Genomic DNA, 107,466 nt, shown 5'->3' with positions numbered 1-107,466 from the left:
CAATCGAGTTTGTCTTGAACCTAGTGTCCTAATTACCTTGGCGATTGCTATATCTGTCGGATTCTTTTTTCAAATTGGTATGAGATTACTGATAATTATTTTCAATTTTTGAGGAAAAACTCCGCGCTACTACTGAGTTGTTAGTTGTATCTAGCAATAAATGCTGTGGCATTCCCACTGATCGCCGGGTATGCCTATGGTAAAGGTAACTGGCGTAATATCGGTGACAAGCCGAAGAAGCGTCTACACCAGCCCCATTATTTAGCCCAATTGTTTATTAAACCTCAACAAAAGAATAGCGATCGCGTACAGATGACTACGTCTACGCATCACAAGTTTGCGAGGCAGACTCGTCCCCTTTTTTGTCACTATCAATTGTCAGTTAATTTCGACCTGACTGTGATATTTCTATTATGTGGCTAACTACAGTTTTTGCCCGATAACGATACCACCACATCACAAAACCAGTAACGAACAGAATTAGTGGTGCAAGTCCCACGAAGACGTAGAGTATACGTGTTGGTAAGCCGCCAAAAGTACCAAAATGCAATAGTATAAATGAGTCTAAAACTTTGTCGCCCAGAGATTTATTGAGTGCATCTTCGATCTGAATAGTCTTACCTGTATATTGGTCTAGGTACACACCTGAACGACCTAAGATTGCCTCTTCATGAGAATATTTCTTACGTATATAGATAGCTGCTTCCGGGATCTGAGGTAAATAAACAGCAGTGGTAACGGTGTTTGGTAGGGCGGGATCTGCTTTTTGCAGCAATTGTGTTAGGCTTAACGCCGTTGAGCCAGCAATGGGTTGGGAAACCGGGTCAGGTGGATTAGGAGTGAAAGTAACAGCATAAATAATCGGTGTAACGAAGCCTCTAAAATTTAAATAGAATCCAGTAAACCCTGTGAAAGTCAGAAACACAGCAGCAATAATTCCTGCTACTTTATGGATATCAAAGTTGACTCGTTTGGGATGTGCATTTTTCCATTTGATCTTAAAACCAGAAATGAGTTTTCTCCATCCGGGCCAGAGGATGATACTTGTAAGGCTGAAAATAAAGAGTAATAGTGCTGCTACCCCCATTATTTGGGTTCCAGTTTCGCCAGCGAGCAGTTGTTCATGGATCTTAAGGGTGAATGTCGTGAATGTGCGATCGCTCATACGGCTACCTATAATTGTGCCCGTGTAAGGATTCACATAAACTGCCGTAGCTTCCCCCTGTGCAGGTTCAAGCATGACTTCATGGGCAGCATCTGCTTTCCTGGATGTATAGATGCGATCGACTTTGAGTTCTGGCTGGTTGCTGTACGCTGCCTTTACGGTGTTTATGACTGCTTCAATGGGAATTTTTTGTCCAGAGGGGATGATATGTCCAAATTGACGAGTGAGCAGAAACTCATCGATTTCAGGTGAAAACACCAGCAAGCTACCTGTTAAGCCAACGATGATTAACAGCACTCCGACGACTAAGCCAATATAGTGGTGGAGGATGAATACAAAATTACGCAGAGTTTTGCGGTTCATGGCGGATGCTTCTAGAATTTTCGGAAATTTAATGCGCTTCATTGGGTACTGAACAGACAAGGGAGCAAGGGGCAACCGTCAGCTCTCAAAGTCCCCCTGTTGTTGGCGCAGCCTGTCCAAAGAACACAGGGGGATAATGGGGATCAAAACTGCCACGAAATCGTGCCCTGCACGACCAACGGATCGCCATAGTAAACATTCAACGGGTTCCGAGCAGATTCAAAATAGTCTACGTCAAACAAATTCTTGAAATTAATCGCTGCCCGGAATCTGTCTTGTTTATAGAAAATGGCAGCATCAGTGCGGAGATAACTGGGCAAAGTGTAGGTATTGTCTGGATCTGCTTGTCTATCGCCAACGAAAAACACTCCGGCACCCACGCCAAATCCTTTTAGAGCACCCGATTGAATTTCATAGCTTGTCCAGAGTTATCAAGGGTTTTATGGGCGATCGCTCTTTTTCACACAAGAAATATAGCCAACCCGTTAGTAATAATTATCCGTGTGGCTAAAGCATCAGTAAGAAATTTGCTCTAAAAGGGGAAAGTAAGTTGTTGAAGTCAAGTTTATAAAATTGATAACAGACTGGCTTGTTCTAGCTAACCAAAATACTCCAATTGTGGCTGTGGAGTATCATACGCCTGACAGAATGCAAATACTACAGCAGTTTTACCATTGGGGTGAGGAGCGTTCTTTGTCAATCTTTGTCTGGAATCCTGGTTATTGTGGACTACAGCAATTAATTCAGCATCAAGGTCAGTACATCTTACAGTCAACTGACAGGGGTAAAGACGGGGACATTATTCAGTATCTTCTGGAGGAATATCAACCAGGCATTTATTTACTGGAGCGAATGCTAAATGAGGATGATGGTAGCAAAATAAGTCAAAAATATAGCTATCAATTACTAAATGCCTGTCATCAAGCTCTCTGGAGTCAACAACGTCATTACTGGGTGTTATTGGAAACTTACGTTCAACTACCTCTAGAATTACAGCCTTTTATTCCTGTACTGTCAAATCCACTTCCAGACCAACAGCAGGTACAGATGGTTGTGGAGCAGTTTTGTGATGCCTGGGTTGGGTATAGTCATCCCCGGCTTCAGCAGTTTGCGGAGTGCGATCGCGATCACCGCGCCGTAACCGATCGCAATTCTTGGTTAAAGACAACAGAAAAAACATCAGCACTGCAATTGCTCTTTCGTGCCTGTCAAGGTTTACCCATAGGCGAGATAAATATGCTATTACAGCAATGTCTAGGTTTTGCAGAGCAGCTTGAGGAAATGACCCAATTAGTCCTAGAGCATAAAGTTAGCAAACTGCGGGGTCGGGGTTTAAAGTACATTGCTCAACCGGATGTACCTTTAGCCGGAGGATTAGATTTACTAGAGAAAAGGTTGCAAACTATTACCTGTCTACTTCAACCTAAAGCAAAGCAATATGGATTGAAGTTTCCCACTGGGATACTCTTATGGGGGCCACCGGGTACTGGTAAAAGTCTCTCTGCCAAGTTAGCAGCTAAGAAAATGGGATTGCCACTGTTAGCAGCTAATTGGGGTGTACTAGTGGGTGATCCTCATCCCGACAGAGCATTAAAGGAGTTTATTGCTTTGGTGACTTCCTTTGCTCCCTGTGTACTTTATTGGGATGACTTTGATAAAGGCTTTGCTGGCTGGGATTCCAATGCAGATGGAGGTGTAGCACCGCAGCTATCTGCGGCTTTATTAACTTGGATGCAAGAGCATCAAGAGCCAGTTTATACCATTGCTACTGTCAATCGCTTGTCAATGCTACCTGCGGAATTAGTTCGCCGTTTTGATGATATCTTTTTTGTGGACGCGAGGATCGCCACACAAGGACTAAAGTCCTTATTACAAACTTATTTACCCAAGACAAAATACTTGTATTGACAAACTAACGAATTACGCGCAGTAATACTAGTGGTCTTTGAAGAAAACACCGGGAACTATCAGAGTGAGATTCAGACCCCTTCTTCCGGTAATATAAGTACTTATCAAGAAGTTTTAATAAAAAAAATATGTCTTCAATTCCTCTAACATTGAATTTAATTGAAGGTTCGGTCTCCTTCAGTTTTTCACCCCAAGCAGCACGAGAATTAAAGACAGCGACGGATCAACTGATGGAACGCCTGAAAGCGATCGCTGCTAAACCCACTCCTGGCGGTGGTAGAGTCACTCCCCAGCCTCCCCTGGAATATCGTTATACGGGTGAAGTATTTTTAGAAGTTTTTTGTAATCCTAATATCTGGCCAACGCCCTTCGCAGCCAAAGTTTTGCTGACTGTCCGCAACGTCAACATCCGCTTGACTACTGAAGCTGAACTTACTCGCATCATTGAAGACATTAATCAGTATTTAGAGCAAGTAGGATAATATTTCATAGGATTTTTCTATGCTTTTCAAGATTTTTTCAGAAAAAATACTATACAAATTTTGGATTTGATGAAGGTTGAGCCAGTTGCTGGCGGAGGTTCCCTTTGTTGTCGCAACTGGTGTCGGTTAGCCCGACTTAGGAAATTTTTCCAGACGGATTTTGGTTTTGAACAGCAAGCAGATTATCACTTACTTGAGGGAAGTGATGGAATAAATTGCGAGTCAAAAGTGAAGTTCCTGCACTTCTATCAGATCAATGTAGGAACTTCACTGAATCTACATACTAAACTCAAGCTGTGACACCAGATGTACAGAACAAATGGTTTTGATGCCTTCTTTAACTTGAAAAGTTGTATAAATTCAGACTCAAATGCTTCTGTATTAATCAAAAACGCAAGATTCTGTATAGGGCAATGCTCATCAAAAACCAGAGATTATCCTCCAGATTGAGCGTTGAATCGTTGATGGTGACATCTACACATCAAAAACAAACTCCCAATCCTAAACCCGAAATCAAACATTGATTAGTCGTTGTCCCACTGTTCACGACCAATTAGGTCGCCAATGCGATCGCGTAACAAAAAGTCACATTTCTCTAATTCACATTCAACGCAAACCCACTCTCTCGCTGGAATGTATTGGCAGAGGGTATATATTGGCTGTTGTCGGCTAATCATTCCCTTTTGCACCAGTCGGCGTGCTTCGTCTTGAATCACATCTAGAGAGTAGTAATTGATAGAAGGCACCGTATTCACACTCATGTTTTTTACTCACAAATTAACACTTAGGATAGTGTTCCCGTTAAAAATTAGGAACAAACATTACAGAAATTAGACTTGTGGCTAAGATTTTGTAGTTTGCTATACGGAACTATTTTTATTTTGACGCTACATCTCCTGAAATTATCTCAAGAAATGTTAAGAAAGTCAACGAATGCTGACATTTATCGAAAATCCGCTTTACAAAAAAAATTCCGAGTAGTTAACCTAACCTGCTTATGTAACTGTATGACTTTGATGCCACAAGTCTGAAAGGTCTTGCCATTACTGTATTTAGGCAAGATTTGGTGGGTAGGAGGAGTTTATATCGTGATGGCTTACATATCAAATAATCACCTTAAAAGCTGGGTCTATAACTGCTGGTATTTATCTAAGGGTAAACAACACAATAATATTTGTCAGTTACTAGGGTATAAATTGTTGCAAAACATAACGGCTAAAGTATACTCCGAAGGTTTTAACCATAGCATTTGTTAACCTTTTCTTAAGTAAGACTGTAATTTATTAGTTAATTTCAGCACTAACATCATCCACTTTTCTTTTGAAAAACATCTGTAAAAGGGTGGAGTAATACTCTAATTCGTAATTAGGACACACATAAACAGGAGTCACGTCGCTTCGCTCCGAATTCAAAATTCAAAATTCAAAATTCAAAATTAATGATCCCCATAAATAAATTTAGGGGCTTGTATCCTTTTCGTTTTCGGTCATAATTCAGAATTAGTGAATATTCCACCCATAAAGGAATGGAGTTTTAGCAACGAAGAATGTTTAAACCTTGTTTCGCCCACAATAAGAGAAGTGTCTTGCTGAATTAGGTTATGTTTACATTAAAACAGACGCGATCTAGTCACGTCTGTAAACTGTTTGGCGGATTTGCTGAGATTAATTGTTCTGAAGTTACATTGTTGTTTTAGTTACTTATTCGGAGAATTCCTGATCATTTTGAACAGTGCTGTCTTCTACTCCTACCAGATTTTCTGGCGGGCGATCGTGATTAAGTTGATTTAGTAGTGCCAATACTTTATTACCGCGTTCTATAGAGCGATCTTCAAGAAATATCACCTCTGGTGTACGACGTAGCCGTACCCGCGCCCCAAGTTCGCTGCGGACGTAACCTGTGGCCGACTTTAAGCCTGCCATTGTTTCTACCTTAGCTTCATCCGTACCATAGATGCTGACGTAGATTTTGGCGTGTTGGAGATCGCCGGAAACATCAACATCAGTCACACTGACCATTCCAGTACCCACACGGTCATCTTTAATTCCGTTAAGCAGCATTTGGCTAACTTCCCGTTTGATCAGTTCAGCAACGCGGGAAACCCGACGATTTGTAGCCATAAAAATTTCGCCTCATCACAGAGGTTGTACGACAAAAATAGATGCAAGTTGGTTAGACAGTACTTAGCGGGAGCAACGCCAAGAGCAACCGTCTATGGGGTACAGCCCCGATATAACGCTAGTCTAGATTGCACTCAAGCCTAGCATTGCCCGTAGGGTGAAAGTCAGGAAGACTAGGCTGCTCACAAATAAACCCAAGATAGCGATCAAGGTGATAGGGCGTTTCAACAATGGCACTAATGGCGCAAAGGTGTTCAGAAACAAGCCTAAGACGATCGTAATTAAGTATCGGGGGTACCGAAAGACGTTATCCCAAAATCCGTCAAACATCTGAATGTAAACTGCCTTGTTATATACTTACGTTTGTTTTGATATGCTTTATCTACTCAATTGTAATATATGCGGCTGGAAAATTAGCCAGTTAATCTAAAATTTGGTTCGTCGGTTATATTGGCTTTATTTAGTCATAATTATTTTCAGTTAAATTGTAAGTAAATGGTAATTCAAGTCTCGAAGGAAACTAGCCCGCGTCCATTTTTGAAGTGGGCAGGGGGTAAAAGTCGGTTGATACAGCAATATATTCCTTATTTTCCCAAGAGTTATAAAAATTACTATGAGCCATTTTTAGGTGGTGGTGCTGTTTTTTTCTATCTCCAACCCAGTGCAGCCATTTTAACTGATATTAATGCCGAATTAATTAACACTTATTGTTGTGTTAGAGATCGTGTTGAAGAATTAATTTATCTATTACAAGAGCATAAAATCCGACATGCTAAAGATTATTACTATAGTGTCAGAAACAATTCTAGTGGTACTGATATAGAAAAAGCTGCTCGTCTGATTTATCTTAATAAGACTTGTTTTAATGGTCTTTATCGAGTCAACTCACAGGGTAAATTCAATGTGCCATTAGGCAGATATGACAATCCCAATATTTGTGCTGAGGTTTTATTAAAAGCAGCCTCTGAAGCGCTTTCCCATGCAGAAATTAAACAAGCAGATTTTACAGAAGTCCTAAATCATGCGACTAGCAGTGATGACTTTGTATTTTTTGATCCGCCCTACCATCCTATCAGTGATACTAGCTATTTCACTGCTTATAGTCAAAATTGTTTTAGTAAAAAAGACCAAGAACTTTTAAGAGATGCTTGTGCAGAATTAGCAAATCGTGGGGTCAAAGTTATGATATGCAATTCTGATAGTGAATTTATTCAAAAAATTTATACTGATATCAATTTTGAAACCTATAAAATCAAAGCGGCGCGTTCAATTAACTCAAAAATAAAAAATAGAGGTCTGATTTACGAACTATTAATTACATCTTTTAAAGATTTTTATTTGCCCAAGCAATGAATCTATCTAAGCTATAAACTGCTAATAAATTATGGTTATCATTAACTCTTGCTTTCAGCCATTTGCTTGCGCCTTCTCGCATACCTTCACCGCCTAAAATTACGATGGTTGGTGCAGGGTAATAGTGCTGAATGTTCATATTCAAGTAAGGAAATTTTTCATCAACTGAACCAGGGCTTTCTTGCCATTTGCACTCGAAAATTAAACCAGATGGCATTGCAGATGAGCCGACAACATAAAAATCAACCTTCAGATAGGTATGATAAATTCCAGTTCCAATATAAACTTCTTTGCCATAACGTTTTGACAATAAAGTAGCATTTAGTATAAATTCTTTTTGGACATAGTTCCCTACTTGGAAATAATTATGCCCATGCAAGATTGCTTCTACATTTGCTTCTAAAATATTCCCAGACTTATTTGCCCGTCCGCCTTGAGTCAGAGCCATCTTCAATCCCTCTGCCAAAAGTCCTGCTTATTATAGGATTTCACAGAAGCAGTAAAAAAGGTTCAGTTGCTTAATATGAATTTTTGATTTTAGCTAAACGTGGTTGGATTAATAGGTAAAAAATCCGAATTTATTGGTATTTTTGTACTAAATAAATACAAATGTATTAATAATTTGGATAAGCAACGAGTTACTAATTCAGATAATAGTTAAAATAATGAATTTATCTTTAGTCTCAAAGACCAACTATTGCAAGCGGCTACGCCATTTTTCTGGGTCTTGGGAACGGTGAAAAACAGCGTAGATAATAATCTCCTGTTCATTAAACTCGTAAAAAACGACGTAGGGAAAACGCCTAATTGTAGCGCGGCGATAGGTTTCATGAACAATCTGGTATGTGTTGGGGTGATGCTAAATTAAATTCAGGCAGGCATCAATACACCGTAGGAACTCAGCGCCTAACCCTAATTCGCGCCCCTCGTACCAGTCATAAGCTTCAATAATGTCCAGTTCTGCGGCTGTAAGGATAGTTAAGTTTCTAGCCATGCCGTTGAGAGATTCTGGCTTTTACATCTTCCCAACTGTTGCTGATGGCTGGATTTTGTAGATATTGGGCTTTGCGACGGGCTAGCTCTTGTTTGTGCCAATCTAAAACTGGGAGTCCTGGTGGTGTAGCGGCAATTTCATCCCATAAATATTCTACCAGTTGAAGTTTTTCCGCTCTCGAAAGACTAGAGAGTTCGGGAAATACTGGGTTCATGCTTTTCTCTGATTTTATTCCCCTTTATTATTACACCTCAAAACCGCCATATCCATAACAACATTTCTAATAACTGGAATTTAGCTTGGATAAATTTTAGTGATTTCGCCTTGGCTTCAACCTGTCTGGGCTTCAGTATGACCGTTGCGGATAGTCCATGCTAGTTCTAAAAGTTGAGTCCAGCGCTTTTGCAGCTGTTTGGGGGTGCATTTGATAGCTTTGGCGATCGCAACGTCATTTTCCCGTGCAGTTTTTAACTGTAATATTTGCTGTTGCTGTTCTGTGAGTTGATTTACAAAGATTTCCCACTGCTGGGAAGATAAACCCAACTTTTGCTCTAAACCCGCACCTAACCATTGATGTACCAATTGCCAATGGTGTTGTTTGGCAAACTTTTCTACATGGTATTTAAAGCGTTGTTGGAGATAATCGCGCTGACGGCTAGTTAAACCGAGAATTTGGTCAATTTCTGGGGCTGAGAGGTCTTGAAGTTTTAAGCTGAGGTAGTTCATACAATCAGATTGACCTTGAGACTCCAAGTATTTCATCAATTCAGTGATGACGCGATCGCGTTCTGATTCTTCAGATGGATCGAAATTAGTTTGGGCGATCATTTGCGATCGCAGCTGTTGCACCGCCGAGTTGCGCTGGTAAGATTCTGCTTCTTCACCCTTAGCAGACTCTACCGCCATTTCAATATCTACGGTAGTTTCTTGGGGCTGACGACGAGCAAAACCTTGGGCCCGCAAGATAATCAATTGCTGATTTGCACCACCAGGTAAATTAATCCGGCGTTTGGCATACTGCTCTGTAAAGGCCATGTATTCAGCTAATTGCAGCTGAGTTCGCGGCGTGTGATTCTCTGGTAGTTCGTTTTCTCTACGGAAAGCTTTGATCGCTTCGATATAAAATGCTTGTAAAAAATCTTCAATCAGGCTGTAACGAGCATCAAAGCCCAACTCAGAGCCAGACATAGTTACATGACGGTAAACCATAGCACCCAAATTGCTATGTAATTCCACCCGCCCTTGTTTGGAACCTAGTTGGTAATAACGTAAGCACTTTTGCATCCGATGTCTTCCCAATGTCATCTGCCAGGACTTGATTTCCCCAGATGTTTGAATGCGGGAGCTTTTGTCGCAAATGCGTTCTACTTCTACGGCTATGCGCTTTGCTAAAGCTTCTACGCACTTGGGTGTTGCTTTCACTTGCGCTTGCATTTCCTCAGACAGCAATTGAATCAAGCGATCGCTGCTGCTATCTGAAAATTCTTCAGTCGAAACGTGGTTCTCAAAAATGGGTGTAGAGTTTGGTAGATTGACGACGTTAGCTTTCATGACTTTTCCAGTAGTATTGCACCGTAATTACAACGCAGACACAGCAATCAAGACCGTCCTTGACTGGAGAATCTTTAGGCATTCATCCATCAAGACTTGCCGTATATAATGCTCACATTTAAAGCTCATATATCAAAACTATAGGAAATACGAAAGAGTTACAGTTATGGCAATGTGTCGGTTTTCTTCACAAGCCACCATCTTAACGCTGGCACACAAGTACTGCCATTTTCTCAAAGTTGTCAAATACCTTACTGTGCCAAGTTTTGCCACCATCCTCTTATATCCACTGCCTCACCGAACAGCCCATCCTAGACATCGCTTTTAAATATGACAATTTTAAAACTGGAGTTGTTTTTATCACAATTTCCGAAACAAAGAGGTGCGCCTGTGAAGTGGAATTATTATACCCATGCTGCTGCTGTTTCCCAACCTAAACCCCTCCGTATAATTGCTGCTTCGTCTCCGGTCATATCCAAGATAGTAGATACTTCATAAGTAGGTTCCTCGCCAGTGTCTACAATTATGTCTACCAACTTGTCCAAACGATCAAATAGCTCTACCCGCGACTGAATCGTTTCAGGATCTATCCGAATCATGCCATTATCTGCTTCATCTGGTGGCAGATGTGCTGAAGTTGAAATAATCGGATTGCCCAATGCTGCCAGCAACTCCAAACATACAGTATGGTTTGGTACTCTAATTCCAGTAGTTTTCCGCTTGGGGCTTTGCACCAATCGCGGTACTAACTTCGTAGCTGGGAGCAAAAACGTGTATGGCCCTGGAATCAGGCGTTTCATAATCCGATAGGCTGTGTCACTTACGAAGGCATAAGTTGCCACATTTGAAAGCGAGGGAGATAAAAATGTCAATGGTTTATCGTTTGCTAGCTGTTTTATTTGCCGCACTCGTTCTACCGCCGACTTGGCATTCAAATCACAACCGATCGCATAGACTGTATCAGTAGGGTAAAGCATGACTGCGCCACTAGAGAGCGCCGACTTTATTTCCTCTATTCGGCGAATTTGAGGATTATCCGGATGAACTGGGAAAATTTTTGCCATAACTCGGTGAGTGGGGAGTGGGGGAGCAGGGGAGCAGAGGAACAGGGGAGCAGGGGAAGAAGAACTATTAATTATTGATCTATTCCCAATTCCCAATTCCCAATGCCCAATGCCCCATAACTAAATGACTAATGACAAATTTATTATGAATAAAATCGCTTATCTTCAATGTCCGACAGGAATTTCTGGTGATATGTGCCTGGGTGCTTTAGTAAGTTTGGGTGTTCCTGTGGAGTATTTAATTGAAAAACTTAATGGGTTGGGTATTGAACAGGAATATCAGTTAAAGGCAGAACTTGTCCAACGGAATGGTCAACAGGCGACTAAAGTCCATGTGGATTTAGTACACGATCGCCATCACCATCATCACCACGATCGCGAACAGAGTCACAATCACACTCGCCACTTGCCAGAAATAGAGCAGATGATTCTCAAAGCGGGGTTGCCATCACGGGCAGAAGCTTGGAGTTTGGCGGTATTCCGGCAGCTAGCGGTGGCAGAAGGGGCAGTGCATGGCATTTCGCCTGAAAAAGTTCATTTTCATGAGGTGGGTGCTATAGATGCGATCGTAGATATTGTGGGTACTTGCCTGGGGTTGGATTGGTTGGGGATTGAGAGCAATCAGGAAGGATTGCCTCTACTTTACTGCTCGGCGTTTCCGACTGGTGGCGGCACTGTTCGGGCTGCACATGGTCAGATGGCAGTACCAGTCCCAGCGGTATTAAAGCTGTGGGAAATGCGGGGTTGTCCAGTTTATAGCAATGGCATTGACAGAGAATTAGTAACACCAACAGGAGCCGCGATCGCCACTACTTTGGCAAGAGATTTTGGTTCACCACCTGCGATCGCTATCAAGCAGATAGGACTGGGAGCAGGAACCATAAATTTACCCATTCCCAATATTTTACGCCTCTGGTTGGGTGAAAGTGCAAGTTTACAGTCAAATTTCAGTGATTCTGAAGGTACTAGCTCAAATTTGGAAACCATCTCGGTATTAGAAACCCAAATTGATGATTTAAGTCCACAAGCGATTGGCTATGTGTTTGAGGCGTTGTTTGCGGCTGGTGCGCTGGATGTTTTTACCCAAGCGATCGGTATGAAAAAGTCCCGTCCAGGAATTTTGCTGACTGTGATTTGTCATCCAGAAAATTTACTCAGTTGTGAAGCCGTCATATTCCGCGAAACTACAACTTTAGGCATTCGGCGAACAACTCAGCAACGCGCCATTTTACAACGGGAAATTCAACAAGTGGAAACGGAATATGGCAAAGTGCGTGTCAAGATAGCATGGAAAGGACAATCGCCAGAAAAAGTTATTGCAAATGTGCAGCCCGAATATGAAGATTGTGCAGACTTAGCCAGAAAACATAATATTCCCTGGCGTGAAATTCAGCGATTGGCGCTACAGCATTGGTATTTGGTCAACGGCTGATACAAACTCCTCGTTCCTCGTTCCCAGTCTTCGACTGGGAACGAGGAATTTGACTAAGTTAGAGCTTTCATCAAATATTGTGTCAATGTAAACGCATCTACACCTAATTCAGTACGCTCTTGGGCTGCTAAAATACCCGCTTGCGAATGCCACCATGCAGCTGTTGCTACAATATCTTCTACAAGAATCCGTTTAGTTGCTGCTTGCGCCAACAATCCACCCAGTAGCCCAGTTAACACGTCGCCGCTACCGCCACGGGCTAAGGCGGGTGTGCTTTCAGGAACAATCCAAACGTGACCTTGAAGGTTTGCGATCGCAGTTCTTGCCCCTTTTAACAATACTACTGCCTCACTTTGGGCGGCAGCTTCTTGTACTGCTTTCACTCTGTCATGTTTGGCATCGGCGACATCAGGAAACAATCGCTCAAATTCGCCAGTGTGGGGTGTGAGTATGGTTACTGCTTGGCGTTTTTTTAATGTGGCGATCGCTCCCATTTGTGCCAAGATATTTAAACCATCGGCATCGAGAAGCAAAGGGCGTTCGCTTTTAATTACCTCTTGCACAATCGGAGTCGCATCTCGTGTTAAACCGGGGCCACAAGCGATCGCATTAAACGAACTCAGATCGGTGTTTTCTGGTAGTTGTAGGTGGTCGATCGCTCCACTTTCCGTCTCTGGACAACCGACAATTAGTGCTTCTGGCAAGTGTGACACCAAAAGAGATTTCAGGGATTCGGGTACGGCAATCGAAAGCATCCCGACACCACTAGCCCTAGCACCCAAACCAGTTAAAATTGCCCCACCTGCATAGCGCTGCGAACCGCAAATCAGCAGTAAATGTCCTTCCTTATATTTGTGAGTAACTGCTGGACGGGGTAAAGGTAAAGTAGCAAGTACTGTTGCCGATGTAATGCGTTTAATTTTCGGTGCATCTTTGAGAACAGCTTCTACATCAGCTAAAGGAATATCAAAATCGATTAACTCAGCTTTACCAAGATATTCCAACGCTTGATCTTGGAAGAAAGCTAGTTTCCATAAACCTAAGCAAAATGTGTGAGTGGCGCGAATGGCAGTTCCTACTACTTCGCCTGTGTCGGTGTGTAAACCTGAAGGTAAATCGATACTATAAATCGGTACAGACAATTCATTTAGCTGATTAATTGCAGAGGCGATGGGATCGGTCAGGTTTCTTTCTAAACCAAGCCCAAACAAGCCATCAATCAACAAATCAGAATCTGGCAGTTGCTCAATTGTTTGATAAATTGGAATACCCAAACTCTGAGCATATTGCAAGTGCTGCGAAGTTAATTCTTTAAGCTGAGAAAAAGGAGAATAAATCCAAACCTCATACCCGCGAAAGTGTAATTCACGGGCTACGACTAAAGCATCGCCGCCATTATGACCGGGGCCGACAAGAATTCCCACACGAGATCCCCTTAACAAAGGGGTGTTTGAAAGAATCTCTGGAATGCGACGGGCAATTAATCCCGCCACCTTTTCCATCAAAGCAACTACAGGCATTCCTGCTGCAAAGATCCGCTTTTCAACATCGTGCATCTGCCTAGCAGTCACTACCACTTGCGAAATTTGTTCTTGCCTATCTTGCATTAGTCCTGAGTGGTGAGTTATGAGTTTCAATATACCTTGGAGCAGTAAGCTTAAATCCTTAATGCAATATACCAAACACATCCTATAGCTATTAAAGTTGATATCCACGTCACAAAGTTCAGCGCTATCTGGGTTAATAGCAGTTGATCGTCTGTCAGGGAACCAAGCCAACTATCAAGCCATTTACTCACCGGGGATTCAGAGTAACTGAAAGTTTAGCAAAATTGACTCATATTCCACCCAAAAAAGTTACCGAAACAATCGGGTCTAAAACCTCGCCTTTTAAGGCGAAAAGTTTTTGGAGCGGGGCATAAATCCCCGTTACAAAAACGGCCTCCTGCCTCCTGCCTTCGTTAAGCTCCCTACAAAGTGTATACTCACGAAATGCTTTCTCGCTTTGATGCCCTGTGAGCTTGCGGGTATGAGTTGGATCAACACCTAAATGAAAACTGCTGTAAGAATTGTGTATGCAATGGCTAAATCATTTTTTCCTAGCCCTGTTCACTGCATTTTTATGCATAGCCTTATCCCCTGTTTTGGCAAAACATATTGCTGTTTACTCTGCCATGCAAAATCTGATCGAGCAAGGGGAGTGGGGAGAACAAGGAACTAGGCAAAACAGGGAACTGGTGAATGCTGAATCCTCTATTTACCATTTCCGACTACATCAGTGGACTCAAACTCTTCCATCCCCCACTCTCTACTCCCTACTCTCCCTTAAAAGCAGCCCATCGGAAACGGAAAGTGTAGTGGAACAGGGAAAAATATTATACGACACGGAACAGTTTACTGAAGCGGTGAAAGTTTTACAACAGGCTGCTGCTGTGTTTAGAGCTTCTAGGGATGGATTAAGAGAAGCAATAACACTGAGTAATCTCTGTTTAGCTTATCAGCAACTTGGCTTGTGGGCTGAGGCTGAAGAAGCGATCGCCCAAAGTTTAAAATTATTACAGTCACGAGAAAATACGGGCATTTCTGAGGAGCGTTTGCAAATTATTGCACAAACTCTAGATGTGCAAGGGCAGTTACAACTGGCACAAGGACAAGCAGAAGCGGCTTTAACTACCTGGCAAAAAGCCGCTGATATTTATCAGCAAATAGGCGACAGGGTGACATTAACTCGTAACCGAATTAACTCTGCACAAGCTTTGCAAGCTTTAGGACTTTACCTTCAGGCTAACAAGATTTTAAACGAGGTACAGCAAACCCTTACAAGCCTTCCAGACTCACTGATAGTAGCCACAGCACTGCGTAGTCTTGGCAACATCCGCCGAGTTGTTGGTGATTTAAACGTATCCCGGTTGGTATTGGGGAAAAGTTTAGCAGTGGCAAAGCGAGTACAATCTCCAAAAGCGATCGCTGAGGCTCAACTCAGTTTAGGCAACACAGCCCGCGCCCAGCAAGATACTGAAGCAGCTTTACAATACTACCAGCAGGCTGCTGCTGTATCTGTTTCTTCCATCACACGCATCCAAGCTCACCTAAATTTACTTAGCTTACTTTTGGAAGAAAAGGAAGTTCAAAGAGGCAGGAGGCAGGAGGCAGGAGGCAGAAGGAGCAATTCAGAAGGGGATTCAACCCCTGCTGAATTGAAGCCACTGAACGGAAGTTCAGTGGGGGTCTTTAACCCTTGCTCCCTCTGGTCACGACAGGAAACAGCTAGCGCAGCGGTAGCGAGTCCGCGAGCGTCGGGCAGTTTTCCTCCTGCCTCCTGCCCTCTGCCTCCTGCCTTCATTGATAAAAATAATTTGCAAGATGCATTGGCATTGTCATCCCAAATCCAGTTGGAAATTAGCAATTTGCCACCCAGCCGAGCCTCAGTATATACTGGGATTAAATTTGCCCAAACTCTTGCAGAATTAAAACAGAAGACCACCTCAGATACTCCTTCATGGCTGGATATTGCCCAACAGTTGTCAAATGCCATAAAACAGGCACAGAATTTGCAAGACCGACGAGCAGAATCTTATGCTATGGGTACTCTTGGCGAGTTGTATGAAAAAACTGGGCAGTTTTCTGAGGCTCAAGACCTGACCGAGAAATCTTTGTTCATAGCACAAAGTATAAATGCATCGGACATTGCTTATCAGTGGCAATGGCAACTCGGACGTATACTGAAAAAAAAGGGAGATATTAAAAGTGCGATCGCCTCATACAACGTAGCGTACAATACCCTGCAATCTCTGCGTGCTGATTTAGTAACGATGAATCCAGACGTTCAGTTTTCCTTCCGAGAAAATGTCGAACCAGTGTATCGAGAGTTAGTTGAATTGCTGTTGCGTTCTACCGTTGGCGTTGGCGCAGCCTCTGGTAAAGAAGAGGAACAAAGTTCAAGTAGCAGCGTTCCACTATCGCTCCAAGAGAGTATCAATCAAGACGATCTAAAGCTTGCTCGTAATGTAATTGAATCTCTGCAATTGGCAGAACTGGATAACTTCTTTCGGTCAGCCTGTTTAAATCCTACGCAGGAACTTGATCCAGTGGTTGACAAAAAAGACCAACAAGCAGCAGTGATCTATCCGATTATTTTGCCAGACCGCTTAGATGTGATCCTCAAGTTGCCTAATCAAGACTTGCGCCACTACAAGACTGTAATACGTCAAGATAATGTAGAAAACATAATAGCAGAACTGAGGAAAAACTTACTAAATGTCACTGCGACTGTTCGGGTTCAGCAGCAGTCGCAACAGATATATGACTGGTTAATTCGCCCTGTGTCAGCAGAATTAGCCAAAAGTGAGATAAAAACCTTAGTGTTTGTACTAGATGGTGAATTGCGGAATATCCCGATGGGGGTTCTCTACGACAAACAGCAGGAGAAATATCTGGTAGAGCAATATGCGATCGCCTTGACACCAGGTTTGCAACTCCTCGACCCCAAACCTTTGCGACAGATACAGCTAAATGCTTTAACTGCCGGAGTCAGCGAAAAACGCCCAGTCGAAGGCAGAGAATTTTCCGAATTGCAAAATGTACCACGGGAATTAAAAGAAATCAAATCTGAGGTATCCAAGAGTGAAGAACTGTTAAATCAACAGTTTACTGAAACGAACTTGCAAAATAAGTTGCAAACAGTTCCCTTCTCTGTGGTTCACCTAGCAACTCACGGTCAATTTAGTTCTGATGCGGAAAAAACCTTTATTCTCACCTGGAATAAACTGGTTAAGGTCAAGGAATTTGATAATCTACTGCGAGTTAGCGACAAAAACAGGTCTAATGGCATTGAATTACTTGTCCTCAGTGCTTGTCAAACTGCTGAGGGAGACAAACGAGCAGCTTTGGGACTGGCAGGGATAGCTATGCGCGCGGGGGTACGCAGTACACTCGCAACATTGTGGTCAATAGACGATCGCTCCACCAGCGATGTTATGAGTGAGTTCTATCGACAGTTAAAGGCTGGGGTGAATAAAGCCGAGGCACTCCAGCGTGCCCAATTAGCTGTTTTTGCTAAGGAAAAAGCTCCATATTTCTGGGCACCTTATGTTTTAGTAGGCAATTGGCTGTAATCTTTGCCACAAACCCAGTTTCTCTAACTAATACTATTTCACACAAACCATCAAAGTTAAATCTACTTCGTAACCAGATAGACGTTCCTCATTCATCAGTTTCGATTAATGTGCTATCACTTTGGCTGAAAGCTAGATAACATTAGATTCGTTACTGTTCGGGAGTGCCAAAATGTCTAAACAGCTGGGTCAAAAAATTGCACCTACACCGATATCAAATGATATCAATGTAGTGGATTTGATCGATCAATACTTCACCGCTTACAACTCAGCGCGGTTGCGGGAAATCTGCCAACTACTGAGTCGTGATGTACTAACGGAAGGTGTCACGGTGGGCGTTAGCCTTTCTGGTGCGATGACGCCAGCAGGATTTGGGGTTTCAGCACTTGCACCTTTAATTCGCAACGGCTTTATTGATTGGATGATTAGCACTGGTGCAAATCTTTACCACGATATGCACTATGGTTTGGGTTTTGAACTCTTTGCTGGTAATCCGTTTTTGGATGATGTGAAACTGCGTCAAGAAGGCACGATCCGCATTTATGACATTATCTTTGGTTACGATGTGCTTCTAGAAACTGATGCGTTCATCCGCAAGATTCTCCAAGGAGAAGCGTTTCAAAAGCGGATGGGAACGGCTGAATTTCACCATTTACTAGGTAAATATGTTCGAGAAGTAGAAAAGCAATTGGGTGTGCAGCATTCCTGCTTGCTAGCTACAGCTTATGAATATGGTGTACCGATTTATACGTCTTCTCCAGGAGATAGCTCAATTGGGATGAACGTGGCGGCTTTAGCATTGGAAGGTTCGCAGTTGGTGATAGATCCATCAATTGACGTGAATGAGACGGCTGCGATCGCATATAATGCCCGTGAATCAGGAGGTAAAAGTGCGGCTGTAATTCTCGGTGGCGGTAGTCCTAAAAACTTTTTGCTACAAACTCAACCCCAACTTCACGAGGTTTTAGGGTTAGAAGAACGAGGACACGATTACTTTGTGCAGTTTACCGATGCACGTCCAGATACAGGCGGTTTATCTGGAGCAACCCCATCGGAAGCTGTCAGTTGGGGTAAGATTGACCCGGATGAGTTACCTAACACAATCGTTTGTTATACCGATAGCACGATCGCTCTACCACTGGTGACAGCGTATGTGTTAAACAAATGCCAGCCTCGTCCCCTGAAGCGTCTGTATGACAGGCGAGAAGCCATTTTCGAGAAACTGCAAAAAGACTATCTAGCAGCCAAAACCCGACCATCGGATCAGGTTCCAGCAGCAGTTGCTGAAAGTGCTTCACAGCAAACAGCAACTTATCCCTGTGGGCGGTTGATTCCGAATACTCACTAGGGAATAGGTAGGGGAGCAGGGGGAGAAATCAATTCAAAATTCAAAATTCAAAATTAAAAAACTTCTGCCTCCTGCCTCCTCTTTCCCAATGCCCTCATCTCTTCCGTCCAATCAACAAATAAGTTGTCATCTTCCCTTTGCCTTTAACTTCAATTTCGCCTTGTTTTTCAAATACAAATTCATCACACAAGCACTTATAAGTATTTTCTGTAACCTGGATTTTACCAGCACTACCTTGGGATTCCATACAGTTAGCGATGTTTACTATGTCTTTACAGAGTTCATAAGTAAACTTATTCAGATCAATTACTCCCCCCACTACCGAACCGCTATGGATGCCGATACGGATGCTGAAATTTTGGTTATTCTCAGTATTAAATAGAGCGATCGCAGTTTGCATATCTAGTGCCATCAGAGCGATCGATTGAGCACGATCTTGGCGGCATGTAGGTAAGCCACCAACCACTACATAAGCATCGTTAATAGTTCTGATTCTCTCTAAACTATATCGTTCGGTGAGGCGATCAAAAACTGAGAAAATTGGGTTGAGTAGGTTCAGCAGTTGAATTGCACTCATAGAAGTAGCAATTTCGGTCAAGCCGACGATATCTGCACATAAAACTGTGACATCAGCAAAGTCTTTGGCAATGCTAGCTGGTTGTTCTTTCAGTTCTCTAGAAATTGCGACTGGCAAAATATTCAGCAATAAACGTTCGGTTTCTTTCTGCTGATAGCGAAGTGCTTCTTCTGCCGCTACTCGCTGGGTTACATTGCGAAAAATGCCGCGAATCGCAACAGGATGACCTTCAACAAATTTACAATTAATATTACCTTCTAGAAAGATTGTTTGACCGTCTTTAGTAACGAATATGGCTGTTACTTGCCCAAGCTTTTCTCCTGATAGCACCCGATAAAATCTTTGCAAACAGCTTTGTTTAAACTCTGGATGTATAATATCGAAAATACTCATATTCGCAATTTCCGCTTCGCTATATCCCAAAGTTTCTTTCCATGCACGATTGACATACAAAAAACGACCAGATGGATTGACAGATTGAATCAAGTCATTAGCATTTTCAAATAAATCTCGATATCGTTCTTCACTTTCTACAAGAGCATCTTCTGCTTGTTTGCGTTTGATAAATTGGGCAATTTGGCTACCAATAGAACCCATCATTTGCAATAGGTCTTTATCTTTTGATAGTAACTCCCGGCTAAAGAAAACCATCACTCCTAAGATTTCACTATCGTCTAAAATCGGGAAGCCAAAAGCTGCGTGCAATCCAGCCTCCGCAGCTGGTAGCGATCGCCTTTGATCTCCATCTACTGTGATATCTTTAATCCACAAAGGCAAACGTCTGATCCAAATTCGACCAGGTAAGCCAACACTAGGTGTATAAGTAATTTGCCAGGTGATTGCTTTAAACTCTCGGACAGAAACTAATCGACTTGACCAAATTTCTACACACCTTAGTACTGCATTGAGACTATCTCCTTCTACCGAAGTGCCAATATATTGGTTTGGTGTCCAAAGTTCGCCTAAATCCCATCCCAAGTTTTGACAAATCGACTGCAAAATTTGTGGAATTCCCTGCTTTATGCTCTGTGATTCTGATAATATGCGAGTAATAGAATACTGGGCACTTGTACGCTGTTCCCGGCGTTGCCAAGCAGTAATATCCCGACCAATGTAGACAATATCTTCTAGTCCTTCTGTTTTTTTTGGAATCACTGAGCAAGAAAAAGCAATCAACAGTTTTTCTCTAGTTTTTGTTCGACAAACTACTTCTATATTCTGGAAATTACGCTTTAAATAAGAATGTTGATAAATAGCTTTAATTAAAAATTGATCCTCATCAATGATTAGTGATATTGGTTGATTTATTAATTCTTCTTCCTGAAAACCAAATAATTGTTGAGCAGCACGATTTACTTTTTTTATTTTTCCTGAATTATTGGTTACTAACAAAGCATCTGCCATTGAAGTAATTACTTGTTCCATGTAATTTCTGTATGAGATTAAAGTACTTGATAGCAGATTCGTTTTTTTGGGTTGTTGTGCTAATTTTTGCTAGATGGCGCTATCATAGTGATAACTAATAACTCAGTAATCATAATTTATAATTAATAATTTCAGTACTAATAAGGATTATTTTAGCTATTATTTCAAATGTTTGATTAATATACAAGCCTGTTTTTCCAAAATTTATATAAGTTACTATTACTCAGTTTTTTACTAAGTTTATATTACTTGATTAAGTGTGCTATTATTTCACATCAATCGAGTATAGTTGAGCAAAAACGACTAGTTCGCTGTGGCGGAAGTTTGCCTACCTTTAACAAGTTGTTCAGAGCAACTTATCTAGTTAATTGAGATAGTAGCTAGATTTCCGTTGTGCTGTACTAGTGCAATGTCTAAGCTAGTGCAAGAGGTTTGATAATAAACACTTTAGTCCTTACTACAAACTTGCTTACCCATCAATTTAAACTAAATAAGCTTGATTAATATTTTTAATATACTTCTTTTGGAGGATTGACAATTTAATATAATATTGATGTTTGAGCAGATGATACTTAATAGTTGCCTTCATATTTAATTTTAATCCTATCTGGTATTTTACAAAACGGTGAGTTAGATTAGTATTGCAACTAACATATTGCTGAAAACACCTTTCATTAGTTTCGCTATCTTGAAAGTTGATTTTTCAAGATAGTGCGTAGGCGTAGCCCGTCGTAGACATCGCCAGCATCTGAGAAATTTGAAACCCGTTACTTTATAAGAGAGTGGCGAGTCTGTAACTAGGTTCCCGCCACTCTCTTGTTCTTCAATTCCATCAATGAAGTTTATGATTGTGCGCTGGCTACTATTTGATTCCAAGCTTTGACTGCTGTCTGTAAATTCTTTGGCAGGTTATTTTGAGAAATATCATTGTACTGAACCGTACCTTCTTGACTGGTGAGGGTGTAGGTGATATAATCAGCAGCACCACTGGGGGCTGGGTAACTCAAATTCCGAAATTTACTAAACTGAGAACGTTTTAGCGATCGCACAAATTGTTGTACCTGTTGCACAGAAACACGGCGAACACTACGTTCAGAATCATTAGCATCACCAATCCGCACGCGAATCAGTCTCCCATCTTTGAGTAAAACAGTCTCATCGGTTCTGCCAGCAAAACCCCCACTGGAGATTTGGCGAAATATTATATCTCGATCTAACGGTGGTGGTAACTCACTAGCTGGAATTTGCACAGGCTCCAGTGTAGTTTCGTTAGCCTTTTGATTCAGCCTGAGTGCAGAACCTGTTTGATTGGTATGATAAACCAAGGTTTGGTCAACTGCACCGACAACCACCCGCCAGCCTGATACCAAAGCTTGGGTACAGAATTCATCAGCATTAGCTAATTCTAAACAGCTATCTCTCCAGGTTTGCTGTTGAGCCTCAATAATGGTTAACTGAGAAATTGGCTGTTGCAAACGTCTAGATGCGGCTTGTAAAACCGCATTTTTTACAGATATAGGTAATTGATCTGGCAGATTTTCTGAGGGAGTGTTTGCCGAAGCCAAACGTAGCGATCGCCCATTGTTATTGGTATGATAAACCCAATTTTCTTTGCTATTAGATACCACAATCCGCCAACCAGGAACTAAGGCTTGGGTGCAGAATTCATCAGCTTGAGGCAGTTCCAAGCAACCATTGCGCCAAGTCTGTTGATTGTAGTCAATAATTTGCAGTTGTCTAGTAAAAATTCCCTGCCTGCGGGCTAAATCTCGCAATACTGCATTAGCTACTGGACGTGGCAAGCGGTTTGGTTTAATATTGTCTTTAAGAACTTCATTGCTTGTTTCTAGAGATAAATTCGCAGAAGCGCCCGTCGCACCTTTGACAAGTGTTAAACCGCTACCAACAGACAAAATACCAGTCAAAATCAAAGCAGTGAAAATTCGCGCTTGATTGGTGTTAAAGTAGTTTTTCAGCATAATTTTCATAGTAAAATAAAACAAAGAAATAGTATCCAGCCACGAATAGACAAAAAAGTATATAATTCTAGAACTTTATTAGTTGGAATTAGTTTAGTCTCTATGTTGTCAAAGAGATATAAAGACAGACGCTAATATACTGTTTGTTTGTTCCTTATACAAATTCTGAGAAAAATCCACTCAATCAAAACGCTCAAATAAAGCTGTATCATTGCAATGAACCCAAATTCCTATTAAGCGTAGATATAGCCTTGCTGACACCAAAGGCAAACTAAACCGTATAGTTTAAAAATCATGCTCATACTTAGAGGTGAGATTTCTTCTTTAGCCAACGCATCTGTTATCCTGTTTTGGGATTATCCGAAAATAGGTTTATTGTACTTGACATACACCTAGTGCTAAAGCCAAAGCCCGATGAAATCTATCTCCAACCATGAGTATGATATATTCCGGCGCTGTATGATTGCGGCTCGCAAGGAAGCACAACTTACTCAGGAATCTCTTGCTAAATCTCTTCAAAAACCGCAATCTTTTGTTGCTAAATATGAGAATGGTGAGCGACGCTTGGATGTCGTCGAGTTTATCATAGTTACTCACGTAATTGGCGTAGACCCTTGTGCCATTCTTAGGAAGGTTGAACAACAAATATCTGAAACATCTTGTGAAGAAAAATTATGAACACACAAGATGTAATCAGACTCGCATCTCAGTATTTAGCTAATTTATCGGGGCATACATTTGATGTTTTAGACATATCTAAACCCGTGACAGTGAATGCAGCAGTCAATTTAGCTAAAGTGATCTCGAAGCTTTCACCATTACTTGGAAATCTAATCGAATTTAACACTGTTGAGTTCTTAAATAAGCAGGATGATTTTGCTGAATTTGGAACATGGCAGAGGCAAGATCCTGGATTCCCTGACGCTATCTTTGTGGGAAACGTTCAACCAACACCAGGATTAGAGATTAAAGCATGGTTTCCATTGGCAACAGAGATAACAGCGCGATTCAAAGATAGCCAGAATCACTTTCAGTTTGATCAAACTCACGTTGCGATGTTGGCATGGCTACCTGAGAAAATTATTTACGGAAAACCTCGTATTTTAGATGTGTGCGTTGTATCTGGCTTGTCAGTAGCTCTAGCTAGAGACACTCATTACCATAATCCGCCAGACTATCTTGTTTTAGAGCCAGAAGATACAACTCAAAGGACAGCAAACCTACAGCAAACGAACACCAGTGGCTATAAGTTTCAAGGTTCTGCCACTGAGTTTTTAGAGGCTCAGAAAATGGTTGACTCGTGGGGGGCTGAAGCTAAGATTTACAAGCCAACTAGGGAATATCAGCACCTTCTACGGGAGTTATTAATAAGATATAAATACAGGCTAGACACTAACTTTGCGAAGATAGACAGAATTGTGCATCCCGGCATTGAGAAATTTAAGAAACGTGTTTATAACGTTGAAGTTTCTGGCATGACAGTTGGGCAATGGAACAGGATTCTATCAAGCCGCCGAGAAGACACTATAACAAAATCACTACAGGAGTATTTAGAGATCAGAGAAGAGAGCATTGATGAACTTCTTGATTAAATCGCTGGACTCCATAATAGAAATAATCTGGATCAATTTCACAAGAGTAGGCTTTGCGGCTAAGTTTCCGGGCGCCTAAAGAAGCACTAAACAGTCCACCAAAAGGTTCCCAAACTACATCATATTCATCACTTGATGATTCAATAATTATGTTCATCAAATCGAGAGGCTTCTGGTTAAGATGCAACGCCTTCCCAGAGGTTGTTTTAACTCTTTCATCACCTCGTAGAGCTGGGCGTTCCCATACATTGGTAAAACCATGAGGACATCTAAACTTTGACCGCATTTTACTCCATTCTTGCCCTGTTAAGGGTTGATTGCCATCTAAAGAAAAATAAGGTTTTCTTTCAGCGCTACCATGCTCATTTGCATAATTGACTAGCCTTTCAAACATCTCTGGAGGTGGAAAGTACCATAAATGTCCTTGATCAAAATATTTCCTAGTGGCGGCATCCACCACTCCACACGCATCGTTTGCTCGTCGCAACGGTAATCTAGACCGTTTCCATTCTTTCAGTAACCAGGCTTTTAAGATAAGTTCGTTAATTCTAACTTCTTTTACATATTGAACACAAACTTCTGTAACCACCGGAAATCTGCGAATTTTTTCTGTGTTAACATTCCCTGCAATGTGACCTTTGCCCTTATTCCAAACATTGCAGTTAATATACCGCCAACCATACTTTTCTAAAATTGGATGTACCACAGCCCAGCCAATTTCTGAGTTCCAAAACCAGAGTGTTGTGGATGGCATTGCTGCTTTTGACCACTCCTCAATATGAGGCTGATACCAACTGGGCAAATCAATATGATCGGATGTGTCTCCTTCAAAACCAAGAATACCATAAGCACCATCTGAAACGATTACAGTAGGCTGCTCCCAATCTTTATAATGTTCAAGGCTATTACCTAGAAATAAAGCAACGTATTCATCTCTCCATTCGGAAAAGTTAAGTTTGGTGTTTAGGCTAACGACCTTTCCGCGACCAACTGTACTGGTAGCTTTACTTTTCAAGGTTACTGTAGAACTAGCTTCTGGATCAGGTCGGCTCATTGATTCTTCCAGCTCTTCAAATCGTGATGTATGCAAATTTATCCTATTTTAGGATATTAGCCTAGTGAGAGACATTAAAATTAACGTTAACCGGACAGATATGACTCCTGAATTCTGTTTGATAAATCCATCAAATTTGCCAGCTTGTAAACTACTCGCGCTCCAACATTACCATCCCACTCCGCATCACCGACTTCGCAAATATCAAAGCCAATAATTTTTCTCCCACTATTGACCAATTCTCGGAACAGACAAAAAGTTTGCTCTAATTCCAACCCACCTGGAACAGGAGTACCCGTACTCGGACAGAGTTTTGGATCTAAACCATCTACATCAAAGCTAATATAAACATACTCAGGTAAATGACTGATAATTTCTCGGCATAAATCAATCCAAGTTGTGCCAGAGTAAAGCTTTTGCTTAATAGCTGGGTCGTAGTAAGCAATAATGCGACTATCAGATTGGTCAATCATTTGCACTTCATCATGACTAATATCACGCAAACCTACCTGTACTAACTTAGAAATTTGCGGTATTTTCATCGCATTAAACATAATCGACGCATGGGAAAACTCAAATCCCTCATAAGCATCGCGTAAATCTGCGTGGGCATCAATGTGCAAAATGCCATAGTTTGGGTATTTAGCTGCTAATGCTTGGAAATAACCTAAAGGCGAACTGTGATCTCCACCTAGAACTGCAACTCGTTTACCATTATTAATTGCTGCCTGACAATTTTCAAACAGCCATTGATTAACCTGTTGACCAGCCTGATTAATTTCTGTGAGGACAGATGTTAAATCAGGTGTATCTGAAAGTTGTTTACCTTGGGCTAATCGCCCGATAATTTTTGCTGCCAAAGCGCGGTAGTATGTGTTCTTCTCTAAAATATCTTGGGGAATTTCTTCCATAAAAATTCCCTGCTTCCAACCATCAGGGTGATCGAAATCAAACAAATCTAGTTGAGTCGAAGCATCTAGAATTCGCTGTGGGCCATTAGCAGTGCCAGCACCATAGGAAACAGTGACTTCCCACGGCACACCAAAGACAATCAAGTTTGCAGACTCATAATCGCAGGGCAAACCTAAGAGGTTGCCATTTATTTCACCTACGCCGCTGGGATTGTAGTCTTTTAATTGATTACTCATTGAGTATCTTCTGGATTTACGTGGATAGACAGCACGCCGCCTAGTGGACATCTGCATTGTAATCAAAATTTTTCACAGGCGGTAAACTGCTTCAAGGGATGAACAGGAAAAACCCACGAGTATACAGGTCACTTCAGCATAGTTTATTGGGCACAGGGGATAGTTTTTCTTTCCTGTGCCCTTGTTAACTCCCTACTCAACTCGCTTAACTTCAAATCCTCGCAACCCTTCCGGTTCCTCATATTCAACCACAACATCTTTAACCACAGCAGCAGGTGGCCCAGAGTGACACCAGCGAACCATGTCATCTACAACCTCTCGCGCCCCTTCAAAAACTGCCTCTACTCGATTATCGGGGAGATTCCGCACCCAACCGGTTAATCCCAATTGCCTAGCTGTATCCACAGTGGAATAGCGATAACCTACTCCTTGGACTCGGCCAGAAATGAATACATGGGCGCGGATAATCTTTGGCAGTGCTGTGGAATTCTGCATAGACTAGTCTAATCTTTACGATTTCCAGTCTACCTAGTTTGTGTATACACAATCTGTTTTTAACTCCAGCTAGCGAAATTAATTCCGGTCTTTCTTAATACCTACTAGTTTTTGTGCATTTCTAGCGCTTTTCAAGTAATTGAACTACCCTACTCCCCATCTAAGTCCTAGTCTAAATACCTGAAAACTGCTGTAATTTAATCAGTAGCCAGTTTTTCCACTTGGAATTTTGAATTGTTTATGTCTAACTTGCCACCACTTAATACAGAAACAATTTGGGCAATTCTTGACGATAAACTTGATGATGCCACAGTCAACCAGTTGCTATGGCATTATTTAGGTTATCGCTATGACTCCTCAATTGCACAATGGGACACTAACCAAGTTGCACCAGAGTGGCATAATGAGTACCCACAACCACCAGATTTCATTGAATCTCGCCCCGCAACTGTCAAATTGACTCGTTCCATTCCTGCTGAAAATAAACAAATGCTAAAAGAAAAGCTGGGTTTCAAAGGTTACAAAATTGGTGAATTTGGTCCTCGGCAAACTCGCAGGGCGACAGCAGCGAATTGGTTATTAAGTTATCTGCAACAAGCTAATAACAAAAAAGAGTAATTTTGCTGTATATTTTTGGTAAAAATAGTATGTTTTTTACCAAAAATGTACTGTATTTGAACATTAGAAAAACTGTTGTTTTATTTAATATTTTTTGCAGTTATATGCAATATTTTAAAAAAGATTAGTTTTTATAGACAATCTTTGCAGGATAGTAAATCCGTATTTTAGTTAATAAACAAATACTATAAACAGCCAAAAATCAAAAAAATACGGTTAAGTTTTATAAACGATTCATAAATTATTCCTGAAGATAGAAGCACTCGCGATCTAATTATTTCTCTAGAGCTATTTTCAAATTCAATTGAGCATCAGAGAATATTTCTATCAACCCTTGATATTACAAACACTTCTATGGCAAAGCCAATTGAATTTAATTTATTTGCACCTTACAACAAAGGAGCCGCATTAATTGGTTCTTTTTCTGATTGGCAAGAAATTCCAATGAAAAGAGGTGATGATGGTTATTTCCGCACAAGTGTTGAACTAGAAGATGGCGTTTATAAATATAAATTCCGCATTCAGTCAAATTCATGGTTTTTTGAACCAGAACAATGGGTTGATGTTACAGATCCTTATGCAACTGATATAGATGAACAAAGTGGAAAAGACGATGGTGTTATCCGGATCAAAGATGGGAAAAGGATTACTGATACTTATGTTTGGCAACATGATGATAAACCTTTACCTGCTGACCACGAATTGGTAATTTATGAATTGCACGTCGGTGACTTTTCTGGTGGCGAGGACGATCCTTATGCACGAGGTAAATACAAACACGTCATTGAAAAGTTAGACTATTTGTGTGAACTAGGAATTAATGCTATTGAGTTGATGCCACTTAAAGAATATCCTGGTGATTATAGCTGGGGTTATAATCCGCGCCACTTCTTTGCAACAGAATCAAGTTATGGTTCTACCGCTGAATTGAAAAAATTGATTGATGAGTGTCATGGCAAAGGCATTCGTGTAATTCTTGACGGAATTTATAACCACTCAGAAGCATCTGCTCCCTTAACACAAATTGACCACGATTATTGGTATCATCACGAACCTCGTGACCCTGATAATAATTGGGGGCCTGAGTTTAATTACGAACATTATGACGAAAAATTAGATATTAAGCCAGCCTGGAAATTTATTGGTGAGACAATTCGTTATTGGATTGGAGAATATCATCTTGATGGTATTCGCTATGATGCAGCGCGGCAAATTGCTAACTACGACTTTATGCACTGGATTGTTCAGGAAGCCAAAAAAACTGCTAGCATGAAGCCTTTTTACAATGTTGCCGAACACATTCCTGAAACTACCAGCATTACCAATGTAGATGGGCCAATGGATGGTTGCTGGCATGATAGTTTTTATCACTGCATTCTAGAACATATTTGCGGTGATACATTTGATTTAGAGCGTTTAAAAGATGTCATTGACTGCAAGCGCCAAGGCTTTTTGGGTGCCACCAATGTAGTAAATTACCTCACCAACCACGACCATAATCATGTCATGGTTGAACTGGGGAACCGTGAGATTTTTGACGAAGAGGCCTTTCGGCGGGCTAAATTAGGAGTAGCCATCTTAATGACTGCTGTTGGTGTGCCTTTGATTTGGATGGGAGAAGAATTTGGCGAGTATAAACCTAAACAACCTGAATCATCCAAAATCGATTGGACGCTGTTAGGGAATGATTTAAATCGTAGTTTATTTGATTCATACAAAGGCTTAACCAACCTGCGTAAAAGTAATCATGCTCTCTACACGGAAAATATTGATTTTATCCACGAAAATGCAGAGGCAAAAGTATTAGCTTATACTCGTTGGAATGATGAAGGTTCTCGTGTAGTCGTAATTGCAAATTTCTCAGAAAACTTCCTAGCTGACTATCATGTTCCTAACTTTCCTAGCGCTGGGACATGGCACGAGTGGATAGGCAATTATGATGTCGAAGCTGGTGACGATGGCATTATAACTGACTTGGGCCCATACGAAGCCAAAGTGTTTGTATGGCAGTAATGATATACACTACCACTCAGTCAGTAGTCTAATAGCAAAGAAAAGGGGGAAATATTTCCCCTTTTTTAGTTATGATCTTACTCGGTACAATTTAATTAAAAATTTGTCAAGCAGAAAATAAGCTATTTTAAAATTTCATAGGTTTGTGTTACACTTTTGAGTTGAAGTGCGTCTATAGAATTGCCAAAGCATCCCCATGCACAACAAATTAAGTAATATCGACAACGCTAACATTGAGAACGATCGCATTTTATTAACTCCCAATGAAGTCAAGTCAAAATTACCTTTAACACAATTAGCCGAACAAAGAGTTTTAGCATATAGGCAGGAAATAGAACATATCCTAGATTTTCAGGATCGGAGGAAATTTATAGTAGTTGGCCCATGCTCAATCCACGACCCAAAAGCAGCGCTCGAATATTCGGAGAGATTGAAAATATTGGCCGAGCGAGTCAAGGATAACTTGCTACTAATTATGCGAGTGTATTTTGAAAAACCAAGAACAACCGTAGGCTGGAAAGGGTTAATTAACGATCCAGATATGGATGATTCTTTCCATGTAGAGAAAGGTTTATTAATTGCACGGGAGCTGCTATTAAAAATTACAGAGTTGGGATTACCTGCTGGCACAGAAGCACTAGATCCAATCATACCTCAATACATCAGTGAACTGATTACATGGTCTGCCATTGGTGCCCGCACAACTGAATCACAAACTCACCGCGAAATGGCAAGTGGGCTTTCGATGCCTGTAGGTTTTAAAAACGGTACTGATGGCAATATTCAAGTAGCTTTGAATGCCCTACAATCAGCTGGAAACCCGCATAATTTTCTGGGAATTAATCAAAACGGACAGGTCAGCGTCTTTCAAACTAAAGGTAATGGCTACGGTCACGTAATTTTAAGGGGTGGTAGTCAACCCAACTTTGATCCAGCAAATGTCAAACTGGTAGAAGAGAAATTAAAAAAGGCAAATTTACCACCGAGAATTGTGATCGACTGTAGCCACGGCAATACCAATAAAGATTACAAATTACAAGGTGCTGTCTTAGAAAATATTATTCAGCAAATAGTGGATGGTAATACATCAATTGTTGGCATGATGCTGGAATCGCACTTGTATGAAGGTAGTCAACCGATTACTGGTAAAAAAGAAGAATTAAAATATGGTGTTTCTGTAACTGACAAATGTATTAACTGGGAAGAAACTGAAAAAATTATTTTGGCCGTCCACGAAAAACTTAAATGAGAAGTCAGAATTGAGAACTCAGGATGCAATCAATGGGGGATTTAGAGGATGTTTGTCAAGTCTGAAAGTATACTAAAAAACCCGTTTTCATTCCTCTCCCAGTTTCGGCTACGGTGTACACACAAATCGAAAAACCTGCTCCATATTAACTATTAATTTGGTAGGGTATGTTATGGACTTTAGTCCTAAGCACCGAAAATCTCTGACGATGCGTTACGCTGACGCGATAACACACCTACAAAACTGGAAAAAACCCCAAGTGGTTGTGACGAGTTCTACCTATAGCAATCCTATTTGAGATCCGAACAGGGTTCATACTGATGCAGCTTAGAAAAATCAAATTCTTGGTGATTGGTAAAGAACTTCAAGTTGGTATAAATGTACATTAGTTTCTGTTTCATTTAGGATTGTTATATCGAGAGAAGATTCTAATAACGATCGCACTATCGGACTAGTTCTAAATCGGGATTGCCAGTGGATTCCGCTGAAAAACCTACGGCTGGCCAAAATATTAGAGTGCTGCGTTTGCTTGCGAGTTCTAAGACGTAGGTTTTGCTACTTGGATCGAAGAGTGACCACGAGCCTGTAGATCCTGTCTCACTGAGGATTTTACCATCTGCCATTAGCTTAATCAGCTTATTGGATTCATTCTCACCAAGTATAGAGCTATGAACACGATAGGTTCCTACTACCTGTGTTTGGTTGGAATCTATTGGGGCAAATTTCACGGCACCAGTGGCCTTTATGTTGTAGCGACCTGCGGCTACAATCAGTCCTGACGAAGGAGGGTCGATACGCAAAATCACCTGACTCGCCTGCTTGACATCAAACGGGATGGTCACTTGTCCGGTCTGTGCTGCATCTGAACCAAAAACGGCTTTTGTTGATTTGACGACTACGTTGTAGTTTTTATTACTACCATTCTTCAGCAAGGTAACTTGGATCTCTCCCCCAGCCCCAGGAAATCCATTCGCGGAAAATTCAACATTCAATGTCCCCTTACCTGGCCCAAGGGTCACATAGTAGTACTGTGGAATCTGAACTGTGCTGCTGATTACAGCGATGTTATCGTCAGGTTGCAGTGGAGCTGGGTGTTTAGAATCTGCGGATTGGGCAGTAGCTGCACCTATGTATGTAGTAAGTGACAAGAGTGCACTAACTGTTATTGCTGTTAGGTAATTGCGAACTAGACCTGTTTGTAATTTATTGGTTTTCATGTTACATTCCTCAATTAATTGTTGTGGTTGCTATTCATTAATCTGGTGATTTGCTTGGCTTTATCTATTTATTAGAGGTGATTCATAAAAAAATCTTAAGGATACTCAACTCATCATTAGGTCTGAGTTTCAGCAAATAACTGCTTTTTTGACTGCAATTACTGAAACGCTTACTCGATCAGTACTTTACTTGAGTTTACAAATTAGCTCTAGGATATACCCAAGATAGATGTAATAGTACCTAATATGTGCTAATTACTCAATACTACCAACTAAAGGATTGAAAATTAGTATTTTTCTACATAAAATAAAAAATCTAAAATTAAAAATTGGTAACACTGATGGTTAGGAGTGTTAGAGTTTCAAGAAATTCACCGAAACTTTTCAGCGGGTATTCATGCTGAAGAAACTACAGAAAAAGCAAATTTCGATAATTGCGGGTGCTGCACTGTTTGCCTTTTTAACTGGGGCAATGGTATCAGCACCTGAGATTGGTAAGTCTCTGGGGAAATGGCTCAAACTGAGTCAGAATCAAGCAGACCAAAGATCGGACGGTAGTGTTGCCCAATCAGCCGTCTTTGGGCTGATATCGCAATCGCTGCCAGAACGGGCGGCAAAACTAGCAACGATCGCTCAAGAATCGCGATCACCAGATCGGAATCGCGCTCGTTATCTTTTGGCGAGTGATTATATTGAAAGAACCCAAGGGCAAAAAGCTCTAGTTTTACTCCAAGGACTAGAGAAAGACTATCCCATCCTCGCGCCCTACATTTTGCTCAAACAAGCCCAGGCAGAGGATATGCTGGGCGAGGACGGCAAAGCCTCGGATCTTAGGCAAAGGGTGCTGAAACTGTATCCCAAAGAACCGGCCGCAGTGAAAGCGCTATATCTAATTGCTCAACCAAAGCAACAAGAAACTGCGATCGCTCAATTTCCTTCCAATCCTCTAACTTGGGAAATTATCCGCAAACGCTTGCAAGAAAATCCCAATCAGCCACAATTACAATTGATTTTGGCTAAGTATGCCTACGATCAACCAGGCATAGTGGGCGTTTTGGATCAGCTAGCAAAACAGACTACCCTCAAACCCGAAGATTGGGAACTCATTGGTACTAGCTATTGGGAAAATAGTCAATTTCCCAAAGCGGCCAATGCTTACGCCAAAGCACCCAAGACATCGCGCAACCTTTATCGTACTGCACGGGGCTTACAGGTGGGAGGCAAAGATAAAGAAAAAGCGATCGCCACCTATCAACAATTAGTGCAACAATTTCCTAATAGTGAGGAAACTGGGACGGCATTACTGCGGTTAGCAGAAACTGCAAAAACACCTAAAGACGGCTTACCGTATCTTGACCAGGTAATTAGTAAATTTCCCAAACAAGCTGGTACTGCACTTGCACAAAAAGCCAAAACTTTCCAAACTCTCAAGGATCAAAAGTCAGCTAGCGCGGCGTGGCAATTACTCATAGGTAAATACGGTAACTCTGACGAAGCAGCAGAATACCGTTGGAAAATCGCCCAAGATAAAGCCGAAGCCAAAGATTACGTTGGTGCTTGGCAATGGGCAGAACCAATCGTCACTAATAACCCCAATAGTATTTTGGCTCCAAGAGCAGGCTTTTGGGTAGGTAAATGGGCGGCTGCACTGGGGAAACAGCAAGAATCTAAAACTGCTTATGAATATGTGATTAGCCAGTTTCCCTACTCTTACTATGCATGGCGAGCCGCGACAATGTTGGGGCTAAATGTCGGCAACTTTGACAACGTGCGCGTCATGAACCCGGAAGTAATCGCGCCCCAGCGTCCATTACCGCCTGCTGGTTCTGAAACTTTCAAAGAATTGTATCTGCTAGGTCAAGACCGCGATGCCTGGTTACAATGGCAAACAGAATTTCAGAACAAAATTCAGCCAACAGTAGCAGAGCAATTTACTGAAGGGTTGATGCGGCAGGCTAAGGGAGAAAATCTCATCGGAATTGATGAAATTTCTAAATTAGAAGACCGGGAAATACCAGCCGAACTTGCCCAATATCAGACTCTGAGTAAACAAATCACCTACTGGCAAGCGCGTTATCCATTTCCCTATCAGCGAGAGATTCAAAAGTGGTCTATTGACCGTAAACTTAATCCTCTGCTAGTAACCGCTCTGATGCGTCAAGAGTCACGGTTTGAACCAAAAATTAAATCTGTCGCTGAAGCTACTGGTTTAATGCAGCTGTTACCGAGTACAGCTAAATGGATCGCGCCACAAATCAAGGTGGATTTCAAAACAATCAACTTAGAAAATCCCAACGATAACATCATGCTGGGTACATGGTATTTGGGTCATACCCACGATCAATATAACAATAACTCCTTGCTGGCGATCGCTAGTTACAATGCTGGCCCCGGCAATGTCTCCAAATGGTTGCAAACTCTAACTACAAAAGATCCAGATGAGTTTGTTGAAGAAATTCCCTTTGATGAAACTAAAAACTATGTGCGGCAAGTATTTGGCAATTACTGGAATTATCTAAGGCTTTACAACCCGGAAATTTCTGGCATAGTGACAAAGTACTCGACCACACACCCACAACTACCAGCGCGATAATCTTAGAAAGTTATGAGTTGTGAGTGTTGAGTTCAAGCAATTTTTTAATTCAAAGTTCACAACTCATAGTGATATCTGTTTAGCTAATTACTAATAGGTATTACCTTCAATACTAACTACAATGCTGTTATTACAGCCATAAATGCTGGTACATTGAAGCTGGGCATAGGTAATAGCAAAGCCTGGTCAAAAGCATTACTTTTACCCAGGTTGACGATGTGCCATTATTGACAGTTGAAGCTGGTAAATAACTTGTCATCTGCTGGTAACAGTGTTATGAAACACAATTTTTGAAGAGGCGATCGCTAATAGCTTGAGTTGATTACACCTGTGGCGTTAATATATCTTAATGTATTCAGTATTGCTTTTTTAACGCCCCAATGGAGTTAACTTCAAAAGAATTTAAGTCAGAACTGATATTAGAAGTCCAAGCCTGCCTGCTATTAGCAGTTCCTTTGGTAATTACTCAAATATTAGAAGCGGGCATTCCTTTATTGGATGGGGTAATGATGGGCTTACTTAACAGCCAAGCTTTAGCTGCGGGTGCTTTAGGTGCTGTTACCTTTTCTACCCTAGCTTCCGTCTGTCGTTCTATTCTTTCAGCCGCGGGTGTGAGTGTCGCCAATGCTTTTGGTGCAGGAAAGATAGATCAAGTGAGCCGTGCTACAGGTCAAGGAATTTGGTTAGCCGTGACGATGTGCTTACCTGTGATGTTTATCATTTGGCACTTTGACTATATCCTGCTGCTAACTGGTCAAGAAGAAAGCAATGTATTATTAGCTCAAACATATTTGCGGTCTATTGTTTGGGGTTTTCCGGCTGCACTCGGTTTTTGTATCTTAAAAGAAGTTAGCTCTGCCCTCAATCGCCCCCAATTCTTAACAGTAATTACGGTAGTTGGACTATTATTAAATGCGGTTGCTAATTACGTGCTAATGTTCGGTAAATTTGGTTTACCAGCCCTTGGTTTAGCCGGTATCGGTTGGGGAAGCACACTCATTTTTTGGCTAAATTTTATCGCTGCCACCAGTTGGATTTGCTTTGATAACTACTTTAAAGACTATCAGCTTGATTGTGCTTTGCATCAGTTCAATAAAGATATGTTTATAGATATCTTCCAAACTGGGTGGTTTTTGGGGTTGCAGTATGGAGCAGAAATTGGAGTATTCACTGCCACTGCTTTACTGATGGGGTGGTTTGGAACAGAGACATTAGCAGCCCATGAAATTACCGTCGAGACAGAAAGTTTTGTCGAAACAGTGTCTATAGGTATTTCCTATGCTGTCACGATGAGAGTAGGACAGTTGAGGGGAGAAAACGATCTCAAGGGTGCAAGCAGAGCGGGATTAGTCTGCATTGCGCTTGTTACTCCTTTTGTGAGTATTGTGGCACTAATTTTTTGGCTGTTTCCCAACTATATTGTGGCAATGTATTTGGACACCAGTAATCTAGATAATATTGAGATAGTTAAAACGGCAACTTCTTTCCTCGCTGCGGGGGCAATAGTCCAAATATTTTATTCTATTCAGACTATTGCTGCTGGTGCTTTAATCGGGTTGAAAGACACCAAAGTGCCAGTGTTAATTACTATGTTCGCTTACTGGGTAGTAGGTCTAGGTGGTGGCTCTCTGATGGCATTCACTTTCGGCTGGGGTGCTATAGGTTTATGGTTGGGTTTAGTACTAGGGCTACTTATAGGTGCAGTGCTTTTAACTGGGCGTTTTTATCTTTTGACTTCTGAGATTGAGTCTAGTTGACTAAAAAGGTAGAGGGGCAAGTGGAATGGACTTATTGCAAGTTCTCACTCATCTTTCCTTGTCTTACCTGTCCCCTGCCCCTACCATGATAGGTATAGGTTGTTACACAGCGATCGGGAAATAAAGCATAGAAGTAAGTGGGATAGGTAACTCAAGCACTAGTCGTGCATAGTATCAACAATGCCCACTTCTCATTACTGTTTAGAAGGTCTAAGTCTATCCCGCCAAGATGGTTGTGACGATGAAGAACCTGAAGAACCAGAACTATTTGCGGGAGGCAACTCTCGCCGACTTCTTGTAGGTGGGGGTGAATCAGATTCTACTCTTCTAGAGCGTCGCCGTGGAGTAGATGATTCTGAGGAGGAGTTACTAGAACTTGATTCGCTGCGATCGCGTCTTCTCCGTCTTGGGGTATAATCGCTCGATTGCTGTTCTTCTTGAGAATAGCTCCTCCTTCTTCTACGTCTCCGAGATGAACCACTTTCCTCAGAGTTAGAATTTCTCGCACTTTCACCTTCTGAGTCATCATCTTTAGAGGCAATAGAACGATTCAGCATTTGTTTGGGCTTGATAGACTGGGCTTTGATAGTGCCTTTGCGACCGTCTAACTTGGGTCGTTTTGGAAACTTTTCTACAGGCATTCCCTCTACCGCTTTTTCCATAAATTCGTGCCAGGTGTAAGCGGCACTACTGCTACTACCATCAGTGGGGCGGTTGTCATCGTTACCTAACCAGACCCCTGTCACCATCTGAGGAATGTAGCCAATAAACCATAAATCACGGGCTTCATCGGAGGTGCCGGTTTTGCCTGCAACTGGTCTATTATCTAATTGGGCAGCACCACCAGTTCCCGCTTCGACGACGTTGCGTAGCATCCAAGTCATGATGGCGGCACTGTCAGCATCAAGGGCGCGTTTTGACTTGAAATTAGCTGACCAGATGACTTTGCCTTGGCGGTTGAGGATGCGGGTAATACCATGAGGTTCTGCGTGCAATCCCTGAGTTGCAAAACTGCCATAAGCGCTGGTCAACTCTAGCAGATTGACTTCATTTGAGCCGAGTGCTAAAGAGTAGGTGGGCTTGAGTTCAGATGTTATCCCCATATCATGGGCAAGTTTAATTGTTGGTGTAAATCCCACATCAATCAACACCTTAACCGCAACAATATTAACAGAGCGGGTAAGGGCATCTCGGATGTTCATTGAACCGTGGAAGTTTTCACTATAGTTTTTCGGTTCATAGCCGTCTACAACAAAGGGCGCATCTTCGTAGCTATCATAGGGGCTTTTACCAGTAGCGATCGCAGTGGCATATACAAACCCTTTAAATGTCGATCCTGGCTGCCGTTGTGCCTGGGTAACTCGATTAAACTGGTTTTTACCAAAGTCTTTTCCCCCAACCATTGCCTTAATTTCACCGTTGCGGGGGTCTATGGCCACCATTGCAGCTTGTTTAAAGTTTTCCCAGCGTCCTTGATTTCGCAATGTTTTCGCAACTGCTTCTTCTGCCACCTTCTGCCAACTTGGGTTGAGCGTGGTTTCTACTACTAGACCTCCACTTTTTAACACATTAGGAGAAACATACTTGGGCAATTCTTTTTGGATGTAGCTGGTAAAGTAGGGTGATTCTACTTGGACTCGCTTGGGTAAACTGCTTTTGAGGGTTAATGGCTCCTGAACTGCTGCCTGCCTTTGCTCTGGTGTAATTACTTTATCTTCTTGCATCCGTAGCAATACCAAGTCCCGCCGCCGTTTTGCCGCTTCGGGATTTTTGTCTGGGGCGTACAAGCTAGGAGCAGGAGCTAATCCAGCGATCGTTGCCATTTCCGCGAGGGAAAGTTGGTCTGGGGACTTACTAAAGTATACCCAGGCGGCATCTGCCACACCATAAGCTCCAGATCCCAAATAAACCAGATTCAGGTAACGCTCTAAAATCTGATCTTTGGTTAATTCTTGCTCCATTTTTTGGGCAAGGCGGACTTCTTTGAGTTTGCGCCAGATTGTCTGCTCTTGTTTCAAAAAGAGAATCCGCGTTAGCTGTTGAGTGATGGTGCTACCACCTTCTACCACACCTTGCGATCGCAAATTATTCAAACCCGCTCTGACAATCCCTTGCGGATCGACTCCGTTGTGTTGCCTAAATCTTCTATCTTCTGAGGCGATGAAAGCTTTTTTTAAATTATCTGGTATTTGTTCTAGCTTTAGCTGTTCTCTGGTCGCTTCACCTTGTTGTTGTAATATAGCGCCATCAGCAGCTTTAATGGTTAGTGTTTGCTCTCGAAACACAGCATTCAACTCGGACTGATCTGGCAAAGTCCGATCTATTAAATTGATGCCGTAGATCAGGGCAACTATCCCACCACCAACACCCAAACCTGCCCAAAACCAGATGCGGCGATAGAGTGGTCTAGCGCCAGTTGCCCGATTGACCCTCATCTTAGATGGTAAAATTTTCATTTTGCTCAGTAACTGCCTCGTCTGCGCCAGATGTGCTGGTGGTAAGCTATCATTCGTTCCTCCTTGTCCAGAGTCACTCAAATTAGTTGGTCTTCGCTTGAACCAGGAGGTAAGCTTCCCCACGTCAGTTCCTCGCTCAAAGTAGTAAGCAATTATATAACCACCATCAATCAACTTTGGGGTTATAGCACTACCATTGTGTTAGTATAATATCCTATAAATAATTAACTGAATTCACTATAAAATAATGTTTTTTAAATTTGGTTAATTTAGTTTTGTAAAAAATGCTGCAATTTTTATAACTACTGCGAATATAAAAGCTATTGACAAGTATCCGCAAAGACAGCCCGAAAACGGCTTATGTCAGGAAAGTATAATGTCTACACCGGGCTACGACGAAGCAGAGCTAAGACGAAGCGCTGTTGCTCTTGGTAGCAATATCGGCGATTCCCAGACAATTTTAGAAGCAGCTATAGAGACTTTAGCTCAAACGCCAGGTATTGTTTTAGAAGCCAGATCCCATTGGTATCAAACCAAAGCTGTCGGGCCACCACAGCCAGATTACCTCAACGGCTGCGTCACATTGCAGGTAGAAATACTCCCCCAGCAGTTATTAGAAATTTTGTTAGGAATTGAACAACAATTTGGGCGTGTGCGTCAGGAACGCTGGGGGCCACGAATTCTAGATTTGGATTTGTTATTATATGATGACATTACTTTGGATACACCAAATCTCCAGATTCCCCATCCACGAATGCGGGATCGCGCCTTTGTGTTAGTCCCACTGGCAGAAATTGCCCCAGATTGGATAGAACCACTTTCCGGGTGTGTTATTAAAGAGCTGCTGAAAGAGGTAGACTGTTCTGATGTACATTTATGGATGGACAATTAAAATTACCATCCTTAAAAGCAGAAGAACACTGATTTTTGCTCTGTATTCACAGATAATCAGATTTTACTATGCCATTAGGTAGAGAATTACCACAACTGCTGAGACAACGCCTGTTTCATAAAGGACGCAAGTTCGATTTTGAAGTTAATCGTTTGCGTTTACCGAATAACTCGGAAGGAGAATGGGAATGTATTCGTCACCCTGGCGGTGCTCTAGCTGTACCTGTGACAGCGGAAGGTAAACTTATACTGGTGCGCCAGTATCGTTTTGCAATTCAGGGACGGATATTAGAATTTCCAGCGGGGACAGTGGAAGGAACTGAAGAGCCTTTAGAAACAATACAGCGTGAAATTGCCGAAGAAACTGGCTATAGTGCCCAAAAATGGGACAAGTTAGGCGAATTTTTCCTAGCTCCTGGCTATTCTGATGAAATCATCTATGCTTTTCTGGCGCGAGATTTAGAAAAGCTGGAGACACCACCACCACAAGATGGAGACGAGGATATCGAAACTGTGTTTATGACTCCTGAAGAATTAGAAAAAGCTATTCTGGAGGGAGAACCGGTAGATGCTAAATCAGTTTCTAGCTTTTTTCTGGCGCGTCCGTTTTTAGCTTAGTACCCTTATGCTACTAGAGTTAGCGATGCCTACGGCGGGCTACGCCTATGCAGATGCCTACGGTGCAGGCTTTGAATATGCTGACGAAATGATCGTTAACAATGCTTTGAGTCGATACGTGGAACATCCACGTTTTCGACTATATATAGAATAGAGCGATAAATCGCTCACTACGAACAAAAGTTTTATCTACTTAGCGCTTCTCATTCAAATGAGAAGGAGCATTGCTATTACAAAGCTAAATCAAAAACCTGTTGCGCGGTTAGGTTAAGTTTGGGAAAGCTGGGGGAGATAATCACATCACTACCCCTGAATAGCTTTTTTATATATTCTCCATCAACTAGTTCGCACACAAAAAGAGCAGGTTGTTTGGGGTTTCCAATAAAATCACGTCCTCCTAACCCGGCATAATCTACAATCCAGTATTCGGGGATACCCATCTCCTCATAGTCCCCGAACTTGTCATAGTAATCGTCACGCCAATTGCTGCTCACAACTTCTACTATTAATTTGACGGAAGTTGAATTTTGAATGACTGATTCACTTTCCCAACGTGTTTCAGTATCAATAGTTTCTTGGTTCAGAACAATGATATCCGGTTCGTAACCTGACTGATGGCGATTAGGTTTAACTATCGATTCTCTAGGAATAAACCAAATATCGCCTTTAGCTGTCTCTCTAATAGTTATAAGAAGTTTTTCAATTAGGGAACCTGTTAATTTGGAATGTTTGCCTCTAGGTTTAGGCATTTCAACAATTACCCCATTATGTAATTCGTAGCGCAGTTGTGAGGTTTCTGGATACCATTTGATAAATTCATCGAAAGTAAATGTTTTTGGTTCAGCTTGTATTTGGTTCATAAGGTTTAGTAGTTATCCTTGCTTTGAGCGATGAATCGCTCACTACAAACTAGGATTTTTTTTATGTTGAATTATGCCTACTGGTCTGTCAAAGCAATTTTGACGCTTGGAGAGACGCGATAAATGGCCGTCTCTACAGAAAATTTATTCGTCAATTATTTCTTGACAGACTACTACCTACTCAATCTAGAAATCTCGCTTTTAAAAAGGCTGATAGCGTACTGAAAAATTAAAGCCATTCTCTTGCAGTGAACTACCGTGATCGCTTGTTCCCATCAATGGTATACCATAGTCTGCACGCAATACCAAACCGTTAAAAGGTTGCCAGTTCAAGCCCAACCCCAAGCTGGCAAGGGTTTGCGGGTCGGCATTAATACCGCGATTATTCCAAGCTGTACCGATGTCAAAAAATGGAATTAACTGTAGGGTTTCTACATTTGAAGCTAGGGGAATCCGAACTTCTACACCTCCAACTACCCCATTGTCAGCAACAATTTGATTTTGATCGTAACCGCGCACTGTATCAACTCCCCCAATGCTAATTTTTTCCAATGAAAGTAAGGAATCAGGTGTAAGTTGAGTGTTAACTTTAGCTAGCATCAAGATGCGGGGAGATAGTCGTTGTACCCATTGAAATTGTCCCACCCAAGAGAAAAAACGCCCATCAGTACCACTATCGTTAACAGTTGCGTCAATTGCATCAATCCCAAAACTAAATTGCGATCGCGCTGCTAGAACACTGTTAGCATTACGTTGTAACCAATCTTGAGAAAAGCGAATTACCGTAACTCTTGATTCCCCATCTTCGGGGCCTTCGGTAAAGGAGAAGGGGATATCATTGAGTATGTAGGTTTGACTGCGCCGTAAATCGAATGCTAACGATAGAGCAAATTCTCTGTTTGGCCTGTGGATTAGCGGTTGACGGACGTTAAAAGAAACGGTTTCGGCTTCGCTGCGGATATTTAAGTCACGAAATTCACTTTCAATAATGCGGCTAGCGCTGTTGCTGTAGCGGACACCAATGGTTCCATCTAAGGCGTTGAAGGGAATAGAATAATTGATATCGTAAATGTCTAAACCTTTGCTACCACCATATTCAGCACTAAATTTATCCCCAAATCCTAATAAATTATCATGAGTAAGAAAAACACTCCCTTGTTCTGAGCCTACGCTAGTTGATTGGTTATTTGCAAAGGTAACTCCAAGGTGGAATGGTGGCGATTCGGTAATTGTCACCTGTAAAATATTATTTCCGGGAGTGCTACCTGCGGTTAACTCGGCATTAACTCGTTGAATCACGGGGTCAAGTTGTAATAATTGTAGCGCTTGTTCGATACTTTTTTGATTTAAAGGCTTACCTGCAAGCCGTTTAATCCGGGAACGCACATACCCAGGCTGCAATCTTTGTAACCCGAAAATGGAAATTCCTTCGAGTTCGCCTTCCACAACTTGAATTTGCACGACACCGCTAGCAACATTTTGATTGTTGGAAATAAATGCACCACTAGTGATATAGCCATTATCAACATAGAGTTTAGTGATTTGCGATCGCAGTTGCAATAACTGCTCAAATGTGATGTTTTTATTTTCTAAAGGCTTTTTTAACTTGATGATTTCATCTCCTAAAACAGAATAGCCTGTAACTTGAATTTCTTTGACAAAGAACTTTTCACCGCTAGGAAAAGCTGTATCGGGTAGATTTTCCTGTGGGGGTGATGGGAGTATGGGGACAGTTGGTGTCGGTGGTGTGGGTGGAAGAGTTGGTGTCGGTGATGGTTGGGGTTGAGTTTCTTCGACTTTCCCTGGTATATCGGGAGGAATTGTGACTCCTGGTGGGGGTGTCGATTGTGCAAATACTGCAAGCGGAGTGATGCTAATGCAGGTAAGTAATATGAAAAAAAGCTTTTGAAACCGAAAGTATGAACCCATTGTTGATATATGATATATAAAATTTGTAAAATAATTTTTGCAAGTCACCATCGGGTATCTGAGAAGAAAAATACCCAGATATCCGACTTCTGTTTAATAATTAATCAAGCAGACATGATGTTAATAAAGCCTCTATGATCGTGGTTTCAGACTTCAGCCTGAAAGAGGATATTATTTATTATTTAATTAAAATACCATAATATTTTTCTTGATAATTGCATAAAAGTGTAAATAATCAAGATGCGATTTCTGATGCTTGCGTCAATCAAAGCGATCGCATTTTAGATACTAGGATTTATGTATGCGATCGCTTTTAAAACTAGCTAGATTACATTAAGATTGTCGCCATCAAAAAAACAGTTGTAGCAGTCAAAAAACTACAAAGAATTTTGATTTTGGACACCGTTTCGTTTAGTTGGAAACTGGCTTATAGATGTGGAAGCTTAATTGGCTCTTAAATATCGATTGATGTTTGATTCTTTTCCATTCCCAATGTTGATTAATTTGTAGAACCAGAGGGAAGAGCCAGATCCTTCGTATGTGAGCGTAACCACCGAACCAACCTTTGCTCCAATCAACTGATCATACCATACGAAGTATTGGTTGCCGCTGCTAGTTTGAATCAAGACCTTGTATGCGCTATGTGAGGAGTCCCAACCAAATCCTTGAATGAGCGTAACGGGCATCGAATCTACAGCATGTGCAACCTCAGCAGTAAGTAACGCAGAAGATGTCACGAGTAGAGCAATAGGAATTGAAGCTTGCCAAGTTCCTGCTACAAGAAGCAGTGCAAGCAAATTGCCAGCTTTTTTGGAAAAGTTACCCATCAGTTTGTTGGAACTTAAATTCATCATTTTTGCTCTCCTTTCTGAACCGTTTCTTTAATACTCAGATTAAGGGAGATGACTAGGTAATGCATTCACCATTTATGCATATATAGTTGCATGAATTGGATGGTGCGATCGCATGATGGTGCATCCCATTTTGCAGAAAACTGTGTATGCGATTTTTCCAATATGTGCAATATTTATTTTGAACAACTTCGACTCAAGATTAATTGCCCATTTGGTAATCGATACAATCCTTGTGGTTCAATTATTGGGTCGCCTTTTTTCCAAGGACGTGGTGTTGGTTCAACACTACGTACATCACCAGTTGTGTAGGCTGAAGTTAACACATCTCCTGGACTATAGCGTAAAGCACCAGAGCCTGTAATTGTAAAAGAGTTTTCTTGTCGCTTGATGCCGCGTGAAATGCAGCTATTGGCAATGAGTGCGTTGGTATCGATGACGTTTGGTGATAATCCAATGAAGCTGTTTTGAATAGAACTGTTATCGGGTGTATTGATATTTGTTACACCAGAAACGCCTAATTCCGAACTGGCGGTAATATCACTTTTTTCGGTTAGTTTTGGACGTGATTCGATACCAAAAATACCTTGCGAGTTGATTTGGATGTTTCCACCACTTCCTGTAAAGGCGTTAGCGCTGATATCGCTATTTTCTTCGGGAACTGCAACGATAAATTTTGAGTTGATATTAATATTACCGCCATTGCCACCTAATTTTTCTGTACCTGCGCTGGTGGAAATTTGAGCGCCATGACGGAGTAAGAGTAAATCACTGTTAACTTTGATATTACCACCGTTACCGGATGCAGATTCAGCGTTGAGTTTACCTTGATTGTCTAAGGTAATTTTGGGTGAGTTGACTTCGATGTCACCTGTGATTCCTGAACCTGTGGAACTGACAAATAAGCCACTGTTAGCACCGATATTTACCACTAGACCAAAAGATTTAGCAATTCTGTCATTGTAATTAGAGTCACTACCACTAATTATTACTTTATCAGTAGCGTTGACTGTAATTTTACCTGCACGTCCATCGCCTAAAGTAGTGGTGGTGAGTTGTCCACCATTGAGTGCTTCAAATATATTTGCATTTGCTGTAATATCGCCACCCTTTTGATTATTTGTAGTGCCTGCATCCAGTAAAGCGCCGTCTGATACGCGAAAGATATTGGTGTTTACGGTGATATCACCACCTTTGCCTTGAGAATTAGAATTAGTAAATGTCAATAAAGCACTAGGAAATCCTGTCTCTTGATTAGTTCCAGAAACATTTATAATGTCCCTTACATTAATTTGGATATTGCCTGAATTACCTTGTCCATCTGTACTGGCTTCTAGTTGAGCACCATCTTGTAGAGATAAGGAAGCTGAATTAATAGTAATGTTTCCTCCATTACCTTGTGTACCTGTTTCGGCTCGGCTAACAATTCCACTACGAAATGTATCACTTCCACCAGAAATAGTTATCGCACCAGAGACATTAAGATTGACATCTCCTGCATCTCCTTGTCCATCAGGTCTACGAACCGAAGTTTTCAGTTGAGAACCATTGAGTAGTGATAGTGAGCTTGCGTTGATGTCAATATTACCTCCTCTTCCTACACCCCCTGATTCCACAGTGGCGAAAATTCTGGCATCATGGTCTAAGGAAACAAAATCAGATGCACGTATTGTCACGTTACCTGCTTTTCCTTCTCCAAATGTACCTGCAACAATTTGAGCTTCATCATCCAGAGACAAAGAACCTGCATCGATAGTAATATTTCCCCCGCTACCTTTTGTCCCTACTTCTAAAAGGCTACGAATTCCACTGCCAAAAATCTTGTTTATACCACTAGAAAATATTTCTTTTTTCCCTGAAATTGTTACTGCTCCTGGGACTTTTATATTGATATTACCTGCATTTCCCTCTCCTGCATTCTCTGTTTCTAAAGCCTCACGAACAGAGGTTTGCAGTTGAGAACTATTGAGTAGTGATAGTGAGCCTGCATAGATGTCAATGTTTCCTCCGTTGCCAACACCGCCTGCTTCCACTGTACTGAAAATGTTACTATTTGTAAGAATGAGAGAATCAGAAGTATGTATTATCACATTTCCCGCATCTCCTTGTCCAATGGTACTGGCAAGCAATTGGGTATCATTACTTAACGATAAAGAACCTGAATCAATAGTAATATTTCCCCCGTTACCAATTCCTTTACTACCTACAAGGCTAGCAATTACAGCAGGAAATTGATTATTTTCAGATGCAATTGTGGCTACACCTAAGACTTTAATATTGACATTGCCTGCATCTCCTTTTCCAAAAGTGCTAGTACTTATTTCAGTGCCATCTTTCAAGGAGAGAGAACCTACATTGATATTAACATCGCCTGAACTTCCTTTTCCAGAATTACTAGTAAGTATTTGAGCTTTATCTTTGAGTGATAGAGAATCTGCACGAATATCAATATTGCCACCTTTCCCTTCAGCTTCTTCTTCCACTCCGCTAGAAACTCCTGTATTTGAAAGCAAAACAAAATCAGAAGCTCGTATTGTTATGTTTCCCCCATTCCCTTGTGCAAAGGTGCCGGAAGATATTTGAGCGCCATCTGTTAGTGATAAAGAGCCAGAATCAATAGTAATATTTCCTGCATTCCCTTTCTTTCCATCAAAAGCACTAATAATTCCAGATATAAATTTGTTTGCTTGACCAGCAATAGTAACAGAACCACTAGTTTTAATATTCACATTGCCTGCATTCCCCTGACCTGCATCTAGCTCTTCGGAAGCTCCACGAACTAGAGTCTGTAATTGAGCGCCATTTAGTAAAGAAAGAGAAGCAGCATTGATATTAATATTGCCACCTTTGCCAACACCACCATCTTCTACATTGCTTAATATGGCAGTTTCAAATCCAGAAAGGGAAATAGAATCAGAAGTCCCTATTGTGATATTGCCCGCGTTCCCCTGTCCAGAAGTTGAGGCTTCAAGTCGAGCGCCATCAGTGATTAAGAGTGAAGTAGCATTAATGTCGATGTAGCCACCTTTACCCACACCTCCAGATTCCACATTACTGAAAATGTCACTACTAGCAAGGAAAACAGCATCTTTTGCAATCACTGTCACATTCCCCGCATTCCCTTGTCCAGAAGTTGAGGCGGAAAGTCCAGCACCGTCTTTTAATGAGAAGTCACCAGAATAGATAGTAATGTTACCGCCATTACCTCTTACTCCCGTTCCCACATCGGTGAAAATTGCACTAGGAAGTTTACCTTTTGTTCCAGAGATAGTCACCGCACCAGTAACATTAATATCGACATTTCCCCCATTCCCTTGTCCACCTGCCAGATTGGTATCTGCTCCACGGATTCCACTTTGTAGTTGAGCGCCATCAGAGAGGGAGAGGGAACTTCCTCTAATGTTGATACCTCTACTATTGCCTACACTTCCAGATTCCACATTATTGAATATACTACCACCTGCAAGAGAAACAGCATCTTTTGCAATTACCGTCACATTTCCTGCATTTCCTTGTCCAGAAGTTGAGGCAATAAGTCGAGCGCCATCTCGTAATAAGAATGAGCCAGAATCTATGAAAATGTTACCGCCATTGCCAACTGCTCCCGTTCCTACATTGTTGCGGATAGCACTGTCTTCCCCCGCAACTTCTATTTTTCCTGTAGCGTTGAGGGTAATATTTCCTGCTTGACTGTTAGGTGAATTTAAACCTTGTCCACTAGTGCTAGCCACCAGTAAAGCGTTATCAATTAGGGAGAATGAGCCACTTGAAATATTTATATTACCCCCATTACCTCTTGCTCTAGTTCCCACATCAGTGAAAATTGCACTAGCACTTCCGTCTTTTGTTCCAGAGATAGTCACTGCACCAGTAACATTAATATCGACACTTCCTGCATTTCCTTGTCCAGCTACTAGGTCGTTATCTGCTCCACGAATTCCACTTTGCAGTTGAGCGCCATCAGTGAGGGAGAGGGAACTTCCTTTGATGTTGATACCTCCACTGTTGCCCACACCTCCTGCTTCCACATTATTGAAGATATTACTACCTACAAGGGAAACAGCATCTTTTGTAATCACTGTCACATTTCCCGCGTTCCCTTGTCCAGAAGTTGAGGCAGAAATTTGAGCGCCATCTCGTAATGAGAATGAGCCAGAATCTATGAAAATATTACCGCCATTCCCAACTCCTCCCATGAGCAAACTACTACGGATAGCACTGTCTGACCCTGCAACTTCTATTTTTTCTCTAGTATTGAGAGTAATATTTCCTGCCTGACTGTTTGATGAATCTAAACCTTGTCCGCTAGTGCTAGCTACGAGTAAAGCGTTATCAATTAGGGAGAAGGAGCCATTTGAGATGTTGATATTTCCCCCATTACCTCTTGCTCCAGTTTCCACATCAGTGAAAATTGCACTAGTACTTCCGTCTTTTGTTCCAGAAATAGTCACCGCACCAGTGACATTAATATCGATATTTCCCCCATTTCCTCGTCCACCTGCCAGGTCGGTATCTGTTCCACGAATTCCACTTTGCAGTTGAGCGCCGTCAGTGAGGGAAAGGGAACTACCTCTGATGTTAATACCTCCACTGTTGCCCACACCTCCGAATTCCACATTATTGAAAATGCTACCACCTGCAAGGGAAACAGCATCTTTTGTACGCACTGTCACATTCCCTGAATTCCCTTCTCCAGAAGTTGAGGCATTAAGTCGAGCGCCGTCTCGTAATAAGAATGAGCCAGAATCTATGAAAATATTACCGCCATTGCCTTTTGAATCTTCACGCACAAGATTACGAATCTTACTCCCGGAGTCAGCAACTTTGATTTCCCCCGTAGCATTAAGGGTAATATCCCCCGCAGTCGCCTCTGGTTGACCCAAACCTTCAGCGATACCAGCATTCAGCAGACTCCCTCCCAAAATATCTATGTTGCGAGCATTAATCGCAATATCACCGCCACCAGCAGCTTCTACATACACACGCGCTTCATTGGTAAGCGATACATCTGCACGAGTCACATTCTCAGGAAATTTCAAGCTGAGATTATCTCCATTAAAAAGAAGATTGACATTTCCAGGTGCTGCTAACCCCCCTAATTCAACTCTCCCGCCATAAGCATTTAACTGGCCGCCATCTATGCTGACATTACCGCCCACTAGCAGCAAACTTTTACCATCTGCTACTCGTAAACCAGATGCATTAAAACCTGCTGGGTCTGTTCCGGCTCGTGCAATTGAGTTATTTTGAATTCCTGCACCTTGATTAATCTGATTAAAGAACAACGCCGAAGGATTTATCGTCAACAATGGTGGTGCTTGAGGATTGGTGGCACTGAAAATACCCTGATTGCCAAACTGCACTCCATTGGCTGTTGTCCCGACAAAACTACCCTGCACATCTAACCGCGCATTCTGTCCAAACACAATCCCATTGGGATTAATCAAAAACAAATTTGCTGCACCAGCAACTCCCAATGTCCCGAAAATATTTGATGCATTCCCACCTGTTACCCGCGTTAATATATTTTCTATTCCAGTGGGGTTAGCAAAATATACTCGTTGCCCATCTTCGATATTAAACTCGCTGAAACTATGAAAAAGATTGCTGCCACGTTTTGCACCGCCATCAATTTTGTCACCCAGTGCGCCATTAATTATCAGATTTTGATTGAGTCGAGAAGTCTCTGCACCCAGAGTATTATCAGGTGTGATTTGTGCCTGGGCTGGCGAAGCTTGGCTGAATGCAGTGGATATTAGTGATAAAAAAAGAATACTTTTAATACTGGCTTTTTGAGGATGATGTGCTTTATTCATAAATAATTTACCTTGGATAAATTCAAATAAAATCCACGAGCAGGTAGACGACTAGGTAATGCATTTACCTATAGTTGCATGATTTTTGTATCGGGTAATTGCATGATTATGCGTCCCATTTTGCAGAAAACTGTGTATGCGATTTTCCCGATATGTGCAATATTTTGTTTTAACAACTTCGACTCAAGATTAATTGCCCATTGGGTAATCGATACAATCCTTGTGGTTCAATTATTGGGTCGCCTTTTTTCCAAGGATGTGGTGTTGGTTCCACACTACGCACATCACCAGTTGTATAGGCTGAAATTAACAGATCTCCTGGACTATTGCGTAAAGCACCAGAACCTGTAATTGTAAAAGAGTTTTCTTGTCGCTTGGTGCCGCGTGAAATGCAGCTATTGGCAATCAGTGCGTTGGTATCAATCGCGTTTTGTGGTAATTCGGTGAGGCTGTTTTGGATAAATGTAGTGTCGGGTACTCCTGTAATTGTTCCAGAAACCGCACCACTGGCGTTAACATCTACGCGGCTATCGCGATTTAGTGCCTCAAGGGTAACTGCATCAGTAGTTGGGGCAGTAGGGTAGTAAAGAGGAGAACTAAGGAAAGCGCGGGTGTTAAAAGTGATGTTGCCGCCTTGACCTTTAGGCGCAAAGGCAAGGATATTACTGCCTTCCAAAGCGATGATAGTATTAGCATTGAGAGTAATGTTGCCTCCATTGCCTCCACCACTATTAGTTAAAATGTTGCTGTTATTACGCAGACGGATATCTTTAGCAGTAATCGTAATGTTACCTCCAGAAGTTTGAGCAGAGGTAGCTGAGATTACTCCATTATTAGTTTGCAAGGTTTTACCTATATTAATAGTTAAACTTCCTCCCTTTCCCCCACTAAAAGTTCTTGTTGATATTTCTGCCCCATCCCGGACACTTAAATTCTCAGCCAAAATAGTCAAATTGCCAGCAGATCCGCTTCCTATATTTTGTTCGGGAGTTTGAATAGCAAAATCGCCAGATTGTGTTGTCAAAAGACTGGGAAATCGTCTATTTCCGTTCGTTCTTCCAATCACTTCCACTTCTTTTGCATCAATCGTTAAACTTCCTCCTTTTCCTAAACCGATTGTAGAAGCGGATATTTGTGCTCCTCCTTCAACTGTTAATTTTTTGCCTGTAACTCTTATATTTCCAGCATTCCCAATGCCAGTAGTATCAGCCGATACTAGTGAACAATCGCGGACATTCAACTGGCCAGTTTTAATTTTTATATCACCAGCATCCCCAACATCAAAAGCTTGGGTAATTATCCCTCCAACACCGAGCGCTCCATTTGCAAGAGTTACAGTTCCAGCTAACTCTACAGAGTCCGAAGTATTAATATTTATGCTTCCCCCCTTTCCTGCACCAAGGGTAGCAGCTGATATTTGCGCCTCATCTCGGACAGACAATTGCCTGGTCGTGATGTCAAATCACCAGCAGCTTTAGAACCTTCCGTTTGCGTAACCAGACGACTAATAGCCTGTTTATCTAAAGTTGCGCCCAGCAATTCCACAGAATCTGAAGTTGCTATGGTCAAAGTACCTCCCAGCCCCTGACCTAAAGTACCCGTTACTATTTGTGCTCCATCTCTAACAATCAATCGCCCAGCTGTTATTGTCAGATTTCCCCCATTTCCACTTGCCCTTCGATTAACCTGAGTCGATAAGGTGCTTAAGAGCTGATTGTTGGTGGATGCTCCAATCAATTCCACTTCGGCAGCACGAATAGTTATGTTTCCCGCATTTCCTCCACCAAAAGTATCTGCTGCTACCACTGCTCCATCCTGGATAGTCAACTTCTCAGTCTCAATCTGGAGGTTTCCTGCTGCTCCATCGCCTTGCGTGCGTACGAACAGACCACTGGAAGACTGCTCATCTACTGTTGCACCACTTACTTTCACTGAATCTGGTGCAATAATGCGTAAATTGCCTCCTTGTCCCTGACCTGTTGTACCAACAGATACGTTTGACCCATCTTGAATTGTGAGCTGGTTAGCACGGATTACAACTTCTTCGCCAGGTGTTGAACCTCGCGTTATTGATAGGATTTTTGAAGCATCGGTAAGCATGACACGGTTGCCGTACAACTGTATAGTACCAGCGCCATTGCCATTGGTAGAGACTATTGCTCCATTAGCGAACAATAAATCGGAGCGAGCTACATTATCTGGAAAACTTAACTTGAGATTATTGTCATCAAAGTTTAATCCTACTGCTCCTTGACCTACTACTCCACCTAATTCGATACGACCACCCTCAGCTGCCATCAACCCACCGTCTAATTTGATATCACCACCCAGCAGTAATAAACTCTGAGTCTTTGGAACTAGAAGTCCAAAAGTTGGATCTCCTCTGAGGGTTGTGGTTGCGATGGAACGGTTGATAATTGCCTGCGGTGAGAGAGTATTAAAAAATAAGGCTGAGGGATTAACTGTCAATAAATTGCTTGTTTCAGGTTCAGAGGCACTAAATAATCCTTTATTACTAAGCTGAACAGCATTGGCTGTGGTTGCGATAAATGAACCACCAACATCCAAGCTGGCATTTTTCCCAAACACAATCCCATTGGGATTAATTAAAAATAAATTAGGATTGGATGTGACACCAATAGCATTGAAAATTCCTACAGTACCAAAAATATCCGAGCGATTCTGACCTGTAACGCGAGCTAGAATATTTTGAATGTCGTTGCTAGGGTTTCGGAAATAAACGCCTCGAAGTTTGCCAACATTAAACTCTTGAAAGCTATGAAATAAGTTTGCTTGGCGAATTGCTCCACCGTTAATTACATCAATTGGAAAACCAACACTATCAAAAGGTACAACACCAGAACTTTCAGCGCCAAGACTATTATCGGGGATGATTTTACTCTGAGCAAAGGCAGGTTTTTCAGAAAGTGCGATACCTACGGTAAGCTCGGCTAACACACTTACCCATCCGCTCAATGCCACTACATTTAAGCAGCAAACTAAGGTATCTTTCCACGACGCTTGAAAGTCCTTGAGTAATTTCATTTTCCAGATTCAGAGGGTATTAATACTTGTATAATCATCTCATCGTATCAGTAGAAGACTTCATACCAGACATGAGTGAAATTAAGTTTGCTTAAGAAACTGTCATTTTCAAATGTGTGGCTATAATCCATCTAAAATGCGCCAAATACTCGTATAAATCGTTAGTCTGAGGCTAAAATAACTAAGTCTAATCCAAAATTAAGTATTTTAAGTTTTATTTATGTAGCTTGCACTTCCAGTCACTAAATGCAAGACAAATTGCATAAAACTGCACACCTTGTAAAAACTCAGTTTTCGATGCTTTTTCTGGTAAGTTAAAAATAAAAGCCATACAAGTATTTCCTCTATCAATTGATTGGGAATAACTGGCGATCGCAAAAAATATCTGTATAAAAAACAACTTATCTAAACCGAATACCAGATCCAGAGATTGCGGAATTAAAATATGAAATCCCCAAAAAAATATCTCAAGCTCTTACTCTCTAAACCTTTACGACCACCATTCGCGTTTCGCTTCTCCCAAGGGGAGAAGTTTCGAGCAGCAGATTCCGCCACTCGAATTTTTTTATCTGCAAAGCTAATTCACCTCTTCACCCAGCAATACCAAAAACTAAATCGCCATCGATTAATTAAAGTATTATTTTTAGCAAGTCTCATAATTTGTTTATTGTTTGGACAAGTTGTATCTGCACAAACTCCAAATGTCACTGCACTAGTTGAACAAGGAATTAAAGACTATCATGCCGGAGATTTTGTTAATGCTATAAAAAATTGGCAAGAGGCATTAAATCAAGATAAAAATAATCCGTCAGTTACAGCAGTTGTAAATGAAAATTTGGCGCGCTCCTACCAACAAATAGGAGAAAGCAAAGCAGCGATCGCATCGTTATCGGCAGCAATTAATGACTATAATACAGTGAATAATATCCAGCAAGTAGGACGCATGAAGTCAGAACTTGCCCAAGTTTACAGCAATTTAGGGCAACCTCGCAAAGCGATCGCACTTTTGTGTGGCAAACTAGTAGATAAGTCGAAAAACTCCGAAAATAAACTAAATCAAGAAGAAAAATGCACTCCAGAAAGTGCCGAACAAATCGCCACCAAATACAACGACAAACGCGGTCATGTTGCAGCTTTGGGTATTCTCGGTGAAGCATATCGCTTAATCGGAAGTTACGACCAAGCAATTAAGTATTTAGACACAGCGCAACAAGTTGCTCTCGAATCTAAATTTTTGGTGTTTAATAGTTTGGGTAATACTTACAAAAGTCGCGGTCAATTGCGAGAGTTACAAGCAGATTCGGCAAAGAAGGCTGGTATTTTTAGTAAAGAAAAAGAATTTATTCAAAATTCACAACAAGACTACGACAGAGCTTATCAATATTTTAAAAATAGTATAAAACTCGCCCGCAACGAAAAACAACCTTTAGCAGAGATGCGGGGATTATTAAATTTCATTCAGTTGGCTTCCCAGACAAATAAGAGCAAATTTATTAATGATGAGGAGTTTAACAAAGCCCTTAAGGATGCTTTAAAAGTTCTCGAAGGTTTGCCCGATTCTGCCACAAAAGTCTATGGCGCAATTGATTTAGCATACTTGCAACGCGATGCTCAAGGAACTTCACCCTTTATCTACTGTCCAACTCATCTGGTTTTATCTGGGGACAACGAAGCATTAAATTTACTCGAAAACTCAGTATTAACGAGTAAAAAACTACAAGATAATCGCCTAATTTCTTATTCTAATGGTGCTTTGGGCCATTTCTGGGAATGTAGCTTAGATAATGAAAAAGCATTAAAAAATCAGAAGGCATTAAAATATACCCAAGCTGCTATCATCGCAGCAGACAGCAAGTTGAGTGCAAAAGATAGCTTATATTTGTGGGAGTGGCAAGCCGGACGGATTTTAGACGAACAGAAGCGAAAAGAAGAAGCGATCGCATCTTATCAACGAGCATTTGATACCTTAGAAGATATCCGCCAGGATATTTTGACTGCCGAACGAGATGTACAGTTTGACTTCCGCGATGTCGTTCGACCATTATACCGGACATTGGCACAATCGCGGCTCGATTTGCTAGGAGTTGGGGCAATTGCAGACGAAGGACGTGCGAAGGAACTATCGAAAGTAGTTAACACCATCGATGCGTTGAAACTCGCAGAATTACAGAATTATTTTGGCAATGATTGCATTTTAAGTGGGTTGAATCCCAAACAGGTGGGTGAACTCCTCGAAGATAATAGTGTAGCGTTTAAGAATACTGGCTTTTTGAGTTCAATAATTTTAGATGGCAAAACCGGGATATTATTGCAGTTACCCAATCAAGCAACTAAATTTAAGTGGATTGAAGACCCCAATCAACAAGGTGAGAAAATAGTTAGCAGCGATACCCTACAGAAAAAAATTGCCGAGTTTCGCACCGGACTAGTTAAAAGAGAAGAAATTAACTACGATACAACAATTGCATCACAGCTTTATGATTGGATAATTCGCCCTTTTGCTGAAGATATCAAACCGCAGAAAGTCAAAACTCTAGTATTTATTCAGGATGGCTTCTTGCGTAGCGTTCCAATGGCGGCACTTTATGACAGCAAACAACACAAATATTTAGTCGAAACTTACGCAGTTGCGACAACTCCCAGTTTACGACTTAACACACCTAAACTACGCGATCGCAGTACGCAAAAGGCGTTAATTTTGGGTTTGACAAAAGAAGCAACCATCGATGGCAAGACTTTTGAACAGCTTTTTGCAGTTCCCGATGAAGTCAATGCAGTTGAAAGTATATTCCCCAATCATACCCCCCTGATTGACGATAATTTTCTCCCCGAAAGTTTTCAGCAAACACTTGACAAAACTACATATCCCATTGTCCACATAGCTAGTCACGCTCAATTTGGGATTATTCCTGAAGACACCTTCATTGTCACAGGGAAAAACCAAAAACTTACCATTAGCCAATTAGAAAACTCACTGCGAAACCTCAACAGCAAATCAGATGGCGTCGAACTACTCATGCTAACTGCCTGTGAAACCGCAGTTGGCGACGATCGTGCCACACTAGGATTAGCTGGAGTTGCATTGCAAGTTGGGGTTAAAAGTGCGATCGCATCTTTGTGGAGTGTTACCGATCAATCGACATCCGAACTAGTGAAAACATTTTACGCCAACTATCGCAACACTGGCATGAGTATTGCAGAGGCTTTGCAAACGGCTCAAATCAGAATGATTCATGCTAAGAAATTACCGCCATCTGAAGGTGTCAATATCATGTACGATCATCCTGCATATTGGGCACCAATGGTTGCGATCGGTAATTGGCTTTGAAAAAGATCCCCAGTACCGCAAGGCAAAAGTCAAAAGTCAAAATAATTGTATTTTAAGCGTCCCATTAATTCTGAGAATTAAAAGAACGAACCGCATTCGCGCAGCGTCTCGTTAGAGAAGGACGCAAAGAGCGCGAAGGTATTGAGTATAATACCAAGTTGCTAAAGTTAGTATTGTTTGGAATCTAAGTTGCTCCTTAACTAGCTTTTAAGCAAATAATACACGCCTTTATTCTGTTTCGATAAATTACCATAGGGACGCATAACTATGCGTCCCTAAAGCAAATTGCTGTAAACCTTTAGAAGGTGAAAGTTGTTCTCAGCGTACCGATAATTGCATCATCGTTATTGCTGTTTTGACCAGGAGAGGTCAACCAGATTACACCAGGGGTGATTGAGATGTTATCTGACACGCGATACTTGTAAAAGCCTTCAAAGTGATAAGGTATATCATTACCAGTACCAGCAAAAACTCCTCCTCGGTTACGGGCATAAGGTTCTGCACCAGCAAAAATCCCTAAAACGTTACCCTTTTTACCAAGGTCAGGTAAGGCTACCCCAAGACCGTAGCTCCAAGCTTCATAATCATCACCAGCACCAAAGCCTGTGATATCGTGGTAAGAAATGAAGCCACTAACTGACAGTTTGTCGCTTGGTCTGAAAGCTGCTTCTATACCGTAAGAATTACTGGAAGATCCGTTTAAGGTAGTTAGGGTGTTAGCTTGATTAGTACCTACAACGCGGTTAGCACTACCCAAACCACCACCTAGATCGAATAAATTACCACCTCCAGCACCATGATAACCGTGAACGTAGGTAGCAGCTATAGATAAGCGATCGCCAACACTAAAGTTCAACTGTCCCAAAGCTGCATAGTTACCTTCTAACAAACCTTGATTTGGCCCAGGATTATTAGCATTTGATGCCAAGTAGCCTATAGTCAGTGAACTTGGTTTGAAAAAACTGCCACCCTTACCAAAGGGTAAAGTCAGTGCCGCACCTGCACCACCACCAATGCGATAAATCGGACTTTCAGAAGCAAAAGTAGACAAGGCACCATTACCACCATCAAAGTCCTCAAAATAAGGGTTGTTAGTGGCAACATAATCGCTATGAATACCTCCGGTGGCCGCAAAGTAAACTTGGGCTGGGCCGATGGGTACGTAATACGCTAGCCAGTCGATAATGACACTGTTGTTAGTAGTGCTGCCGATTTGAAATGTTTGTGTGCCTTCAGCAGTATTGATCCCAACACCATCATTTCCTACTTGTGTAAAGGCTAGTGCATTACCGGCTGCAAGACGGGTGTGTAAAATGTCTTTACCCGTAAAGCTGGTTTGCAAGTCTAAACGTACCCTATCCTGGAAGACAGTATTATTTACATCGCCAGTATTATTGCCAAAAATATCAGTAACGGCAAAAATAGCTTCACCCACCAATTTTGTAGTAGTGGAAAACTGATTAGCTTCTAGTTCAGCAGTCCGTGCTTCTACAGAATCTACTCGACCGCGTAGAGTTGCCAGTTCTGCCGAGAATTCCTCTTGCAAACGCTGGAGAGTCGCCAAATCCTGTTTTGTCACCAAGTCAGCAGTTGCTGTCGCAATCAGTTCATTAACTCGATCTAAACAAGCATTCAAACCTGCGGCAAACTCATAACGAGTCAGTGCCCGATTGCCACGGTAAGTAGAATTTGGGTATCCAGCAATACAACCGTAGCGCTCAACCAGGGATTGCAAAGCTTGGAATGCCCAATCAGTCGGCTGTACATCAGAAAATTGAGAAACTGATGTGACTTGAGACAGTGAATTCTGGTTCTTGCCTTCGTTACTGTAGCGATTAACCTCTTCTAAAACCTTATTTTCATCAGTCTTTTGGGCAACCAATTGCTGATTAACTTTTGGTTGCTCTGTTTGAATGAATATTGAAGCATTAGCAGCTATTGGTTTTGTATCTTCAGAAGAACTTGCTACTTCAGCAGCAGCCATAGCCTTAGCGGAAACCAACACCGTCACTCCCAAAACTACTGGACTTAGTACCAAAGTTTTCCACAATAGATGAGACATTTTTATTTTCCTTTCCCAAAAAATAACCAAAATCAGTTGGTTCAAGAAAAAGAGAACAAGTGATTATTCTACTTGTTGGGAATCTTATCAGATTGCTGTTACCTAAGCTATATATCTAAGAAAATTTTTACATATAATGAATTGTCAAGTTTTGCAGATGGCTTATTTGCCAAAGGTTGAGTTTATAAGGTAATTTCGCTCGATTTTGTGCTATTGATGGACTTTAGCTTCTTGTTTTTAACCCTGATTTGCAGTAGTTGCTTTTTATCTTTAAATTTATTCCTGAATCAAGAAAGTGTATTTATATATGGGGTTTTGATGATAAATTAGTAATTATTGATTATTAATTATTTTGAACCTCCAACCTGCCGAATGTCGGATAAATCAATACCGTTCAGTTAAGCCCAAAATCCTTAGTAAAGACACAAAATTTTACTTTTTACCGCTGCGCTAACGCATCTCTACAGTTTGAAAATCAGTACCAAATATCTTTACCAAGAGGATTTGGATATAAATATTAATGTAAATAATCTTTAATAGTAGCTAGTTTTGTGTTGGGATAGCGACCCCAAATACATCTCAATGTTTTATTAAGCCCCTGATTTAGGCAGGTAATTTTTCATAACTATCGGCAGTTGTTGCTTCTAATCCTAGAATCGGATACATATCTGGTTCAGATGTTCCGTGCATCGTCAGAAGCAGAGCGTCGATTAAGGCTTTGGCTTTAAGCAGCGTTTCCTGAAACTCCATCTCCGGCTCAGAAAGGGCTATAATTCCACCACCGATACCAATGGAGGTTTGATTGGGAGTCAAAACAGCAGTCCGAATCACAATATTCAAATCGGCTGAACCATTCAAGCCCAAAAAGCCGATCGCACCTGAATAGACTCCCCGCGCCTCTTGTTCCAAGCGATCGATAATTTGCATGGTGCGGATTTTGGGCGCACCAGTCATCGATCCTCCGGGAAATGCAGCCCGCACGCAATCTACCGCTTGTAAATCTGAACGTAACCGCCCGTGTATCGTTGTCACCAACTGATGTACTGTTGGGTATGTTTCCACATCCATTAATTTTGGTACATGGATGCTACCAACTTCACAGACTCGTCCCAAATCATTGCGTAACAGATCGACAATCATCAGATTTTCAGCTCGGTCTTTTTCGCTGTTGCGTAGCTTCTCACGGAGGACGAAATCGGCTTCAGGGGTTTCTCCTCGTGGTAGGGTTCCCTTAATAGGCTTAGTTTCTACCCAACCTTGGCGATCGATCCGTAGAAACCTTTCTGGAGATGAGCAGGCGATCGCAATCTTACCAAAGCGTAAAAATGCAGAGTAAGGAGCCGGATTTATTTTACGTAATGTGCGATAGAACGTCAATGGGTCAGGGGTTGCATCGGTGTAAAGCTGATTTGTCAGGCAAACTTGATAAGTTTCTCCTTCGTGAATTTCGTCCAAGCATTGCTGAATATCTTGAATGTAATTTTGGTAAGTACGACTCAAGCGGAACTTAACAGGCTGACAATTTTCTTGAGGTACGAGAGAAAAAAAAGGATCTAGAGTTTCGAGTTGTTGTTGGATAGTATCAAACCAAGTTTCTACTTGTTCTGTTTGTCCTTTTTTGATTAATTGCAGCAAATAAAGACACTGTTCTTGATGATCGATCGCAATCATGCGATCGGCAAGTAAGAAAATTGCATCAGGTAATGGTGAAGAATGCACCAATAATGATCCACACTCCGCCTTAAGTTCATAGCCAAAATAGCCAACAAATCCACAGTTAAAATCAAAAGGTAACTCATCAGATTCACAAAATCGGCAGTCTATTTCCCCCTTCAAATACTCAAAAATACTTTCGGTGCGATGAATCACGGTATCTGACTGTGTGATGATAAGTTCTTGCGTTTTGGTATGGTATCGCACCAATAAACTGTTTGCTCCGCTGCCATCACCCAAAAACGAGAAGCGAGATAGACCAAGTTCTACACGGCTGCTATCTAGCCAAAAAGCGTTTGCTGCATCCCCAAACAGCTGTACAAATATTTGTTCTGTATTTGGGCAGATATCTAACTTGCGTGTATACAATTCAAAGTTCTCTTCCTGTTCTTCTCTACGAGACGCTGCGCGAAGGCGGGGTTGATCCATAACAGGAGTAACAGATCCATATCCAATCCAATATTGCTTTTGTGGACTTCTTGACTCTGCCAATAGGCTTTCAAGCCCCGCCCCTTGTGGGTGGCTCCCCCTCCTGCCTTCTGCCTCCTGCCTCCTGCCTCCTGCCTCCTGCCTCCTTAACGATTTATCTGTAAATTGCAGCGTAATATCTCGAAAGTTTGCTAGTAATTTTTGCCCATATTCTGTACAGATAGACTCTGGATGAAACTGCACGCCCCAAAAAGGTAGATGGCGATGACGCAATCCCATCACCAGTCCTTCTTCAGTCCAAGCAATTTTTTCTAGACACTCAGGTAGTTCATTAGCAACTAACAACGAGTGATAACGCACCACAGAAAAATTACTAGGAATACCTTGAAATAATTCTGAATTATTATGATAAATTTTACTGAGTCTACCGTGTCGAATTTCCGGTGCATGAATCACTCTTGCACCATGTAGGTAGCCAAGTCCTTGATGCCCCAGACAGACTCCCAGCAAGGGCACATCCACATTCTCAATTATCTGTCGGCAGACTCCAAAATCTTCTGATCTTTCTGGACGACCGGGGCCAGGTGAAATCACAATGTTGTCAAATGCAATTTCTTTCAATTCATCCCAGTTAAGGCGATCGTTATAAATTACTAGAGGTAGTTTACCATTTACCTCGGCAATCATCTGGTAAAGATTAAAGGTATAAGAGTCATAGTTATCAATAATTAATGTTTGCATACATACTTAATTAACGACTGTATAGAACATTTTTGCAATTACAATAGCACCTAGATAATTTATCTGCTACTTTAAATTTTCGGTTCTATCTTTGTTAATAAGTTATGTTGTCATACACTTTGCAGTTCTTGATTTTGGTTAAGCTTGTCCTGACTGCCTGTAAAGTATCCTAGCATAAGGTATTTCCAACAAATAAATTATCTAATCTTGTAGGGTGGGCAGTATTCGACTCAGCGCTCACGTCGAAGTCCTGCTCACCCTGAATATGAGATGGGTAAGAACACCCATATCACAAGAAAATTTGGGATATTTTTTATTTGGAAGTCCCTAAGTATTGAAATAATATGTCTAAGTACAGCTAACCCTGAAGTTCGTAGCGAATGGACTCAAACAAACTCTGCGCGACGGCAGTCGCTACAACGGGGGGAACCCCCGCAACGCGCTGCCTCCCCTCTGCGTTTAAACTCAAACCCTCAATTGGTCAAGAATTTACGAAACTGTGTACTAAGAGAATTTCCCTGGATGAAGAATCGTAAAGTCTTGCAGATGGCTTGTTTGCCAAACGTCACATTTATGCAAGAATTTCACTCGATTTTGTCCCATTTCTAGACTTTACTTTCTTGTTTTTAACCCTGATTTGTGGTAAATCTTTTTTATCTTTGTAAAAGTAACAGATTTCTACTAGACTTGGCCATATTTCTAGAGAACCGTGAAATTGGCTAATAACATCATCGATAATTCTGGAAACATTTTGCTGAAAAAAGTCTGGTTCAAATCCATAAAATACTCTCGATAAATTCTCAGCAAATAATTGAAGTGACTGCTTACGTTCTTCATTATGAGTAGATATTGAAGCTTTGACTACCTGTCTGTGGATAGCAGAGATTTTTTCCAGGATTTCCTCAGAATCTTGTAAAGTGACTTCGCCAGAGTAATCAAACTTGATTCCCAAATCGTCAAGATGATAAACACTGTTTTTAATCTTCTTTTTCAGCAAGCTACATATTTCTTCATTAAATAGTTCGCTAGCTAGAGGATTACGCATATAGTTATTTCTAATATGGTTTTGGACAGCATCAACGTGTGCAGCTGCAATCCCTTCTTGCTGTATCCAAATCCTGTAGATATAATCCTCAAATCTGAGCCGAGTTGGAAAAAAGGGTGGTAAACCTAGCTGATTATCATATCCAGCAACTCCACAATCCATTCTCCAGTTTTTGTTAGTAATAACGGGTCTAAAATTGGTAAGAATATAAAAATCATTCAGGTCATTGGGACTAATTTGGTTCTCATCATTGAGATACATGTGAATAAAATCAAGTGTATCGATATCATTAGTTCCTGTGCGAAAAGTTTGGGCAATCTTAACGATCGCATTATTCAATACTCTCCCCGGTTGTAATAAAAGGCTGTTTTCTCGAAAGTAACCTTTAGTTGTATTGGTTTCTAAATCCATTGCTGTATCAAGAACCAATTCTCCAGCCTCAAAGTTTTCTGGTACATGGCTGGCTTTTTGACCTAGAACATCACCAAATGCTGTGAGTAAGTCAAAAGATTTATGGACGAAGCCGCCTTGTTGATTGCATTTGATTAATTTTCCTCGACATATTTCATCACCTGATAAAGATTCTGGGCTAGTTTCAATTAATGCATCTGGGCGCATATCATCATCTGCACTAACCATTAAATGTCCAAGGGTATACATGAGTGTGAAGTTGCGATTTCCTCCATAACTAGGTCGGAATAAGTTTTTGACTAGTGATTCTAGCTTGCGATCGCGCAGTCTTTCGTTTAAAAATGTAATAAATTGCTCTTTCTGCTGGGGGCCGACATAAAACACGTCATTGACTGTCTTAGTCTGCTCTAAAAGTGGATAATATTTTTCGTGGTTGGCAATGCTAGAATCGTCAAAAATGATAATTTTTAAAGCATGACCATTCGCCCAGAAATTCTCATCATATTTTTCGATAGTCTGTGCTACATCTCTCAGTCGATGAGTCGGAATAACAAATACTGTTTCTTTTTGTTTCATAAAATTTGCTTAGTTTTTTCAAATGAAGTTTTAAGAATTAAAATTTAAACCGATAAATCGCTACCAATTCCCAGTTTATTTCTACTGTCAACGGACTTTCTAAAGTGCTTCTATTTTGTCATAAGTGGGTATTCCTAAATCGCTGGGGTTAAACGGTAGGAAGCTCTGAAAAATTAGCAGTAGTAACGCCAAAACTGCTATTGCTGTATTGCTGAGTAAGAGAGCGATCGCATATTCTATACCAGTCATACTCTTTTGCGGTTTAATATCTATGAGGAGATAAATTAAGCATTGGGAAGCATGGGATAAAGCGATCGCTTTATGTATAATGATAAACTCACCTATTTAGGGCTGTAGTCAGAGCAATTGAGTGCTTGTTTTGTTAGAGCAGTGGTAGGATGTACTGCACACTTGAGAAAATAGTTATTGTTAAAAAATTGGCATTTTTTACAGGTATGTTGCTCTAAATGTTTGATACTTACTACTTCGTCTTTATCTTGTGCCGTATTTTCTGGGGGATCTTCTAGTGCCTTGCAGACAAATGAAACCAGAAAAACGACAATTGCCCAAACAAACATGAAGGAAATGTGAGCCAAAAACACTGCTACAAAGGGAATGTCTCCGTTATCTGGTTTGGTGTCACTATGTGTTGTCTTGGTCAGGTTAGCTTCAATCAGGGTGGACTGATGAACACTTTTTTGGGCGGATACATAAAGTCGGAAAAACTCCGAAGTATGCATATTAAAAACCTTTAGTTAGTCGAACTCAGATTCAGTAAAGTTAGGGAGGCAGGAGGTAAAAACATATCTTCTTACTCTTGCCGCAAGCTCAAACTTTTTTCTACCTTTCTTCGGTAAATGTTCATCTGTCTAATAATATGTGGAATTGAAAGTACTTGATAGGTCTGAGTAATCTGAATTAACAGATTTATTGTCTGTTGCTCGAGCTTCCAATAAGCAACTGTTGAGGGAATAATAAACAGAATGGATTTTTTTAAGAGTAACTTTGAGAGCGGGAACCATCATGGGATGGGTTGCTCTTGCTAAAATGTAATCTCCGACGAAAATACTAGGATTATCTATTGCTGAAATGACTTGCTCTCCTCTTAAAATCCCTAGAAAAACACATTGATTTGGTAACTGAATATCAGTTAGATGAATACCACAGTAAATGCTATTTGCTTGGATTAAACCACCAAATAGGCTTGGTTCTAAAGCTTTTTTGTTTTTTAACACAAAATATTTTTTAACTCTAATAGTATTGTGCAATAGTTTGCATTAAAAAATCACTTCTCTATGGTATATTTTGAAGATATATAAAATGTATTAATTAAATAAAATACGTGTTTATTAATTAGCTAAACAGGTATATATTTAGAGATATAGATTTGATTTATCTCATGTCCGGTTGATTAATTATTAAACCCGAAGAACCCCACCCCGCCAAAGCTATGCTTTGTCTCCCCTCCCCTTAGCAAGGCTACGGTGTACACACAAGTCTGGAGTAGTTTACCAGTTTACCAATCTGGTTTTTACCCCACCCTAACCCTCCCCTTGTAAAGGGGAGGGAACTAGATTTCTTTTTCCCCCCAATGCATCGGGAGGATTAAAGGGGGTAATTCGACTTGTGTGTACACGGTAGCCCAATACATCGGGGGATTGAGGGGGGGTAATTTGACTTGTGTGTATACCATAGCCTTAGCAAGGGGAAGGGATTAAGGGGAGCCAGTGCGGTCTTGGGGTCTCCCCAAGTGGAGCATCTGGCGTGTGGGGTGCAATGATTGTGGGAATCATAACTAATTACCCGGACTTGATATTATCCCTACTAAAAACAAGATTCTCGACTTATTTAATAAGTCGAGAATCTAAGTCTTTAAATTTTAAGTAATCATTAAAGATTACTATAGATAACTATTCCGAATAGGAGGCATATTCACTATTTCCCAAGCCTTTATCCTTTAATCTTATCCAGAGCTAAATTCAGCTTTAACACATTAACTCCAGGTTCACCAAAGATGCCAAGAAAGCGACCATCGGTATTTTGAGAAACTAAAGTTTCGAGCTGGTTCGGTTGAACTCCCCGCGCCTTGGCTACTCGTGCAACTTGTGCGATCGCAGCTTCCGGGGTAATGTGGGGGTCAAGGCTGGAACCAGAAGTATAAACTAAATCGCCAGTCGGCTGTACACCTGCTTTTTTCAGACGATTGAAGTCACCCTCTACCTTTTTGCTGGGGTCTGGGTCATCTTTACCTTTAATGCGTTCCATTAATGCAGGATTACTGGGAGCCAAGTTACTAGCACCAGAAACCCCAGTTCTCAAAACTCCCGCATCGTCTTTTTTGGGATCGGCTGTGCTGTAGCTGGTGGTACTGGGACGGCTGTTAAAATAGCGATCGCTGCTAAAAGGTTGACCAATCAAAGCAGAACCGACAACTTGACCTGTGCTATTTTTCAGTAGACTGCCGTTTGCTTGAAAGGGAAACACAATCTGCCCAATGGCAATCATTACAAAAGGATAAATAATCGCTCCAATAACCCAGAGTACTAAGGTAGAACGAATAGCTCTACCAGCTTCGCGTGCAAAACTCATTAGAATTTCTCCGGTACAAACATTACAAAAAATAAATAGATGGAAAGTCCCAGTGTCACCATTCCTAACAGCCCCAATCCCCAAGATTGACTGCGGGAAAGTTGTTCGCCAGTAGCGGCATAGACTAGAGGTGCAACCACTAGGTTGAAACACATCGCCAAAAATAAATACAGTGGTAGCTTTTGTCTACGCCATTGACACCAGATTTCAGTTATTTCTTCTAATACTTGGGATGTAGCGAGCGCGCGTCGGATCTGAATAGGTTTCATAGTAAATTAAGACAAAGGTAGGATAATATCTATCAGTTTGATGGCAATGAAGGGAGCAACGATACCGCCAAGACCAAAGATGAAGATGTTACGACGTAACAGTTGATCTGCTGTTAAAGGTAAGAACTTCACCCCTTTGAGTGCTAGCGGAATTAGTGCCGGAATAATTAGGGCGTTGTAAATCAGCGCCGAGACGATCGCAGATTGGGCACTCTTTAATCCCATAATATTAAGTGCGCCGATTCCGGCGGCGGCAAAGATTGTGGGAATGATCGCAAAATACTTGGCAATATCGTTAGCGATGGAGAATGTTGTCAAGGCTCCACGAGTAATTAGCAACTGTTTACCTATGGTTACTAAGTCAATCAACTTCGTGGGGTCTGAGTCTAAGTCCACCATGTTAGCAGCTTCTTTGGCAGCTTGTGTCCCCGAATTCATCGCCACACCCACATTTGCTTGAGCGAGAGCAGGTGCATCGTTAGTACCATCCCCGGTCATTGCCACCAGTTTACCCTCAGATTGTTCCGAGCGAATCACCTCAATTTTGTCTTCTGGAGTCGCTTCGGCAATGAAATCATCCACCCCAGCCTCTTCGGCAATTACCGAAGCGGTAATTCGATTGTCACCTGTGAGCATGATAGTCTTAACACCCATGCGGCGGAGTTGGTCAAATCGTTCCCGTAAACCAGGTTTGACAATATCTTTGAGGTAGATGACACCATAAATTTTGTCATCTTGGCAAACAGCTAAGGGTGTACCGCCTAATCGGGAAACTCGCTCATAAGCTGCATCTATATCATCAGGAACATAGCCGCCACGGGAACGGACAAATCCCTTAATGGCATCCACCGCACCTTTGCGAATTTGTTTACCATCGGGTAAATTTGTGCCACTCATCCGGGTTTTCGCGGAAAATTCCACACCTTCGGCTTTGTCAATGTTAAAGTCTACCCCAGCCTGAGATTTTTCTGCTAAAATCACAATTGATTTGCCTTCTGGCGTTTCGTCAAACAAGCTAGCAGCTAAGGAGACTCGCGCCACGTCTATTATTGAGTGATTATCCAGGGGAATAAACTCATCAGCCATCCGGTTTCCCAAGGTGATCGTTCCTGTCTTATCCAGCACCAAGGTGTTGATGTCACCGCAAGCTTCTACTGCTCGACCAGAGGTCGCAATGACGTTAAACTGGGCAACCCTATCCATCCCTGCAATACCGATCGCACTGAGTAAACCACCGATAGTTGTGGGAATTAAAGCTACCAATAGCGAGATGAGAATAGCAACGCTAGCACCCGCCCGTAAACTGTTTCCCGCTTCAACTCCAAAGGCCGTACTGATAAAACTGGCGATGTAGCCAACAAATGGGGGCATAGTTGCCACCACAATCAAGAATACTTGCGTTAACACTGCCAACAATACCGTCAAAGCAATCTCATTGGGAGTCTTGCTGCGTTCTGCTCCTTCTACTAAGGCAATCATGCGATCGATAAAGCCTTGACCAGGATCGGCACTAATGCGAATTGTCAACTCGTCTGAGAGTAAGCGTGTACCGCCTGTCACCGAACTGGCAATATCTGTACCTGGTTGCTTCAATACAGGAGCAGATTCCCCAGTGATTGCCGACTCATCCACTGAGCCAATGCCTTTAATTACATCCCCATCGGCGGGAATCATATTATTTGCAACCACCTTGACCAAATCGCCCCGTCGCAGTTCCGTAGAATTGACTTTTTCTATGGAACCATCTGGGAGGATTTTATTAGCGATCGTATCCGATCGCGTTGATCGCAGTGAATCAGCCTGAGCTTTACCGCGTCCTTCAGCTACAGCTTCGGCAAAGTTGGCAAAAACGAGGGTGAAAAAGAGAATAAAAGTAATCAACCCGTTTAACAGGCGTTGTTGGTTAACATCTGCCTGGATTGTGCCAAACAGATTTGGGTTTAGGGTAACAAGCAAGGTGATAATTGTTCCCACCCAAACAACAAACATAACTGGGTTTCTGACAGTAATTCGTGGATCGAGCTTGATAAATGACTCACGAATTGCTCTTTGGTAAAGTCCCCCCATATCTGTTTTGGGGGTGTGTTTGCGCGAGTCACGAGTTCCAGATGGAATACGAGGCGAGGGAGAATCAGTAGTAATTGGCATACATTAAATCTTGGGAATGGGGCATTGGGCATTGGGCATGGGACGATGAGGTGGATGAATCTAGTTCTGAGGTCGATGAATGGTGTTCCGAGGTCGATGAATGGTGTTCCGAGGTCGATGAACGGAGTTCCGAGGTCGATGAACGGAGTTCCGAGGTCGATGAATGGTGTTCCGAGGTTGATGAATGGTGTTCCGAGGTCGATGAACGGAGTTCCGAGGTTGATGAATGGTGTTCCGAGGTCGATGAATGGTGTTCTGAGGTCAATGAATTGAGTTCTGAGGTCAATGAATTGAGTTCTGAGGTCAATGAATGGAGTTCTAACTGTCCCCTGCCTCTCCGCTCCCCTGCTCCCCAATCCCTATCCGATACCTTTGGCAATAAAGAAAGCTTCACCGATGGGGCCTAATGCTAAAACTGGGAAGAATGTAAGTGCGCCCAAGATTAAAATCACACCTGCGGTAACGCCTGTAAATAGTCCGGTATCGGTTCGCAATGTACCAGTCGTGTAAGGAACAGCTTGCTTACGAGACATACTATCTGCCAAGAACAGCAAACCGATGATGGGAATATAGCGTCCAGCAATTAAACTGAAACAGGTACTCAAGTTCCACCACAAAGCGGTTAAAGTTGGTGCTGTACCTGTAGACACTGCAAAAGGTGAAGGTTGTGAATCTCCCAAGCCTTCAAAGCCAGAACCGTTGTTAGCAGCAGCTGAGGCGTATTCATAGATAACTTGAGCAAAGCCGTGGAATCCTGGATTGCTAATTCCTGATAGTTGATCGGGAAACGCCAAGGCGATACCTGCGGGAATCATAATTGCGATCGGGTGAACTAGCAGAATCAAAAAACTAGCAAGTACAACCTCGCGCTTTTCAATCTTACGTCCGAGAAATTCTGGTGTACGTCCCACCATCAACCCTGTGGCGAAGACAGCCAGAATTAGGTAAGCGAACAGATAAGCGGTTCCTGTACCCTGTCCACCCCAGATAATTTGCAGGAACATATTAGAAAGGGTAATGAAACCACCGTTGGGCATGAAGGAGTCGTGTAAACTGTTGACTGCGCCGCACATAGTACCAGTTGTACTCGTTGCAAATAGTGCAGATTGTGCCCAACCAAACCGGACTTCTTTACCCTCTAAATTTGGTTGCTGACTACCCAGCAGTGCATTCACAGCCGGATTGCCGTTGTATTCACCAATGGCAGTAACGATGATAAATATTACATAGAGAACGCCGACCATACCGTAGACTAACCAAGCTTGCTTAGTGTTATTCGCAAACAACCCATAAGTGTAGATTAGGGCAGTGGGAATCGAAAGCATGGCCACGATTTGAATTAAGTTAGTAAATCCGCTAGGATTTTCAAAGGGGTGCGCCGAATTGATAGCGAAAAAGCCGCCACCGTTTTCCCCTAATTGCTTGATAATTTCAAAATGAGCAACTGGGCCGCGAGCGATCGCCTGACTAATATTCGGGTCTTCCAAGGTAGGAAATACAACTGCACCCCCCAGAGTTTCGGGAACGCCAGCTGCGATCAAGACAATGCCGCCCACAATACAAATAGGCAGTAAAATTCGCGTAATCGAGCGAATTAGGTCTACATAAAAGTTGCCTAACGATCTACCCGTTAATCCTCGAATAAAAGCAATTCCTACCGCCAAACCAGTCGCAGCAGAGGTGAACATGTGATAACCAAGTCCCCACATTTGGCTGGCATAGCTCATGTAGGTTTCACCAGAATAGTGCTGCTGGTTCGTGTTAGTAATAAAAGAAATAGTCGTATGCAGCACTGTATCCCAAGTTGGGGCATCTATCTTGGTTGGGTTTAATGGCAGCCATCCTTGATTGATAATAATCAAGAAAATCAGCAACCCCATTGCTACGTTGCTGTATAGGATTGCCCGCCCATACTGCCAGCCGGTCATATTTTCTTTGGTTTTAACGCCAACCAAAGCATAAAGCACTCGCTCAACCGGATTCAAAATCGGATCGAGAAAAGTACTTTGTTCTAAGTAGACCCGCGCCATATAGCGCCCAAAAACAGGAGTAATCGCTACTACAATTAGTAGCGTTAATATAATTTGAATCCATCCTTGTAGCATGAGTTAATCAAACTCCAACCTAAGTAAATTTGAGATAAATATCAGATATTTTCTTGTTAGGAATCGGAAATATTTATGAAGTATATTGGCATCCTGATTAACTAACCAACTTATAGTTATGGGCTTTCTCAATCAATCATGGAGCTTTTTATTAAAGAACACAAGGTATAAATTAATATTTAAACTAACCTATACAAGGAATATATTTGTCTATATATACAAGTTTTCCGAGCGTTTATATCGATATATATCTGCAAATATAGAAAGACAGCTAAATGCTAAACAAATAGCTATTTTGCGCTCAAATGGGAACATCTCACAAGCCAAGCTGGCGAAGGCAATTATAATACATCTGTAAAAGGTTAAAATAAAGCGCCTTTTGTCAATCAGTTAAAATACTCAAAATGTTCTTACTAAAGTGGAGGAAGTGACCGACGTTCACCTCCTCCAATCTTTTTTAATTATCAATAGCCTGCATCTAATAGAAAACGCCAAATTTAAACAAACTAAAAAAGGATTAGTCAGCCTTAAGTTTCACCCCTTGGAAGCTGTATTCAAAAACTCCATAGGGAAGCGGTTTTGGTAATAAGATTACCATCTGCGATAAAAGTTGTAATTTCGCGGTATGACGAGGGTTGACCAGAAGTTGAATATGCGAAAGATGGGTTACAAAACACCAAATTAACCTAAATATGGATATTTGGTAATATTACATTTCAATAATTGCATCCAATATTTTGTAGCATTTTTTTGAGTTATTTCTATATTGCGCAAATTATGACCTTTACCTATCTTTAACATATAATATGTTAGTTGTATAGTTATAAATAAATAGCTGAAGCCCAAAGGTTTGAAATGTTGCAAAAATAGGTGATATATAACTTTAAATTTCTGTTTGTGGCGAAAATAAATCCACCATTTAATTTGATGCTCGGCTATACTTTTTTGTAGACCTAATATAGCCTCAACCTCTATAAATTTATCTTTGACTTGATTATAAAATTTTATTTCTTTCTCGATTTCTCCAGCCTTGTATGATATATCAGCATCATCAGATAACCGATAGGCTTCACTAATTAAATGACCAACAATTTCTGCTTCCTGTTGGTCATATCCAAGTTTCATATATATTTCGGTTGCTGCTTCTGCCAATTCAGCAAATTTTTCAGCATCATGTAGCCAATATATTTTTGTTTGTAGTTCTCCTAAAGTAGAAGCTAGAGTATTATTCATCAATTTGGCTTGAAATACACTTTCGATTATCCAACTTAAAATTAAACACTAAAATATAGCCTTCTGAGCATCTGAACTCAACTTGAGCCAAAATCAGAAAATTAAGATTGCCTAGTACAGCATGGCGTAAATAAACATATCATTTCAAATGGCGCAAGAGCTTGGAATACAATTATGCGTGACTTTTGACTTCCGCCTTGCAGTACTAGTGCTACTCTAATGTACTGAACCAGGCTTCTAAATCTGCGATCGCCTGAAAATCTAACAAAGCTTCACCGAGATTTTCTAATTGTTCTAGAGAAAGGCTTTCAATGCGCGATCGCACCTCTTGGGGTAATTCTCCCACGCGACGAGTGAGTTGACGGAGAATGAGCGATCGTTCTCGTTGTTCCCCTCTTTGTTCTCCTCGCTGTTCCCCTTCTGCCAGAATTTCTTGATAAATTACTGACTCGCGCATCATACCCTCCCGAAATAATTGTCGAATCAAGTCCTTTTTGTATTTTAACCCCGCTAAGATTTGGGTGTAAGCCGAAATTTGCGGTCGTTGTGCTGGCTCAAGTTGATTAACTCGTTCCACAACTTGTTGTAACAAGATTTGGGGTTGCGTGGTTGCCGCCAGTGGTGCTAAAGGTAACAAAGCTGGATCATTGAGAAATAGTTCTGGATTTTCTTCCCATAAGGAAATCACGCGATATTCGTGACGGGTGGTTTCGACACTGAAGACAGTTTCAATTACCGTTTTTGGTGCAGGGGGAAGCAATAATACAACAACTTGCGTTATTGGTAGACGATACAACCGATATAACCTTACCCAGTAATCGAGCATCCGCAGGGGTAGGGGTGGCGTGGATTCTAGTTTGGTTTGAAATTCCAGGTGTAAAATACGTCCTTGTAACTGTAAAAATGTGACATAATCAGCGCGAATCGGTTCAATACTCAATTCGGTTTTGAGGACTTTCACAGAAGTTTGTGGTGTACCCAAAACCCAACTGGCAAAGGTAGCGGGATGTTTTTCTGAAAGTAGTTTGCACAGGTTATCAAAGGACATTGATGAATTATAAATTATAAACTTCAGGGTTGACACAATAAGCCAAACGATCGCCCCTCAATCCCGCGATTAAGTTAGCGATCGCCATTGTTGCCATTTTTGAACGCGTTTGACGGCTGGCACTGCCAATATGAGGTGCAATAATTAGATTTTCTAAGGTCAACAACAAGCTATCACTAGGAATTGGTTCTGGTTCGGTGACATCGACAGCCGCAGCAGCGATTTGACCACTTGCAAGGGCGCGATACAGAGAATCTGAATCTACAATAGTTCCCCGCGCCGTGTTAATTAAAATAGCCGATCGCTTCATCAATTCAAATTGGCGATCGCTAATCAGATGATAAGTATCATCAGCCGATGGTGTATGCAATGTTACGAAATCTGACTCTTGCAGTAAGTGTTCTAAGGTAGCAAACTCCACACCTAAAGATTGTTCTAATTCTGGGCTGCATCGTTGCCTACTCGTATACAAAATCTGCATTTCAAAGCCTTTGGCACGACGAGCGATCGCTTGACCAATCCGCCCAAAACCAACAATTCCCAAGGTAGCACCCGTAACATTTGACCCCAATAACAAGTCTGGTTCCCAAGTCTGCCACAACCCTGCACGAGTAAACCGATCTGCCTCCACTACTCGCCGTGCAGCTGCCATTAGTAATGCCCAGGCAAAATCTGCGGTAGCATCAGTTAACACCCCAGGAGTATGACCGACGGGAATTTGTTGTGCCGTAGCGGCGGCAATGTCAATGTTATCGTAACCCACCGCCATTTGACTGATGACTTTGAGTTTCCCAGACTCGATGAGTTGGCGATCGATTTGGTCAGTCAGCAGACATAGCAATCCATCTATTTCCTTGACCTTTTCTAGTAAAATTTCGTATGGAGGGGGTTGGCGTTCTGGCCAAACTTCGACAATGGCGAGCGATCGCAGTTGCTCTAATTCGATAGGTAAGCGACGAGTGACAAAGACTTTATGAAGCATAGTTTTAAAATAATTTCTGGATAAAGGGACGCTTCTTGCATCAGTTTCTCCTTAAAATATCATGGCGTAAATTCAAAACCTGGTAAAGTTGGTTTTTGTTCTGTGAAAATGAACCGTGATGTTCCAATCAAGCAGTAGAGAGTCTACAGACAATCATCACAAGCCGTTGGAATTCAAAAGCTTGTCAAAATGTTCTGCCAGAAACTTACTTGGTGAAGTAGATTATCTGAGGATTGCTGCAAGCTTGAAACAGGATCAAAAGCAAAAAGGAAAAATGGGCCAATTTTTGACCCCTGCTCCAGTAGCAGAATTAATGGTTGGGATGTTTGGCAAGCTCGATCTTCCTCAAATATCTCTACTTGATGCTGGAGCCGGAGTAGGCTCATTACTTGCAGCTTTTGTGGCTAATCTTTGTCACAGCCAAAAACGCCCAGCCAATTTAGATATTGTTGCCTATGAAATCGATCCTTTTCTGATTGGGTATTTGCATCAGACATTGAAATTATGTGCCAAAGAATGTCAAATAGCTGGTATTTCTTTAAATTATGAGATCCGGGATACGGATTTTATTGAGGATGCAGTCAGACTTCTTGGGCCTAGTTTGTTTGATAATCCTGACAATTGCAGATTTACCCACGCTATTCTCAATCCCCCATATTTAAAAATTAACGCTCATTCCAAAGTTCGTGATTTTTTACGTTCTATAGGATTAGAAGCCAGCAATCTATATACAGGTTTTATTGCTGCTACAGTTCAACTTCTTGAATCAAGAGGAGAGCTTGTAGCTATCTCGCCGCGTAGTTTCTGTAATGGGCCATATTTTAGAAACTTCCGCAGAATGTTTTTGGAAATGATGGCTTTAGACCAGATACATCTTTTTGAATCTAGACAGGAAGCTTTTATTGATGATGAAGTTTTGCAAGAAACGATTATTATTCATGCTGTTAAACAAAAACCAAAATTTGACAATGTAACTATCAGTACAAGTTCAAATGCTGATGATGATTTTATTCTGTCAAATTCCTTAGCTTATACAGAAATAGTTCTTCCCAGCGACTCGCAACAATTTATCCATATTATTCCAGATACACTAAGTCAGCAGGTCATTGAAAAAATGGCTAATTTTACCTGCACATTAAAAGACCTAGAATTAACTGTATCAACAGGACGTGTTGTAGATTTTCGTGCTAAAGAATATCTGTGTTTAATGCCAGAGAAAAATACTGTTCCCTTAATTTATCCATTGAATTTCTCAAGAGGATATGTTGAGTATCCCAAGGTAACTAAAAAGCACCAAGCTCTGATATATGCAGAAAAAACTGCCTCTCTTTTAGTACCAAATGAACATTATGTTTTGACTAAACGATTCTCCTCAAAAGAGGAAAAAAAACGAGTTGTTGCTGTTGTATATGATGCTAACCAAATTAATTGTTCTTGGGTAGGTTTTGAAAATCACTTGAATTATTTTCACAAGAATGGAAGAGGACTTAATCTTACCCTAGCACGCGGTCTTGCGGCTTATCTTAACTCTAGCCTTGTTGATGCATTTTTTCGGTTGTTTAATGGGCATACTCAGGTTAATGCAACCGATTTACGAAATTTAAAATATCCCACAATAGCGCAGCTAATGACCGTAGGGCTATATATTACTGAGCATTTCCCATCACAGAAAGAAATTGATGAACTTGTGCAAAAAGAGTTATTGAGTATGAGCAATCAGTCTGAAAACAACCCCTTAATAATCAAAACCCGTATTGATGAAGCATTGCAAATACTAATTGAACTTGGACTTCCACGAGCACAGCTGAATGAACGTTCAGCCTTAACTCTTTTGGCTTTACTTGACTTAAAACCGACTGTTCCTTGGGAAGCTGCTACATCTCCCCTAATGGGAATTACGCCAATGATGGAATTCATGGCACAGCACTATGGCAAAACATATAAACCCAATACGCGGGAAACTGTTCGCCGCCAAACAGTCCATCAATTCTTAGATTCAGCTTTGATAATTGTAAATCCAGATGCGCCTGAACGTCCCGTTAATAGTCCGAAAACAGTATATCAGATTGAAGAAAGTGCGCTTGAACTCTTACGTACTTATGGAACTACTGAATGGGAAAAGAGCATTCATACTTACCTTGCTTCAGTGGAAACTTTGAAACAACGATATGCTCAGGAGCGGGAACTATCACGTATTCCGATAGTGATTGAAGGAGAGGTGAAAACTCTATCGCCAGGTGGACAGAATATTCTGATCGAAAAGATTATTAAGGAGTTTGCAGAACGTTTTACACCTGGAGGAAAACTGATTTATATTGGTGATACAGATGAAAAATTCGCGCATTTTAATGAAGTGGCATTGAGAGATTTAGGTGTTACTATTGATTCTCACGGGAAAATGCCTGATGTGATTATCCATCATCTAGAAAATAATTGGCTAGTTTTAATTGAAGCTGTAACTTCTCATGGCCCAATTAATCCTAAACGCAAGAAAGAACTTGAAGTTATCTTTGCTAATATAAAAATTCCCCTTGTAATGGTAACAACCTTTTTAAGCCGGAAAGCAATGGTAGAGTATTTGGCTGAAATTGCTTGGGAAACCGATGTTTGGGTTGCGGAAGATTCTACTCATCTCATTCACTTCAATGGAGAATATTTATTACAGGCTTACAAAATGGATAGAGATTCTGAAACGGAATAAACTATTTTTAATTTTTGATAATCTGTGCAAAAAGAAGCGTTAAGGCGATATCAGTATCCACAATATAGATTCAACAGTTGAGGCAAAGCGTAGTAGAGTTAAAGTAAGAAATCTCAAGATGCGTGTAGGTATGGAAACCTACCGACTATAAACTTAACAGCATATACAGCGCTAACTTCGATCGCTCCCAAAGCAAGATTGTCGCCATGACTAACTCAACTCCAATGGATGACGAGAAAAATCTCCCCAAGAAGAAAGGCAAGTCGCTTCCTCCCAAGCTGATTATCTGGCTAGGAAAGTTTGTCTGGACGACTATGTGGCAGATAATGATGTCAAATCTTGCTCCTCGCAATCAGTCGGGAGCATATATTCGTCCTAATAGTCAGTTTCGCAAGTTCATCGGTAGAGAATCAGGGAATCCACACCCACCAGCAACGGGGCGCTACAAACTCTATGTTGGGCTGGGCTGTCCTTGGGCACATCGAACTTTAGTTGTGCGATCGCTCAAAAAACTCGAAGCGGTAATATCAGTATGTATCGTCTCTCCTTCTCCCATTGAAGGCGGTTGGATATTCAACCAAGAAGAAGAAGGTTGTCGCACACTGGCTGAATTTTATCAGAAGGCAGAACCCGGCTACAGTGGGCGCTCTACAGTGCCAGTACTATGGGATAACCAAACAAAAACCATCGTCAATAATGAGAGTTCAGAGATTATCGTCATGCTGAACTCTGAGTTTAACGAGTTCGCTAACAATCCGACGCTAAATCTTTACCCAGAAGAACTTAAAGAGAAAATTGACTGGTGGAATGAAAAGATTTATCACGCCGTAAATAACGGTGTGTATCGCTGTGGCTTTGCCCAGACTCAAGAAGCATACAATCAAGCCTGTAATGAACTGTTCGCAACTCTCGATGAGATTGAACTTGCATTGCAGACTAATCGCTATCTCTGCGGTGAACATCTGACACTTGCAGATGTACGTTTATTCACAACATTATTTCGGTTTGATAGTGCCTACTATGGGCTGTTTAAATGCAATAAGCAGCGAATTCGAGACTATCAGAATCTTGGAGCTTATCTACGTGACTTGTATCAGCTTCCAGGTGTAGCTGACACTTGCGACGTAGAAACCGTGAAGCGTGACTACTACGGGAACCTATTCCCACTCAATCCCGGCGGAATAATTCCCAATGGCCCTGATATGTCCTATCTTAATCAACCACACGATCGCGATCGCATCGGCAAGGTGAATGCTTCATGAATCAGATTAATCGAGTTGCAATTGTCGGTGGCACTCATGGTAATGAGTTTACAGGAGCCTACCTAATCCAGAAATTTGCCCAGTTTCCCGATTTAATTACTAAATCAAGTTTTGAAACAGTCACTCTGTTAGCAAATCCTCATGCTTTTGCCGCCGGGAGACGATATGTAGAGAAAGATTTAAATCGCTGTTTTCTCAAGCAAGATTTACAAGATTTGAATCTGAAAAGTTACGAAGAATTGCAAGCTAAATCAATCCAGAATACCCTAGCATTAAATGGGGATAAACAAGCAGATTTCATCTTAGACCTGCACAGCAGTACAGCTAATATGGGTCTGACAATTATTCTTGATAACAGTCATCCCTTAAACTTGAAATTGGCTGCTTATCTAAGCCAGATTAATCCTCTGGTTAGAGTTTATCGCTGCTCTTTTAAATCACTTGCAGAAAACCCATTTGTAAATTCTCTGTGCGAATTAGGCTTTGCATTCGAGGTTGGCCCAATTGCCCAAGGACTTTTAAAAGCAAGGCTGTTCCAACAAACAGAGGAACTTGTTCACGCCCTTCTGGACTACCTAGAACAGTTTAACCAGGGTAAAATTCCATCAAATAATGAAACGTTGATTCTCTATGACCACTTATCAGTTGTAGACTATCCAAAAAAACCGGATGGTACAATCTTTGGAATGATTCATCCAGAGCTTCAGGATAAGGATTATCAAGCCTTGAACCCAGGAGATCCAATTTTTATAACTTTTGACGATAAAACAATTGTTTATGAGGGTGCATCTACTGTTTGGCCGATTTTTATTAATGAGGCAGCTTACTACGAAAAGAGAATTGCAATGTGTTTGACCCAAAAGCAGCAAATCAACATCTAAGATGTAGATAAAAATTTTTGTATAATTGCTTTTAATTGGAAGTGATGAGAGAAATTGAGCATCCAAATCATTAATAACTTCTATATCTAGCGCGATGTCTGCGACGGGCTACGCCTACGCTAAAATCTACTTATGTAAGTTTATATGTATCCTGGTTATAATTATTAATGACCAGTAACTAAGTATCAGGGTAAAAAGTTGTCCAAAGGTTCGATAAAATCGAGATCAAAGGACGATACTAATCTAGGCAATGCCTATGATATCAAGTCCGGGTAATTACTTATGATTCCCACAGTCATTGCACCTCACACGCCAGTCGCTTATGGGGGAAACCCCCAGACGCTTGATGACTCGCTCTAAGCGTTGGCGCAGCCTCTCTAAGAGTTGCCATGCCGAAGGCGTTCGCAAGTGCGTGTCGCAAGACAAGCCTCTCGAACGCGAGTGCGTCCCGCAGGGAAGAGAAGGCTTTACGCTGCACTATGCGCTAAAGCGTCTCCCCTTCTCCCAAAGGCAGAGGCTAACGCCTTTCCTTCTCTACGAGACGCTGCGCGAACGGAACGCTCCGCGTTCGCGGAGCGTCTCGTAGAGAAGGGAGAAGACCGGGCTGGCTCCCCAAAGCATCGGCTACGGTGTACACACAAGTCTTTTAGAGTGGCTCCACAGACTTTTAATCCCCCCAACCCCTCTCGAAAAGCAAAGCTGTTTCATTCCCTCAAAGGCTCAAAAAAGACTTGTGTTGTGAACGAAAGTACTTGTGTTGTGAACGAAAGTACTTGTGTTGTGAAGCAAAAGACTTGTGTTGCGAACGAAAGTACTTGTGTTGTGAAGCAAAAGACTTGTGTGTACACCGTAGCCAAAGCATCGGGGAACTCGGGGCCCCCTCTGGGGATTAGGGGCAGGGAGACAAAGCGTAGCTTTGGCGGGGTGGGGTGATTCAGGTTTAATAAGTAATCAAGCAGACATGATATGACGGGTGATGCCTACGAAATGCTGCTCTTAAAGTAACTTTTTATTTTGAAAATTAGGAGCCGCAAATATTCTCGCTTGAGGTTTCCCTTAAACTCAGCCCTGGTCGAACTATGAAACTTGACCAATAAAGTCCAAACCTTAGACTATAATTGACGCTTAAAATTGTCCAAATAATTTAACTTATAATGAAAACAAAGCAAAAAGGAAACAAACCAATAGCCAGTCTTTCTTTAGACTTGGATAATATTTGGTCTTATTTAAAAAATCAGGGCGCTCCGGGTTGGGAGACTTATCCTTCTTACCTGGATATCGCAGTACCTCGTTTCTTAGATATTCTCAAGCAATGGGATTTGACAATCACAGTATTCATTGTAGGTCAGGATGCAGCACTAGAAAAGAATACTAAGGCAATACAAGCGATCGCTAGCGCCGGCCACGAAATTGGCAACCATTCATTTTATCACGATCCTTGGCTACATCTGTATTCAGAGAATGAGATTGAAGAAGAGGTGGCGCTCGCCGAAGAACATATCAAGCGTGTCACTTATCAACATCCTATCGGCTTCCGGGGGCCAGGATACAGTTTTTCTCCAGCAGTATTGAAAGTCTTAGCACGACGAGGATACGAATATGATGCTTCGACTTTTCCCACATTTTTGGGGCCTATAGCACGAGCATATTATTTAATAACTTGTAAATTGAGCAAGGAAGAACGTAAAAAACGAGAAGCGCTGTTTGGCGGTTTTAAAGAGGGTTTGCAGCCTCTAAAACCTTACCAGTGGCAACTAGATAAGGATAAACTGACTGAAATTCCCGTTACCACCATGCCAATTTTTAAAGTGCCAATTCACTTCAGTTACATAATGTTTCTGAGTACATTTTCTTCGGAAGTGGCGTTACTCTACCTGCGAATTGCCCTGTGGCTGTGTAAAATTACACGCGTCCAGCCTTCTTTGCTACTCCATCCTACAGATTTTGTAAGTCAAGAAGATGTGCCAGAACTCTCATTCTTCCCAGGTATGAGTGTCCCTACCTACAAAAAGCTAGCAATAATGAATAAAAGTTTAGAAATTATATCCAGTCAGTTTAATGTTTTGACTGTTGGACAACACGCTAAATTTGCAGTTAATGCCCGTAAACTACCTGTATTAGTGCCTCAAAAGAGGTAAAAATATCATTTATGCGATTGTATTAAAAGAATTCAGAACTCAGGAGCGGAGCCGGAGACGTTTCCGTTGCTCCGGTCAGAATTCAGTTGTCGTAGGGGTACAGCATTGCTCATTGGTGTCTACTTAAGCTAAAAGCTAGTTTTAGGCTGGCTTTCACGCTAAGTTGCAATGAGTATTGCTGTGCCCCTACCACATGGTATATTTACCTGAAAATAGCATCTAAACTTGCACAACAAAATCTGATGCACTTAAAGTTGGCGCACCAGTCAGAGTTGCAAATAGACCGCCACTACCAAAACCAGCCGCACTGCCATTTTGGTTGTAAAATAACTGTCCACTCATAGCGTCGTAGATAATTTTCGCTGTGCTGGTTCCGCTATTAGAAATGATTTGAAAATCACTATTGTTACTAAAACCTGTTCCAGCAGTTGAAGCAAGCGTACTAAAGGTAATTTTATCTAGGACAATCTTATCACCTTGGGAACTGTTAAAGTCAGCGATCGCATCTACACCAACAGCACTCAGACCAAAAACTGCATCGGTGTTGTAAACGAAATAGTCAGCGCCAGCACCACCGACAAGAGTATCATTGCCAGCACCACCGACGAGAGTATCATTACCAGCACCGCCTCGCAATAGATCATTGCCACTCAAGCCATAGATAATGTCATTACCCCCTTGAGCATTAATCACATCGTTGGAGTTTTCAAAACCTGTGATGCTGTTATTCAGGTCATTGAGGAATGTGACTGTGTTTTTGTTAAACAGGCTAGTTTGAGTGGAGTTGGCATCGAAGACATCAAAGCTGTCGGCGATGTTGGTTTGCCCATCAAACTCTATATTGCCAATCGCAGGTGTTGCTCCAGAAGCAGGCAGATTATCGAGGCTTTCTAATTTGAAGTTTTGCAAAGTGACTTTGGTAGATGCGACATTTTCAAAGGTAACTTCTAAGTTGTTAGCATTTTGAGTTAATTGCAGATTTTGGGCAGTTAAACCCGAACCGATAAATTGTAAGGTGTCCAAGGAAGCAATCACCGCCGACGTTGGGGTTGTGCCTTTACCAATGCCACTAAAATCGGTAATGGTATCATTGCCATCGCCGGGGCGAAATACAAATTTATCTTGACGGCTGTTGCCCGTCAGGGTATCATTACCAGGAGTCACCGTCGGGTTAAGGGCATCGTCACTATTTATATTCGTCCCCCCAAACACCACATAGCTTTGCCCAGCCCAAGTGTTGCCGTTGGGGCTGGCATTTGGTGCTCCAATAATCAGGTCATCAATACCATCACCGCTGATGTCCCCCGCATTGCTGACTGAGAAACCTGAAGAGTCATATGCTGCTATGCCGTTGATTATGAAGCCGTTAGTGGCATTCAAATCAGAGAGGTTGAGAGTGCCGCTACTGCCCAGATTCATTCCCCCAAACACTACATAGCTTTGCCCAGCAGTATCTTTGCCGTTGGCGGTGGCATTAGATTCCCCAATAATCAGGTCGTCAACGCCATCGTTGTTGATGTCCCCCGCTTTGCTGACTGAGTAAATTGGGTACTCACTACTACGGCCAATGCGCTTAATTAAAAAGCCATTAGTCCCATCCAAAGAAGAGAGGTCTAAGATGCCGCCAATACCTAGATTTGTTCCCCCGAACACCACATAACTTTTCCCAGCACTATAATAACCCTCTGCCGCAATAATCAAGTCGTCAATGCCATCATTGTTGATGTCTCCTGCATTGCTTACTGAGGAACCTAATGCGACAATATCAGCAATGACGTTAATTATAAAGCCATTAGTCCCATCCAAAGAAGAGAGGTCTAGGGTGCCGCCATTGCCCAGATTTGTTCCCCCAAACACTACATAACTTTTCCCAGCACCATAATAACCCTCGGGGGAGCCATTTTCTGCGGCCCCAATAATCAGGTCGTCAATACCATCACCGTTGATGTCCCCCGCATTGCTGAGTGAGTTACCTAAAACGTCACCTGCTGCAATGCCGTTAATCAAAAAGCCATTAGTGCCATCCAAGTCAGAGAGGTTGAAGGTACCGCCACTGCCCAGATTCGTCCTCCCAAAAACTACATAGCTTTGCCCAGCATTATCAATGCCGTTGGGAGACGCACTACTTGCTCCAATAATCAGGTCGTCAATGCCATCGTTGTTGATGTCCCCCGCATTGCTGACTGAGCCGCCTAAAACGTCACCTGCTGCAATGCCGTTAATCAAAAAGCCATTAGTGCCATCCAAGTCAGAGAGGTTGAAGGTACCGCCACTGCCCAGATTCGTCCTCCCAAAAACTACATAGCTTTGCCCAGCATTATCAATGCCGTTGGGAGACGCACTACTTGCTCCAATAATCAGGTCGTCAATGCCATCGTTGTTGATGTCCCCCGCATTGCTGACTGAGCCGCCTAAGAAGTCATCTGCTGCAATGCCGTTAATTATAAAGCCATTCGTGCCATTCAAATCAGAGAGATTGAGGGTGCCGCCACTGCCCAGATTCGTCCCCCCAAAGACCACATAGCTGTGCCCAACACCAGAGTGGCCACTGTCAGAGGCATATGGTGCCCCAATAATCAGGTCGTCAAAGCCATCGTTGTTGATGTCCCCGGCATTGCTAACTGAGAAACCTGAGTAGTCACGTTCTGCAATGCCGTTAATTATAAAACCATTCGTGCCATTCAAATCAGAGAGGTTGAAGGAAGAGTCGGCACCCGCATTACCGACAAGGGTATCATTGCCTGCACCACCGACAAGCGTATCATTACCTGCACCACCCCGCAGCAAGTCATTGCCACTCTTGCCGTCGATGATATCGTCACCCCCCTGCCCATTAATCACATCAGCAGAGTTGTCAAAACCCGTGATGTTATTGTTGAGATCATTGAGGAAAGTCACCGTGTTCTTGTTAAATAGCGTAGTTTGAATGGAATTGGCATCGAAGACATCAAAGCTGTCAGCGATGTTGGTTTGCCCATCAAATAGGATATTGCCAGAAGCTTTCAGATTGTCCAAGTTTTCTAACTTAAAGTTTTGCAGAGTGATGGTATTAGGTACATTTTCAAAGCTGACTTTTAAGTTGTTACCATTTTGAATTAATTGCAGATTTTGGGGAGTTAAACCACTACCCGTAAATTGCAAGGTGTCAGCATTGGCAATCACCGCTGACGTTGGGGTTGTGCCTTTACCAATGCCACCAAAATCGGTGATGGTATCATTGCCATCGCCAAAGCGAATAATAAATTTATCTTGACCACCGTTACCTGTTAGGGTATCGTCACCAGTTAACCCATCAATGATGTTGTTACTAGGTGTGCTAAATAAGGTATCTGCATCGGCAGTTCCAGTCAGGTTAAAAGAGATGTTGCTACTAGCAATATTCGTCCCTCCAAACACCACATAGCTTTGCCCAGCACGATAGTTGCCGTTGCCCAAGGCATATGGTGCGCCAATAATTAAGTCGTCAATGCCATCACCGTTGATGTCCCCCGCATTGCTGACTGAGAAGCCTGAAAAGTCATCTGCTGCAATGCCGTTAATGAAAAAGCCATTAATGCCATTCAGGTCAGAGAGGTTGAGGCTGCCGCTACTGCCCAGATTCGTCCCTCCAAACACCACGTAGCTTTGCCCAGCATCAGAGTTGCCATTGGGGAAGGCATTTTGTGCCCCAATAATCAGGTCGTCAATGCCATCACCGTTGATGTCCCCAGCATTGCTAACTGAGAAGCCTGATTCACCACCTTTAACAATACCGTTAATGAAAAAGCCATTAGTGCCATCCAAAGAAGAGAGGTTGAGGATGCCACCATTGCCCAGATTCATTTCCCCAAAGACTACATAGCTCTGCCCAGCCTCAAAGTTCCCGTTAGGGGAGGCACGATATGCGCCAATAATCAGGTCGTCAATGCCATCACCGTTGATGTCCCCCGCATTGCTGACTGAGAAACCTGATGCGTCTTCTCCTGCAATGCCGTTAATGAAAAAGCCATTACTGCCATTCAAATCAGAGAGGTTGAGGCTGCCGCCACTGCCCAGATTCGTCCCCCCAAACACTACATAGCTTTGCCCAGCAGCAACGATACCGTTGGGGTCGGCTTCATTTGCCCCAATAATCAGGTCGTCAATACCATCACCGTTGATGTCCCCCGCATTGCTGACTGAGTTGCCTAAACGACCACCTTCTGCAAAGGCGTTAATTATAAAGCCATTAGTGCCATCCAAATCAGAGAGATTGAGGCTGCCGCCACTGCCCAGATTCGTCCCCCCAAACACCACATAGCTTTCCCCAGCCTCAAAGTTACCGTTGCGATTGGCAGCATATGACCCAATAATCAGGTCGTCAATGCCATCTTTGTTGATATCCCCCGCATTGCTGACTGAGTTACCTGAAAAGTCTTTTACTGCAATGCCGTTAATCAAAAAGCCATTACTGCCATTCAAATCAGAGAGGTTGAGGCTGCCGCTACTGCCCAGATTCGTCCCCCCAAACACCACATAGCTTTGCCCAGCATCACCGATGCCGTTAGGGTCGGCATATTTTGCGCCAATAATCAGGTCGTCAATACCATCACCGTTGATGTCGCCCGCATTGCTGACTGAGATGCCTGATGCGTCTTCTCCTGCAATGCCATTAATTATAAAGCCATTAGTGTCATTCAAATCAGAGAGGTTGAGGGTGCCGCCACTTCCCACATTGGTTCGCCCAAACACTACATAGCTCTGCCCAGCAGAATCTTTGCCATTGGGGTCGGCTTCATCTGCCCCAATAATCAGGTCGTCAATACCATCACCGTTGATGTCCCCCGCATTGCTGACTGAGATGCCTAACTGGTCATATGCTGCAATGCCATTAATTATAAAGCCATTAGTGCCATTCAAATCAGAGAGGTTAAACAGGTTGAATGATAAATTAGCCATGATTTTCTCCTGTGTTTATTTCTTGTTAGTCAGCGAGTGAACTTTAAGGTTCTACGCTTGAAGTTCCGTGTTCTAAGTAGAGGCGTATAGATGTATGCCCCGACACTTGCACAACAAAACCTGATGTGGTCAGACTGGGCGCACTATTAAAAACTCTAAATTGACCGCTACTTCCGCAACCAGGTAGGCTTTGGTTTGTAGAATAACCGCTGATTAATTAATTTGTACAGTGCGTCAGTCCTAGTAATATCCAGCAGCTAAAGCACAGTGAAATTATCAGGAATTTTACTGAACCATCATAACACTAAATGTTACTAATATATACATAAATATTGTCAGGATGCTGAATATGTCAGATATGCCGCTTCAGTGCAAAAATTTGAAAGAGCAGGTTGAGTCTATATTACAACTTTTACAACAAGAACCAACGCTACGTTCCCAAGATATTACACCTGTACGAACTTCTTTAAGTAAGGCGATTTCTCCCAAGTTTGAGATTGTGTTTGCAGGTGCGTTTAGTGCTGGGAAATCAATGCTAATTAATGCACTATTAGAAAGAGAATTACTCTACAGTGCAGAGGGACACGCTACAGGTACAGAATGCAAAATCGAGTATGCAGAAGTAGATAAAGAACGTGTTGTTTTGACGTTTTTAAGTGAAGCAGAGATTCGAGAACAAGTAGTTTCTTTGTGTCAGCAACTAGGATTTCAGACAGTACCTAATATCAACCAAGCTGAGGTAATTAACTTGCTACGTCAAGGTTCTGAAACTATTATTCAGCAGGAGGGTGGTGAGAGTAAATCAGAACGTGCAAAACAGGCGAAGGCGTTAATGTTGTTGCTAGAAGGATATATAGCAAATAGCGATCGCATCAACACGGTGACTAATGCTACATATTCAATGGAGCAATTTAACTTTTCCAATCTCAAGGAAGCGGCTGGATATGCCCGTCGTGGTAGTAATAGTGCCGTATTGAAGCGAATAGAATATTACTGCAATCATCCTTTGCTACATGATGGCAATGTAATTATTGACACGCCGGGGATAGATGCACCAGTAGACAAAGACGCCCAACTAACTTATGCCAAAATTCAACATCCTGATACTTCGGCGGTGGTGTGTGTGCTAAAACCTGCGGCGGCGGGTGAGATGACAAAAGAAGAAACAGAACTTTTGGAATTAATGCGGGAGAATGGGGGAGTACGCGATCGCGTTTTCTATGTCTTCAACCGGATCGATGAAACTTGGTATAATACTCAGCTACGGCAACGATTAGATGATTTAATTAGTGGGCAATTTGGCAATTCAAGTAAGGTTTATAAAACAAGTGGATTATTAGGATTTTATGGCAGTCAGATTAAACAGACAAGTCAACAAGATAGATTTGGTTTAGATTCTGTTTTTGCAGAAAGTATTAAAGGTTTAGATGGTAAAGAAGAAACTCCACAATTTGTCTATGCGTTTAACAACTATTGTGTAAATTCAGGAAAGCTATCTTCCAGTAAATTCCGTGTTTCTGTTAACGGCTTTGAAACCCCAAATCAAAATTATGTGCGGATTCTAGGAGATTGGGGAAATGAACTGATTGAAAAGCTAATTCAAGATAGTGGTACTGAAGAATTTCGCACAGCTATTACTCGTTATCTTACCGAAGAAAAGCGTCCACAATTATTTAAAAATCTTGCTGATGATTTAGAAGATGTTTGTATTAAACTGAAAAAATATTATCAGAGTCTCCAACGCGATTTAGATAGTCAGCCCCAAGAAATTGAGACGATGAAGGCGCAAGAGTTACAACGCCTAAATCAGCAACTCCAGCACATTGGGAGAGAATTTAGTGAGCATATTACAGAAGAAGTTAATCATGTAATTAATAATTCTTGTGATGCTTTTGAAGCAGATTTTAAGCAATTGCAATCACGAATGATTCGCCGTTTAGATGAATTGCTAGATACTTTTTCTGTAGCTTATGCTTATCGACGTGCAACCATTAGCCATCCTCGCAACGCTACTGCACCTTTGATTGCTATTTTAGTAGAGGCATTTTATTACTTAGCAAATCAATTAGAAGATATTTTAGTTGAATCTTCTCAGCAAGTAGTTACAAATTATTTCCAGCAGTTGATTGAAAAGATTCGCAAGTCAGAATATTATCGCCAGTTGTATCGTTTATTAGATCATGATGGTGGCATTGAACAAGAGATCAGAACTGTAGAAAAAGTAGTTACTCAAGCATTAGTGAGTGCAGCTAGTGTAGAGTGCGATCGCTTTGTGCGAGAAAGCCCTAGATTTTATGATGAAGGTACTTTTTCTATATATCAATTTCGCCAAACTCTATTACAAACTTCTCAAGGTTACGATGCTGAAAGTATTGTGGAAGCAGAACCAGCAATTAGGCAATTATTGAAGTTAGATTTTGAACCAAAAGTTTCCCAAACTATTCGTAAATCTTTTCGTCAAACCATTAATCAAACCCTCAAAACTCAGTTGTTACCAATGGCAGAACAGCAAGCAGATGAAATTTTGCAGCAATACCCACAGGCGCGTGCTTATTTAGAGAAAACATTAGAACAAGAAGCTGAAGAAAAAATTGCGAATAATTGCCGATTACTAAATATTGTTGAAGAAAATATTACAGCATATAATTCAGCAGCTTCTAGTATTAATACTTGTTTACAGGCGATGCAATTATATGACAATCTTTTGCCTGTAATTGGTGATTTGTTTGATACTGATAAGAAGTTTGCTAAGAATGAGTTTTTGGTTTTAAATGCAATATAAGAGGTTTAAATTTAATCTCAAAGATGATTTGAGATAATTGTAGCTATTAGTGAGTGCTAAAGCACTCACTAAAGTTTTGTATAAAACACTTGGGTTATATAGCAGTCCTATTTGATTCGTGAAAAATATAAATAAGAAAACGAACCGCAAAGTACGTTAAGGGCGCAAAGGGAAGAAAGAAGAAAGAGATATATAATTTTCACAAATGATTTAGGACTGCTATACCATTTCTTTGTGAGGCTGCGCCAAACTCTCTTAACTTCTTCTTTCTTTCTTTGTGTCCTTTGCGTCCAACTCTTACGAGACGCTGCGCCAATGCGGTTCGTTTTTCTTTCTTGTACTTAAATATGGTTTAGCGCATCTTCATACAGAATTGGTATTAGGAAAAATTGTAGGTTGGGTTAAAGCAAAGGGCAATCCAACCTACGCAGTTTAAGGTTTTTGGCTAAAAAATAGTGGATTTTTGAACTCAGATAGGTTAGTTGATGAGGTAGCAGAGCTTTAGTATTAACCTAATTCATAATTCATAATTCATAATTATAAATTATGACTATCAAACGTCGGGAATTTCTCACAACCTGTGGACTAGCTACACTAGCCACCCAGATACCATCATTTACCGCCCAAGGTAAGCCATCTCCAAATACCAGCAGCAAGCCGCCCCATCTGCAAGTGGGCGATACCGTAGGATTGATTTCTCCGGCGGGTATCGTTGACGCTAAAGACATCGAAGCAGCGCAGCAATCAATTTCACAGTTAGGGTTAAAAGTAAAGCTGGGGAAGCATATTTTAGACCGTTATGGCTATTTAGCGGGTAAAGATACCGATCGCGCCCAGGATGTAAACTTGATGTTTAGCGATCGCACCATAAAAGCAATTATTCCCATGCGTGGTGGTTGGGGTTGTAATCGCATTTTACCCCTACTCAACTACTCGCTAATCCGCTCCCATCCGAAAATTATCATCGGGTACAGTGATATTACGACGCTGTTGTTAGCAATTAATGCCCGTAGTCAAATGATTACTTTTCATGGGCCAGTTGCTACATCTACCTGGAATCAGTTTACAGTGGATTACTTTAAACGCATCCTATTTAATGGTGAAGCTGTAACTATGCAAAATCTCAACCCTAGCGAAGTGCGGTTGGAGATAATAGCATCGGGAAAGGCGAGGGGTAAACTTATAGGTGGAAATTTATCAGTGCTATCAGCGATGGTTGGTTCACCTTACCTACCTTCTTGGAACAAAAGCATTTTGTTTGTGGAAGAAATTGGCGAGGATGTTTACCGTGTAGATAGGATGCTGACACAGTTAAAAACTGCTGGGATACTTAATCAAATTGCTGGCTTTATCTTTGGGCAATGCACTAAATGTAGTCTTGGGGATGAACCATCGTTTACATTAATGCAAGTATTGCAACAACACATACTTCCTTTAAATATTCCTGCTTGGTATGGTTCAATGATTGGTCATATTAAAAATAAATTTACCTTGCCAATAGGTGTGGAAGTGGAAATAGATGCTGAACTTGGGACAATACGAATGTTAGAGGCGGCTGTTAGTCTTGTGTGAAGAATGCAGGAGGTTAGAATATAAAAATAGTGACTCACATTTTATCTAATATGTAGGAGCTAATACCCTGTAGGAAGCCCTCCGGGTTCGGGGGTTCGCAAGACGCTCCTGCGTCGCTAACGCTGCGCTAACGACGGAAACCGCCAAGACTGCGACCCCCTCACCGCTTTGCGTCTACATGAATTGCCCCTACGGTAAATCAAGGCTTTCACTGCCTTTTTGCGTAAGTCCTAATTATCTATGAGGGAATGCTTTATTTTTTGCAAGTCCCCTAACACCCCTTAAGGAATGTCTAACTTATCACCATCTCATAGTGTGTCAGTGTTTACAGAGGTGGTTCGATCAATAATTTCTACTGGGAGTGATTGGGGTGAGTGAGTTTCAACACTTTTCCTCATGCCAACATTTTCAGTTTTCACCTGCTTATTATCTGCAACCAGCCGTTCATCTAATCCTACGCCCTGATTACTAGCTGATTTGACCTCTTGGGCTGCACCCTTTGCTGCATTCGATGTATCTTTTGCTGCATCTTTGAAAGCTGGTTTGGCTTCCTCAACTGTCTCTTTAACAGAGTCCGCTACATTTTTAACGGCTGGTTTGACCTCTTGGGCTGCACCCTTTACTGCATTCGCTGTATCTTTTGCTGCATCTTTGAAAGCTGGTTTGGCTTCCTCAACTGTCTCCTTAACAGAGTCCGCTACATTTTTAACGGCTGGTTTGACCTCTTGGGCTGCACCCTTTACTGCATTCGCTGTATCTTTTGCTGCATCTTTGAAAGCTGGTTTGACTTCCTCAACTGTCTCCTTAACAGCGTCTGCTACATTTTTAACGGCTGGTTTGACCTCTTGGGCTGCACCCTTTACTGCATTCGCTGTATCTTTTGCTGCATCTTTGAAAGCTGGTTTGACTTCCTCAACTGTCTCCTTAACAGCGTCCGCTACATTTTTAACGGCTGGTTTGACCTCTTGGGCTGCACCCTTAATTGCATCAACTACAGATGGCTTGGTTTCCTCAACTGTCTCCTTAACTGCCTCTACTATATCAACAACGGATGGCTTCACTGCTTGTGCTGTATCTTTGGCTACTTCTGTTACCTCTTCTACAGAGTGGTTAACAGTCTCAGCTATACTCTTTGCTGCATCTACTATACCTTCAACAGAATCGTGAACAGCTTCAGATGTACCCTTGCCAGCCAAAGCGCCTGCTACCGCGCCCGCGACAGCACCAAATACACCTCCAACTCGACCACCAACTATACCACCAATCGCTGCACCAGCTATACCAGCACCAATGCCTGATCCTGAAGATTGAGCATCGGTTTGCTCTTGATCGGGGTCGGTATTTTCGTCATACTTATCTGCTTGTTGCTTATTCTGAGTCATAATCATCGTCTCCTTTATATTTGTAGCGTCCAGACAAAGGACTATGTGTATCAAGTTTGGTGCTTACTTATGACGACCAAACCATTTAGAGGCGATCGCTCCTAAAGCTGCTCCGACCACTGGATTACTGAGAAACTTAAGAATCGCTGGTTGTTCAGCCATCACTTCGTGGAAGATGTCAGGATGGCTATGATATGTGAAAGATGCCACCTTGCTGAGGTCATCTGCACTTATGTGGTTAGGGTTGTGGGTAGAAAGTCCCAAATCTCGCTCTAGATGGCGCTCGTCTAGACCTCTTTGCTTTAAGTGCTTGAAAAATGCCCGTGCAACATTATCCCGTTCGTTAGGCTTAATCTGAGCGATCGCTTAATATCAATCTACTGAGAGTATTTTGAGTGGAAGTAGGTAGAAAACCCACTCCTACTAACTCAAATGCAATGACCTTTGTAGTTTAAGTAGGTTAACCCCGGTCAGTTTTATTCTCTATTCGAGTTCCATCAGTGTTAACATCTAATTCTTCGCGTCGAATCGTTTCTTGACCTTCAACGGTTTCTTTGTCTACAACTTTCTGCACTCTGACTTCTTCTCGCAAAAAAGCTTCCTTATGGATGTCTGCAACTTCTTCATAGAGGTCTATATGTGCTACCTCGCCCTCGCCAAAGTCAGTCGCTTCAGCAGACACAACTTTGCCTGTGTCTTGAGAAGTCACTCGCTCAATCACGACTCGCTCTTTTTCCACCGGAACAGCAACTCTTGCAGTTTCGGTTTCAACATGCTTACTAATCGCTACTTCTCCGCTTTTTCGGCGCTGTTTATTAGCAACTAGCCTTTCTTGGTAAAGTTTGAAAGTTCGGTCTTCGTGAGCGTTCACATCATACAGATCCGCGTCGTGTGCGTAGGTGTAGTTGTCAGAACTTGGAGTAGTGCGACCAACTGTCGATCCTAGCGCAGCTGAACTTTCTACAGACGGTGTACGATATCCTCCACGCACCTGTTCTTCATAGTTGTAGTCAAGCGTTGTATGCTCTTGATATTCAGGTAAATTTTCCGCTTGCTCTCTTGTTATACCAACGACATATACACGGTTTGCTGTAGAGTCAATACGCGATTTACCTACTGGTAGTAAGACTTTCTTGCCAAAAATCCAAAAGCCGATGTCAACAATTAAATAGCGGAATGCTCCTTGGTCGTCTACTACAGCATCATTTACTGTGCCAATCTTCTCATCAGTTCCTTGAACATACACACCCATTCCTTTGATGTCATTGCCTTCAATAGTATTATGGTAGTCTGCATCAAATTCACTTATTTTCTGGAGTGGCATTCTTTTATTCCTCAAAATCTTGCTGTGTCTTTTTTATAAATTACACAATTTAGTTTAGGTAAATCTTCTCTCCGAGGAGTGACTTCAATCATCTTGATATTTCATAAACCTAAGTAATTAAATATAGTTTAATAATCCCAAAGAATGATACAGGATAAGGTTTTTCGTATTAATGTCTTACTTTCAAAAAATTGATTATAACTAAAATTTTATAACTTTTGTGACTAGTTTCTAGCATTTGTGTGACTACTTACTAGCAGTAAATTTCAAGTCTAAATTTAGCTAAATCGATACATACCAGCAAACCTAGCTAGTTTAAGATGTTTATTAATACCTTACACTTAAATCAAATATCCTCACATTCTTAAATATTTATTGCCTTAAGTTGTAATACTTGCTCTATCACTCTTGTTGAAGACAGAATTTATTCCAAAAGATTGATGATAAGTAAATCTAAAAATGCCTAAATATTATTAAAGTCCTAATAAATTTGCAAACAAATATTTACCTGTGCTGCTAAGGAGCAATAAGGAAAAATAATGGACTTAAGTGTACATCAGCGTGCTATAGGCGTATTTACTCATCATCGGCATGCGGAACAAGCGCTGCATAAGTTGAGAAATTGTGGCTTTGGCAATGGATAGAGTATCTGTGGTTGTGCAGAATGCAGACGGCAATAATCATATTGCTGGTGATAAAGCTGACGATGAGTTTCGTGACGCTGGCTCAATTCTCAGCAGATATAGAATTCAAGAGTGGCATCTAGTTGCAAAGCAACCGTTGCCAAAATTGATAATAACAAAGTCTAAACTTTAAAACTGCTCTCATTGCAGAAAATCAGGAGATAATTATGGATACAGAATTACAACAAGAGCAGTATGTCGATACTGCTTCCGAAAACCAGATAAAAGCACTTAAAGGTTCAGAGTCTGGAAACCTGGCAATGTTGCCACCCGCCTCGAAAAATGAAGAACAATGGCAAACAATTGGTAGAGAGATTTCTATATTTTTGGCAAAAATACCTGAGTACATAGGTAGATTCTACCAAGAATACAAATTACTGATTATCAGCTTTGCTTTGCTTGTGATAACGGTTACGGCACTAAGAATTTTTCTAGCGGTACTCAACGCCATAAATGATATTCCACTAGTTTCTCCATTTCTCCAATTAATTGGACTTGGTTACACAATTTGGTTTACTTCCCGCTATTTGCTCAAAGATTCCACTCGGCAAGAATTAACAGCAGAAATTCGCTTGCTTAAAAAACAAATTCTAGGCAGAGAAGAATCACAGACTTTAAGCTAACTAAAGTGTAGTGGCGAATACAGTGTATTTGAACTTTCGGTTAAGTAAAACTCGGCTTTTTACTTGACCAGAAATAAAAAGGTACAAGCCCCTAAATGTATTTATGGGCTTGGTAAATTTTTGACTTTTGACTTTTGACTTCCCCGTTCGCGCAGCGTCCCGTAGGGAAGGGGCTGACCATTGTATAGAACTGTAGACTCTTATACCACGTCAGCTAAATTAGCAGGAAAAGAAAATGTATGATCAAGACAAATAGATTAGCTTCGCTGACAACAACAGTATTTCTTTCAACATTGCTAACAGTCCCGCTGCTTAATAGCTGCGGCGGAGGTTCCCAATATGCTGCGCCACCTCCAGTTGACGATAGTGTTGGTAGAAATTTAAATAATCGCGCCCCCGTAAATCAACCCCAAGCTAGGAGGGGATTGAGTACAGGGCAGAAAGTGGCAATCTTGGCAGGAGCCGCTGGACTTTTCTACCTCTACAATCAGCGAAAGAATGCCCAAGGAACAGGAGCGCAGGGGAAATACTACCTTTCTAAGAATGGGCGTGTTTACTATCGAGATGCTCAACGTCGCCCTGTCTGGGTAACAGCGCCACAAGAGGGCATTCGTGTTCCACAGGAGGAGGCACAACAATACCGGGACTTTCAAGGATATAATAACAGTCCCACAGGGCGAGACTTAAGGGGTTTGGGTGAAGGTACTGTTCCAACAAATTAATTTTTGTACATATTATAAATAGATGGCGTTTAACCGTCATTCTATTTTTTAATAGAAACTTTTTTCCATATATCAGGAATCTGCACAAGAAGCCTTTAGTCGGATGTCACCACAAGAGCGGATGCAGTTTGGTCGCTCTCTTCAACAGCAGACGCGCTCTTCAAACTTGAATTTTTCCGATCTAAACCAAGACAGTATAGATGATCGCTTTCAAGACCCAAATTATCTTGCTCAAACGACAGGCCGGGTTCACCAGCAACAACCAGATATACTCAGTCAAATCCTGGGTGGTGTTACGGGGAGCTTTACAGGTGGTCAAGGTGGTAACATTATGAGCAATCCATTAGCGAAGGAGCGATCGCTGGTATCGCCGCCCTAGCTGTCAAAAAATTGATGCAAAAAGGCAATCAAGGAAATTCCGGGCAGTATGGTAACGTCCGCCCAGCTAGCGAAGACCCCTATGGAGATCCGGCGGATTCCGGGCAGTATGGTAATATCCGCCCAGCTAGCGAAGACCCCTATGGAGATCCCGCTGACCAACAGTACCGCTAGTAACGTCAAGCAGCAAAGCTGCAATTCGTAATTGATAATTTGTAATTCGTAATTACAATCAGTGAAAGCTTGAACTCATCACTGGTAATTCTGGTCAAGTAAAAATCAGTTTTTTTACTTGACCACTTTTTATTAGATTGGTATCACCTGGTGTCAAATATCTTGCATTGTTGGTGGTTGTTTAAAGCGACTCAAAGCGGCTGAGAGTTTATTCTAGCAAGGTCAAGTAGAAGAAACTCAGACTTTATTTCATCATTGTAAATTATCTACGTGAGCAGCGGATTTGTAGACAAATGAAGCAGTTAGCAAAAACATTATATAGTAAACTTCTGCATCTATTTCACCAGGTAATGGGAATTACAATTTCCCGTAATCCAAATTCAAAGGAAACTAATGTTGCTCTTGATGAAGAATCTCTAAAAGACCCAACTACTCAATTATCAAAGCAAATTCCTCTTCAAGACAGAGTTAATAAAGATGAGCAAAATTTACTATTAAATTACCAGTATTCAGCAAAACCTCGGCAATTCAAAAAAGCTTCTTTATTTCCTGATAGTAAGACTAATGTTGCTGCCTTGTCGCTAGTTTTGTATGGAGTTGCTGAAGTCTTATCTCAAAAAATGAATCTGTCATGGAAAAGTCAAGTAAATAATACTTTTATTTACGAAAAAGAAGCTGAAATTGGAAAAGGAAAAATCTTTTATTATGTAACAGATAATTCCGAAACTCCACAACCAGAAACTCTGGCAGAAGAGGCAGCTTTAGTTGTTATAGACCAATTTGATCCAAGAGCTTGTGCTATTCACCTGATTTACTGTGCCTTAGTAGCTAGCCTAGATAAACCTTGGTCAGGCAATTTTGTCATTGATGACAAGCAACTACTTGAATACACAGGGCTTGTTAAACGCAGGGACTTATGCAAGCATGAAAAATTGAGTATTTTGTACGACTTGTTACGGCAGCCTGCTCAGGTACTAGCTTGTATTGCATGGCCTAAACAGGGGAAAGTAGGAGCTTTTACTGTTGCTGATTTAAAGATTTGGGACATCAGTATAATACGAGATTTTGAAACAGATAAAGCTGGCAATAACAAGCTAGTGGGTTTAAAGGTGATAGGTCAAGCTGGAGTATGGACAAAATACTTCCTCAACAAATCTAAATACCACTACTACACTGGAATTATTACCAAGAAAACCGTACAGAAACTATTTAGTATTGGTAAACAAAATGCTGGCGCGGCTAGAATGCTAGTTTGGCTAACCTTCCAAATCCAACCGGAATTCCAGGATTGTGTAATGGGCAAGACTCTGATGGAGATTGCCTACGGTGCAGACAAAGTGTCAACAGCAGAGCAAGACAGACAGCTTAGACGGCAAATGGCTGATGATTTGGAAACTGACTTGAAAGTTGTCAAAGAAGCCGGATGGCAAGCAGAACTAGAAACAGGCCCACCTTGGTTAACAAGCAGCACAAGCGCTAAAAGACCTATAGGTTACTGGAATCAAATACTTAATTCTAGATGGCGTTTTCATTTACCAGCAGAAGTAGAGGAACGCTTGACCCTGGACTCGAATCAGCTAAGTGCAAACAATATCCAGCCTCTATCAGGTAATGTCATTAGAGAAGCGAGAAAAGCAAAAGGCTGGTCTAGAGCATTTTTCGCTACAACGATGGAGAAAAGCGTTTCCTGGGTTGATGCAGTCGAGACGGGTACACGTCAGGTTTCTCAAAAAGACTTGCCCAAGTTGCTCAATACACTGGAACTACACCTTAACAGGTATTGATTTGAACTAAACTTTTCTTGTTTCTCTGAGGTAATTTTTGCTACGTATTATTACTCATTGCAACTGTGTCGGGAGGGGGGTTAGGTTTTTCGTGGGTTTTTCCATGACGTGAAAAGTCAGTGTTTATGTAAGGTTTCGGCAGAAGGCAGTATTCGTCCTGCCTCCCGCCTCTCTTGTTAATATTTTGATAGACAGTATGAATTTCTCCTCGCTATGTTACGACTAACTGAAGTAAAGCTCCCGCTTGATCATCATAAAGATGATATCAAGACTGCCATCATCAAAAAGCTGCAAATCACGGACGAAGATTTGATCAGCTATTCCATCTTCAAGCGTAGCTATGATGCCCGTAAGAAAGGAGAGATCAGCCTTGTTTATATTCTGGATGTAGAAACGACTCAGGAAACTCATTTACTCAAGCGCCTGAAAAAAGATCCCCATGTGATGGCTACGCCAGACATGAGTTATCGCCCAGTGGCACAAGCACCTAGTAATTTGGCAATTCGCCCCATCATAATTGGTACAGGGCCTAGCGGCTTGTTTGCAGGGTTGATGCTGGCGCAAATGGGCTTTTGTCCCATCATTTTAGAACGTGGCAAACAAGTTCGCGATCGCACCGTTGATACCTTTAACTTTTGGAAGAAAAAATCAGACTTCAACCCAGAATCCAATGTCCAGTTTGGCGAAGGTGGTGCGGGTACATTCTCCGATGGCAAACTTTACAGTCAGGTCAAAGATCCTCAGCATTATGGGCGCAAGGTGCTAACCGAATTGGTCAATGCTGGAGCCTCACCAGAAATTCTCTATATCAACAAACCGCATATCGGCACTTTCAAATTAGTGGGAATCGTCCAAAGTATGCGTGCCAAAATCGAATCTCTCGGCGGTGAAATTCGCTTTCAAAGTCGGGTGGAAGATATCAACATCGAAAATGGACAGGTGCGGGGAGTTACCCTCGCAAGTGGGGAATATATCGCCAGCGATTATGTAGTTCTCGCAGTAGGTCACAGCGCCCGCGATACCTTCCAAATGCTATTTGAACGTGGGGTTTACATTGAAGCTAAACCATTTTCCATCGGCTTTCGGGTCGAACATCCCCAGTCTCTCATCGACCAATGTCGTTTCGGCACTCAAGCTGGTCATAAGCTTTTAGGTGCTGCCGATTACAAACTGGTTCACCACTGCGAAAATGGTCGTTCCGTCTATAGTTTCTGTATGTGTCCAGGGGGCTTGGTAGTTGCAGCCGCATCAGAACCGGGACGACTTGTCACCAATGGGATGAGCCAATATTCTCGCAATGAGCGCAATGCCAATAGTGCGATCGTTGTGGGCATCACCCCCGAAGATTATCCGGGAAATGCGTTAGCAGGAATTGACTTCCAACGGCGCTTAGAAGAACGGGCTTTTGAATTGGGCGGCGGGACTTATGAAGCTCCAGGGCAGTTGGTGGGAGACTTTCTCAACCATCGCCCTTCTACAGCATTGGGCACTGTTAAACCGTCTTATACACCTGGGGTACATTTGGGTGATTTGAGTCAGAGTTTACCAGATTATGCGATCGCTGCCATCCGTGAAGCCCTTCCCGCTTTTGATAAACAAATTAAAGGTTTTGCGATGGACGATGCCGTGTTGACTGGCGTGGAAACCCGCACCTCGTCACCAATTCGGATTAAACGTAAAGAGGATTATCAGAGTTTAAATACAGTCGGACTTTATCCAGCTGGTGAAGGTGCGGGATACGCAGGGGGAATTCTCTCGGCTGGTATCGATGGGATTAAGGTAGCGGAGGCGGTGGCTTTAAGTATTTTGAGGAATTGCGTAGTTGACCGCCGTAGGCATCGTAAAATCTGAAATATTGCAAATATCAATTCTAATATCAAGTCCCACCTAGATACATTTCGAGGTAGGGCTTTTGTTTTTATGACTGGAATCGATATGCAATCATGTATCAAGCGCGATCGCAGTGCAGAATTTATCCGATTGTTAAAGCTGGTTCTTTACAGAAGTTAAATAGGGCTGACTCAGTTTCTGATTCGTTTTCAAATACAGCAGAAATGTACCATTCACAGGGCGAACCATTCGTATATTCAGCCCAAGCAATTGTTGCTGTTTCACCTGATGGAATCCCTGACTCACCCAAGTTAAATGAGGCCCACTCTTCATCATCGATAGATACCCACAACTCTGTAATTGCCAATTCAGTTTTATTGGTAACGGTAAAGGTGAATTGGTCTGACATAAATAGCCTTGCCTTTTAACGATAAATAAATTGCAGATTGTCAGTCACTGATTATACTGCCACTTGTTTCAAAAGTTGTCATACTAACTGCCAGAATATAGACTTACACATAGTTTCAAGTTTGTTTGACTTAATTTAAATTTATTAAAGAGTATTAAAAATATCACCGATTCAGATTGAGTCTATCAAGATAGCCAATGCCATGCAACAGCAGATTTAGGTCGCGGTTCTCACAAACTCCGACAATACAGCACATCCCCAGTGTCACAAAATTTTCAGGCAATGTATTTTTTACTGAGCAAAAGTAATTGAGAGCGAGCGCCTTAAACATACTACAAACCGGAAATCGCAAAATCTGATCGATTCTGTCTTAATACAGTTTTGCGTAAAAGCGTAGCATTTTTAATGTAGGGGGATGCATTGGCATTGTATTGGGACGCATTGACATTGCAGAGGGACGCATTGGCATTGCAACGTATTGCCAAATTTAATTCGCTACGAATTAATGAAATGCTGTACTTAGTACAGTTCATATTTCATTAACTGACAAGGCAAGGCTCCGTTGTACACTGCAATTCGCTGGGATGATTTTAGTCCAATCGATTGAGACAGTTCCTTGTTGCCACTGAGTACAAATGCAGTCCAGCCTTTGAAGCGTTGTTTCAGTACATCACCCAAAAGTTTATAGAACGCCCCTAAATCGCTATCTCGCCCCAGCCGTTCGCCATAAGGTGGATTGCAGAATAAAATCCCACTGTCTGCGGGGGCGACAACATCAGCAAGCTCCATTTGAGAAAACCATACATGATTATCAACGCCGCAGTTTTGAGCATTGTTAATCGCTTGCTCGATTATATTTTCATCGCGATCGCTTCCCCAAATAGGTGCGGTCAGGCTATCTAGTTGGCTATCCTTAGCTTCTTGGAGGAGTTTTTCCAAAAGGGACAGGTCAAAATCGAGCCAATTTTCAAATCCAAAGCAATCCCGAAACAGCCCTGGTGCGATGTTCAGTGCCTTTAAGCTAGCTTCCAGGGGTAAAGTGCCACACCCACACAGAGGATCGTAGAACATCTGGTTTGGTTGCCAACCTGAAAGTTGAATCAGGGCAGCTGCTAGAGATTCCTTTAGAGGGGCTGCTCCCACCGCAGGACGGTAGCCTCGGCGATGCAGACTATTTCCAGAACTGTCGAGTTTGACGGTACAAAAGTCGCGTTCAATATGAACATTGATCCGCACATCTGGTTCATGAAGCTCTACATTTGAACGCTCACCCAGATTTTCTTGCTGTTGGTCAACGATCGCATTTTTGACCTGGAGAGATGTGAAGTGGCTGTGGTTGAGGCGATCGTTTTTGCCCGTGACATTCACCGCCAGCGTCATGTCTGGCGTGAGATAGTTTTGCCAATCGATAGTCTGGATACCGCGATAGAGATCCTTGGCATCAAGGCATGGAAACTCATGGATGTTTACCAAGATTCGGAACGGTAGCCTAGCCCAGAGGTTGACGCGATAAAGTAGAGTGCGATCGCCCTCAAAGGCTACACCGCAAAACCCCGGCTCTACGGAATGGGCACCCAGTTGCTCTAACTCCTGAGCTGCAAGGGTTTCTAATCCGCGAGCAACCGTTGCAAAATACTGATTCATCCTCTAATCCAAAGTATTATCTTCACTGCTCACCCATTGACGCACTTTAGCTTAACTCATATCTTGTAACATTCTCTCTCGTTAAGTCTGCGATTATAACCTTAGTAGGGTACAACGAATTAAATGAGGAGGCAGGAGGTAAACCCCCTAAATTTCTTCAGTTTAAGTACTATCTTAAATCAATTAACCTTGCTAATATCAAGCTGAAATAGTATTCAGGCACTTTGCAATACAACCCATCAATAAAAATAGTCAGAGGGAAAAACTATGAGTTTAGTATCTGATATTGTTCTGCTACAAGACTTAACATCGTCATCTAATGAAAATGTAGTCCAGCTTAAAGCCGTACTTCCTGCGACAGTAAATCGCTTAACCAACCCGACGTTAGCAAGTATCTTTGGTGATGACCTGAAATTTGGTATTGCCTCTTTCAAGGATAAGCCACTTGCGCCTTTTGGGGCTTACGCTGACTATGTATATCAAGCAGAAGTCGCTTTGACAAATAATGTCACAACAATTAAAGACAAAATCTTTGACTTTGAAGCTTTTGGTGGCAATGATGGGCCAGAATCACAATTATTTGCACTCTTGTTCACAGCTTTAGATAGCGGCGGCAGTCTTGGTTACAGAGTAGGTTCGTTTCGTGTTGTTATCATAGCCACCGATGGTATTTATCACGTTGCCGGCGATCGTGCAGCAGTTAGGCCAGATAGTATTGGCAATAATGGAGATGGGATAGCTGATGCTTATGAAGATTATCCAAAGATCGGACAAGTAAAAACTGCGCTAGAAGCAAATAACATTATTCCAATTTTTCTAACTACGAGTAATGTTGCAGCCGATTACGAGACACTAGTTACCCAGCTTGGTCGAGGTGGTGTACTGACTCTTGGTTCTACAAGTGAGAATCTTGCTGATGTCATAAAAGAGGCAGTTGCTCGAGCCAGAAATGTGATCAGTACTGATGTCACTACAACCAAGAAAGACGATACCTTTAGTGGGGGGAATTTTTCGGCTGGCGATAAGATTATTTTTGCGGGGGATGGTGATGACAGTATTTCGCTTTCTGGTGTTATTGGTAATCATTACATTGACGGTGGAGCAGGTAGTGACACTCTCGTTGGTGGATCTGGTGCAGACAGAATAGATGGGGGTAGTGATGACGACAACCTTCTGGGGGGCAACGGTGATGATATTCTTTTTGGCAGTAGTGGAAAAGATATTCTGAGCGGGAACCAAGGCAACGATTACCTACAGGGAGATAGTGGGGATGACTTACTAAAAGGAGGCGATGGTTCAGATAAGTTTGCATTTGCAACCGGATCAAAGTTTAATATTAGGGAACTTGGAGTTGATATTATTAGTGACTTCACTCCTGAGCAAGACAAGATCCAACTATCTAAATCTACCTTTACCGCTCTAAGTAACTCAGTCTTCCCAACTAAATTAAATTCCGCAGACTTTGCCACAGTGACAAACGATACTTTAGCTGCAAGTAGTAGTGCGGTGATTGTTTATAATAGCGCAAATGGTAGTCTCTTTTATAACCCTAATGGTTCGGCGGCTGATTTTGCTGAGATTAATTCCGGGGGTAAATTTGCACAATTGGATGCTACCTATTTTCCTGCTCTAACTACCACTAGTTTTGAGGTAATTTTTTAAGGAGGCAGTAGGAAGGCAGTAGAAATTCTTTTTGTCTGATTTAGAGTCCTGCATTTTGTAACTCATCTACCTGAAAACTGCTTTAACAAAAAAACAGGAGGCTATCACCAAGGGCAAACTAAACGGTATAGTTTCAAGATGCCTCAAGTCCTTGCTCATTCCTCTGCTTACCTCAATCGATTACTGTTTGCTTGAACCATCTAAAAAACTGAGATCCTCCCAGACAAACGAATTGAACTGAGATTAATCTATATTTTTCTAAAATCAATCATTGTCTGACGATAAGCATCTGGCAAACCTGTATCAAAACACTTTCCTTTAACAACATATCCTGTCATTCCCTCTTCCTGACGCAATTTTTCAAGACAAGATGTTAACTGAAATTCACCTTGTTCTCGGAAATTTTGGTTGATGTGTTCTGCTAAAAAGTCAAAAATTTTCGGCGTTAGTAAATATAAGCCAAATACACCTAAAAAATCATTTTCTGACATTCCTTGTACACGTAAATGCTGTTGTGCATACTCAATAGTCGGTTTTTCATAGAGTTGTGTAACTGACAAAATCGAGTTTAACTCTTGCCAAACTCCTGTTATACACCCGGCTTTATGAATAATTTCTGCTGGCATTGTAGTTAAGCCAACAACGTTTTGATTAACTTGTTCATAAACATCTAAAACTTGACGCGCACAAGATTTTTCAATGTCAGATGCATAAATGTGGTCGCCCAACATCAGCAAAAACGGCTCATTTTGTACCCAATCTTTGGCACAAAATACCGCATGACCATAGCCTAATTGCTCCTCTTGTAACAAAATGGTAATTCTGCTACCTAAATCTTCGAGATATCTACTATATTGTTGATTTGGCGGTAAAAGTTTATCTAAAAGTTCTTTTTTGGGTGGGTTTTTCAATAAATCTGCAAATATTTCTTTGTCATCTGGCTGCACCACAATTCCTACTTCTGTAATTCCAGCATTAATTGCCTCTTCAATAATTGCGAGAATCACAGGTTTTGCCCTACCATCTCGATCAATAATCGGGAAAAGTTCTTTTTTGACAACTTTAGTAGCTGGAAACAAACGAGTACCGAAACCAGCTACCGGAATCACAGCTTTTCTAACTTTATTTTTTTGCATAAGCAGTTCGTCACCCCAACTTCTCAAACAATTCCGCCAACACCACATTAGAAAACAAAAATCCTTGGGGATCAATCAAACGCAACCTTCCCTCTGCAACTTCCACCCAACCTTTCTCAAAATACAATTGCAAACACCGACAAATCTCCTCTACCTTCTCTTCGCCAAACGCCTCTACCAACGCGGCCAAACTCAAACCCTCTGCCAAACGCAACCCCAACATTAACGTTTCTAACAATACTTCCTTTGGGGGAGTTACATCACAATCAATTACACCGCCAGCTTGTACCCACTGGTAATACTCCCTAGTTTTACGCGGACGAGTGAACCGCTTTCCCTCAACATAACTCGCCGCACCCATACCAAAGCCATAATAGGGGCGGTTTTCCCAATAAACCCGATTATGCCGACACTGATGGCCAGGTTGAGCATAATTGGAAATTTCATAATGCTCATAACCAGCACTAGTTAAAACTTGCTGACCCATCTGGTACATTTTGACTGTGGCTTCATCCGTGGGTAAAGGAGTATCGCCAGGTTTGTAGTAACGACCAAAGGCTGTACCTGGTTCGATGGTAAGATCATAGATGGAGATATGAGTGGGTAAAATCGCTACGGCTTTTTCTAGGGAATATTGCCATTGATCCAAAGACTGATGCGGCAACCCAGAAATTAAGTCTAAGCTAAATACGGGAATCTCAACTTGGTGGATTAGTTCCACAGCTGCAAAAATATCTTCAACTGAGTGCGATCGCCCCGCCCTTTGCAATAATTCTCCTTGAAAGGCTTGTACACCCAAACTTACCCGGTTCACGCCTGCACTGCAATAGCCTGCTATGTGGGCTAAATCAAAGGTACCTGGGTCAATTTCCATAGAAATCTCTGCCCCAGACGCAATCCCAAAATGCTTCTCTAGCTCTGTGATTATCCGTTGTAGCTGCTCTATTGAGAGCAGCGAAGGAGTACCACCACCGAAGAAAATTGTCTTCAGAGGTTGACCAAATGCTGGTGTAATGGCAATTTCTTGACATAGCACCTCAACATATTGGGAGATAGTACCAGATGTTTCGCCCCGCAAGCGATCGCCAACAACAGACACTGGGAAATCACAATAAAAACACCGCCGTCTGCAAAAGGGAATATGCACATAAGCAGAACTCGCAATTCCAGAAATACTAAATTTTTTACTCATTTTGAGAAAAGTTTTAAGTTAATCCAACTGCGAATTAGAGACAATGAAAATGAGGTAAGAATTCAGGAGTCAGGAGTCAGGAACCAGAATAATTTTAAAATCAAGCGTATAATAACTTCTTGATTTTATTAAAATTATTAAGTTTGGGTATCAAAGTCTTCTTAATTCTGACTTCTGGATTCTGAATTCTTACAAAATGACTAGTTTATTTACAAGTTTTTGTCTTTTTACAACGAAACAATGAAAAATATTAAGATAAAAGCCTTTAGTTATAATAATTGCAGATATTGTCAGCCTAAACCCTTAGTGTAAGTCAATATTGATCAGTTTATCTTACCGATGAAATAAAAAATACTTAACTTTATCGGTTAACACAGTTGCAGGAAAACAAGACAACCATGCTTGACGCCATTATTATTTTCTCATTTATCCTAGCAGCGTCGGGAATAGGGTTCTACAGCATTGAACTACTACCCAATGGGGCGCTAGATCAGGTAACGAATCTAGAAGCTTTACGCTTAGTTGTTGCCGTCTTTGCCGCTATTATTGGTGGTGCGATCGGGCTGAGTTTCCAGACGACATATCGTCGCCTAGAATCACAAGTCAAAGAAATGCCTCTGGAAGTAATCTTAACTCGTGCCATTGGCTTAGTGATTGGGCTATTACTAGCCAACCTGATGCTAGCCCCACTATTTTTGCTCCCGATCCCGGCGGATTTTGGATTTATTAAGCCATTGGTGGCAGTTGTCGGTAGTATCATCCTCTCCGTCACTGGTATGAATTTGGCAGACACCCACGGGCGAGGCTTATTGCGGTTCATTAATCCCAACACCGTCGAATCAATGGTAGTGGAAGGAACATTAAAACCAGCCAATACCAAAGTTTTAGATACTAGCTGTATTATTGATGGCCGTATTGAAGCCTTACTAGAAACAGGGTTTTTAGAAGGGCAAATTCTTGTACCGCAGTTTGTCTTGCAAGAACTCCAACAAGTAGCGGATGCTAGCAAAGACCAAAAGCGGGTACGGGGAAGGAGAGGACTAGAAATTCTCAACCGCATTAAGGAAGATTATCCCGATCGCATCCTGATTAATGCAGTTGACTACGAAGATATTCCCACAGTGGATGCCAAGTTAGTACGCTTCGCGCAAGAAATTAGCGGCACACTGCTAACCAACGACTACAACTTGTCTAAAGTTGCCAGTGTTCAGAAAGTACCTGTTTTGAATGTGAATGATTTAGTGAATGCCGTCCGTCCCAGTTATTTACCTGGCGACAACCTGGATTTAAAAATCCTCAAGGAAGGCAAAGAACCCAGTCAAGGCATTGGCTACCTAGATGACGGCACAATGGTAGTCGTTGAAGAAGGTAGCAGTTATGTGGGTGGTGAACTGCGAGTAGTAGTTACCAGTGCTTTGCAAACTACAGCAGGAAGAATGATTTTTGCCAAACCGCAAGCTTCAGCATTGGCGTGAAACAATGGGATGTTTGTTCAATTCGAGCGACACTTGGTAATCGGTGCAGTCAACCTGCACTGATTATTTATTGATTGGACTCACGAGACTCACTTGCCTGTAAATACTGTAACTGCTCAATTGATAACCCTGTGACTCTGCCGATCTGTTCTAATGGCATACCAGTACTAAATAGATTTCTTGCGACTTCGAGTAACGCTTCAGCCTTACCTTCAGCCTTACCTTCAGCCTTACCTTCAGCCTTACCTTCAGCTTTACCTTCGGCTTTACCTTCAGCTTTACCTTCTTGTAGAATGTCTTGATAAATCGCTGACTCGCGCATAATGTCTGACCTCAAAACTCGTTTAATAACCTCTTTATCTAATACTAAACCAGCTAAAATCGCTGTAGAAGCAGCAATATTACTTTGAGTTCTTAATTCTGTAATACCGTTAATTTCCCGTGCCACTTCATTAAGTATAACTTCTGGATCGATTGTACTGCTTAACACCGCCAAAGGTAAAAGTCCAGGTGTTCTCAAAAATACTTCAGTTGGTTGTTCCCAAAGTCTGATAACTGCAAATTCATGTCGTGTCCCAGCAATTGTAAATGTATTTTGTTGCACCAAATTTGAATTTGTCTGCTTGAGGTAAATTACGACTTGATGCATTGCTTTGTCTGGAAAGCGGCGATATGCTCGTAATCGATAGTCAATCATCCGAAAAGGAATTTTCGGATCAACTTGGGTTTGAAATTCCAAATGCAATATGCTTTGCTCCGACTGCAACAGAATTAGGGCATCAGCCCGAATGGGTTCGAGAGATAATTCTTTTGGACTTAGTTCAGTTAAATTAATAGATTCGCCTAATAACCATGTAGCGAAGTCAACCCCTTCGGGGAATTCAAAATTCAAAATTCAAAATTCAAAATTCAAAATTACAATCCCCATAAATAAATTTAGGGGCTTGTATCCTTTTATTCTCGGTCACTGGAGAAGTTCTCAACTAAGAATTTGCAGATATTGTCAAACATCTGAATTAGTGTAGTTGGTGCAGATGGGT

The 107,466-nt window shown here is 41.7% G+C and carries 78 protein-coding genes and 2 pseudogenes; 33 read left to right on the top strand and 47 right to left on the bottom strand.

Annotated features, from left to right (window positions below; translation table 11 throughout):
- The first annotated feature begins 165 nt into the window (after positions 1 to 165).
- Positions 166 to 423, top strand: a complete 258-nt coding sequence (locus HWQ40_RS06125; RefSeq protein WP_292775626.1) for a hypothetical protein — start codon at positions 166 to 168, stop codon at positions 421 to 423.
- Here HWQ40_RS06125 and HWQ40_RS06120 read toward each other — a convergent pair.
- The gene (locus HWQ40_RS06120) at positions 383 to 1,570 is read right to left on the bottom strand and encodes a PepSY domain-containing protein (protein WP_292775623.1); all 1,188 of its coding nucleotides are present in this window, start codon (positions 1,568 to 1,570) and stop codon (positions 383 to 385) included. The genes HWQ40_RS06125 and HWQ40_RS06120 overlap by 41 nt on opposite strands.
- Before the next feature lie 101 nt (positions 1,571 to 1,671).
- Positions 1,672 to 1,956: pseudogene (locus HWQ40_RS06115) on the bottom strand (TonB-dependent receptor); the annotation flags it as partial.
- A 145-nt stretch (positions 1,957 to 2,101) separates the two neighbouring features.
- On the opposite strand from HWQ40_RS06115, the gene HWQ40_RS06110 reads away from it, so the two are divergent.
- Positions 2,102 to 3,436 (top strand): AAA family ATPase, encoded by a 1,335-nt coding sequence (locus tag HWQ40_RS06110; protein WP_292775621.1) that lies wholly within the window; start codon positions 2,102 to 2,104, stop codon positions 3,434 to 3,436.
- Positions 3,437 to 3,564: 128 nt separating this feature from the next.
- Positions 3,565 to 3,918 (top strand): hypothetical protein, encoded by a 354-nt coding sequence (locus HWQ40_RS06105; RefSeq protein WP_194046709.1) that lies wholly within the window; start codon positions 3,565 to 3,567, stop codon positions 3,916 to 3,918.
- A gap of 524 nt (positions 3,919 to 4,442) precedes the next feature.
- On the opposite strand, the gene HWQ40_RS06100 is transcribed toward HWQ40_RS06105, so the two are convergent.
- The 3 genes from HWQ40_RS06100 to HWQ40_RS06090 all read right to left on the bottom strand — a co-directional run bounded on the left by HWQ40_RS06100 (position 4,443) and on the right by HWQ40_RS06090 (position 6,368).
- Positions 4,443 to 4,679: a DUF4327 family protein gene (locus HWQ40_RS06100; RefSeq protein ID WP_069073690.1), complete on the bottom strand. Its 237-nt coding sequence runs from the start codon at positions 4,677 to 4,679 to the stop codon at positions 4,443 to 4,445.
- 939 nt (positions 4,680 to 5,618) lie between these two features.
- Positions 5,619 to 6,038 (bottom strand): 30S ribosome-binding factor RbfA, encoded by a 420-nt coding sequence (rbfA, locus tag HWQ40_RS06095; RefSeq protein WP_292775619.1) that lies wholly within the window; start codon positions 6,036 to 6,038, stop codon positions 5,619 to 5,621.
- 123 nt (positions 6,039 to 6,161) lie between these two features.
- The gene (locus tag HWQ40_RS06090; protein WP_292775618.1) at positions 6,162 to 6,368 is read right to left on the bottom strand and encodes a DUF751 family protein; all 207 of its coding nucleotides are present in this window, start codon (positions 6,366 to 6,368) and stop codon (positions 6,162 to 6,164) included.
- A 165-nt stretch (positions 6,369 to 6,533) separates the two neighbouring features.
- Between HWQ40_RS06090 and HWQ40_RS06085 the strand changes: the two genes are divergently transcribed.
- A complete protein-coding gene (locus HWQ40_RS06085) occupies positions 6,534 to 7,391 on the top strand; it encodes a DNA adenine methylase (RefSeq protein ID WP_292775617.1) in 858 nt (285 codons plus the stop codon).
- On the opposite strand, the gene HWQ40_RS06080 is transcribed toward HWQ40_RS06085, so the two are convergent.
- The 6 genes from HWQ40_RS06080 to HWQ40_RS06055 all read right to left on the bottom strand — a co-directional run bounded on the left by HWQ40_RS06080 (position 7,363) and on the right by HWQ40_RS06055 (position 11,000).
- Complete coding sequence (locus tag HWQ40_RS06080; RefSeq protein ID WP_292775615.1) at positions 7,363 to 7,839, bottom strand: PD-(D/E)XK nuclease superfamily protein; 477 nt, start codon at positions 7,837 to 7,839, stop codon at positions 7,363 to 7,365. The two genes, HWQ40_RS06085 and HWQ40_RS06080, sit on opposite strands and share 29 nt — an antisense overlap.
- 246 nt (positions 7,840 to 8,085) lie before the next feature.
- A complete protein-coding gene (locus tag HWQ40_RS06075; RefSeq protein ID WP_292775639.1) occupies positions 8,086 to 8,229 on the bottom strand; it encodes a type II toxin-antitoxin system RelE/ParE family toxin in 144 nt (47 codons plus the stop codon).
- Positions 8,230 to 8,250: 21 nt separating this feature from the next.
- On the bottom strand, positions 8,251 to 8,385 hold the full coding sequence (locus HWQ40_RS06070) for a hypothetical protein (protein ID WP_292775613.1): 135 nt from the start codon (positions 8,383 to 8,385) through the stop codon (positions 8,251 to 8,253).
- A complete protein-coding gene (locus HWQ40_RS06065) occupies positions 8,378 to 8,599 on the bottom strand; it encodes an addiction module protein (RefSeq protein ID WP_292775611.1) in 222 nt (73 codons plus the stop codon). Before HWQ40_RS06065 ends, HWQ40_RS06070 begins: the two co-directional genes overlap by 8 nt.
- A gap of 116 nt (positions 8,600 to 8,715) precedes the next feature.
- Positions 8,716 to 9,936 carry a HetZ-related protein gene (locus HWQ40_RS06060; protein WP_292775609.1) on the bottom strand — a complete coding sequence of 407 codons (1,221 nt, stop codon included), beginning with the start codon at positions 9,934 to 9,936 and terminating at the stop codon, positions 8,716 to 8,718.
- Positions 9,937 to 10,340: 404 nt separating this feature from the next.
- Complete coding sequence (locus HWQ40_RS06055; protein ID WP_292775607.1) at positions 10,341 to 11,000, bottom strand: L-threonylcarbamoyladenylate synthase; 660 nt, start codon at positions 10,998 to 11,000, stop codon at positions 10,341 to 10,343.
- Positions 11,001 to 11,145: 145 nt separating this feature from the next.
- On the opposite strand from HWQ40_RS06055, the gene larC reads away from it, so the two are divergent.
- On the top strand, positions 11,146 to 12,432 hold the full coding sequence (larC, locus tag HWQ40_RS06050) for a nickel pincer cofactor biosynthesis protein LarC (protein ID WP_292775605.1): 1,287 nt from the start codon (positions 11,146 to 11,148) through the stop codon (positions 12,430 to 12,432).
- A gap of 53 nt (positions 12,433 to 12,485) precedes the next feature.
- On the opposite strand, the gene HWQ40_RS06045 is transcribed toward larC, so the two are convergent.
- Positions 12,486 to 14,039: an NAD(P)H-hydrate dehydratase gene (locus HWQ40_RS06045; RefSeq protein WP_292775603.1), complete on the bottom strand. Its 1,554-nt coding sequence runs from the start codon at positions 14,037 to 14,039 to the stop codon at positions 12,486 to 12,488.
- Between the two features lie 467 nt (positions 14,040 to 14,506).
- Here HWQ40_RS06045 and HWQ40_RS06040 point away from each other — a divergent pair, with 467 nt between their 5' ends.
- Both HWQ40_RS06040 and speY read left to right on the top strand, forming a co-directional pair.
- Positions 14,507 to 17,545 carry a CHAT domain-containing protein gene (locus HWQ40_RS06040; RefSeq protein ID WP_292775600.1) on the top strand — a complete coding sequence of 1,013 codons (3,039 nt, stop codon included), beginning with the start codon at positions 14,507 to 14,509 and terminating at the stop codon, positions 17,543 to 17,545.
- A gap of 172 nt (positions 17,546 to 17,717) precedes the next feature.
- Positions 17,718 to 18,893, top strand: coding sequence for a deoxyhypusine synthase (gene speY / locus HWQ40_RS06035; RefSeq protein WP_292775598.1), 1,176 nt, complete (start codon positions 17,718 to 17,720; stop codon positions 18,891 to 18,893).
- 94 nt (positions 18,894 to 18,987) lie between these two features.
- Here the strand turns inward: speY and HWQ40_RS06030 are convergent, their stop codons facing one another.
- Positions 18,988 to 20,895, bottom strand: a complete 1,908-nt coding sequence (locus tag HWQ40_RS06030) for an adenylate/guanylate cyclase domain-containing protein (RefSeq protein WP_366933921.1) — start codon at positions 20,893 to 20,895, stop codon at positions 18,988 to 18,990.
- An 842-nt stretch (positions 20,896 to 21,737) separates the two neighbouring features.
- Positions 21,738 to 22,883: a hypothetical protein gene (locus tag HWQ40_RS06025; protein WP_292775596.1), complete on the bottom strand. Its 1,146-nt coding sequence runs from the start codon at positions 22,881 to 22,883 to the stop codon at positions 21,738 to 21,740.
- Positions 22,884 to 23,288: 405 nt separating this feature from the next.
- Between HWQ40_RS06025 and HWQ40_RS06020 the strand changes: the two genes are divergently transcribed.
- Both HWQ40_RS06020 and HWQ40_RS06015 read left to right on the top strand, forming a co-directional pair.
- Positions 23,289 to 23,552 (top strand): helix-turn-helix transcriptional regulator, encoded by a 264-nt coding sequence (locus HWQ40_RS06020; protein WP_292775594.1) that lies wholly within the window; start codon positions 23,289 to 23,291, stop codon positions 23,550 to 23,552.
- A complete protein-coding gene (locus tag HWQ40_RS06015) occupies positions 23,549 to 24,466 on the top strand; it encodes a hypothetical protein (protein WP_292775592.1) in 918 nt (305 codons plus the stop codon). Before HWQ40_RS06020 ends, HWQ40_RS06015 begins: the two co-directional genes overlap by 4 nt.
- Here the strand turns inward: HWQ40_RS06015 and HWQ40_RS06010 are convergent.
- The 3 genes from HWQ40_RS06010 to HWQ40_RS06000 all read right to left on the bottom strand — a co-directional run bounded on the left by HWQ40_RS06010 (position 24,432) and on the right by HWQ40_RS06000 (position 27,163).
- A complete protein-coding gene (locus HWQ40_RS06010; protein WP_292775590.1) occupies positions 24,432 to 25,520 on the bottom strand; it encodes a DNA methyltransferase in 1,089 nt (362 codons plus the stop codon). The genes HWQ40_RS06015 and HWQ40_RS06010 overlap by 35 nt on opposite strands.
- Positions 25,521 to 25,606: 86 nt before the next feature.
- Positions 25,607 to 26,668 (bottom strand): agmatinase SpeB, encoded by a 1,062-nt coding sequence (gene speB / locus HWQ40_RS06005; protein ID WP_292775588.1) that lies wholly within the window; start codon positions 26,666 to 26,668, stop codon positions 25,607 to 25,609.
- 192 nt (positions 26,669 to 26,860) lie between these two features.
- Positions 26,861 to 27,163: an acylphosphatase gene (locus tag HWQ40_RS06000; protein WP_292775585.1), complete on the bottom strand. Its 303-nt coding sequence runs from the start codon at positions 27,161 to 27,163 to the stop codon at positions 26,861 to 26,863.
- 240 nt (positions 27,164 to 27,403) lie between these two features.
- Here HWQ40_RS06000 and HWQ40_RS05995 point away from each other — a divergent pair, with 240 nt between their 5' ends.
- The 3 genes from HWQ40_RS05995 to HWQ40_RS05985 all read left to right on the top strand — a co-directional run bounded on the left by HWQ40_RS05995 (position 27,404) and on the right by HWQ40_RS05985 (position 31,043).
- Complete coding sequence (locus HWQ40_RS05995; RefSeq protein WP_292775583.1) at positions 27,404 to 27,781, top strand: DUF1823 family protein; 378 nt, start codon at positions 27,404 to 27,406, stop codon at positions 27,779 to 27,781.
- Between the two features lie 354 nt (positions 27,782 to 28,135).
- Positions 28,136 to 29,794: an alpha-amylase family glycosyl hydrolase gene (locus HWQ40_RS05990; protein ID WP_292775580.1), complete on the top strand. Its 1,659-nt coding sequence runs from the start codon at positions 28,136 to 28,138 to the stop codon at positions 29,792 to 29,794.
- Positions 29,795 to 29,990: 196 nt separating this feature from the next.
- Positions 29,991 to 31,043: a 3-deoxy-7-phosphoheptulonate synthase gene (locus HWQ40_RS05985; RefSeq protein ID WP_292775577.1), complete on the top strand. Its 1,053-nt coding sequence runs from the start codon at positions 29,991 to 29,993 to the stop codon at positions 31,041 to 31,043.
- A 443-nt stretch (positions 31,044 to 31,486) separates the two neighbouring features.
- On the opposite strand, the gene HWQ40_RS05980 is transcribed toward HWQ40_RS05985, so the two are convergent.
- Complete coding sequence (locus tag HWQ40_RS05980; RefSeq protein ID WP_292775575.1) at positions 31,487 to 32,260, bottom strand: hypothetical protein; 774 nt, start codon at positions 32,258 to 32,260, stop codon at positions 31,487 to 31,489.
- Between the two features lie 397 nt (positions 32,261 to 32,657).
- Between HWQ40_RS05980 and HWQ40_RS05975 the strand changes: the two genes are divergently transcribed.
- The gene (locus tag HWQ40_RS05975; RefSeq protein ID WP_292775573.1) at positions 32,658 to 34,853 is read left to right on the top strand and encodes a transglycosylase SLT domain-containing protein; all 2,196 of its coding nucleotides are present in this window, start codon (positions 32,658 to 32,660) and stop codon (positions 34,851 to 34,853) included.
- A gap of 380 nt (positions 34,854 to 35,233) precedes the next feature.
- Complete coding sequence (locus HWQ40_RS05970; protein ID WP_292775571.1) at positions 35,234 to 36,610, top strand: MATE family efflux transporter; 1,377 nt, start codon at positions 35,234 to 35,236, stop codon at positions 36,608 to 36,610.
- Positions 36,611 to 36,804: 194 nt separating this feature from the next.
- Here the strand turns inward: HWQ40_RS05970 and HWQ40_RS05965 are convergent, their stop codons facing one another.
- The gene (locus HWQ40_RS05965; protein ID WP_292775569.1) at positions 36,805 to 39,189 is read right to left on the bottom strand and encodes a transglycosylase domain-containing protein; all 2,385 of its coding nucleotides are present in this window, start codon (positions 39,187 to 39,189) and stop codon (positions 36,805 to 36,807) included.
- Between the two features lie 253 nt (positions 39,190 to 39,442).
- Between HWQ40_RS05965 and folK the strand changes: the two genes are divergently transcribed.
- The 3 genes from folK to HWQ40_RS05950 all read left to right on the top strand — a co-directional run bounded on the left by folK (position 39,443) and on the right by HWQ40_RS05950 (position 40,729).
- Positions 39,443 to 39,958: a 2-amino-4-hydroxy-6-hydroxymethyldihydropteridine diphosphokinase gene (folK, locus tag HWQ40_RS05960; RefSeq protein WP_292775567.1), complete on the top strand. Its 516-nt coding sequence runs from the start codon at positions 39,443 to 39,445 to the stop codon at positions 39,956 to 39,958.
- A gap of 68 nt (positions 39,959 to 40,026) precedes the next feature.
- Positions 40,027 to 40,575 carry an NUDIX hydrolase gene (locus HWQ40_RS05955; protein WP_292775565.1) on the top strand — a complete coding sequence of 183 codons (549 nt, stop codon included), beginning with the start codon at positions 40,027 to 40,029 and terminating at the stop codon, positions 40,573 to 40,575.
- Between the two features lie 7 nt (positions 40,576 to 40,582).
- On the top strand, positions 40,583 to 40,729 hold the full coding sequence (locus HWQ40_RS05950; protein WP_292775563.1) for a hypothetical protein: 147 nt from the start codon (positions 40,583 to 40,585) through the stop codon (positions 40,727 to 40,729).
- Between the two features lie 76 nt (positions 40,730 to 40,805).
- Here the strand turns inward: HWQ40_RS05950 and HWQ40_RS05945 are convergent, their stop codons facing one another.
- The 6 genes from HWQ40_RS05945 to HWQ40_RS05920 all read right to left on the bottom strand — a co-directional run bounded on the left by HWQ40_RS05945 (position 40,806) and on the right by HWQ40_RS05920 (position 53,076).
- Complete coding sequence (locus HWQ40_RS05945; protein ID WP_292775562.1) at positions 40,806 to 41,435, bottom strand: Uma2 family endonuclease; 630 nt, start codon at positions 41,433 to 41,435, stop codon at positions 40,806 to 40,808.
- Positions 41,436 to 41,636: 201 nt separating this feature from the next.
- The gene (locus tag HWQ40_RS05940; RefSeq protein ID WP_292775560.1) at positions 41,637 to 43,364 is read right to left on the bottom strand and encodes a ShlB/FhaC/HecB family hemolysin secretion/activation protein; all 1,728 of its coding nucleotides are present in this window, start codon (positions 43,362 to 43,364) and stop codon (positions 41,637 to 41,639) included.
- A gap of 443 nt (positions 43,365 to 43,807) precedes the next feature.
- A complete protein-coding gene (locus HWQ40_RS05935; RefSeq protein ID WP_292775559.1) occupies positions 43,808 to 44,218 on the bottom strand; it encodes a hypothetical protein in 411 nt (136 codons plus the stop codon).
- A gap of 173 nt (positions 44,219 to 44,391) precedes the next feature.
- Complete coding sequence (locus tag HWQ40_RS05930; RefSeq protein WP_292775558.1) at positions 44,392 to 50,031, bottom strand: filamentous hemagglutinin N-terminal domain-containing protein; 5,640 nt, start codon at positions 50,029 to 50,031, stop codon at positions 44,392 to 44,394.
- 169 nt (positions 50,032 to 50,200) lie between these two features.
- Positions 50,201 to 51,472, bottom strand: a complete 1,272-nt coding sequence (locus tag HWQ40_RS05925; protein WP_292775556.1) for a hypothetical protein — start codon at positions 51,470 to 51,472, stop codon at positions 50,201 to 50,203.
- A complete protein-coding gene (locus tag HWQ40_RS05920; RefSeq protein ID WP_292775554.1) occupies positions 51,406 to 53,076 on the bottom strand; it encodes a filamentous hemagglutinin N-terminal domain-containing protein in 1,671 nt (556 codons plus the stop codon). The genes HWQ40_RS05925 and HWQ40_RS05920 overlap by 67 nt, the downstream gene beginning before the upstream one ends.
- Positions 53,077 to 53,521: 445 nt before the next feature.
- Here HWQ40_RS05920 and HWQ40_RS05915 point away from each other — a divergent pair, with 445 nt between their 5' ends.
- On the top strand, positions 53,522 to 56,404 hold the full coding sequence (locus HWQ40_RS05915; RefSeq protein WP_292775551.1) for a CHAT domain-containing protein: 2,883 nt from the start codon (positions 53,522 to 53,524) through the stop codon (positions 56,402 to 56,404).
- A 298-nt stretch (positions 56,405 to 56,702) separates the two neighbouring features.
- Here HWQ40_RS05915 and HWQ40_RS05910 read toward each other — a convergent pair whose 3' ends face one another.
- From HWQ40_RS05910 to HWQ40_RS05850, 13 genes are all read right to left on the bottom strand, one after another.
- Positions 56,703 to 58,466, bottom strand: coding sequence for an iron uptake porin (locus tag HWQ40_RS05910; protein WP_292775548.1), 1,764 nt, complete (start codon positions 58,464 to 58,466; stop codon positions 56,703 to 56,705).
- Positions 58,467 to 59,069: 603 nt separating this feature from the next.
- The gene (gene pabB / locus HWQ40_RS05905; RefSeq protein ID WP_292775546.1) at positions 59,070 to 61,349 is read right to left on the bottom strand and encodes an aminodeoxychorismate synthase component I; all 2,280 of its coding nucleotides are present in this window, start codon (positions 61,347 to 61,349) and stop codon (positions 59,070 to 59,072) included.
- A gap of 571 nt (positions 61,350 to 61,920) precedes the next feature.
- Positions 61,921 to 63,381, bottom strand: a complete 1,461-nt coding sequence (locus HWQ40_RS05900; protein WP_292775544.1) for a hypothetical protein — start codon at positions 63,379 to 63,381, stop codon at positions 61,921 to 61,923.
- Between the two features lie 99 nt (positions 63,382 to 63,480).
- Positions 63,481 to 63,666 (bottom strand): potassium-transporting ATPase subunit KdpA, encoded by a 186-nt coding sequence (locus HWQ40_RS05895; RefSeq protein WP_292775637.1) that lies wholly within the window; start codon positions 63,664 to 63,666, stop codon positions 63,481 to 63,483.
- 56 nt (positions 63,667 to 63,722) lie between these two features.
- The gene (locus tag HWQ40_RS05890; RefSeq protein ID WP_292775542.1) at positions 63,723 to 64,121 is read right to left on the bottom strand and encodes a hypothetical protein; all 399 of its coding nucleotides are present in this window, start codon (positions 64,119 to 64,121) and stop codon (positions 63,723 to 63,725) included.
- Between the two features lie 129 nt (positions 64,122 to 64,250).
- The gene (locus HWQ40_RS05885; RefSeq protein ID WP_292775540.1) at positions 64,251 to 64,616 is read right to left on the bottom strand and encodes a TrkA C-terminal domain-containing protein; all 366 of its coding nucleotides are present in this window, start codon (positions 64,614 to 64,616) and stop codon (positions 64,251 to 64,253) included.
- 715 nt (positions 64,617 to 65,331) lie between these two features.
- Entirely contained in the window at positions 65,332 to 65,970 is a 639-nt protein-coding gene (gene kdpC, locus HWQ40_RS05880; protein ID WP_292775538.1) for a K(+)-transporting ATPase subunit C, read from the bottom strand.
- The gene (locus HWQ40_RS05875) at positions 65,970 to 66,239 is read right to left on the bottom strand and encodes a potassium-transporting ATPase subunit F (RefSeq protein ID WP_292775536.1); all 270 of its coding nucleotides are present in this window, start codon (positions 66,237 to 66,239) and stop codon (positions 65,970 to 65,972) included. The genes kdpC and HWQ40_RS05875 overlap by 1 nt, the downstream gene beginning before the upstream one ends.
- Positions 66,240 to 66,245: 6 nt before the next feature.
- A complete protein-coding gene (gene kdpB, locus HWQ40_RS05870; protein WP_292775534.1) occupies positions 66,246 to 68,387 on the bottom strand; it encodes a potassium-transporting ATPase subunit KdpB in 2,142 nt (713 codons plus the stop codon).
- A gap of 359 nt (positions 68,388 to 68,746) precedes the next feature.
- The gene (gene kdpA / locus HWQ40_RS05865) at positions 68,747 to 70,492 is read right to left on the bottom strand and encodes a potassium-transporting ATPase subunit KdpA (protein WP_292775531.1); all 1,746 of its coding nucleotides are present in this window, start codon (positions 70,490 to 70,492) and stop codon (positions 68,747 to 68,749) included.
- Positions 70,493 to 71,173: 681 nt separating this feature from the next.
- Positions 71,174 to 71,725, bottom strand: coding sequence for a hypothetical protein (locus HWQ40_RS05860; RefSeq protein WP_292775528.1), 552 nt, complete (start codon positions 71,723 to 71,725; stop codon positions 71,174 to 71,176).
- A 211-nt stretch (positions 71,726 to 71,936) separates the two neighbouring features.
- Positions 71,937 to 72,773 carry an Rpn family recombination-promoting nuclease/putative transposase gene (locus tag HWQ40_RS05855; RefSeq protein ID WP_292775526.1) on the bottom strand — a complete coding sequence of 279 codons (837 nt, stop codon included), beginning with the start codon at positions 72,771 to 72,773 and terminating at the stop codon, positions 71,937 to 71,939.
- 7 nt (positions 72,774 to 72,780) lie between these two features.
- Entirely contained in the window at positions 72,781 to 73,755 is a 975-nt protein-coding gene (locus HWQ40_RS05850; protein WP_292775524.1) for a D-glycerate dehydrogenase, read from the bottom strand.
- A gap of 181 nt (positions 73,756 to 73,936) precedes the next feature.
- Between HWQ40_RS05850 and HWQ40_RS05845 the strand changes: the two genes are divergently transcribed.
- From HWQ40_RS05845 to HWQ40_RS05830, 4 genes are all read left to right on the top strand, one after another.
- On the top strand, positions 73,937 to 76,456 hold the full coding sequence (locus HWQ40_RS05845) for a BsuBI/PstI family type II restriction endonuclease (protein ID WP_292775523.1): 2,520 nt from the start codon (positions 73,937 to 73,939) through the stop codon (positions 76,454 to 76,456).
- A gap of 206 nt (positions 76,457 to 76,662) precedes the next feature.
- Positions 76,663 to 77,718: a glutathione S-transferase family protein gene (locus HWQ40_RS05840; RefSeq protein WP_292775522.1), complete on the top strand. Its 1,056-nt coding sequence runs from the start codon at positions 76,663 to 76,665 to the stop codon at positions 77,716 to 77,718.
- Complete coding sequence (locus tag HWQ40_RS05835) at positions 77,715 to 78,599, top strand: aspartoacylase (RefSeq protein ID WP_292775520.1); 885 nt, start codon at positions 77,715 to 77,717, stop codon at positions 78,597 to 78,599. Before HWQ40_RS05840 ends, HWQ40_RS05835 begins: the two co-directional genes overlap by 4 nt.
- A gap of 1,154 nt (positions 78,600 to 79,753) precedes the next feature.
- Complete coding sequence (locus HWQ40_RS05830) at positions 79,754 to 80,737, top strand: polysaccharide deacetylase family protein (RefSeq protein ID WP_292775519.1); 984 nt, start codon at positions 79,754 to 79,756, stop codon at positions 80,735 to 80,737.
- Positions 80,738 to 80,956: 219 nt separating this feature from the next.
- On the opposite strand, the gene HWQ40_RS05825 is transcribed toward HWQ40_RS05830, so the two are convergent.
- Positions 80,957 to 85,654, bottom strand: coding sequence for a hypothetical protein (locus tag HWQ40_RS05825; protein ID WP_292775518.1), 4,698 nt, complete (start codon positions 85,652 to 85,654; stop codon positions 80,957 to 80,959).
- A gap of 349 nt (positions 85,655 to 86,003) precedes the next feature.
- Between HWQ40_RS05825 and HWQ40_RS05820 the strand changes: the two genes are divergently transcribed.
- Both HWQ40_RS05820 and HWQ40_RS05815 read left to right on the top strand, forming a co-directional pair.
- Positions 86,004 to 88,436 (top strand): dynamin-like GTPase family protein, encoded by a 2,433-nt coding sequence (locus HWQ40_RS05820; RefSeq protein WP_292775517.1) that lies wholly within the window; start codon positions 86,004 to 86,006, stop codon positions 88,434 to 88,436.
- A 546-nt stretch (positions 88,437 to 88,982) separates the two neighbouring features.
- The gene (locus tag HWQ40_RS05815) at positions 88,983 to 90,008 is read left to right on the top strand and encodes an LD-carboxypeptidase (RefSeq protein ID WP_292775515.1); all 1,026 of its coding nucleotides are present in this window, start codon (positions 88,983 to 88,985) and stop codon (positions 90,006 to 90,008) included.
- Positions 90,009 to 90,316: 308 nt separating this feature from the next.
- Here the strand turns inward: HWQ40_RS05815 and HWQ40_RS05810 are convergent, their stop codons facing one another.
- The 3 genes and pseudogenes from HWQ40_RS05810 to HWQ40_RS05800 all read right to left on the bottom strand — a co-directional run bounded on the left by HWQ40_RS05810 (position 90,317) and on the right by HWQ40_RS05800 (position 92,714).
- Positions 90,317 to 91,390, bottom strand: coding sequence for a hypothetical protein (locus HWQ40_RS05810; protein WP_292775514.1), 1,074 nt, complete (start codon positions 91,388 to 91,390; stop codon positions 90,317 to 90,319).
- A 63-nt stretch (positions 91,391 to 91,453) separates the two neighbouring features.
- Positions 91,454 to 91,756 (bottom strand): annotated as a pseudogene (locus HWQ40_RS05805) (hypothetical protein); the annotation flags it as partial.
- Between the two features lie 94 nt (positions 91,757 to 91,850).
- Positions 91,851 to 92,714, bottom strand: a complete 864-nt coding sequence (locus HWQ40_RS05800; RefSeq protein ID WP_292775513.1) for a DUF2382 domain-containing protein — start codon at positions 92,712 to 92,714, stop codon at positions 91,851 to 91,853.
- Positions 92,715 to 93,350: 636 nt separating this feature from the next.
- On the opposite strand from HWQ40_RS05800, the gene HWQ40_RS05795 reads away from it, so the two are divergent.
- The 7 genes from HWQ40_RS05795 to HWQ40_RS05765 all read left to right on the top strand — a co-directional run bounded on the left by HWQ40_RS05795 (position 93,351) and on the right by HWQ40_RS05765 (position 98,929).
- Entirely contained in the window at positions 93,351 to 93,530 is a 180-nt protein-coding gene (locus HWQ40_RS05795; RefSeq protein WP_292775511.1) for a hypothetical protein, read from the top strand.
- A gap of 34 nt (positions 93,531 to 93,564) precedes the next feature.
- Positions 93,565 to 94,020 (top strand): CAAD domain-containing protein, encoded by a 456-nt coding sequence (locus HWQ40_RS05790; RefSeq protein ID WP_292775509.1) that lies wholly within the window; start codon positions 93,565 to 93,567, stop codon positions 94,018 to 94,020.
- A gap of 239 nt (positions 94,021 to 94,259) precedes the next feature.
- Entirely contained in the window at positions 94,260 to 94,742 is a 483-nt protein-coding gene (locus tag HWQ40_RS05785; protein WP_292775507.1) for a hypothetical protein, read from the top strand.
- A 103-nt stretch (positions 94,743 to 94,845) separates the two neighbouring features.
- Positions 94,846 to 95,121: a hypothetical protein gene (locus HWQ40_RS05780; RefSeq protein WP_292775506.1), complete on the top strand. Its 276-nt coding sequence runs from the start codon at positions 94,846 to 94,848 to the stop codon at positions 95,119 to 95,121.
- A gap of 14 nt (positions 95,122 to 95,135) precedes the next feature.
- A complete protein-coding gene (locus HWQ40_RS05775) occupies positions 95,136 to 95,294 on the top strand; it encodes a hypothetical protein (RefSeq protein WP_292775505.1) in 159 nt (52 codons plus the stop codon).
- A gap of 293 nt (positions 95,295 to 95,587) precedes the next feature.
- A complete protein-coding gene (locus HWQ40_RS05770) occupies positions 95,588 to 97,078 on the top strand; it encodes a helix-turn-helix transcriptional regulator (RefSeq protein ID WP_292775504.1) in 1,491 nt (496 codons plus the stop codon).
- Positions 97,079 to 97,291: 213 nt separating this feature from the next.
- Positions 97,292 to 98,929, top strand: coding sequence for an NAD(P)/FAD-dependent oxidoreductase (locus tag HWQ40_RS05765; protein WP_292775502.1), 1,638 nt, complete (start codon positions 97,292 to 97,294; stop codon positions 98,927 to 98,929).
- 121 nt (positions 98,930 to 99,050) lie between these two features.
- Here HWQ40_RS05765 and HWQ40_RS05760 read toward each other — a convergent pair whose 3' ends face one another.
- Positions 99,051 to 99,317, bottom strand: a complete 267-nt coding sequence (locus HWQ40_RS05760) for a hypothetical protein (RefSeq protein ID WP_292775501.1) — start codon at positions 99,315 to 99,317, stop codon at positions 99,051 to 99,053.
- Between the two features lie 519 nt (positions 99,318 to 99,836).
- Positions 99,837 to 100,961: a THUMP domain-containing protein gene (locus HWQ40_RS05755; protein WP_292775500.1), complete on the bottom strand. Its 1,125-nt coding sequence runs from the start codon at positions 100,959 to 100,961 to the stop codon at positions 99,837 to 99,839.
- 267 nt (positions 100,962 to 101,228) lie between these two features.
- Between HWQ40_RS05755 and HWQ40_RS05750 the strand changes: the two genes are divergently transcribed.
- Positions 101,229 to 102,623, top strand: a complete 1,395-nt coding sequence (locus HWQ40_RS05750; RefSeq protein WP_292775499.1) for a hypothetical protein — start codon at positions 101,229 to 101,231, stop codon at positions 102,621 to 102,623.
- 248 nt (positions 102,624 to 102,871) lie between these two features.
- Here HWQ40_RS05750 and HWQ40_RS05745 read toward each other — a convergent pair whose 3' ends face one another.
- Together HWQ40_RS05745 and hemW are read right to left on the bottom strand one after the other, a co-directional pair.
- Positions 102,872 to 103,759, bottom strand: coding sequence for a UTP--glucose-1-phosphate uridylyltransferase (locus HWQ40_RS05745; protein WP_292775498.1), 888 nt, complete (start codon positions 103,757 to 103,759; stop codon positions 102,872 to 102,874).
- Positions 103,760 to 103,769: 10 nt separating this feature from the next.
- Complete coding sequence (gene hemW, locus HWQ40_RS05740) at positions 103,770 to 104,951, bottom strand: radical SAM family heme chaperone HemW (protein WP_292775496.1); 1,182 nt, start codon at positions 104,949 to 104,951, stop codon at positions 103,770 to 103,772.
- 398 nt (positions 104,952 to 105,349) lie between these two features.
- Between hemW and HWQ40_RS05735 the strand changes: the two genes are divergently transcribed.
- Positions 105,350 to 106,426, top strand: a complete 1,077-nt coding sequence (locus tag HWQ40_RS05735; RefSeq protein WP_292775495.1) for a PIN/TRAM domain-containing protein — start codon at positions 105,350 to 105,352, stop codon at positions 106,424 to 106,426.
- Between the two features lie 67 nt (positions 106,427 to 106,493).
- On the opposite strand, the gene HWQ40_RS05730 is transcribed toward HWQ40_RS05735, so the two are convergent.
- The gene (locus HWQ40_RS05730; protein ID WP_292775494.1) at positions 106,494 to 107,318 is read right to left on the bottom strand and encodes an Rpn family recombination-promoting nuclease/putative transposase; all 825 of its coding nucleotides are present in this window, start codon (positions 107,316 to 107,318) and stop codon (positions 106,494 to 106,496) included.
- Positions 107,319 to 107,466: the final 148 nt, after the last annotated feature.

The sequence above is a fragment of the Nostoc sp. NMS9 genome, assembly GCF_017114995.1.
Lineage (GTDB): Bacteria > Cyanobacteriota > Cyanobacteriia > Cyanobacteriales > Nostocaceae > Nostoc.
The sequence above is the reverse complement of the archived record's forward strand: the minus strand, read 5'-3'. Positions and strand labels throughout refer to the sequence as shown.

Bases quoted from the DNA above. Each gene is read 5' to 3' on its own strand.
- HWQ40_RS05795 (WP_292775511.1), top strand. From the start codon at position 93,351: ATGGATAGAGTATCTGTGGTTGTGCAGAATGCAGACGGCAATAATCAT.
- rbfA (WP_292775619.1), bottom strand. From the start codon at position 6,038: ATGGCTACAAATCGTCGGGTTTCCCGCGTTGCTGAACTGATCAAACGG.
- HWQ40_RS05810 (WP_292775514.1), bottom strand. From the start codon at position 91,390: ATGACTCAGAATAAGCAACAAGCAGATAAGTATGACGAAAATACCGAC.
- larC (WP_292775605.1), top strand. From the start codon at position 11,146: ATGAATAAAATCGCTTATCTTCAATGTCCGACAGGAATTTCTGGTGAT.
- HWQ40_RS06080 (WP_292775615.1), bottom strand. From the start codon at position 7,839: ATGGCTCTGACTCAAGGCGGACGGGCAAATAAGTCTGGGAATATTTTA.
- kdpB (WP_292775534.1), bottom strand. From the start codon at position 68,387: ATGCCAATTACTACTGATTCTCCCTCGCCTCGTATTCCATCTGGAACT.
- HWQ40_RS05800 (WP_292775513.1), bottom strand. From the start codon at position 92,714: ATGCCACTCCAGAAAATAAGTGAATTTGATGCAGACTACCATAATACT.
- HWQ40_RS05950 (WP_292775563.1), top strand. From the start codon at position 40,583: ATGCTACTAGAGTTAGCGATGCCTACGGCGGGCTACGCCTATGCAGAT.
- HWQ40_RS06120 (WP_292775623.1), bottom strand. From the start codon at position 1,570: ATGAAGCGCATTAAATTTCCGAAAATTCTAGAAGCATCCGCCATGAAC.
- HWQ40_RS05995 (WP_292775583.1), top strand. From the start codon at position 27,404: ATGTCTAACTTGCCACCACTTAATACAGAAACAATTTGGGCAATTCTT.
- HWQ40_RS06065 (WP_292775611.1), bottom strand. From the start codon at position 8,599: ATGAACCCAGTATTTCCCGAACTCTCTAGTCTTTCGAGAGCGGAAAAA.
- HWQ40_RS06105 (WP_194046709.1), top strand. From the start codon at position 3,565: ATGTCTTCAATTCCTCTAACATTGAATTTAATTGAAGGTTCGGTCTCC.
- HWQ40_RS05900 (WP_292775544.1), bottom strand. From the start codon at position 63,381: ATGAAACAAAAAGAAACAGTATTTGTTATTCCGACTCATCGACTGAGA.
- HWQ40_RS05735 (WP_292775495.1), top strand. From the start codon at position 105,350: ATGCTTGACGCCATTATTATTTTCTCATTTATCCTAGCAGCGTCGGGA.
- kdpC (WP_292775538.1), bottom strand. From the start codon at position 65,970: ATGAGTTTTGCACGCGAAGCTGGTAGAGCTATTCGTTCTACCTTAGTA.
- HWQ40_RS06030 (WP_366933921.1), bottom strand. From the start codon at position 20,895: ATGGAACAAGTAATTACTTCAATGGCAGATGCTTTGTTAGTAACCAAT.
- HWQ40_RS06020 (WP_292775594.1), top strand. From the start codon at position 23,289: ATGAAATCTATCTCCAACCATGAGTATGATATATTCCGGCGCTGTATG.
- HWQ40_RS06000 (WP_292775585.1), bottom strand. From the start codon at position 27,163: ATGCAGAATTCCACAGCACTGCCAAAGATTATCCGCGCCCATGTATTC.
- HWQ40_RS05890 (WP_292775542.1), bottom strand. From the start codon at position 64,121: ATGCATACTTCGGAGTTTTTCCGACTTTATGTATCCGCCCAAAAAAGT.
- HWQ40_RS06010 (WP_292775590.1), bottom strand. From the start codon at position 25,520: ATGAGCCGACCTGATCCAGAAGCTAGTTCTACAGTAACCTTGAAAAGT.
- speY (WP_292775598.1), top strand. From the start codon at position 17,718: ATGTCTAAACAGCTGGGTCAAAAAATTGCACCTACACCGATATCAAAT.
- HWQ40_RS05765 (WP_292775502.1), top strand. From the start codon at position 97,292: ATGTTACGACTAACTGAAGTAAAGCTCCCGCTTGATCATCATAAAGAT.
- HWQ40_RS06090 (WP_292775618.1), bottom strand. From the start codon at position 6,368: ATGTTTGACGGATTTTGGGATAACGTCTTTCGGTACCCCCGATACTTA.
- HWQ40_RS05775 (WP_292775505.1), top strand. From the start codon at position 95,136: ATGCAAAAAGGCAATCAAGGAAATTCCGGGCAGTATGGTAACGTCCGC.
- HWQ40_RS05850 (WP_292775524.1), bottom strand. From the start codon at position 73,755: ATGCTTCATAAAGTCTTTGTCACTCGTCGCTTACCTATCGAATTAGAG.
- kdpA (WP_292775531.1), bottom strand. From the start codon at position 70,492: ATGCTACAAGGATGGATTCAAATTATATTAACGCTACTAATTGTAGTA.
- HWQ40_RS05820 (WP_292775517.1), top strand. From the start codon at position 86,004: ATGTCAGATATGCCGCTTCAGTGCAAAAATTTGAAAGAGCAGGTTGAG.
- HWQ40_RS05760 (WP_292775501.1), bottom strand. From the start codon at position 99,317: ATGTCAGACCAATTCACCTTTACCGTTACCAATAAAACTGAATTGGCA.
- HWQ40_RS05860 (WP_292775528.1), bottom strand. From the start codon at position 71,725: ATGAATAATACTCTAGCTTCTACTTTAGGAGAACTACAAACAAAAATA.
- HWQ40_RS05930 (WP_292775558.1), bottom strand. From the start codon at position 50,031: ATGAATAAAGCACATCATCCTCAAAAAGCCAGTATTAAAAGTATTCTT.
- HWQ40_RS05940 (WP_292775560.1), bottom strand. From the start codon at position 43,364: ATGGGTTCATACTTTCGGTTTCAAAAGCTTTTTTTCATATTACTTACC.
- HWQ40_RS06025 (WP_292775596.1), bottom strand. From the start codon at position 22,883: ATGAAAATTATGCTGAAAAACTACTTTAACACCAATCAAGCGCGAATT.
- HWQ40_RS05935 (WP_292775559.1), bottom strand. From the start codon at position 44,218: ATGATGAATTTAAGTTCCAACAAACTGATGGGTAACTTTTCCAAAAAA.
- folK (WP_292775567.1), top strand. From the start codon at position 39,443: ATGTCTACACCGGGCTACGACGAAGCAGAGCTAAGACGAAGCGCTGTT.
- HWQ40_RS05990 (WP_292775580.1), top strand. From the start codon at position 28,136: ATGGCAAAGCCAATTGAATTTAATTTATTTGCACCTTACAACAAAGGA.
- HWQ40_RS05785 (WP_292775507.1), top strand. From the start codon at position 94,260: ATGATCAAGACAAATAGATTAGCTTCGCTGACAACAACAGTATTTCTT.
- HWQ40_RS05910 (WP_292775548.1), bottom strand. From the start codon at position 58,466: ATGTCTCATCTATTGTGGAAAACTTTGGTACTAAGTCCAGTAGTTTTG.
- HWQ40_RS06015 (WP_292775592.1), top strand. From the start codon at position 23,549: ATGAACACACAAGATGTAATCAGACTCGCATCTCAGTATTTAGCTAAT.
- HWQ40_RS05840 (WP_292775522.1), top strand. From the start codon at position 76,663: ATGACTAACTCAACTCCAATGGATGACGAGAAAAATCTCCCCAAGAAG.
- HWQ40_RS05790 (WP_292775509.1), top strand. From the start codon at position 93,565: ATGGATACAGAATTACAACAAGAGCAGTATGTCGATACTGCTTCCGAA.
- HWQ40_RS05915 (WP_292775551.1), top strand. From the start codon at position 53,522: ATGAAATCCCCAAAAAAATATCTCAAGCTCTTACTCTCTAAACCTTTA.
- HWQ40_RS06055 (WP_292775607.1), bottom strand. From the start codon at position 11,000: ATGGCAAAAATTTTCCCAGTTCATCCGGATAATCCTCAAATTCGCCGA.
- HWQ40_RS05835 (WP_292775520.1), top strand. From the start codon at position 77,715: ATGAATCAGATTAATCGAGTTGCAATTGTCGGTGGCACTCATGGTAAT.
- HWQ40_RS05755 (WP_292775500.1), bottom strand. From the start codon at position 100,961: ATGAATCAGTATTTTGCAACGGTTGCTCGCGGATTAGAAACCCTTGCA.
- HWQ40_RS05815 (WP_292775515.1), top strand. From the start codon at position 88,983: ATGACTATCAAACGTCGGGAATTTCTCACAACCTGTGGACTAGCTACA.
- HWQ40_RS06040 (WP_292775600.1), top strand. From the start codon at position 14,507: ATGCAATGGCTAAATCATTTTTTCCTAGCCCTGTTCACTGCATTTTTA.
- HWQ40_RS05920 (WP_292775554.1), bottom strand. From the start codon at position 53,076: ATGAAATTACTCAAGGACTTTCAAGCGTCGTGGAAAGATACCTTAGTT.
- HWQ40_RS05780 (WP_292775506.1), top strand. From the start codon at position 94,846: ATGTCACCACAAGAGCGGATGCAGTTTGGTCGCTCTCTTCAACAGCAG.
- HWQ40_RS05745 (WP_292775498.1), bottom strand. From the start codon at position 103,759: ATGCAAAAAAATAAAGTTAGAAAAGCTGTGATTCCGGTAGCTGGTTTC.
- HWQ40_RS05875 (WP_292775536.1), bottom strand. From the start codon at position 66,239: ATGAAACCTATTCAGATCCGACGCGCGCTCGCTACATCCCAAGTATTA.
- HWQ40_RS05830 (WP_292775519.1), top strand. From the start codon at position 79,754: ATGAAAACAAAGCAAAAAGGAAACAAACCAATAGCCAGTCTTTCTTTA.
- HWQ40_RS05750 (WP_292775499.1), top strand. From the start codon at position 101,229: ATGAGTTTAGTATCTGATATTGTTCTGCTACAAGACTTAACATCGTCA.
- pabB (WP_292775546.1), bottom strand. From the start codon at position 61,349: ATGCAAACATTAATTATTGATAACTATGACTCTTATACCTTTAATCTT.
- HWQ40_RS06100 (WP_069073690.1), bottom strand. From the start codon at position 4,679: ATGAGTGTGAATACGGTGCCTTCTATCAATTACTACTCTCTAGATGTG.
- HWQ40_RS05970 (WP_292775571.1), top strand. From the start codon at position 35,234: ATGGAGTTAACTTCAAAAGAATTTAAGTCAGAACTGATATTAGAAGTC.
- HWQ40_RS06045 (WP_292775603.1), bottom strand. From the start codon at position 14,039: ATGCAAGATAGGCAAGAACAAATTTCGCAAGTGGTAGTGACTGCTAGG.
- HWQ40_RS05980 (WP_292775575.1), bottom strand. From the start codon at position 32,260: ATGAAAACCAATAAATTACAAACAGGTCTAGTTCGCAATTACCTAACA.
- HWQ40_RS05985 (WP_292775577.1), top strand. From the start codon at position 29,991: ATGCACAACAAATTAAGTAATATCGACAACGCTAACATTGAGAACGAT.
- HWQ40_RS05955 (WP_292775565.1), top strand. From the start codon at position 40,027: ATGCCATTAGGTAGAGAATTACCACAACTGCTGAGACAACGCCTGTTT.
- hemW (WP_292775496.1), bottom strand. From the start codon at position 104,951: ATGAGTAAAAAATTTAGTATTTCTGGAATTGCGAGTTCTGCTTATGTG.
- HWQ40_RS05855 (WP_292775526.1), bottom strand. From the start codon at position 72,773: ATGTCCTTTGATAACCTGTGCAAACTACTTTCAGAAAAACATCCCGCT.
- HWQ40_RS06085 (WP_292775617.1), top strand. From the start codon at position 6,534: ATGGTAATTCAAGTCTCGAAGGAAACTAGCCCGCGTCCATTTTTGAAG.
- HWQ40_RS06060 (WP_292775609.1), bottom strand. From the start codon at position 9,936: ATGAAAGCTAACGTCGTCAATCTACCAAACTCTACACCCATTTTTGAG.
- HWQ40_RS05975 (WP_292775573.1), top strand. From the start codon at position 32,658: ATGCTGAAGAAACTACAGAAAAAGCAAATTTCGATAATTGCGGGTGCT.
- HWQ40_RS05770 (WP_292775504.1), top strand. From the start codon at position 95,588: ATGAAGCAGTTAGCAAAAACATTATATAGTAAACTTCTGCATCTATTT.
- speB (WP_292775588.1), bottom strand. From the start codon at position 26,668: ATGAGTAATCAATTAAAAGACTACAATCCCAGCGGCGTAGGTGAAATA.
- HWQ40_RS05825 (WP_292775518.1), bottom strand. From the start codon at position 85,654: ATGGCTAATTTATCATTCAACCTGTTTAACCTCTCTGATTTGAATGGC.
- HWQ40_RS05945 (WP_292775562.1), bottom strand. From the start codon at position 41,435: ATGAACCAAATACAAGCTGAACCAAAAACATTTACTTTCGATGAATTT.
- HWQ40_RS06070 (WP_292775613.1), bottom strand. From the start codon at position 8,385: ATGGCTAGAAACTTAACTATCCTTACAGCCGCAGAACTGGACATTATT.